Raw genomic sequence first — 115,343 nt, 5'->3', positions numbered from 1 at the left:
CCGAGATCACGATCGCCGCGGCCTCCGGCAGCCGGTCCAGCAGGTCGACGATGCTCGGCCGTACCTCCCGCGACGGTCCGGGCGGCGGCGCGGGCGGGGCACCGGCGAGGTGGTGGAGATGGGTGCGCTCGGCGTCCGACAGGCGCAGGGCGCGGGCGAGTTGGGCCAGCACCTCCCGGGAGGGGTGCCGGGCACGGGCCTGCTCCAGCCGGGTGTAGTACTCGGTCGAGATGAACGCCAGCTGCGCCACCTCCTCGCGGCGCAGTCCCGGGGTGCGGCGGCGCACCCCGGCGGGCAGTCCCACGTCGGTGGGGGTGATGCCCTCGCGTCTGCTGCGCAGGAAGCCACCCAGTTCTTGGCGTACTCGTCGGTCCACCTCCCCAGTGTGCGCGGCGCCGGGGCGCCCAGCCAGGTACTGCCGGTGCCTGGATGGGACGGGCGGCCGCACGCAGGCTCGTCGGCATGACCACTTCACCGATCACCTCCCCCACGACCGCCGGCCTGCTCGCCGGGAAGGTCGCCCTCATCACCGGCGCCGGCCGCGGAATCGGCGCGGCGGCAGCGCGGCTGTTCGCCCGGGAGGGCGCCAGTGTCCTTCTCGCCGCCCGCACGGAGCCGCAGCTCAGAGCGGTAGCAGAGGAGATCCGGGCAGCCGGCGGCACCGCGGACCACGTGCGGTGCGACCTGGCCGACCCGGCGGACGTCCGTGCCGCCGTCGACCGGTGCGTGGAGTTGTACGGCCGGCTCGACGTGGCCTTCAACAACGGTGCGACGGGCCAGCCGCCCGGCCCGATGGACCAGCTGTCGGAGGCCGATTTCGACCGCGTCTGCGCCGTCAACCTCAAGGGCCCGTGGCTGGCCATGAACGCCGAGATCGCCGCCATCCGCGCCACCGCGGGGCAGGGGGCCCTCGTCAACACCTCCAGCGTCGGCAGCCTGATGGCCAACCCCGACCTGCCCGCGTACGGCGCGGCGAAGGCGGCGCTCAACAGTCTCACCGCGTCGGCCGCCGCCACCTACGGCCCGGAGGGCATCCGCGTGAACGCCATCGCGCCCGGCACCACACTCACCGAGATGCTCCACGAGTGGGATGAGCGGTCCCCCGGCACCATCGCGCAGCTCAATGCCCGGACCCCGCTGCGCCGCGCGGCCGATCCGGACGAGATCGCCGAGGCCGCCGCCTGGCTCCTCAGCGACCGCTCCTCCTATGTGACCGGCACGGTCCTCCGGGTGGACGGCGGGATGCGGGCCTGAGCCGGCACGGGGTTCCGCGGGGCGGAAGGCCCCGGGGGAGGGGGCGAAGGTCCCGCGCACAGGCGGGGCCGACGGCCGCCCCGGCCGGGGCGGCCGCCTCTGGGCGGCGGACCGCCGGGCGAGCTGTACTGAAAGGGACGGGGAGGCGTGGGACGGCGGGCGGTGGGACAGCGGGACGGCTGGGCTGCGGAGTGGGCGTGAGCCTCGTGAGCCTCCGGCCCTCGTGCTCCTCAGGCCCGTGAGACATGGGCCGTCCCCCAACGGCCTTCTCTCCCCTCATCCCTTTCCTTCCTTCTCCTGCTGGGACATGTCGGAGGTGCCCATGAACAGCGAACCGCACGCAGCTGAGCGCATCGTCGTGGGAGTCGATGGTTCGGAGGCCTCGAAGGACGCCCTGCGATGGGCGGTGCAGCAGGCCGAACGGGAGCACTCCACCGTGGACGCGGTGATCGCCTGGGAGTACCCGCCGCTCTACGGCTCGATCGGCTGGATCGACGCACCACAGGAGCTCGCGACGGACATGGAGACCTCGGCGAGTCAGACCCTGGGTGCGGCCATAGACGCGCTCGAAGGCGCCGGCGGAGGCCCGTCGGTCCGTGCCGTCGTGGCCTACGGAACGGCGACCGGAGTGCTGCGGGAGGCGGCCCGGGATGCTTCGCTGCTGGTCCTGGGCAGCCGGAAGCAGGGCCTCTTCGGTGGTGAGCTGCACGGCTCGGTGCGCCGGCACGTCACCCGGCACGCCCCGTGCCCGGTCGTGGTGATCTGAGACCGGCGTCTCGCCAACTGCCCGCTTTCCGGCGGCACATACGTCCCTGTTTTCGGGACAAGCGAGGATGCGGCTGATACGGCAGACGCCGTATCAGCCGCAAGACGTGGAATCCAGCCAATAAACCGGACGTCGAAAGCAAGCCGCCGCGCGCGGGGCCGCGCTGGCCGATCAACAACCCTTGAGAGAGGCCGCGTTGACCCCGGGAACCGGGCAGTGCCTCTGGCCTGCCCGGTCTCTGTGCGGTCGCCGTGCCGATGAGCGCGGTACGGGCGCGGCGGCGGACTCCGGGTTGGCCGGGAGGTGTTCCGGTGGCCACCTCTCCCGGCCCGTGTTCGCCAAGGTCCGGCACCCGGCGTCGGGCGGTGGTGGCATCATCCTGCGGCGGGAAGAGGGACCCTCGGTGTGCGCTGCCGCTCTCCGGTGAAACGTGCAATACCCGCTTCCCCACGCCGAGTTCGAACGGACGATCGACATTTGTTACCTCGCGAGTAACAGGGGTCGCTTGCGGTCCGCCGGCGCGGCAAGGCAAATGGGTTGAAAAATTACTCTCAGTCAAACTCAAGGGGTTGCTATTGTATGACTGGGAGTGAAGACTGTCGGTCAAGCTGGGCTGGCGCGAAAACGCCTGGGGTGCGCCCCGCTGACAACATCAAACTGTACCTGCCGGTAGTTTTTGCGTTTCTCTCGCTCTCTTTTCGGGTGCCGGTGGCCCGTGTGCGGATCGCCCGCCTTCATATGCGCGGGAACGTCTGACACGTGTCATGTGTGGGGAATTCAGTGGGGGATGAGTGGTAACGAGATGGTCGACGGTGGCTACGTCACCGTGTGTCTGGGCGACGATGAAAGGCCAGGGAGGGGCTCCGTGGGCCGGTTCGTCGAGCCGTCAGGCGGGCCTGAGGTCATGTTCGTCATTGCCCGCGCCATGGGGCAGGAGGAGGCTCGGCGTGCGGAGTATGCGGTCCGATTCCGTGCGAAAGGGCCTGGCGTTCTGTCCGCGGTCGCCTTCGGGCCGGCCGTCGCGGCCGCATTGCTCCCGCCATTGAGTCGCCCCACGGTGTTACGGGGGCGGAGCCGACGTCGATTACCGGGTGGCGTGGGCAGGCGCTGAGCGCTGACACCGACAGGTAACCCGGATTCCGGGGTCCATGCCGTCACTTCATCGTGGAGCTCCGTGGTCGTCCCTATTGGCGTGCCCTTTCACCGGTGTTCATGTGTGCGTACCTGAAGAGGCATTCCTGCCATCGGGAGATCCGGGGTGCCCTTTTTGGGGCGTGCCGGTATTGCCGTGATGTGCAAGGGTGTCCGGCTTACCCGAACTCGCTTCGCCCGGCGGAAGTGAAAAATTCATCCGAAGGCAGTCAATGCCATGAAAGGGCTGTGATAGTAAACCTTCTGCGTCGCACGGCGATCCGTCTTTCGAGGGCAATGGCCGCTGCCCAGTCCAGCGCACAAACCGCCGGGGAGGAACACCCCGGACCCGTACTTCAGGGAGTTTCCGGTGACCAGCAACGAACTGAAAGACGCACCGTTAGTCTTCGACGACCTGGTTGGCCGGTGGAACACCCTGAGCGAGGCCGGTTCCGTGCGCCACGACGAGGAACAGAACCTCTGGCAGGTGCTCGACCACGCCGGCGTGGCCGCCGTGCTGGCCGATCCGGCGACCTACTCCTCGGACTTCTCCGGACTGACGCCCACCCAGCCGGACTTCGAGACCTTCCTCCAGGGCAACTTCGTCGGCATGGACCCGCCGGAGCACCGCAAGCTGCGCACCCTGGTCAGCCAGGCGTTCACCCCGCGCACGGTCGCCGGGCTCGAACCCCGCATCCACGCGATCACGGCCGAACTCCTGGACGCCGTCGCGGACCGGGACCGGTTCGACGTGGTGGACGCGCTGGCCTATCCGCTGCCCATCCTGGTGATCGCCGAACTGCTCGGGGTGCCGGCCGGTGACCGCGGGCTGTTCCAGGACTGGGCGGGCACGCTGTTCGGCGGGGACGAGATCGGTGAAGCGCTGGACATGAGCGAGGTCGAGCGCGCGCTGGACTCCCTCGCGCCCACCGTGCGCGAGATGAACGGCTACTTCCTCGACCACATCCGCCACTGCCGGAAGCACCCCGGCGAGGACCTGACCAGCAGGCTGCTGCGGGCCGAAGTGGACGGCGTACGGCTCACCGAGCAGGAGATCACCGGCTTCGTGGCGCTGCTGCTGGTCGCCGGGCACATCACCACCACCGCCCTGCTGGGCAACGCCGTGCTCACCTTCGACCAGCACCCCGACGCCGCCGCGCTGCTGCGCGCGGAACCCGGCCGGCTGCCGGACGCCATCGAGGAGGTGCTGCGCTGGCTGCCGCCCTTCCCCGAACTGGGGCGGCGCACCACCCGCGAGGTCGAACTCGGCGGCCGGACCCTTCCCGCCGACACCATCCTGATGGCCCACCTGGGCGCCGCCAACCGCGACCCGGCACGGTTCGCCGACCCCGGCACCTTCCATGTGACGCGGCACCCCAACCCGCACCTGACCTTCGGCCACGGCATCCACTTCTGCTTCGGTGCCCCGCTGGCCAGGATGGAGGCGCGGATCGCGCTGCGCCAACTCCTGGACCGCTTCTCCTGGATCACCGTCCCGAGCCACCGCGCGGTCGAGTTCCAGAACCCGGCCGCCATCGTCAGCGCGCGTCGTCTGCCGGTGGAGGTGCGGAGGACGTAGCGCCGTTCGCACAGGAGAGCGCGCCCGGTGCCAAGGGCCGGGCGCATGCGACGAGTTCGGCTGCCGAGGTCCCTCGGCGGCCAAGCCCAGGGGTTTGTCCGCGCATGCCGTGAGCGAAGAGGGGTCACGGCAGTCAGGCGCGCCATCCCCGTGAGTTCCGAGTTCCGGGAGTCCTAGTCATGCCGCAACTTTCGAGCGCACCGGTCGCGAGCCGGCAGCCGACCGAGATACGCCGCTTCTTACAGGAGCGTCTGGACACGCTCGCGCGTATCCATCAGGTGCCGGGGGCCCAACTCGCCCTCCAGCTCGACTCGGTGACGTACGCGGTCCACACGGGCGCGGCGGACGGCGTCACCGGTGAGCCGTTCACCGCCGACACCGCGGTGCCGCTGGGCTCCGTCACCAAGCCCTACACGGCCGCGGTCGTGCTGCTGCTCGCCGACGACGGTGACCTCGCGCTGACCGACCTCATCGGTACCCACGTACCGGAGCTGCGGCGGGCACCGCACCTCACCGTCCGCCAGCTGCTCAGCCACACCGGTGGACTCCCGACCGGTCCCGACTCGGACGACGCGGCGGCGCTGAGCGCGGCCCGCTATCTGTCCGTGCACTGCTCCGGCCGGGACGCGGTGTGCCCGCCCGGCAGCGGCTTCTCCTACTCCAACGCCGGGTACGTCGCGGCCGGCCGGCTGATCGAGGCGGTGACCGGCATGTCCTGGCAGGACGCCGTCCGGGCGCTGGTCCTGGAGCCCCTGGGCACCGATCCCGCCTTCCTCGGCGAGGCCGCGAAGCGCCCGGTGGCCCGCGGCCACTCCGTGCACACGGCCCTGGGACGGGTCCGGCCGGTGGAACAGAACCTCGCGCCGGTGGAGGCCCCGGCGGGCGGCCTCCAGGCGAGCGCGCTCGACCTGGTGGCCCTGGGCCGGGCCCTGCTCGGCCACGGCCCGCACGCGGTGCTGACGCCCGACGCGGCCGAGGAGATGCGCCGTCCCGTTCCGGGCGCCGCTCCCGGAGTCCTGGCGGACGCCTGGGGCCTGGGCCTCGCGCTCTTCCAGCAGGGCGCCCAGCAGTGGTGCGGCCACGACGGCAACGCCCAGGGCACCTCGTGCCATCTGCGGGCCGAACCGGACAGCGGCACGGTGGTCGCGTTCACCAGCAACGCCAACAACGGCACGGCGCTGTGGCACGAACTGGCCGAGGAACTCGCGCAGATCTGCGGGGTGCACATCCCCGCGGCCGCGCGCCCGGCCGTCGAGCAGAGCCGCACCGTCGCGCTTCCGCACTGCGCCGGGGCCTACCACAACGGCACCGTCGAGTACCGGGTCACCGCGGACGCCACCGGCTCCCTGGCGCTGACCGTGAACGGCGACACCCCCGCGCCCCTGGTCTGCTACCCGGATCTGAGCTGCGACCTGGTGGACCCCGAGACCGGCCGCCGGGTTCCCGGCGGACGCTTCCTGCGGGACCCGGACAGCGGCGCCATCGACCGCCTGCAGATCTCCGGCCGCATGGCACGCCGCACCGTCACCGCCTGAACCGGGCACGCCGCGGACGCACCGGCTGCGCCTCCCCGCTCCCCGCGCAGCCCTCCGTCCGACCGCTCCGGCCCGGCCGCCCGGGAGCGCTCGTCCGGGCCGCCCGAAGTCCCGCTGTACCGCCCCGTCCCCGCTGAGAAGGACCGACCTCCATGACGGACCAGTACGAGAGTTCAGCACCGGAGTCCGCGTCGCCGCAGGACCGGACCGTGCCCGGCACCCCGCTCGGGGACCTGTTCGCGGCGTGGGTGGCCCGTACTCCGGACGCACCCGCGGTGACCGACGGGCGGCGGACCTGGACCTACCGGGAGCTCGACCGGCTGGTCAACCGTCTCGCGCACCACCTCGTCGGACAGGGGGTGGGACCCGAGCGGACGGTGGCGGTGGTCCTGCCCCGCTCGGTCGAACTCGTCGTCGCGGAACTGGCCGTGGCCAGGGCGGGCGGCGCGTTCCTGCCGGTCGACCCGGCCTACCCCGCCGAACGCCGCACCCTGATGCTGTCCGACGCCCGGCCGGCCGTGGTCCTCGACGACCTGGCCCAGACCCGGCCCGCCACCGGGCCGGACCACGCGCCGACGGACGCCGACCGGGTCGCGCCGCTGTACGCCGAGCACCCCGCCTACGTCATCTACACCTCGGGATCGACCGGAACCCCCAAGGGCGTGACGGTGCCCCACACCGGCCTGGCGGGCTTCGCCGCCGCGGCCGCCGCGCAGTACGACGTCACGCCCGGCGCCCGCGTCCTGCAGTTCTCGTCGCCGAGCTTCGACGCCTCCGTCCTGGAGCTGTGCGTCTCCGTGCTGTCCGGCGCGACCCTCGTCGTGCCGCCGCACGGTCCGTGGCTGGGCGAGGATCTCGCGGCCGTCCTGGCGGACCACCGCATCACCCACGCGCTCATCCCGCCGGCCGCGCTCGCCACCCTGCCCACGCCGTCGCCCGACAATGGACTGCCCGGCCTGCGGACCCTGATCGTGGGCGCCGAAGCCTGCCCGGCCGAGCTGGCCGACCGCTGGGCGGCGGGCCGCCGGATGATCAACTCCTATGGCCCCACCGAGGCCACGGTGGTGGCGTCGTGGACCGGGCCGCTGGCCGTGGGCGGCGGCACCCCGACGATCGGCAGACCGCTGCCGCACTCCGAGGCCCATGTGCTGGACCCGGCGATGCGGCCGGTGCCGGACGGGACCAGCGGTGAACTGTATGTGGGCGGCGCCGGGGTGGCACGCGGCTACCTCGACCGTCCGGGGCTGACCGCCACCCGGTTCGTGGCCAGCCCGTACGGGCCGGCCGGGGCCAGGCTCTACCGCACCGGCGACCTGGTGCGCCGGAACGCCGGCGGCGACCTGGAGTTCCTCGGACGCCTCGACCGGCAGGTCAAGATCCGCGGCTTCCGCATCGAGCCCGGCGAGATCGAGGCGGTGCTGACCCGGCACGCCCGCGTCGCGGAGGCCGTGGTCCTGGTGCGCGAGGACGAGCCCGGACGGCAGCGGCTCGTCGGCTATGTCACCCCGGCCGATCCCCTCCGGCCGCCGCGCCCCGCGGAGTTGCGCACCGCCGTCGCCGGCAGCCTGCCGGCCCATATGGTGCCCGCTGCCGTCGTCGTGCTCGACGCGTTCCCGCTGACCGCACACCACAAGATCGACCGGCGGGCCCTCCCCGCGCCCGACCCGGCCCGCGCCCCCGAGGAGGGGCACCTCGCCCCCCGGACCGCCACCGAGCGGACCCTCGCCGGGATCTGGTCGGAGGTGCTGTCGGTCAGCGGCATCGGCACCGGGGACGACTTCCTCGCGCTGGGCGGCGACTCCGTGCTCGCCGTGCGGGTGCTGTCCCGCATCCGCGAGGTCCTCGGCGACCGGCTGTCCGTACGCGACCTGTTCACCGCCCGGACCATCGCCGGACTGGTGCCGCTGCTCGGCGACCCGGCCACCGCGGACCGGGCGGCGCCGCTCACCCCGGCCCGCCGCGACCGTCCGCTGCCGCTGTCTGGCGCGCAGCAACGGCTGTGGTTCCTCGATGACCTGACGGCCGGCGACACCGAGTACAACACCGGTGTCGCGGTGCGGCTGGGCGGCCCGCTGGACGCCGGGGCGCTGCGCCGTGCGCTGGACCGCCTCGCCCTGCGCCACGACTCCCTGCGCACCACCTTCACCACGGTGGACGGGCGCGGGGTGCAGCGGGTCGACGACACCGCCGAGCTGCCGCTGCGCACCGCCGACCTGCGGGACCTCCCGGCCGGCCGGCGGGAGGCGGCGGCCGAGCGGCTGCTGACCGCGGAGCTGGAGAGCCCCTTCGACCTGCGCGAGGGGCCGCTGACCCGGGCGCTGCTGATCCGCCTCGCGGACGAGGAGCAGCTGCTGCTCCTGGCCCAGCACCACATCGTCACCGACGGGTGGTCGGTCGGCGTGCTGGTCCGTGAACTGGCCGCGCTGTACGGCTCCGAGGCGGACGGGAGCCCGGACGGCCTCGCAGAACCGATCCTGCAATATCCGGACTTCGCGGTATGGGAACGTGCGCAGGCCACCCCGGACCGGCACGCCGACGACCTGGCCTACTGGAAGCGGCACCTCGCCGGGCTGACGCAGCTCGACCTGCCCACGGACCGCCCCCGGCCCGCGGTGCGCAGCACCTCGGGCGCGGCACACCGGCACGACCTGCCGGCCGGGCTGACCGCACGCCTCGGCCGGCTCGCCCGCGCCAAGGGCACCACCGTGTTCACCCTGTTCGCCGGGGCGGCCTCGGTGCTGTTCTCCCGCTACACCGGCAAGCGCGACATCGTGTTCGGCACCGTCACGACCGGACGCGCCCACCGGGAACTGGAGGAGGTCACCGGCTTCTTCGCCAACACCCTGGTGCTGCGCAGCGACGTCGACGGCACCGCCACCGTCGACCGGTTCCTGGACTCGGTGCGGGCGACGCTGCTGGACGCCTTCGGCCACGACGGCGTGCCGTTCGACCGGGTCGTCGAGGAGCTGGCCCCGCCGCGGGACCCCAGCCGCACCCCGCTGGTCCAGGTCCTGGTCGTCCAGCAGACCGCCCCGGCGCACCCGAAGGAGGCCGGCGGCCTGCGGATCGCGGACCATCCGCTGCCGCGCCCGGCCGCGCGGTTCGACCTGGTCCTGGAGTTCCAGCCGCGCGACGACGGGTCGTTCGGGCTCACCGTGGAGTACAACACGGACCTGTTCGACGCCCGGACCGTGGCCCGGATGAGCCGCCAGCTCCACCTCCTGCTGGACGGCATGGCGGACGGCCCGCACCGGACCGTGGCCGAACTGCCGCTGCTGACCGACGACGAGCGGCGCACCATGCTGGAGGCCTGGAACACCCCGCAGCAGGGCGGCCCGGACACCACGCTGCCCGCCCTCCTGGAGGCGCAGACCGCCCGCACCCCTGACCGGACCGGCGTCGTCTGCGGGGACACCCGGCTCACCTACGACGAGGTGAACCGGCGGGCCAACCGCCTGGCCCGGCTGCTGGTGCGGCGCGGGGTGGGCCCCGAGACCCTGGTGGCGCTGGCCCTGCCGCGCTCCGCCGACCTGGTCGCCGTCCTGTGGGCGGTGCTCAAGGCGGGGGCCGGGTATCTGCCGGTGGACCCCGGATATCCGGCGGAGCGCATCCGGTTCATGCTCGCCGACGCCGGTCCGGCCCTCGTGCTGACCACCCGGGACACCGCCGGCTGCCTGCCCGGGGACACCGGGTGGCTGGCCCTGGACGACCCGGAGACCGCGGCCGAACTCGCGGTGTACGCGGAGGAGGACCTCACCGACGCCGAACGGGTCCGGCCGCTGCACCCCGACCACCCCGCGTACGTCATCTACACCTCCGGCTCCACCGGCCGCCCCAAGGGCGTGGTGGTCACCCACCGCAGCGTGGCCGACCTGGCGGCCTGGGCGGGAGCCCGGTTCGGACCGGAGCGGCTGACGGACGTGGTGGCCTCCACCTCGCTCAACTTCGACGTGTCCGTCTTCGAACTGCTCTGCCCGCTGCTGTGCGGCGGCAGCATCGACGTGGTGGCCGACCTGCCGGCGCTCGCCGACGGGGCCGGTGCTGCGCCGCGGCGGGCCGGACTGATCAGCGGGGTCCCGTCGGTGATCTCCCGGCTGCTCTCCCGGGACGCCGGCACCCTCACGGCCGACACCGTGGTCCTGGCCGGTGAGGCGCTGCCCGCCCGGACCGTACGGGAGATCCGGGAGACCATGCCGTCCTCCCAGGTCGCGAACATCTACGGCCCCACCGAGGCCACCGTGTACGCCACGGCCTGGTTCGCCGGTGACGCCGCGCCGGAGCAGGCCCCGCCCATCGGCCGGCCCGTCGCCCGGACCCGCGCCTACGTCCTGGACGGCATGCTGCGTCCGCAACCACCGGGCGTTACAGGAGAGTTGTACCTCGGCGGCGGGGGACTGGCCCGGGGCTATCTCGGGCGTCCCGGTCTGACCGCGGCGCGGTTCGTCGCCGACCCCTACGCCGGTCCCGGCAGCCGTATGTACCGCACCGGCGACTTGGTGCGGTGGACCTCCGACGGTGAGCTGGAGTACCTGGGCCGGGCCGACCAGCAGGTCAAGGTGCGGGGTTTCCGCATCGAGCTGGGCGAGGTCGAGGAGGCGCTGCTGCGCTGTGCGGGGGTGGCCCAGGCGGCCGCCGCCACCCAGGACGGCGACGGGCACAAGCGGCTGATCGGCTATGTCGTCCCGGAGCCCGGCGCGGAACTCGTTCCGAGCGCGCTCCGCCGGACCCTCGGCCGCAGTGTGCCCGACTACATGGTGCCCGCCTCGGTCGTCGTCCTGGACGCGATGCCGCTCAACCCCAACGGCAAGCTGGACCGCGACCGGCTGCCCGCCCCGGACTGGACGACCGCCGGCACGACGGACTACGTGGCGCCGCGCACCGCCACCGAACGGGCCCTCGCCGCCGTGTGGGCCGAGGTGCTGCGCGTCGAGCGCGTCGGCGTCGACGACAACTTCTTCTCGCTGGGCGGCGACTCGATCCTCAGCATCCAGGTCGTCGCCCAGGCACGGCAGGCGGGCCTGGCCGTGACCTCGCGCGATGTCTACCTGCACCAGACGGTGGCCGCCCTCGCGCAGTGCGTGGACGCCGGCGGGCGGCCGGCGCCGGGCCCGGACCGTGCGGCGCGGGCCACCGGCCCGGCGGCGCTGACGCCCATCCAGCACTGGCTGTTCGAGAGCGACCCGGAGCGGGCCGGCCACTTCGGCCAGACCCTCTCCGTCGAGCTGACCGGCGACCTGGACGTCCCGGCGCTGGAGGCCGCCCTGCGCGACGTCCTCGCCCACCACGACGCCCTGCGCTCGCACTTCGTGCCGGACGGGGACGGCCGGTGGCGCCAGCACATCGACGACGAGGCGCCCGGCTTCACCCTGGGGCGGCACACCGGACCCGACGAGGACGCACCGCACCTCGGGCCGTTCGACCTGGGCCGCGGCCCGCTGCTGCGTGCAGTGCTGCACGACCGCGGCACCGGCCGGCCCGCCGTCCTGCACCTGGCCGTGCACCACTTGGTGGTCGACGGCGTCTCCTGGCGGCTGCTGCTGGAGGACCTGGACCGGGCCTACGGCGCACGGCGCGGGGGAGCGGACGCCGCGCTGCCGCCGAAGTCCTCGCCGCTGCGCCACTGGGCGCGGCGGCTGACCGGGCACACGGAAGGCGGCGGCTTCCAGGACGAGACGGCCTACTGGACGGCGCTCGCCCGCACCTGCACCCCGGCGCTGCCGACCGACTTCACCGGCGACAACACCTATGCCTCGGCCCGCTCGGTGACCGTCCGCCTCACCCCACAGGACACCTCCGTCCTGCTGCACACCCTGCCCGGGGCCTTCCGTACCCAGGTCAACGAGGTGCTGCTGAGCGGGCTGGGCCGGGTGCTGCACGAGTGGACCGGGCACGACCGGGTCCCGGTGGACCTGGAGGGCCACGGCCGTGAGGAGCTCTTCGACGACGTCGACCTGAGCCGCACCGTCGGCTGGTTCACCACCCGCTACCCGGTGGCGCTCAGTGTGGCGCGGGACGCCGACTGGGGCACCGTGCTGAAGTCCGTCAAGGAGCAGCTGCGCGCCGTGCCCCGCCGCGGCCTCGGCTACGGCGTCCAGCGGTATCTGCTCCGGCCGGAGGGCCTGCCCGGCACCCCGGCCGCCGGCATCAGCTTCAACTACCTCGGCCAGTTCGGCACACCGGGCGGTGACGGCGGCCTCTACCGCGGCCCGTACCGCGAGCTGGCGCTCGACGCCGACCCCGCCGCGCAGCGGCCGCACGCGCTGGAGGTCGTCGGCCGGCTGGACGGCGACGCGCTGGAGTTCACCTGGTTCTACTCGGCCGGGCTGCACCACGAGGAGACCGTCTCCCGGCTGGCCGGGAACTTCGCCCGCGCGCTGGGCGACATCGCCCGCCACGGCGCCCGGCCCGGGGCCGGCGGCCGCACCCCGTCCGACTTCCCGCTCGCCACGCTCGACCAGCCCACCGTGGACCGGCTGGTGGGCGACGGCACCACCGTCGAGGACCTGCACCCGCTCACCCCGACCCAGGCCGGCATGCTCTTCCACCGGCTCTCCCAGGACGACCAGAGCGTCTACTTCCAGCAGCTCACCTTCGTCCTGGACGGCGTGCCCGACCCGGAGGCCTTCGCCGCGGCCTGGCAGCGGGTGACGGACCGCACCACGGTGCTGCGCGGACGGGTCGTCTGGGAGGACGTGCCCGAGCCGCTGTTCCTGGTGGAGCGCGACATCACGGTGCCGGTCACGCAGCTGGACTGGCGTGCCCTGCCGGACGGCGAACGGCCCGGCCGGCTCGGCGAGTTGCTCGACCGCGACCGGCGGCAGGGGATCGACCTCGGCACCGCCCCGCTCCAGCGCCTGACCCTGGCCCGGTTGTCCGATACCGAGGTCCAGGTGGTGTGGTCCTTCCACCACCTGGTGCTGGACGGCTGGAGCCTCTTCCAGGTGCTCTCCGACGTCTTCCGGTGCCATGCCGCGCTGCGCGGCCCGGCGGCCGCGGACGGCGCGGCGCCCGCGGAGGCGGTCCTGCCCGGCCGCCGGCCCTTCCGCGACTACGTGGCCTGGCTGCGCGACCGCGACTGGGCGGAGGCCGAGCGGCACTGGCGGGACCGGCTCGCCGGGGTGGGCGAACCCACCGCACTGCCCTACGACCGCGAGCCCCGCGAGGCCCACCGCGCGGAGTCCACCGCCGCGGTGCGGATCGCGCTGCCCGCCGCCACCACCCGCCGGCTGGAGTCCCTGGCCAAGGACGCGGGCCTGACCATGAACACCCTGGTGCAGGGCGCCTGGGCGATGCTGCTGGCCCGTCAGGCGGGCCGCCGGGACGTGGTCTTCGGCACCACCGTGTCCGGACGGCCGCCGGAGCTGCCCGGCGTCGAGGCCATGAACGGCCTGTTCATCGCCACCGTCCCGACCCGGCTGACGGTCCCCGCCGACGGCACCCTGACCGACTGGCTGCGCCGGGTGCAGGAGATCCAGACCGAGGACCGGCGCTTCGACTTCGTCCCGCTCGCCCGGCTGAAGACGTTCGGCGACCTGCCCGAGCGGGTCCAGCTCTTCGACAGCATCGTGGTGTTCGAGAACTACCCGGTCGGCGACGACCTCGCCGCCGCCCACGGACTGCGGCTGACCGGCCTCGACGGCATCGAGACCACCAACTACCCGCTGAGCCTGGTCGCCTACCCGGGCCAGGAGCTGGCGCTGCGGCTCGGCTACGACCCGGAGCTGTTCGACGCGGCCACCGTCGAGCGGATGGGGGAGTACCTCACGGTCCTGCTCGCGGGCATGGCCGAGGACCACCGGCGCCCGCCCGCCCGGCTGCCGGTGCTCGGCGCGGCACGCCGCCGCCAGGTGGTCGAGGAGTGGAACGACACCGCCACCACGGTGTCCGAGGACACGGTGGCCGGGGCGTTCGCCGCCCAGGCCCTGCGTACCCCCGACGCCCTCGCGCTGGACGCGGGGGACACCCGGCTGACCTACCGGGAACTCGACGCCCGCACCGACGTGCTGGCCCGCGAGCTGGCCGGTCTCGGCGTGCGGCCGGAGACCCCGGTCGGGGTCCTCATGGACCGGTCGGCCGCCCTGGCCCTCGCCCAGCTGGCGCTCGCCAAGGCGGGCGGCGTGTACGTCCCGCTGGACGTCCGCGCCCCGCGGGAGCGGCTGCGGCAGGTGCTGGCGGAGAGCACGGTGGACCTGGTGCTCACCGACGCGGCCTGGGAGGAGACCGCCCGCGCCGCGGCACCCGGCGGCCGCACCCTGCTGATCACGGACGAGGCCGGGCCGGCCGGCGACGACGCCCCGGACGGCGCGCCGCTGCCCGCCCTCCACCCCGACAACGCGCTCTACCTGATGTTCACCTCCGGCTCCACCGGCCGCCCCAAGGGCGTCGCGGTGCGCCACCGGGACGTCGTGGCGCTCGCCGCCGACCGCGCCTTCGACGGGCACGACCGGGTCCTGGTGCACTCCCCGCAGGCCTTCGACGCGGCCACCTACGAACTGTGGGTGCCCCTGCTGCGCGGCGGCCGGGCCGTCCTCGCCCCGCCGTCCGACGTGGACGCCGCCACCCTGCGCCGGGCCATCGGCGAGCAGGGCGTCACCTCCCTGTGGCTGACCGCCGGGCTGTTCCGCCTGGTGGCCCAGGAGGACCCGGAGTGCCTGCGCGGCGCCCGCGAGGTGTGGACCGGCGGTGAGGCCGTGCCGGGTGCCGCGGTCCGCCGCGTCCTCGACGCCTGCCCCGGCCTGACCGTCGTCGACGGCTACGGCCCCACCGAGACGACCACCTTCGCCACCCGGCGGGCCTTCCGCTCCGGCGAACCGCTGCCCGCCGCCCTGCCCATCGGGCGTCCGCTGGACAACACCCGGGTCTACGTGCTGGACGACACGCTCCAGCCCCAGCCGCCGGGCATCCCGGGAGAGCTGTACATCGCCGGTGCCGGGCTCGCCCGCGGCTACGCCGGCCGCCCCGGTGCGACCGCCGCCCGCTATCTGGCCGACCCGTTCGGACCGGCCGGCACCCGGATGTACCGCACCGGCGACCTCGTGCGCTGGAGCGCCGACGGCGAACTCCACTTCGTGGGGCGGACCGACGACCAGATCAAGATCCGTGGCTTCCGCGTCGAACCGGCCGAGATCGAGGCCGTGCTCACCGGCCTGCCCGCGGTCGGTGAGGCGGTCGTCACCGTGCCCGGCGACGGCGGTCGCAAGCGCCTGGTCGCCTACCTCGTCCCCGCCCCGGACGCGACGGTGCCGCCGGCGGCGGAGCTGCGCGCCGCCCTCGCCGCCGAGCTGCCCGACTACATGGTCCCCGCCGCGTTCGTGCCCCTGGACGCGCTGCCCCTCACCGCGAACGGAAAGGTCGACCGGCGCAGGCTGCCCGCCCCCGACTGGTCGGCGGCCACCGCCGGTGAGCACCTCGCGCCGCGCACCGAGGCCGAACGCGTCCTCGCGGAGATCTGGTGCGCCCTGCTGGGCCTCGACCGGGTGGGCGTCGAGGACAACTTCTTCATGCTGGGCGGCGATTCGATCCTCAGCATCCAGGTCGTCTCGCGCGCCCGCCGGGCGGGCCTGACCCTGACCCCGCGGGACCTGTTCCGGCATCCCACCATCGCCGCCCTGGCGGCCGCCACCGGTGCCGCCGCACCGGTCAGCGGCACCGGCCCGGTGTCCGGAGACGTCGCCCTCACCCCGATCCAGCACTGGTTCCTCGACGCCGGGCCGCACCGTCCCGACCACTTCAACCAGTCCGTCGTCATCGAACTGGCCGAGGAGCCCGACGTCCCCGCGCTGCGGGCGGCGCTGGGTGCCCTGTGGCACCACCACGACGCGCTGCGCTCCCGCTTCGAGCGGCGGGCGGACGGGACCTGGCGCCAGCACTGCCCGGCGGCGGACACCACCGCACCGCGCTTGCTGGAGGTGCACGACCTGTCCGGCCGGGACGAGGCGGACGGCGCCGCCGCTGCCGAGGCCGCCATGGCCGCGGCGGACGCCGGATTCCGGCTGGACACGGGCCCGCTGCTCGCCGCCCGGCTGTTCACCGGCGCGGGCACCGCACCGCCGCGGCTGTTCCTGACCGTGCACCACCTGGTCGTCGACGGCGTCTCCTGGCGGGTGCTGCTGGAGGACCTGGAGAGCGCCTACCGGCAGGCCCGCAGCGGCGATCCGGTGAGCCCGCTCGCCCGGACCACCTCCGCACAGGAGTGGGCCCGCCGGCTGCACGCCCACACCGAGGCCGGCGCCTTCGACGGCGAACGCGCGCACTGGAGCGCGGTGGCCGCACACTGCGCCACCGGGCTGCCGGTGGACGCCGACGGCGGCAACACCATGGCCGACCTGCGCTCGGTCACCGTCCGCCTGGACCGCGGGCGCACCGGTGACCTGCTGCAGAAGGTGCCCGGCGTCTACCGCACCCGGATCAACGACGTGCTGCTGACCGCGCTCGGCCGGGTGCTGGGCGAGTGGACCGGACAGCGGACCGTCGCCGTCGGCCTGGAGGGGCACGGCCGCGAGGACCACCTCTTCGACGGCGTCGACCTGTCCCGTACGGTCGGCTGGTTCACCAGCCTGTTCCCCGTCGCGCTGGACGTCCCGCGCGGAGACTGGGGCACGGCGCTGAAGTCCGTCAAGGAACAGCTGCGCGCGGTACCCGGCCGGGGACTCGGCCACGGGGCGCTGCGGTACCTCGCGGAGGCCGCCGCACCCGCCGGCCCGCCCCAGCCGCAGATCAGCTTCAACTACCTGGGCCAGTTCGACTGGACCGGCGATGGCGGGCTGATCCGCGCCGTGCACGGCGGACTGGGCGGCGCCGCCGCACCCGAGTCCGTGCGGCCGCATCTGCTGGACGTGGTGGGCCGGGTCGAGGAGCGGTCGCTCGAACTCACCTGGTACTACAGCGGCCGGGTGCACCGGGAGGAGACGGTCACCGCGCTGGCCGAGGGGATGCTGCGGGCGCTGGAGGACATCGTCGCGCACTGCGCCGGGCCGGACGCCGGCGGCCGCACCCCGTCCGACTACCCGCTCGCGCGCCTCGACCAGGCGGCCGTGGACCGGGTCGCGGGGGACGGCCGCGCGGTGGAAGACCTCTACCCGCTGACGCCCATGCAGGCGGGCATGCTGTTCCACAGCCTGATGGACCCCGACGCGCACACCTACTTCAACCAGGTCCAGCTGGTGCTCTCCGGCGTCACCGACCCGGCCGCGCTCGCCACCGCCTGGCAGCGGACGGCCGACGCCAACCCGGTGCTGCGCACCCGTCTGGTGTGGGAGGAGACGGCCGAGCCGCTGCAGGTCGTCCAGGCACGGGCCACCGTGCCGGTCACCCACCACGACTGGTCCCGGCGCACCGCCGAGGCCTGCGAGCACGCGCTGCACACCCTGCTCGCCGAGGACCGGGCGACCGGACTCGACCTGGCCGCGGCCCCGTTGATGCGGCTCGCCCTGATCAAGCTGTCCGAGGACCGGGTCCGGCTGGTGTGGACGTTCCACCACGTCCTGCTCGACGGCTGGAGCGCGGCCCAGGTCTTCGACGAGGTCTGCGAGCGCTACGCGGCGCTCACCGCGGGACGCCGCCCCGCCCTCCCCTCCCGCCCGCCGTTCGGCAGCTATCTGCGCTGGCTGACGGAGCAGGACGGCACCCAGGCCGAGCGGTACTGGCGCACCGCGCTGGCCGGGTTCGCCTCCCCGACCGAACTCCCGCGGGACCGGGTGCCGCTGGAGGCCCACCGCGCCTCCTCCTCGGGCTCGGTGCACCTCGCGCTGGACGAGGCGGACTCCGCCCGCCTGCGGGAGACGGCGCAACGGGCCGGCCTCACCATGAACACCGTGCTCCAGGGCGCCTGGGGCCTGCTGCTGTCCCGCTACGGCAACAGCGACGACGTGGTCTTCGGCACCACCGTCTCCGGGCGGCCCGCCGCGCTGCCCGGTGTGGAGTCCATGGTCGGGCTGTTCATCAACACGCTGCCCACCCGGGTACGGATCGACGGGCGCCGCGGGCTGCTGGACTGGCTGCGCGAGCTGCAGCACGCCCAGTCGGAGTCCCGGCGCCACGACTTCGTCTCCCTGACCGACCTCCAGACCTGGAGCGAGGTCCCGCGCGGGACGAACCTGTTCGACAGCATCGTGGTCTTCGAGAACTACCCCTTCGACAGCGAGGCGCTGTCCCGGCACGGCCTGGGCATCGAGCAGGAACGCGACCTGGAGCCGACCAACTACCCGCTCAGTGTGATCGTCGCCCCCGGTGAGCGCCTCACCGTGGCCCTGGACTACGACCCGGCCGTCTTCGACGCCGCGACGGTCGAGCGGCTGGGCACCTGTCTGCGGGTCCTGCTGACGGAGATGGCGGCCGACCCGGACCGCTGCCTGGGGGACCTGCCGCTGCTCACCGCCGACGAGCGCGGGCGCGTCCTGCGGGAGTTCGGCGGCAGCGCCGTCACCCCGCCGCGGCGCGTCCTGCCCGAGGTGTTCGAGGCGCAGGCGGCCCGCACCCCGCACGCCACCGCCGTGCTGGCCGGGGAGACCCGGCTCACCTACCGGGAGCTGAACGCCCGCGCCAACCGCCTGGCCAGACTGCTGATCGCGGCGGGCGCGGGCCCGGAGCGGTTCGTCGCCCTGGCGCTGCCGCGCACCGCGGACCTGGTCGTGGCCCTGATGGCGGTGCTCAAGAGCGGCGCCGGCTATCTGCCGGTCGACCCCAAGTACCCGGCCGAGCGGGTCTCCTTCCTGTTCGACGACATCGGGCCGGACATCGTGCTCACCACCGCCGCCCTGGCCGGCCGGCTGCCCGAGGGGCCCGCCACCCGGATCGCGCTGGACGACCCCGGGGTCGCGGAGCGGCTCGCCGGGCAGCGCCCCGCCGACATCGGGGACGGCGAGCGGACCGCTGCGCTGCTGCCCGCCCACCCCGCCTACGTCATCCACACCTCGGGCTCGACGGGCCTGCCCAAGGGCGTGGTGGCCACCCACGGGTCGGTGGTGGCGCTGACCGACTGGGCGGCCGCCGAGTTCGGCGGCCGCGGCCTGTCCCACGTCGTGGCCTCCACCTCGCTCAACTTCGATGTGTCGGTCTTCGAGATCTTCAGCCCGCTGCTGTCCGGCGGCTGCGTCGAGATGGTCGGCGACCTGCTGGCCCTCGCCGAACGTTCAGCGCCCTGGACCGCGAGCCTGCTCAGCGCCGTCCCCTCCGCCCTCGGCCAGCTGCTCGCCGAGGACACCGTCCAGGTCACCGCGGACACCGTGGTGCTGGCCGGTGAGGGGCTCGCCGCCCGCACCGTACGGGAGGTGCGCGCCGCCGTCCCCGGCTGCCGGGTCGCGAACATCTACGGCCCCACCGAGGCCACCGTCTACGCCACCGCCTGGTACTGCGACCCGGCCGACCCCGACCGCACCCCGCCGATCGGCAGTCCGGTCGCCGGCGCGCGCGCCTATGTCCTCGACCTGCGGCTGCGGCCGGTCCCCGTCGGGGTGCCCGGTGAGCTCTACCTCGCCGGAACCGGCGTGGCCCGCGGCTACTTCGCGCGGCCCGGACTCACCGCCCGGCGCTTCCTGGCCGACCCGTTCGGCCCCGCGGGCGAGCGGATGTACCGCACCGGCGACCTCGTACGCTGGGACGCCGACGGGCAGTTGGAGTACCTCGGCCGCAGCGACGACCAGGTCAAGGTGCGCGGCTTCCGCATCGAACTGGGCGAGGTCGAGGCCGCGCTGGCCCGGCACCCCGCGGTGGCCGAGGCCGCCGCTGCGGTGACCGAGTCCGACGGCCACAAGCGCCTGGTGGGCTATGTCGTCACCAGGGGCGCGGAGGACACCGACCCCGCAGCGCTGCGGGCCTTCCTCGCCGAGAGCCTGCCCGACCACCTGGTGCCGGCCGTCGTCGTCCCCCTGGAGCGGCTGCCGCTGGGCGCCACCGGCAAGCTCGACCGGCGTGCCCTGCCGGCGCCCGACTGGGCGGCCCCGGCCGCCGGTTACGTCCCGCCGCGCACGGACACCGAGAAGACCCTCGCCGGGATCTGGGCCGCGGTGCTGGGCCTGGAGCGGGTGGGCGCCGAGGACAACTACTTCGCGCTCGGCGGGGACTCGATCCTGAGCATCCAGATCGTCTCCGCGGCCCGCCGCGCGGGCCTCGCGCTGACCCCGCGCCATCTGTTCGTCCACCAGACCGTCTCCGCGCTCGCCGCGGCCGCCGCCGATCTGCCGGCCACGGTGTCCACCGCCGAACAGGGCCCGGTGGTCGGCGAGGTGCCGCTCACCCCCGTCCAGCACTGGCTGTTCGACAGCGTCCCGGACAGCCCCGGGCACTTCACCCAGGCGCTCTCCTTCCAACTGGCGGCCGAGGTCGACGAGGGCGCGCTGCGGGCCGCGCTGGCCGCGGTGCTGGAGCACCACGACGCCCTGCGCATGGTGTACGAGCCCGCCGGCGACGGCCACTGGCGCCAGTACAGCGCGGCGCCCGGCGCGGCACCCGCCCTGGACGTCCACGACCTCTCCGCCCTGGAGCCGGAGGACCGGGCCGCGCGGCTGCGCGCGCTGTCGGCGGAGCTGTCCGCCGGCTTCGGCCTCGCGGACGGGCCGCTGCTGAAGACCGCGCTGTGCCACCTGGGCGACCAGGACCGGCCGGTGCTGCTGCTGGCGGCCCACCACCTGGTCGTCGACGCGGTGTCCTGGCGCATCGTCCTGGAGGACCTCGATACCGCCTACCGCCGGGTCCGGGCCGGGGAGCGGGCCGCGCTCGGCCCCAAGACCACCTCGTTCCGCGCCTGGGCGCAGCGGCTGCACGACCACACCGCGGCCGGCGGCTTCGACGACGAACTCGCCTACTGGAGCGGCCAGGACGGCCGGGCGGACCTGCCCGTCGACCACGCCGGCCGCAACTCGGCGGACTCCGAGGAGACCGTCACCGTCCGCCTGGAGGCCGAGGAGACCCGGCAGCTGCTCCAGGACGTGCCGGACGTCTACCGGACCCGCGTCAACGACGTGCTGCTGTGCGCCCTGGGCCGGGTGCTGGCCCGCTGGACCGGGCACGACCGGGTACGGATCGGACTGGAGGGCCACGGCCGCGAGGAGATCTTCGACGACGTCGACCTCTCCCGCACCGTCGGCTGGTTCACCACCCTGTTCCCGGTCACCCTGGACCTGCCGCCGCACGCGGACCTCGGCGCGGCGCTGAAGTCCGCCAAGGAGGGCCTGCGGACCCTGCCCCGGCACGGCCTGGGCCACGGCGCGCTGCGCCATCTGCGTACCCCGGCCGCCACCGGGCTGCCCGCCGACCCGCAGATCGCCTTCAACTACCTGGGCCAGCAGGACTGGAGCGCCTCCGCGGGCGACGGTCTGCTGCACGCGCCGTACGGCGCGCTGGCGGGCGACATGGCCCTGTCGGCCGACCGGCCGCACCTCATCGACGTCATCGGCCTGGTCACGGACAAGCGCCTGGAGTTCACCTGGTCGTACTCGGCGAACCTGCATCTGCGCTCCACCGTGGTCGGGCTGGCCGAGGAGATGACCGCCGAACTCCGGGAGATCGTGCGGCACTGCGCCCGGCCGGACGCCGGGGGCCGCACCCCCTCGGACTTCCCGCTGGTCCGCCTCGACCAGGACACCGTCGACCGGCTCGCCGGCGACGGGCGGGACGTCACGGACCTCTATCCGCTGACCCCCACCCAGACCGGCATGGTCTTCCACGGGCTCGACGAACCCGACCAGGGGCTCTACGTCGAACAGGCCACCTTCGTGCTGGACGGGGTGCCCGACTCCCGGCTGCTGGCCGCCGCCTGGCAGCACGTCGTCGACCGCACCCCCGTGCTGCGCAGCGCGGTCGTGCTGCACGAGGTGCCGGTACCGCTGCAGACCGTGCACCGCTCGGTCACCCTGCCGGTCACCGCGCTCGACTGGAGCGCCCGGACCGAGGAGGAGCGCACGGCCGCACTGACCCGGCTGCTCGCCGACGACCGGGACCGCGGGCTCGCCCTCGACCGGGCGCCGCTGCTGCGGCTCACCCTGATCCGGCTCTCCCCGGCCGAGGTACGGGTCGTGTGGACCTTCCACCATGTGCTGCTCGACGGCTGGAGCGTCTTCCAGGTGCTCTCGGACGTGTTCGCCTGCCACGCGGCGCTGACCCGGGGCGAGGCCCCTCAGCTGCCGGACCGCAGGCCGTTCGCGGACTACGCCGCCTGGCTCGCCGCCCACGACCCGGCCCCGGCCGAACAGCACTGGCGCGGCGCGCTGGCCGGACTGACGGCACCCACCCCGCTGCCCTACGACCGGCGCCCGGCGCCGGGAGCCGCCACCCGCGCCGGCACCTGGCTCTCGGAGCGGCTCGGCGAGCAGGAGAGCACCGCCCTCCAGGACTTCGCCCGGCGCCACCACCTCACCCTCAACACCGTCGTCCAGGGGGTCTGGGGCCTGCTGCTGGCCCGCTGGAGCGGAGAGCGGGAGGTGTGCTTCGGCACGACGGTCTCCGGACGGCCCGCCGACCTGCCCGGCGCCGACGCCATCACCGGCCTGTTCATCAACTCCCTGCCGGTCCGGTGCCGGGTCGACGGCGGCGCGGCCCCGGCCGACTGGCTGCGCGGCCTCCAGTCCGCGCAGGCCGACGCCCGCGGCTTCGAGCAGGTCCCGCTGTCCGACCTGCGCGGCTGGAGCGAACTCCCCGCCGGAGAGGCGCTGTTCGAGAGCCTCGTGGTCTTCGAGAACTACCCGATCAACGACACCGCGGCCACCGCACACGGCCTGCGCGTCCGTGATCTGCACGCCCTGGAGGCCACCAACTACCCGCTCACCGTGGTCATCTCGCCCGACACCTGCCTGAGCGTCGAACTCGGCTACGACCCGCGGTACTTCGAGGAGTCCACGGCCCGCTCCCTGGCCGCGCAGCTGGTGCACACCCTGGGCGCCCTGGCGGCACCCGGCGGCGCGGCGACCGTGGACGGGATCGACATCCTGCCGCCGGCCGAGCGCGACCGGCTGACCGGGCGCACCGAGCCGGCCGGGGACACGGTCCCGGCCGCCACCCTGGCCGCGCTCGTCGAGGCGGCGGTGGACCGGTGGCCGGACGCCCCCGCGCTGACCGCGCCGGACCTGCACCTCTCCTTCGCGGAACTGGAGGCGCGGGCCAACCGCCTCGCCCACCACCTCCTCACCCGCGGGACCGGTCCCGGCGACCTCGTCGCCCTGGTCCTGCCGAGATCGGCCGACATGGCCGTCGCCCAGCTGGCCACCGCCAAGACGGGTGCCGCCTACCTGCCGGTGGACCCCGGGTACCCCTCGGAGCGGATCGCGCTGATGCTGCGCGACGCCGCCCCGGCCGTCACCCTGGAGGCCGCCGAGGTCCATGACCTCCTGGCCGCCGGGGACGACGACGCACCCGCCCACCGGCCCACCGACCGGGACCGGGTCCGCCCGCTCGACCTCGACGACCCGGCCTACGTGATCTACACCTCCGGCTCCACCGGCACCCCCAAGGGCGTCGTCGTCACCCACCGCGGACTGGCGGCCTTCGCCGCCGCCGAGGCCGACCACTACCAGGTCCGGCCGGGCGACCGGGTGCTGGCCTTCGCCACGCCCAGCTTCGACGCCTCGGTGCTGGAGCTGTGCATGGCCCTGCCGGCCGGTGCCCGCCTCGTGGTGCCGCCGCCCGGCCCGCTGCTCGGCGAGCAACTGGCCGAGGTGCTGCGCCGGGAGCGCATCACGCACACCCTGCTGCCGCCCGCCGCACTCGCCACGGTGCCGCCCGCCACCGCGGGCACCCTGCCGGACCTGCGCACCCTCGTCGTCGGCGCGGACGCCTGCGGCGCCGACCTGGTCGCCCGCTGGGCCCCGCACCACCGGATGATCAACTCGTACGGGCCCACCGAGACCACGGTGGTCGCCACCTGGTCCGGCCCACTGGTGCCCGACGGCGCCGCGCCGCCCATCGGACGGGCCCGGGCGGGCAGCCGCAGCTATGTGCTCGACGAGCGGCTGCGCCCGGTCGCCGACGGCGTCCCCGGCGAACTGTGGATCAGCGGAGCCTCGCTGGCCCGCGGCTACCTCCACCGGCCCGGCCTGACCGCCGCCCGGTTCACCGCCGACCCCTACGGCGCGCCGGGCGACCGGATGTACCGCACCGGCGACCTGGTCCGCCGCGACGCCCGCGGCGAGCTCCACTACCTCGGCCGCACCGACCACCAGATGAAGCTGCACGGCCACCGCATCGAGGCGGGCGAGGTCGAGGCCACCCTGACCGGTCACCCCGCCGTCGCGGACGCCGTGGTGTCCGTACGGGAGGACGAGCCGGGAAGGCCGCGTCTGGTGGCCCATCTGCTCGCCGCACCGGCCACCGAGGTCCCGTCCGGCGCGGAGCTGCGCTCCTTCGCCGCCCGGACCCTGCCCGGCCACCTGGTCCCCTCGGCCTTCGTCGTCCTGGAGCGCTTCCCGCTCACCGAGAACGGAAAGACAGACCGCGCGGCCCTGCCCGCACCCGGCCCGGACGCCGCGGAGCCGGCCGACCGGGTCGCCCCGCGCACCCCCACGGAGCAGTTCCTCGCGGACGTCTGGTCCGAGGCCCTGGAGACGGCCGTGGGCGCCGAGGACGACTTCTTCGCCCTCGGCGGCGACTCGCTGCGCAGCCTGCTCATCGCCTCCCGGGTCAACGAGACCTTCGGCGTGGAGCTGACCCCCCGGGACGTGCTGACCGCTCGCACGGTCGCCGCCCTGGCGGAACTCGTGGAGGAGCACGTCCTGCGCGAACTCGAAGACGCCGCACGCGGCACCAGCGACCCCAACGAACGGTGAGGAACCCCGACATGACGTCTTCGCAGTCGAAGAAGGACCGTGCCGCGGCCCTGCCCCAGGAGTTGCAGGAGGCACTGCGCCGCCGCCTGGCGGGCCAGGCCCCGCCCGCGGCCAAGGCCAGGCAGCAGATCCCGCGCGCGGACCGCTCGGAGCCCCTGCCGCTCTCCTTCGCCCAGCAGCAGCTGTGGTTCCTGGACCAGCTCCGGCCCGGCGACGCGCGCTACAACAGCGCGGTCGCCCTCCGGCTGGCCGGCGCCCTGGACCGGTCGGCGCTGTCCCGGGCGCTGGACGCCGCGCTGGAACGCCATGAGTCCCTGCGGACCACGTTCGACGCCGTCGACGGACGGCCCGTGCAGACGGTGCGGCCGGCCGGTCCCGTGCCGCTGCCGGTGCACGACCTCGGGGCCGTGCCCGGCGCCCCGGCGGCGGGCACGGGGGAGGGCACCGGAGCGGACGCGGCGCTCGACGACCTGCTGCTGGCGGAGTACTCCCGCCCGTTCGACCTGCGCACCGGTCCGCTGCTGCGGGCCCTGCTGATCCGGCTGGCCGACGACGCGCACGTACTGCTGCTCACCGCGCACCACATCGTCACCGACGGCTGGTCCATGGGCGTGCTGCTGGACGAACTGTGCACGCTCTACGACGCCCTGGCCCACGGCGAGACGCCCGCGCTCGCCCCGGTGGCGACGCAGTACCCGGACTTCGCCGCCTGGCAGCGCGAGCGGCTGTCCGGCGCCCTGCTGGACGAGCAGCTCGCCTACTGGACCAAGCAGCTCGACCAGACCGTGCCGGCGGCGCTGCCGCTCGACCGTCCCCGCGGCGGGGAGGAGGCCGGTGACGGCGCCGTCCACACGTTCCGGGTCCCGGCGGCCACCACGGCCCGGCTCCGGGAGGTGGCGGCGGCGCAGCACACCACGCTGTTCGCGGCGCTGATCGCGGCCTGCCAGGCGCTGCTCGCCCGCTGGTCGGGACAGGACGACATCGCCGTCGGCTCGCTGACCCCCGGCCGCGGACGCACCGAACTGGAGCGCGCGGTCGGCCTCTTCGTCAACACGGTGGTGCTGCGCGCCCCCGTCGACACCGCCCGCTCCTACCGCGAGCTGCTGGACACCTCCGCCGGTGCCGTCCTCGACGCCTTCGCGCACGGCGACACCCCCTTCGAGCGGGTCGTGGAGGCCGCGGGCGCGGCCCGGGAAGCGGGCCGCAACCCGCTCTTCGACGTGATGGTCCTGCTCCACCCCGCCCCGCCGGCGGCCCCCGGACTGCGGGGGATCACGGCCGGGACCGTCACCGTGCCCCGCCGCTCGGCCACCTTCGACCTGAGCGTGGAGTTCGTCCCTGACGGGGACGGGCTGACCGGGCTGCTGGAGTACCGCACCGACCTCTTCGACGCCGGCACCGCCGCGCGGATGGCCGGGCAACTGGTGCTGCTGCTCGGGGGAGTCGCGGACGCACCGGACCGGCCGCTGGGCGAACTGTCCCTGCTGTCGGAGCGGGAACACCACCGGCTGACCACCGAGTGGAACGACACCGCGCTGTCCGTCCCGCCCACCACCTACCCCGCCGTCTTCGAGGCGCAGGCGGCCCGCACCCCGCACGCCCCGGCCCTGGTGGCCGGGGACACCACGCTGGACTACGCCGCGCTCAACACCCGCGCCAACCGGCTCGCCCACCACCTCATCGCCCGCGGCGCCGGCCCCGAACAGCTCGTCGCGCTGCGGCTGCCGCGCACCGCCGACATGGTCGTGGCGCTCCTCGCCGTGCTGAAGTCCGGCGCCGGATACCTGCCGGTCGACCCCGAACTCCCCGACGAGCGGACGCGGTTGCTGCTCGACGACGCCCGGCCGTCGCTGGTGCTCGACGAGGCGGCGCTGCGCGCGGTACCGGCCACCGCCCCCGCCCACGACCCCACCGACGCCGACCGCCGCGCCCCGCTGCACCCCGGCCACACCGCCTACGTCCTCTACACCTCCGGCTCCACCGGCCGCCCCAAGGGCGTGTCCGTGGAGCACCGTGCGCTGATGAACCTGCTGGCCGGCCACCGGCACGGCTTCGTCGCCGAGGCGGGCGGCGGTCCGCTGCGCACCGCCCTGACCGCGTCGTTCTCCTTCGACACCTCCCTGGAGGGCGTGCTGCTGATGGCCGACGGCCACCCGCTGCACCTGGTCGACGAGGTGACCCGGCTCGACCCGGCCGCCCTGGTCGAGTACGTCGTCGAGCACCGCATCGACTTCCTCGACCTGACCCCCTCCTACCTGCGCCAGCTGCTGCCCGCCGGGCTGCTCACCGACCCGCGCCACCACCCCCGGGTACTGATGCTCGGCGGCGAGGCCGTAGGCCCCGCGCTGTGGCGGGAGCTGGCCGGGCTGGACGAGGTCGCGGCCTACAACTTCTACGGCCCCACCGAGTGCACCGTCGACGCCCTGGCCTGCCGGATCGACGGCGCCACCCGCCCGGTGGTGGGCCGTCCGCTGGCCAATGTGCGCGCCCATGTCCTCGACGACCGCCTGCGGCCGGTGCCGCCCGGTGTCGGCGGCGAGCTGTATCTGGCGGGCGACCAGCTCGCCCGCGGCTATCTGAACCGGCCCGGTCTGACCGCAGCGCGGTTCGTGGCGGACCCGTTCGGGCCGCCCGGCAGCCGGCTGTACCGCACCGGCGACCTGGCCCGGTGGACCGCCGACGGACGGCTCGACTACCTGGGCCGCGCCGACGACCAGGTCAAGATCCGCGGCCACCGCATCGAGCCCGGCGAGGTCGAGGCGGCGCTGCTGGACCTGCCGGGCGTCGCCGGGGCGGCCGTGGTCGCCGTCACCGACGCCCACGGCCACGCCCGCCTCGCCGCCTACGTGGTGCCCGCCGCCGGCACCGGCCGGCCGGCCGCCTCCGCACTCCGGGCGGCCCTCCGGAGCACCCTGCCCGGCCACATGATGCCCGCCGCCTTCGTCACCCTGGACGGCCTGCCGCTCAACACCAGCGGCAAGCTGGACCGCCGCGCGCTGCCCGCCCCCGACCTCGACGCGGCCCCGCGCGAGCGGGAGTTCGTGGCCCCGCGCACCCCCGCCGAACGGGAACTGGCCGGGATCTGGGCCGCGGTGCTCGGCCTCGCGCGGGTCGGCGTCACCGACAACTTCTTCGAGCTGGGCGGCGACTCGATCCTCAGCATCCAGGCCGTCTCCCGCGCCCGCGCCGCCGGACTGAGCCTGACCTCCCGGGACGTCTTCCGGCACCAGACCGTCGCGGAGCTGGCCGCCGCCGCGGACCTGCGCACCGCCCCCGCACCCGCGGCGGCGCAGCCGGAGGAGACGGGACCGGCCCCGCTCACCCCCATCCAGGAGTGGTTCTTCGCCACCCACGGACCGCTGCGGCACTTCAGCATGTCGATGCTGCTCGACCTGCCGCCCGACCTCGACGCGGACGCCCTGGAGCGGGCCCTGCACGCGGTGGCCGCCCACCACCCGGCGCTCCGCACCCGGTTCGTCCGCACCGGCGACAGCTGGCGCCAGCACCCCGTCGACACCGTGCCGCCCGGCCTCCTGGCCCGGCACGACCTGTCCCGGACCACCGGCGCCGCGCGGGACGCCACCCGCACCGCCGCGGCCGACGCCGCCCGCTCGGACCTCGACCCCGCCGCCGGCACCCTGCTGCGCGCCGCCCTGCTGACGACCGGGCCGGGCAGCCGCCCCCAGCTGTTCCTGACGGCCCACCACCTCGCCGTCGACAGCGTCTCCTGGCGCATCCTGCTCACCGACCTGGAGCGCGCCTACCGCGCCGCCGCCGCGGGTGAGCCCCTCCCACTGGAGCCCGCCACCACACCGTTCACCACCTGGGCCGCCCGCCTGGCCCGGACGGTGCGGGACGGCGGACTCGACGGCGACCTGGCCCACTGGCGCGCCGAGAGCGAGACGCCCCGCACCCCGCTGCCGGTGGACCGCCCCGGCCCCGCAGTCGCCGGCTCGGTCCGCACCGTGCGCACCCGGCTCGGCCGCGACACCACCGAGGCCCTGCTGCGCCGGGTCCCCGGCGTCTACCGGACCCAGGTGAACGACGTGCTGCTCAGCGCGCTGGGCCGGGTGCTCGCCGACTGGGCGGGCACCGACCGGGTGACCGTCGCCCTGGAGGGACACGGCCGGGAGGACCTCGACGGCACCGACGGCACCGAGGACGGGCCGGCGGGCGCCGGTGAGGTCGATCTGTCCCGTACCGTCGGCTGGTTCACCACCCAGTACCCGGTCACCCTCACCCTCGACGGCCCGTCGCGGGAGCCGGACTGGGGCGCGACGCTCAAGGCGGTCAAGGAACGGCTGCGCGCCGTCCCCCGGCGCGGCCTCGGCTACGAGGCGCTGGCCCGCCTCGGCTCGCCGGACCCGGCCGCCCGCGCCCTGCGCGAACTGCCCCTGCCGCAGGTCTGCTTCAACTACCACGGCCAGTGGGACAGCGCGCCCGGCGGGGACTTCGCACCCGCCGGCGACGTCCCCGGCCGCGACCTCGATGCCGACGCACCGCTCGACCACCTGCTGGACATCTCGGCCGTGGTCGCCGACGGCGACCTGGAACTGACCTGGCACTACAGCGAGCAGGTGCACGACGAGCGCACGGTACGGCAGCTGGCGGACGGCACCGTCAGCGCGCTCACCGCGCTCGTGGCCCACTGCGCACGGCCGGACGCGGGCGGCCGTACCCCCTCCGACTTCCCCCTCGCCCGGCTGGACCAGGCCGGGGTGGACCGCCTGGCCGGGGACGGGCGCGCCGTCGAGGACCTCCTCCCGCTCACCCCGCTCCAGGAAGGCATGCTCTTCCACCGGCTGATGGGCGGGGCCGACGACGTCTACCTCGACCAGGCGTCCCTGCTGCTGGACGGCGTCGCCGACCCCCGCGCGTTCGCCCGGGCCTGGCAGCGGGTCGTCGACCGGACCCCGGCGCTGCGCACCGCGGTCGTCTGGGAGGACGTGCCCGTACCCCTGCAGATCGTGCACCGGCGGGTGACCGTGCCCACCGTTCACGTCGACTGGCGGGAACAGGACGAGGACGGGCAGGCGGCCGCACTCGCCCGGCTGCGGGACGAGGACCTCGCGCGGGGGCTGGACCTCGGCACCCCGCCGCTGATGCGGCTCACCCTGATCCGGCTGCCCGGCGGCAGGCTGCGGCTGCTGTGGACCTCGCACCACCTGATCCTGGACGGCTGGAGCCTGGCGCAGGTGCTGACGGAGGTGTGCGAGGAGTACGCCGCCCTCGTCGCGGGCCAGGACCGGACGGCGCCCGTGCGCCGCCCGTTCGGCGACTATGTGCGCTGGCTGTCCGGACGGGACGGCCGCGCCGCCGAGGAGCACTGGCGCACCGTCCTCGCGGGCTTCGCCACCCCGACGCCGCTGCCCTGCGACCGCCCGGCCCGGGAGGCCCACCGGGCCCGCTCCGCGGCGGTGGTCACCGCGAGCCTGCCCGTCGGACTGTCCCAGGAGCTGCTGCACACCGCCCGGCGCGGCGGACTCACCCTCAACACGGTGGTGCAGGGCGCCTGGGCGCTGCTGCTGGCGCGCTACAGCGGCGAGCCGGACGTGGTGTTCGGCACCACCGTGTCCGGCCGCCCGGACGCCCTGCCCGGCGTCGAGTCCATGGTCGGGATGTTCATCAACACCCTGCCCACCCGGGTACGGGTCGACGAACACCGCACCGCCGCCGACTGGCTGCGGGAGCTGCAGGACGCCCAGTCCGAGTCCCGGCGCTTCGAGGCGGTCTCGCTGGCGCAGCTGACCTCGCTCAGCGACGTCCCGGCGGGCACCGCGCTGTTCGACAGCATGGTCGCCTTCGAGAACTACCCGTTCGACGACGCCCGGACCTCCGGCGCCGGCGTGCGCATCCTGGACGTCGCCTCGCGCGATGCGACCAACTTCCCGCTGGTGCTGCGCGCCCACCACAGCGACCGCCTCGGCTTCGACCTGGCCCACGACCCGGACCTCTTCGACGCCGGCACCGTCCGCGCGCTCGCCGACCGGCTGTGCCTGCTGCTCACGGAGATCGCCGCCGGACCGGACCGGCCGCTGCGCGAGCTGGCGTGGACCACCGCCGGGGAACGGCGGCGGATGCTGGTCGACTGGAACGGCACCGAGCACGGGCGGCCCGAGCCGACCCTGGTCGACCTGTTCGAGGAGCGGGCCGCCCGCACCCCCGACGCCACCGCGGTGACCTGCGCCGGAAGCACCCTGTCCTACGCCGAACTCGACGCACGGGCCGGGCGGCTGGCCCACCGGCTGGCCGAGAGCGGCGCCGGGCCCGAGGGCTTCGTGGCGCTCGCCCTGCCCCGGTCCCCGGACATGATCGTGGCGCTGGTGGCGGTCCTGAAGACCGGCGCCGCCTACGTCCCCGTCGACCCGGAACTCCCCGGCAGCCGCCTTGCCCATCTGCTCACCGATGCCGCCCCGGCCCTGCTGGTGACCACCGCGGACGTCGCCGGACGGCTCGGGGACACCGCCTGCCCCCGGCTGCTCCTGGACGACCCCGCGGTCCGCGCCGACCTCGCACGGCGCCCCGCCACCGGCCCGGCCCCGGCCGTCCGCCCGCTGCCCGAGCACCCCGCCTACGTCATCTACACCTCGGGCTCCACCGGCCTGCCCAAGGGCGTGGTCGTCCCGCACGCCAACGTGGTCCGGCTGTTCTCCCGCACCCAGGACTGGTTCGCCTTCGACGAGCACGACGTGTGGACGCTGTTCCACTCCTACGCCTTCGACTTCTCCGTCTGGGAGATCTGGGGCGCGCTGCTGCACGGCGGCCGGCTCGTCATCGTCCCGCACGAGGTCACCCGTTCCCCCGAGGAGTTCCTGCGGCTGCTGGTCGACGAGCGGGTCACGGTCCTCAACCAGACCCCCTCGGCGTTCTACCCCCTGATGCGCGCCGACGCCGAACACCCGGACATCGGGGCGCGGCTGGCGCTGCGGCGGGTGGTCTTCGGCGGGGAGGCGCTGGACCTGGGACGGCTCGCCGACTGGTACGCGCGGCACCCGGAGTCCGCGCCCGTCCTGGTCAACATGTACGGGATCACCGAGACGACCGTGCACGTCTCCTACGCCCCCCTCGACCGCGCCACGGTCACCGCGGCCACCGGCAGCACCATCGGCCGCGGCATCCCCGACCTGCGGGTCCGGGTGCTCGACGGCCGCCTCGCCCCGGTGCCGCCCGGTGCCGTCGGCGAGCTGTACGTGGCCGGGGAGGGCCTGGCCCGCGGCTATCTGAACCGGCCCGGCCTGACCGCAGCGCGGTTCGTGGCGGACCCGTTCGGGCCGCCCGGCACCCGGATGTACCGCACCGGCGACCGGGCCCGCTGGCGGCCCGACGGCACCCTGGAGTACCTCGGCCGCGCCGACCAGCAGGTCAAGATCCGCGGCTTCCGGATCGAACCCGGCGAGATCGAGGCCGCCCTGACCGCGCACCCGGACGTCGCCGAGGCCGTGGTCGGGGTGCGCGAGGACACCCCCGGAGTGCGGCGGCTGGTGGCCCATGTCGTGGGCACCGGTCCGGGTGCCGCCCCGTCCGCCGCCGCGCTGCGCGCCCACCTCGCGGACACCCTGCCCGCCCACATGGTGCCCGCCGCCTATGTCGCCCTGGATGCCCTGCCGTTGACCGTCAACGGCAAGCTCGATCACCGGGCGCTGCCCGCCCCCGGCCCGGACGGCTTCGCCGCCGGCGAGGACCGCACCGCCCCGCGCACCGAGGCGGAGCGCCTCGTCGCGCGGGTGTGGTCCGAGGTCCTGGACACCCGCGAACTGGGCGTGGAGGACGGCTTCTTCGCCCTGGGCGGCGACTCGATCCTCGCCATCCGTGTCACCTCCCGGCTGCGCGCCGCCCTCGGCGCCGAGGTCTCGCCCCGGCTGCTGTTCACCCACTCCACCGTCGGCGCCCTGGCCGCCGCACTGCCGGACCCGGCGGCGGCCCGCCGGACACCGGACGACACGATCCCGGCCGCGGACCGCACCGCCGCCCTGCCGCTGTCCTTCGCCCAGCAGCGCCTGTGGTTCCTGGACACCTTCGAGCCGGACAGCACCGCCTACGTCACCTACTTCGTGCTGCGCCTGCGCGGCGCCCTCGACGCGGCGGCCCTGCGCACCGCCCTGGACGCCCTGGTGGCCCGGCACGAACCGCTGCGCACCACCTTCGCCGAACAGGACGGCCACGCCGCCCAGCGCGTCCACGCCCCCCGGGCGGTCGAGCTGCCGCTGGACGACCTGTCGGACACCCCGGCGCAGGACCGCGACGGCGCACTCGACGCGCTGCTGGCCCGCGAGGGCGCCGTCCCGTTCGACCTGGGCAACGGGCCGCTGCTGCGGACCCGGCTGATCCGGCTCGGCGCCGGGGAACACGTCCTGACGCTGGCCATGCACCACATCGTCACCGACGGCTGGTCCACCGCCGTCCTCGGCCGCGACCTGGGCGAGCTGTACGCGGCCGCCCTCCAGGACCGCCGCCCCGACCTGCCCGCACTGCCCCTCCAGTACGCCGACTACGCGGCCTGGCAGCGGGCCCGCGCGGCCGCCGCCGATGACGCGCAACTCGCCTACTGGCGGCGGAAGCTGTCCGGCGTGGCGCCGCTGGAGCTGCCCACCGACCGGCCGCGGCCCGCCGTCCGCACCGAGAACGGCGCGCTGCTGGAGTTCTCGCTGCCCGCCGCGCTGACCGACCGGCTGCGGGAGACCGGCCGCCGCGCCGACGCCACCCTCTACATGACCCTGCTCGCGGCCTGCCAGGTGCTGCTCGCCCGCTGGGCCGGCCAGGAGGACGTCGCGGTCGGCACCGTCGCCTCCGGGCGCGAGCGCCCCGAACTGGAGCATCTGGTCGGGATGTTCGTGAACACCCTGACGCTGCGCAGCCGGGTGCGCGACGACCTGCCGTTCACCGCGCTGCTGTCGGAGGTGCGCACCACCGTCCTGGAGGCGTTCGCCCACCAGGACGTGCCCTTCGAGCGGCTCGTCGACGTGCTCCAGCCCGAACGGGACACCAGCCGCACCCCCCTCTTCCAGGTCATGGTGGCCCTGCACAACCTGGGCGGCGAGGCACCGCACCTGCCGGGCCTCGATGTCGAGACCGTCCAGCCGCCGGGCCGGCACGCCGCCTTCGACCTCGGCTTCGACTTCGTGGAGCGCGACGGCGGCCTCACCGGCTACGTCGAGTACAACACCGACCTGTTCGACGCGGACACCGTCGAGCGGGCGACCGCCCGGCTGCGCCTGCTGCTGGAAGCGGTCGCCGACGACCCCGCCCGGACGGTCGGCGCCCTGCCGCTGCTGTCCGGTGCCGAGCGGCGGCAGGTGCAGGAGGAGTGGCAGGGCGAGACCCAGCCCGTCCCCGACCAGACCTTCGTCGACCTGTTCGAGGCGCAGGCGGCCCGCACCCCGCACGCCACGGCACTGGTGGCCCGGGACGCCACGCTGGACTTCGCCGCCCTCAACGAGCGCGCCAACCGGCTCGCCCACCACCTGATCTCGCTCGGCGTCGGCCCGGAGCGGGTGGTCGCCGTCCAGCTGCCGCGCACCTCGGACATGCCGGTGGCGCTCCTCGCCGTCCTCAAGGCGGGCGGCACCCAGCTGTCCCTGGACCCCGAACTCCCCGCCGAACGCGTCGCGTTCCTGCTCGCGGACGCCGCGCCGCGCACCGTCCTGACGGCCGACGCGCTGCGCGACGCCCCCCTCGACCGGCAGCCCGCCCACAACCCCACGGACGCCGACCGCGTGGCGGCCCTGTGCGCCACCCACACCGCGTACATCAACTACACCTCCGGCTCCACCGGCCGCCCCAAGGGCGTCGCCGTCGAACACCGCCAGCTGGTCAACCTCTGCCACGACCACCGGGCCGGGCTCCTCGCCCCGCACACCACCGGCACCCGGCCCCTGCGCTTCGCGCTGAGCGCCGCCTTCTCCTTCGACACCTCGTGGGAGGGCCCGCTGCTGCTGGCCCTCGGCCAGGAGGTCCACCTCATCGACGAGGACGTGCGCCTGGACCCGGCGGCCTTCGTCGGCCAGGTCGCCGGCAGCGGCCTGGACTGCGTCAACGTGACCCCGTCCTTCCTGCACGAGCTGATGGCCGCCGGGCTGCTCACCGGTGACCACCACCGCCCCCGGATCGTCATGGTCGGCGGTGAGGCGGTCGGCGCCCCGCTGTGGCAGGAGCTGGCGGCGACCGAGGGCCTCACCGCCTACAACGTCTACGGCCCCACCGAGTGCACCGTCGACGCCGTGTACGGCCGTGTCACCGGCACCGGGCGTCCGGTGATCGGCCGGCCGGGCCGCAACCTGCGCGCCTATGTGCTCGACGGCGCCCTGCGGCCGGTCCCGGTCGGGGTGCCGGGGGAGCTGTACCTCGCCGGTGCCCAGGTCGCCCGCGGCTACCTGGGACGCCCCGGGCTCACCGCAGGGCGCTTCGTCGCCGACCCGTTCGGCCCGCCCGGCACCCGGATGTACCGCACCGGCGACCGCGCGCGCCGGGACGGGCACGGGCGGCTGGAGTACCTGGGACGCACCGACGAACAGGTCAAGATCCGGGGCTTCCGGATCGAGCCCGGCGAGATCGAGGCCGCCCTGCTCACCGACCCCACGGTGGCGGACGCCGTGGTGGTGGCCGCCGAACACGGCGGCCGGGCACGGCTGGTGGCCTATGTGGTGCCCGCCGGGGAGCGGACACCCCCGGCCGACGAGCTGCGGGTCCGGCTGCGCCGCACCCTGCCGGACTACATGGTCCCCGCGGTGTTCGTCCCCCTGGACCGCATCCCGCGCACCAGCAGCGGCAAGACCGACCGGCGCGCCCTGCCCGAGCCCCCGGCTGGGCCCGACACCGCGACCCGGTACGTGGCCCCGCGCACCGACACCGAGACCTGCCTAGCCGGGATCTGGGCGGAGGTGCTCGGCGTCCCCCGGGTCGGCGTCGAGGACAACTTCTTCGCCCTGGGCGGCGACTCGATCCTCAGCATCCAGATCGTGTCCCGGGCCCGCCGGGCCGGCCTCGGACTCACCTCCAAGGACGTCTTCCGCCACCAGACGGTCGCCGAACTCGCCCTGCGCACCGCCGCGGTGACCCCGCCGCCCGCCGACGGCGCCGGGGCCCCGGACGGACCGGCCCCGCTCACCCCCATCCAGCACTGGTACCTCGACGGCCGCCGGCCCGGGGACACCCTGCGCTTCACCATGACCAACCGGCTCGAACTCGCCCCGGGGAGCGATGAGACGGCGCTGCGGCACGCGGTCGACGCCCTGGTGGCCCGCCACGAGGCGCTGCGCACCCGGTTCGGCCACACCGACGGCGCCTGGCACCAGGAGGTGCTGCCGGCCGCCCCGGCGGACGTCCTCACCCGCCACGACCTGGCCGGTCTCGACGCCGCCGGGCGCGAGGAGGCCGTCCAGCGGGCGACCGCCGCCGCGCAGCGCTCCCTCGACGTCACCGAGGGCCGGGTCGTACGGGCCCTGTACTTCGACCGCGGCCCCGGCCTCCCCGCCCAACTCGTGCTCACCGTCCACCACCTGGTGGTCGACGGGGTCTCCTGGCGCATCCTGCTGGGTGACCTGGAGACCGCCTACCGCGACGCCGCCGCCGGCCGGACGCCCGCCCTCGCCCCGGCGAGCAGCGGCTACGGACACTGGGCGGCCCGCCTGGAACGGCACGCCCGGTCCGGCGCCTTCGACGGCGACGTGCCGTACTGGACCCGGGTCTGCCGGACCCCGGCGGACCTCCCCGCCGGCCGGCCGGGCACCAACACCCACGGCGGCGCCGCCACCGTGACCGTCCGCCTGGGCCGTGCCGAGACCGACGCGCTGCTGCGCCAGGTCCCCGAGGTCTACCGCACCCAGGTCAACGACGTCCTGCTCAGCGCCCTCGGCCGCACCCTGACCCGCTGGAGCGGCCAGGACTCCGTCCTCATCGGCGTGGAGGGCCACGGCCGCGAGGACCTCTTCGGCGACCTCGACCTCTCCCGCACCGTCGGCTGGTTCACCGCCGAGTTCCCGCTCGCCCTGTCCGTCACACCGGACGCCGACTGGCGCGACACCCTCCGGTCCGTCAAGGAGCAGCTGCGCGCCGTACCGCTGCGGGGCCTGAGCTACGGCGCGCTGCGCCACCTGCTGCCGCGGAGCCCGCTGCCCGACGCACCGGCCCCGCGCATTGGCTTCAACTACCACGGCCAGTGGGACATCGCCGCCGGACGCCCGGACGACGACGGCCTGTACCGGGCCGCCCTGCCGCCCGCCGGACAGGACACCGACCCCGACGAGCCCCGCGCCTACCTGCTGGACGTCACCGGCGTGGTCCAGGACGGCCGGCTCGAACTCGGCTGGACCTACCCGCCGTCGGTGTACGACGAGTCCACCGTCCGCCGCCTCGCCGAGGACACCCTCACGGCGCTGACCGAGATCGTCGCGCACTGCGCCCGCCCCGGCACCGGCGGCCGCACCCCGTCCGACTTCCCGCTCGCCGGGCTCGACCAGCACCAGGTGGACCTGATCGTGGGCGACGGGCGGGAGGTGGCGGACATCCATCCGCTCACCCCGCTCCAGGCCGGCATGCTCTTCCACGGGCTGGTCGACTCGGCGGGCGCCTACTTCGACCAGACGGTGCTGCGGATCGCCGGGGTCGCCGACCCGCAGGCGTTCGCCGCGGCCTGGCAGCGCGTCGCCGACCGCACCCCGGCGCTGCGCAGCAGCGTCCGCTGGCAGGGCCTGCCCGGCCCCGTGCAGGTCGTACACCACCGGGCCGAGCTGCCGGTCACCCTGCACGACTGGCGCACCCTGACCACCGGCGAGCGCGACCGCGCCACCGACCGGCTGCTCGCCGCCGACCGGGCGGCCGGGATGGACGTCACCACCGCACCGCTGAGCCGCCTCGCGGTGGCCGCGCTGCCCGGTGACGAGATCCTGCTCGTGTGGTCCTCGCACCACCTGATGCTCGACGGCTGGAGCACCGGACTGCTCTTCGCGGACGTCTGCGCACAGTACGCGGCGACGGCAGCGGGACGCGAGGCCGGACCGGCGGCCCGCCGCCCGTTCAGGGACTTCCTGCAGTGGCTGGCGGAACAGGACGAGACGGCGGCCGAACGGCACTGGACCGAAGCCCTCGCCGGATTCACCGCCCGCACCCCGCTGCCCTACGACCGGCCGCCCGTCGAGGCGCACCGTGCCCGGTCGGACGCACTGGTGCACCGGGAACTCACCCCCGAGGTCTCGGCCCGGCTGCGCGAGACGGCCGGGCGGAACGGCTTGACCGTCAACACGGTGGTGCAGGGCGCCTGGGCGCTGCTGCTGGCGCGCTACAGCGGCCGCCGGGACGTGGTGTTCGGCACCACGGTCTCGGGCCGCCCGGCCGAACTCCCCGGCGTGGAGTCGATGGTCGGCATGTTCATCAACACCGTGCCGACCCGGGTCCGTACCGACGGCGGCCAGGGCGTCCTGTCCTGGCTGCGCGACCTCCAGTCGCGGCAGAGCGACGCCCGGCGCTTCGACTTCGTCTCGCTCGCCCGCATCCAGGCCCTCGGCGAACTCCCGCCGGGCGAGGCGCTGTTCGACAGCATGACGGTCTTCGAGAACTACCCCTTCGACGAGGCGGCCACCACGGAGGCGGGCATCCGCATCCAGGACGTCCGCGCCGAGGACGCCACCAACTTCCCGCTGTGCCTGCGCGCCTACCTCGCCGACCGGCTCGGCTTCGACCTCGCCTACGACGGGACGCTGTTCGACCGGACGACGGTGGAGCGGGCCGCGGCCCACCTGGAGACCCTGCTCACCGCGCTCGCCGACGGCACCGCCCGCTCCCTGGACGACCTCGGCCTGCTCACCGCCGCCGACCGCGCGGTACTCGACCGGTGGAACACCACCGCACGCCCCGCCGCGGCCGGCTCGCCGGTGGACCTGTTCGCCGACCGGGTGCGGCGCACCCCCGACGCCACGGCGCTCGCCCACGCCGACGGCGAAGAACTGACCTACCGTCAACTCGCCGACTGGTCGGACCGGGTGGCCGCCCGGCTGCTGGCGGACGGCCTGCCCCCCGAGAGCCGGGTGGCGCTCCTCATGGACCGCTCGGCGGAACTCGTGGTGGCCCAGCTGGCGGTGCTCAAGGCGGGCGGCGCCTATGTGCCCGTGGACAGCCGGGCACCCGACGAACGCCGGCGGATGCTGCGCGAACAGGCGGGAGCGACGGCGGAGCTGACCGCGCAGACGGTGGCCGCCGCCCGGACCGGCGGACCGGCCGGTACGCCGGAGCTGCCGGCCGCCGACCCGGACCGGCTGGCCTACGTGATGTTCACCTCCGGGTCGACCGGCGTCCCCAAGCCCGTGGGCGTGCGCCACCGCGACATCGCGGCGCTCGCCACCGACAGCCGCTTCACCGGCCCGGCCTGCGCACGGGTGCTGCTGCACTCCCCGGTGGCCTTCGACGCCGCCACCTTCGAGGTCTGGGCGCCGCTGCTGAACGGCGGACGCGTCGTGGTGGCCCCGACCGGCACGGTGGACGCCGCCCTGCTGCGGCGCCTGGCCACCGGGGGAGAGGTCACGGCCCTGTGGCTGACCGCCGGGCTCTTCCGGCTGCTGGCCCAGGACGCGCCCGACTGCTTCGACGGGCTGGCCCAGGTGTGGACCGGCGGCGACGTGGTCCCGGCGGCCGCCGTGCGCCGGGTGCTGGCCGCCTGCCCCGGCCTCACCGTGGTGGACGGCTACGGCCCCACCGAGACCACCACCTTCGCCACCTCCTTCCCCATGAGCGACGCCACGGCGGTCCCCGGGACCGTGCCGATCGGTCACCCGCTGGACGACATGCGGGTCCATGTCCTCGATGCCCGGATGCGGCCCGTACCGCCCGGCACCGCGGGCGAACTCTTCCTGGCGGGCGAGGGCGTGGCCCGCGGCTACCTCGGGCGCCCCGGCGCCACCGCGGACCGCTTCGTCGCCGACCCCTCCGGCCCGCCCGGCGCCCGGATGTACCGCACCGGTGACCTGGCCCGCCGGCGCCCCGACGGCACGGTGGAGTTCCTCGGCCGCGCCGACGACCAGGTCAAGATCCGGGGCTTCCGGGTCGAGCCCGGCGAGGTGGAGGGCGCCCTCGCGGCCCACCCCGGCGTCGTGGACGTCGCGGTGGTGGCCCGCGAGGAACGCCCCGGGACGAAGCGGCTGATCGCCTATGTGGTGGGCCGCGACGGCCTGGACACCGAGGCGCTGTGGGCCCACGCCCGGCAGACGCTGCCCGACTACCTCGTCCCCGCGGTGTTCGTGCCGCTCGCCGCGCTGCCGCTCAGCGCCAACGGCAAGGTGGACCGGGCGGCCCTGCCCGCACCCGCCGCCGGTACGGGCCGGCCGGCGCCGGTCGCTCCGCGCACCGACGCCGAACGCCGCACGGCCGAGGTCTGGGCCGAGGTCCTCGGCGTGGCGGACGTCGGTGTGGAGGACGACTTCTTCGCGAGCGGCGGCGACTCGATCCTGAGCATCCGGCTGACCTCCCGGCTGGCGGAGGCGTTCGGCACCGACCTCACCCCGCGCGCGGTGTTCACCCACCCGACCCCGGCCGCGCTCGCCGCCCTGCTGACGCGGGGGGAGGGGGCCGCCGTACCGCGCGCCGCCATCCTCCCTGCGCCCCGGGACACCGCGCCGCCGCTGTCCTTCGCCCAGCAACGCCTGTGGTTCCTCGACGCGTTCGCGCCCGGCAGCACCGAGTACATCACCCCGCTGGCACTGCGCCTGCGCGGCCGGCTCGACACCGCCGCGCTCGGCACCGCGCTGACCGCGCTGGTGGCCCGGCACGAGTCGCTGCGCACCACCTTCGACTCCGTGGAAGGCCAGGGCATCCAGGTCATCCACCCGCCCCAGGACGTGCCGCTGCCGCTGCACGACCTGTCGGCGCTGCCCGCCGGCGAGCGCACCACGCGGCGGGACGAGCTGCTGGCCGAGGACCGCACCCGGCCCTTCGACCTGCGCGAGGGCCCGCTGCTGCGGGCCGGACTGATCCGGCTGGCCGACGACGACCACGTCCTGACGCTGACCCTGCATCACATCGTCACCGACGGCTGGTCGACCGCCGTGCTCACCGGCGACCTCGCCCACCTCTACCGGGCCGCCCTCGACGACACCACCCCCGCCCTGCCGCCGCTGCCGGTCCAGTACGCCGATGTCGCACACTGGCAGCGCACCGCCCACGGCACGGCCGCCGAGGAGCAACTGCGCTACTGGCAGGAGCGCCTGGCCGGTGCCGAGCCCCTGAACCTGCCCACCGACCGGCCCCGGCCGGCCGTACAGACCAGGAGCGGCGCCACGGTCCCGCTGGTCCTCGGGCCGGACACCGCCCGCCGGCTGGCGGAGTTCGGCCGGGCCCGGCAGACCACGCTGTTCACCACCCTGGTCGCCGCCGCGCAGACCCTCTTCGCGCGGCTGTCCGGACAGCGCGACATCGCCGTCGGCACCGTCACCGCGGGCCGCGACCGCGCCGAGACCCAGCGCCTGATCGGCTTCTTCGTCAACACGCTGGTCCTGCGCTCGGCCGTCGACCCGGACGAGCCGTTCCCCGCGTTCCTGATCCGGGTGCGGGACACCGTCCTCGACGCCTTCGCGCACCAGGACGTGCCGTTCGAGCAGGTGGTGGACGAGGTCCAGCCGCTCCGCGACACCAGCCGCACGCCGCTCTTCCAGGCCATGGTCGTCCTCCAGAACGCGCCCGGAGCGGACCTGGACCTGCCCGGTCTCCAGGTGAGCGACATCGAACCGGACACCCACCACGCCGGCTTCGACCTCACCCTGGAGTTCGCCGAAACCGACACCGGCGCACTCCACGGGCTGCTCACCTACAACACCGACCTGTTCGACGCGGTGACCGCCGCGCGGATGGCCGACCAGCTCACCACGCTGCTGACCGGCATCGCCGAGGACCCGCACCGCCCCCTCGGCGCCCTGCCGCTGGCCCCGGACGCCGAACTGCGCCGCCTGCTGGCCCACGGGACCGCCACCGGCGGCACGGTGGCCCCGGCCACCCTGCCCGAACTCTTCCAGCGGCAGGCGGCCCGGACACCCGTAGCGGTGGCGCTCACCGACGGCACCCGCGAACTGACCTTCGCCGGGCTGGAGCGCGCGGCCAACCGGCTGGCCCACCACCTGATCGGCCGCGGGGTCGGCCCCGAGAGTGTGGTGGCGCTGGAACTGCCCCGCTCGGCGGAGACGGTGGTGGCCCAGCTCGCGGTCACCAAGGCGGGCGGCGCCTTCCTGCCCGTGGACCCGGCCTACCCGGACGGGCGGCGGGAGTTCATGGTCCGCGACTCCGCGGCCACGGTGGTCCTCGACGACCCGGCCGCCGTCTGGCGGACCGACGGCCCCGACACCGCGCCCACCGACGCGGACCGCCGCACCCCGCTGACGGACGCGCACCCGGCCTACGTCATCTACACCTCCGGATCGACCGGCACCCCCAAGGCCGTGGTGGTCACCCACACCGGCCTCGCCGGCTTCGCCGTGGCCGCCGCCGGCCGGTACGGCGTACACGAGGGCGACCGGGTCCTGCAGTTCGCCTCACCCAGCTTCGACGCCTCCGTCCTGGAGCTGTGCGTCTCGCTGCTCGCCGGAGCGACGCTGGTCGCGGGCGAGGAGGGACCGCTGCTCGGCGACCGGCTGGCCCAGGTGCTCGGCGACCGGCGGATCACCCACGCCCTGATCCCGCCCGCCGCCCTGGCCACCGTGCCGCCCGAGGCCGCCGGTGCCCTGCCCCACCTGCGCACCCTGATCGTCGGCGCCGAGGCCTGCCCCGCCGACCTGGTGGCGCGCTGGGCCCCCGGCCGTCGCATGATCAACTCCTATGGCCCGACCGAGGCCACGGTGGTGTCCACCTGGACCGGCCCGCTGACTCCGGACGCGGGCGCGCCGCCCATCGGCCGCCCCGTCGACGGCACCCGGGCCTACGTCCTGGACGCCGCCCTGCGCCCCGTACCCGTCGGGGTGACCGGCGAGCTGTACGTCGCCGGCCCCGGGCTCGCCCGCGGATACCTGGCCCGTCCCGGGCTGACCGCGGCCCGCTTCGTCGCCGACCCGTTCGGCGCGCCCGGCGAACGGATGTACCGCACCGGCGACTTGGTGCGGTGGGGCGCCGACGGCGAGCTGCGCTACGCCGGACGCGCCGACGACCAGGTCAAGGTGCGCGGCTTCCGCATCGAACCCGGCGAGATCGAGAGCGCGCTGCGCAGCGGTCCCCATGTGCGCGACGCGGTGGTGGCCGTACGCGCCGCGGCCGGCCGGCCTCCCGCCGGCCCGGCACGGCTGGTGGCCTACGTCGTCCCGGCCGACGGCGCCCCGGACCCGCTGCCCGTCCCGGAGCTGCGCGCTCACCTGGCCGGGCTGCTGCCGCCGCACATGGTGCCGTCGGTGTTCGTCCCGCTGGCGCGGCTGCCGCTCACCCCGAACGGCAAGACCGACCGGCACGCCCTGCCCGACCCCGGCCCGGCCTCCGGCACCACCGGCCCGCACCGCGCGCCGCGTACCGACACCGAACGCCGGATCGCGGAGATCTGGGGCGACGTCCTGGGCCTCGACACCGTCGGAGCCGACGACAACTTCTTCGAGCTCGGCGGCGACTCGATCCTGAGCATGCAGGTGGTGTCCCGGCTGCGCCGGGACGGACTGCACCTGGCCACCAAGGACCTGTTCACCCACCAGACGGTGGCGGCCCTGGCCACCGTCGTCACCACCGGCCCGGACCGGACCGACAGCGGCCCGGTGACCGGCGACCTGCCGCTCACCCCGATCCAGCAGTGGTTCCTGGCCACCCCCCGGGCCAACCACCACCACTTCAACCAGTCGGCACTGCTCGAACTCGACGGCACCCCCGACCCGGCCGCCCTCGGCCAGGCGCTGGCCGCCCTGCTGGAGCACCACGACGCGCTGCGGATGCGCTTCACCGAGGAGGACGGCCGCTGGCACCAGCACAACCCGCCGCCCGCGACCCCGCACCAGCTCCTCGTCCGGCACGACCTGACCGGTCTGCCGCCCGAGGAGGCCGACACGGCCATGGAGAAGGCCGCCGACGACCTGCACACCGGCTTCGACATCAGCCACGGCCCGCTGCTGCGCGCGGCACTGTTCACCGGCGACCAGGACCGCCCCGCCTTCCTGCTCCTGGTGGCCCACCACCTGGTCGTCGACGCGGTCTCCTGGCGCATCCTGCTGGACGATCTGGAGACCGCCTACCACCAGGCCACGGCAGGGCAGACCGGCACCCTCGGCGAGCGGACCACCGCTTTCCGGGACTGGTCCAGGGGCCTGGCCGCACTCGTCGCCGACGGCGGGCTGGACCACGAACTCCCGTACTGGGAAGAGGCGGTCACCTCCGCCCCGCTGCCCGTCGACCATGACACCGACACCCCGTCCGGCACCTCCCGCACGGTGTCCGTGACCCTCGACGAGCCGGACACGGCGGCGCTGCTGCGCGCCGCCCCCACCGCCTACCGCACCCGCATCAACGACGTCCTGCTGGCCGCCCTGGCCCTGGCCCTGGCCCGCTGGACCGGCCAGGAGCGGGTCTGCATCGACCTCGAAGGACACGGCCGGGAGGACGTCCTGGACGGCGTGGACCTCTCCCGTACGGTCGGCTGGTTCACCACCGTCTACCCGGTCGGCCTCCAGGTGCCGGACCCCGCGGAGCCCGGTCCCTCCCGGGACTGGCGGGCCCTGGTCAAGTCGGTCCGGCGCCAGCTGCGTACCGTCCCCGGCAACGGCCTCGGCTTCGGTGCCCTGCGCACCCACGGCCCCGACGAGGTGCGCGAACGCCTCGACCGCACCGGCCGCGGGCAGATCGTGTTCAACTACCTGGGCCAGTGGGACGCGCGGCCCGACGGCTCCACCGGTGCCCTGGTCCGTGCCGAGCACGGCTCCTTCGGCCAGGACCACGACCCCCGCGACGGCGGCTCCCACCTGCTGGAGGCCGTCGGCGCGGTCCAGGACGGCCGGCTCGCCTTCACCTGGCACTACCGCCCCGACGTCCACGAGGAGACGACCGTACGGGCGGTGGCCGAGGACTTCGCCGAGGCACTCCGCCACATCGCCCGGCACGCCAGGAACAGCGCATGAGGGGCCGCATACCGGGGCGTTGCCCCCCGTCGCGCCCTGCGGGGGCGGGCGGCATTCTGCCGAAAACCGCCCCCGCACCGCCCGGTCACGGCAGCCTTGAAGAAGACCGAACTCCCGCACCACACAAGGCGACCGCCCACCACGACACCACGCCAGGAACCACCCACCGAGACCACCCACCAAGACCGCACACCGTGACTGTCGGTCCCGGCCCCCGCGGCCGGGCCGCCGCACCACCCACCAGACCCGCCCGATCAACAAGTCAACCCACGATGGGAGAGCGTGACATGGACGAGAACGCCCGCTACCAGGTGCTGCGCAACGACGAGGAGCAGTACTCGCTGTGGCTGGCCGACCTGGAGGTCCCCGACGGCTGGCACGCCGTGGGCAAGGAGGGGACCCAGGACGAGTGCTCCGCCTACGTCGACGAGGTGTGGACCGACATGCGCCCCCGCAGCCTGCGCGAGCGCATGGAACACGCCGGCTCCTGACCTGAATTACCCCGCAGGGCGCGGCCGACCGCCGCGCCCTGCCCCTTCCCACAACACCCGGTGGTGTGGGCCGCGGCCACGGCCCGCTCGGCGTGGCCCCACGACACCACCGGGTGCGGAGACTCCCCCTGCACGTCATCAGCCCCACCCGCACGTCACCTGAGCGCACCCCACACCGCGCCACAGCACCGGGCCGTACCCGACACCGCCCGGCCCTCCCCGCACGGCCGCGCCGCTCACGGCTGTCACGCCGTCATGCCGCCGCAGAACCCCCGCCGCCGCCCGCCGGATTCGCCGTCCGGACCGCCGCCGCCTCCCGCACCAAACAAAAAATAACAATCACCGTACGCCTCAATTGCCGGTCATACCGGATATGGCGCCAGGTGGTGACGATAGGCGATTATTGCGCTATACCAGTCATGTGCACCGGGCGGACCGGATGCCCGAAAGTGAAGTCCGGGACTTTTACGGGGTGGGGGAACTGTGATCGCGGGGGATTTTCTCAGCAGCCGGTCCATGCCGTGTCCCCATTCCGCGCGGCCGCGGAGTCGTCCATCGCTCCGCACCGCCGGCCGCCCACCGCGCCCGACGGCCTGAACGCACCACAACTCCGGCCGCCCGCACGCACGTTCACACAGGAACACGCACCCTCGCACACACCCTCACGCACGCCCGTATACGGCCGCGAACCCACGCGCGGACTGCGCACATTCCGCACTCGCCAAAGCGCCTGCCGCCTATCGGCGCCGCTGCTCGCCCCACCGAGATCATTTGGCTTTCCTCATGAGAAGGGACCACGGAAATGACCCCGATCTTGCGCACCGACCGACTGATCCTTTCGCCCTACCGGCCCGAAGACGAGGACGCCTTCGTGTCCCTCCTCGGCGATGAAGGGGTCTGCCGCTGGATGGGCCAGGAGCGAGCACCCGAAGAAGAGATCCGGGCGATATTCCAATCGATCCTCAACGAGGTCTATACCAAGAACCTGTTCGACATCTGGGCCGTCTGGTCCGACGGCGTCTTCGTGGGTCACGCGGAACTCAAGAAGACCGGCAACGTCGACGGCTACGAGGTGATCGCCGCCCTGGTCGAGGAGAGCCGCGGAAAGGGCGTGGGCAACGAGCTGATTCGCGGCCTGCTCCACTACGCCGCCGACACGCTCCAACTCACCGAGGTCTACGGAATGGTGGGCGCCGAAAACGCCGCCAGCCTGGCCCTGGGCAAAAAACTGGGCTTCGCCCACGTCCGCGACGTCGTCGCAGAAGACGGCACAGTAACAAAAATGCTGGTCATGCCCACCGGCAAGCCCCAATCCCCGGGCACAAACCCGGCACCCGTCTCGTCAGCGCACTGAACGAGCCCCTTCTGCCGCCTGTTCTCGTGCCGTCATGGGCTGATGGTTCGGGGCGTGGCACGGGCCCTTGCCTTGCGGAGAGGGCAGTCGGCTGCGCCCCGCTCCGCCGGCTGCGCTTCTCTGCTCTGGTCGCCCCCCCCGCGCTCACGCCTTCGGCCCGCTCGGAACTTCTCCATACTCAGTGCGTCGGTCTGCGGCACCCAAGTACGATCCCCTCGCCGCTCGTACGGCAGTGCGTATCAGCGCACTGCCTGCGGGCGCCGAACGGGAGGGATCACTTGACCATGTCCTTAGGCGCGAGACCCCGTGCAGTCCTCGCATTTCTGGGAACCCTCGGCCTGGCCCTGGCCGCCGCGACGTCGCCCGCGAGCGCGGCCGACAGGAGGCCTGCCACACCGACTCAGCTGTTCAATGGATACCAACACTGCTCGACCGATGTGAACCGGCCCTCGTACCAGTCGACCGGCGACGGCCTCGTCGTCGAGGGCATCCCCGGGGTGACCGGCACCGCCGACAGCACCGACACCCTCCGGGTCGGCGTGCGGTATCAGGCCTGGCCGGTCACCGACCCGACGCGGATCACGACGGTCACCCGCAAATACGCCAGCCTCGGCTTCGAGGCCCCCGCCACCCTGCCCGCCAGTGCGCTCGCCGACGGGCAGACCTACGCATGGCAGGCGCAGACAGTGGCCGGGGGCGCGGCCTCGGACTGGTCGGCCCCCTGCTATGTCACGAGCGACAAGACGTCCCCGGCCAAAGCGCCCACCATCACCTCGCCGAACTACTCTCCGGACGGGTGGAACAAGGGGGGCGAGCCGGCCGAGTTCACACTGAGCGCGGGCGGTGTCGACGATGTCGAGGGGTTCGAGTTCTCCTGGCAGCAGGACGTGCCGGCCATCGGCACGGACACCGGTGACCACGGCGTTCCGCAGCCCGTCGACTGGTACTCCTACACGAAATACTTCAAGCGCGCCGACAAGCTCGGCGGTTCGGCCACGCTCAGGCTCGTCCCGCCGGGCGGCCATGGCCCGATGACGCTGTGGGTGCGCAGCCTGGACCGGGCCCACAACCGGTCGCCGTACGCCGGCTACGACTTCCGCATCAGCTCCACGATGCCCACCGTCACCCCGGCTGTCCCGAAACCCGCATTCGGTGAGCCGACCACGTTCACGTTCCGTCCCGACCCCGAACTCCAGGCGAAAAGCCCGGTCGTCAGCTACTCCGTGGAGACCAGCGGAGTCCAGAACGACAGGACCTTCGAGGTCGCGGCCGGGGCGGACGGCACGGCGACCGTGGATCTCGCGGTGGACGGTATCCACGGCGGGGACCTTGAGGTGAAAAGCAAGAGCGCGAACGGCTGGGTCAGCAACGCGGCTCGGTGGCATATCAGGTACGACACCACTCCCACCGTCGCCTCGGAGGTCTACCCGGAGAACGGTTCGGGCGGCGGCGCCGGCGTTCCGGGCACGTTCACGTTCACGTCGAAGGTGAAGGATGTCGTGAGCTACACGTACACCTTCAACAACGTGACCCGGAGGTCACGGTCCCCGCGGACGCCCACCACACCGCGAGCATCGACTGGACCCCGCCCTCGGACGGCTGGTACACCCTCACGGTCTACGCGACAACCCGCTCCGGCATCCAACTGGCGCCCTCCGGCTACTTCTTCACCGTGAAGTGAAGCCCAGGGAACACCGCCCGCGCCCCCGGTGGTCCGCGGCCTCATCGGCCCGTCGTCGCGTCAGGAGTGGGGCAGGCCGGCGAGATGGCGGGTGAGGGTGGCGAGGGGCTGGAAGGTGGCGCCGAGGAGTGCGACATGCTTCCAGTGGAGGACGCCGTCGGCTCCGAGGAGGAACACCGCCCTGCGGACACCGATGCCGGGGGCGGCGACGCCGAAGGCGCGGGCCACCCGCCGGTCGGTGTCGGCGAGCAGCGGCATCCGCAGCTCGTGCCTGCGGGCGAACCGCTCGTGGCTGTCCACGTCCTGCGGGCTGATGCCCCAGACCTCCGCGTCCTGGTCCTGGAACTGCGCGAGGCCACTGGAGTAGGAGCACAGCTGCTTGGTGCACACGCTGGTGTCGTCCCCCGGGTAGAAGGCCAGCACCAGCGGGCGGCCGCGCTGGAGGGAGAGGGTGTAGTCGCGGCGCTCGAAGCGGTCGCCGGTCAGTACGCCACCGGGCAGGGTGAAGTCGGTGACGTGTGTGCCGATGTGGGGGGCAGAAGGGGCCATCGGGTTTGTCCCATCCGGAAGAGGCGGTGTGCCTGAACGGTGTGGTCGTTCGTTCTCTGCTTCGCTGTGGTGTTCTGGGCGTGGAGCGCGGTGGCGGTCCGGCCGCCGACGCAGCCGATCCCGCCCCTCTCCGGTTCTTCGTCGCCGGTCGCAGCGCGGATTGGTCCTTCCTGCGCCCGTCAGATCAGAAGAGTACGAGGTCCCGGAGGGGGCCAAGTCGCGAGGGAGCGCTGCTGGTTGCCCTCGGTCGCCCTTGGTATCGGGGTGTTCACGAGGTGCTGCGGGCCAGCGGGTCGAGCAGGGGGCGGCTTCGCCGGAGGGCGAGGGCGCAGCCGAGGGCGTAGAGGAGGACGGCCTCACCGGCGCCGAGGGCGGAGCCGGGTTCGTGGAGGGGCCATGCCCAGGGCTGGGCGGAGCCGCCCGGTCGGCGGCCGGCGGCGGCGCAGGCGAGGGGGAGGGCCGCGACGCAGAGCGCGGCGAGGCCGGGCCCCAGCACCGTACGCACGAGGAGTGCCGTTCCGAGGAAGCCGATGCAGTTGCGGGCGAGCGACAGGGCTTCCGGCCGGTCCCACAGGAGGTGGACACCGACTGCCGGCAGCACGGCCAGCAGGGCGAAGGCACCGCAGAGGGCCAGGTCGCGCCGGCCCTTGGGGCGCAGTGCGACCTGTTCGGTGAGGGGGTCCCCGCGGCCGAGCCCGTGCAGGAGCAGGACGACCGGCAGCACCCCGAGGATCTGGGTGACCAGGAGCTGCCCCGAGGCGCCCGCCACCGCGGGTACCGGAATGGCTTCCTGACCCACCACGAGGGCCACGAGGTACACCGCGAGCAGGGCCGCTGCGACGCCGGGGGCGCCGGTGGCCTTGAGCCACCAGATCATCGGGAGGTCTCCTGGGTGCGGCGCGGCGGGAGTGGCGCGGGGTGCGTCGTGCAGTCCCGCAGGGCCTTGTTGTTGCGCTGGAACCAGGCCAGTTGAGTGCGGTGGGAGGACTGACGGACGCGCGCGGCCATCGCGGCCTCCTTCTCCCCGTGGTGTCCGGCGACGTCGTGCACGGTGGCTCCCGCGGTCAGCGCGAGCCACGCGGCGGTGGGCCCGTAGGCGTCGGCGCCGGGAAAGGAGTCTCCCGACCGGGCGCACGCGGGCGGGCCGGACGGCAGGAGTGCGGTGCCGACACCCGCGCGTACGTCGGAGGCCGTCGGGTCGGGCCAGGAACCGATGAACAGGGCCCGGTGGCCGGGGTGTTCGCCCATCGTGAGCTTGCCGGGAACGGTGAGACCGGCCTGCTGGAGCCGGTGCCGGGCGTCGGAGGCCTGCTCGCGGACCATGGCCGCGCGACCGGACAGCTCCGGCCACAGACACACACGGGGAGCGCCCCCGGCGCACCGCAGCTCATCGGCGGGACGGGCGGACACGGGGTCGGCGGGCAGCCCGTGGGCGAGCCCCGCGCTGCCGACGAGGCCGGCCGCCAGTGCACCGCTGATCAGGAGGGTGTGCCTCCGCCGGGGCCCCGTGGCCAGAGTCAGCGCGACCGCGCCGATGACGCCGAGGGCCAGTACGAGGGCGCTCGCCGCGGCGCGCCACCCGGGGGTCTGGTCCAGAGCACAGCACGAGGACATCCCGCCGGTGACCATATGGCGCAGCCAGACCGGTTCCAGGGCGGCCGGGTAGGCGGTCAGCACGAAGCTGAGGACCAGGGCCGAGGGCGCCGCCACGACCAGGGGCAGCCGCTTGCCGAGGAGGAAGCCGGCCATGGCATGGGCCGCGAGGATCACCAGCCAGACGGCCACCATGCCGGCCACCGTGCCGACCGGCGGCCCGCCGGCCTCGGGCCGGCCCGCGGAGACGGTCAGCGCGGCGGCCGCCGCCATGCCGACCGCCCCCAGTAAGAAGACGGGTGCCATGAGCGGCAGGGCGACACCGAGCCCGGAGCGGGCCGGGGCCCAGCGCTCGACCCCTCCGCGGGTGAGGCGCGCGCCTTCCCAGGCACCGGCGGCAGCACACGCCGGGGCGACGAAGGGCAGCGCGAAGGCGGCGGCGCCCAGGGCACCGGGCCAATAGCCGTGCGTGACCCCGGAGGTGAGGTCGTCCGAGAGGAGCAGCGCGACGAAGGCGGCCAGCGGGGGAGCCAGCCAGGTGGCGGAGGAGGAGCGCAGGACGGTACGCCACAGCACGGTTCACACCTCCTGGGCGATCAGCTGGGTGTAGGCACCCTCGGCGCGCCGGCCCTCGGGGACACCCGGGGCGGCGAGAGCCAGGAAACCGCCGGTGTCACCTTCGAAGCGGACCTCGCCCTGGTCGAGGATGACGACGTGGTCGTACATGGTGTCGAGGTCTTCGGTCTGATGGGTCGACACCACGACCTGGATGTCCGCCAGCAGGTGCGTCACGAGGTCGCGGAAGATCTGCCGCTGCGAGGGATCGAGCCCCGCCGTCGGTTCGTCGAGCAGGACGACCTCGCTGTCGTGGACGAGCGTGCCGGCGATGCCCATGCGCCGCAGTTGGCCACCGGAGAGCTGGTGGCTCTTCCGGTCCGCCAGACTGCCCAACTTCACCCGCTCCAGGGCGTCCTGTGACCGGCCCCAGGCATCGGAGCGGGACAGTCCTTTCAACCAGCCTGTGTAGGCGACGTTCTCCCGCACGGTCAGCCCCGGCATGGGCTTCACGTTCTGCGGAAGCCAGCCCACCGCCCTGCGGTACGCGGCGCGCGACTTCGGCTCAGCGGGGTCCGTCCCACGCCAGCTCACGGTGCCCTCGGTCGGGGAGAGCCAGGAAGCGGCGATGCCCAGGAGGGTCGACTTCCCCGCACCGTTCGGCCCGAGCAGGACCGTGGCCCGGTGACCGAGGGAGAGATCGAGCCGGTGGAGAGCGGGCGTCTTCCGGCCGTACCGGAAGGAACATCGATGGAATTGTAGGGACATGCCGCCCCAGCCTATCCGGGCCCGGTGATACGGCCGGTCCGCCGGCCCCGGCTCCCGGCGCGCAGGTGCTGCACGCCGGGAGAGGGCGCTCCCGGAGGAGGTGTGGCCGCCTGGCCGTCCCGTCCTGAGGGGGCTAGCTCCCCGAGCGGCCGAAGAATTCCAGTTCGGCGATGGCCACCTGCTTCTCCCCGGTGGCGCCGTAGGCGGTGCGCAGGACCAGTCGTACGGTGACCGCGTTGCGGACCGTGACGTCGATCTTCTGGGGGCCGCCGTCGTTCAGCCGGGGGTGCGAGACGTGCTGCTTGCCGGCGGAGTCGGTGACGATCAGGTCGAACTCGCGCGGGCGGGCCGGGTCGGCGGCCTGCGGGGTGCGGGCGGACGCTCCGGGGGTGATCAGGATGTTGAGCAGGTTGGTGGGCTGGCCGAACGAGGCCTGGAGGTACTGGCCGTTCGAGTCGCCCGAATAGCCCGTTCCCCACCAGGTGTTGGAGTAGGTGTCGAAGGCGAGCTTGGCGGCGTGGCCGGGGCCGGCGTGCGAGGCCTTCCAGTTGGCGGCGGGGACGGGGATGCGCTTGGCGAAGTGGTCCTGGATGGCCCGTGCGGCCGGAGGACCCCCGATGATGCCGCCGACCACGACGCCGACGACCACCGCCGCCACCACCGCGCGGGCGATCCACCGTGCGCGGGTGCGGTTGAGCCGCGGCCGCTGGCCCGCGTACGGGCCCTCGGCGGTCTCGGCCGCGGTGTCGGTGAGGGGGATGGCGCAGCTCCGGCAGAAGTGCCGGCCCGCCGTGTTGAGGGCGGCGCAGCTGCGGCACGGTGTGCCGTCCTCGGGCTCGGCCGCGTGCGGGGTGCGGACCCGGGGCCGGGCCGCCTCGGGCCGGCCCGGGAGCACACCGGGCGTCTCGGGCGGCGGCGCGGCGGAGGCGCCCGGGACGGGGACCAGGAGGGCGCGGATGCCGGTCTCGGAGATACCGCGTTCGCCGGCCGGGCGGGGGGTGGCCTCACCCGGGCCGTCCTGGCGGCCCTCCTGACCGTGCCGGACCTCCGCGTCGGGCCGGCCGTTCCCGTCCCCTTGTTGCGGGGCGGTGGACGGGAGCGGGGCGGTCGATTCCGCGTCGGGGTCCTGCTGGGCGGCGGCCGGGTGGCCGCCGGCGGGGGCCCCGGTGGCGGGCGCGGGAGGGCCGGCGGGCTTTGCGGACCCGGCGGCGTGGTGCGCGGCGTCCGGGCCGGGCGCCGCGGCCGGGGGAGCCGGGGCGGGCGGGTGCTCGCCGGCTGTCGCGGGGGACTGCTGTGCCGGGCGGTCCCAGCGCAGGAAGGCTCCGCAGGAGTCGCAGAAGGACTGGCCCGCCTTGGAGACGGGGGAGCCGCAGTCGGGGCAGAGGGTGGGGTCGGTGGGCATGGTCAGGTTCCTTCAGGAGTGGACAGACGGGTCACCTCGGTCGCGAACGGGAGGTGTGCGGGGCGGGCCGCCGCGACGACGGCGTGCAGACGGTGCCGGTCGACGGTGGCGGGGTCGTGGACCCGCAGGGTCACCCGCAGACCGGGGTGCGACGAGCCCGGGAAGGGCCCGAGCGGGCGCGCGGACCAGGTCGCACCGCCGCTCTCGACGATCTCAGGACGTACCCCGAAGGCCAGGTGGACGGCGTCGGCCAGACCGCGCCGGGTGCCGCGCACCCGGTGCAGCGAAACGGCCGTGGCCACCGCACGGCGGCGGGTGGCCGGGTGTTCCGTCCCGTCGAGTTCGGTGCCGACCCAGGTGGTCAGCCAGTCGACGAAGTCCTCGGGCGCCAGGGCCGGCGTGAAGTAGCTCTCCAGACAGTCCAGGACGTTGAAGAGGGGGGCGAGCACCACGTCGAGGCCCTCGACGAAGCGCTGGGCGAAGTCGTCGTCGGCGTAGACCGCGGGGAGCTGCTCGCCCAGCGGGTGCGGGGAGGCCATCCCCGTGGGTGTGCCCCTCATCGGGCCTCGATCACACGGACGCGGTGGTCGAACGGGAACAGCAGCGCGGAGCGGGCGAGTTCGATGCGGTCGGTGGCGTCACCGCGGCGCCCGGTGAGCGGGTCGGCGGGGTGCAGGAGGACCTCGTCGACGAGCTCCACACCGGGGACCCGCTGGAGGGCCGCGAAGATCTCACCGGAGCGCAGCGGGCGGCCGAAGGGCCAGCCGTCGCCATGGGCCCCGCCGGTCAGCGGATCGAGGTAGGCGTAGAGCGCGTCCAGGGCCTCGGCGCGGACGCGGTCGGCCTTCGCCGCCCGGAAGGAGTGCAGCGTCGCGACGACCGTCACGCCCTGGTAGAAGGGCGGGCCGACGGCGAGGCGGGTACCCACTGGGCGGCGCTCGTCGAGGAACTGGGTGACCCGGCCCAGGAGTTCCTGACCCGGCACCAGCTGCTCGAAGCGCAGCCGCCCACCGCGGTCGGGGACGGCCTGCGGGACGACCAGCACCCGGACCGCGTTCTCACCGGTCCGGCCGGTCTCACCGGCCTCGGCGCCCTGCCCGCTCTGCGCGGTGCTCGTCGCGCGCTCGGCGGGATCGACCGCGAGACAGGCGATCCGGGCGGCCTCGGGCGCCGCGCGCCGCGCCAGCTCCTCGTAGTCGCGGGCAGTCACGGCCCGTTCCTGCGCCCGCAGCGCGATCGGCGCGCGGACCTTCGCCTCCTGCACCGTCTCGCCGTCGACTCCGCCGCGCGCCGCCTCCCGGTTCTCCACCCGCGCCACGTACGGGATCGAGCTGCGCAGCGCCTGGATCGCGCCGCGCGCCACATTGCCGTCCCGCCCGCCGCCGGTGCGGTAGTGCGGGACCCGGAGCACCGCGCCCTTGGCCGGTACGGCCCCGAACTGCCGTATCGAGCCGTCCGGCTGGCGCACCGACGGGCCGAAGGCGATCTCGCCGGTGGACTCCTCCAGCGTGAGGTGGCGGTCGTCCGGCCCGGAGGAGGCGAAGTCGGGGACGACCTGCCACTCCTGCCAGCCGTCCCCGTCGGAGACCTCCAGCCTCAGCGGCGGGCGGTCGGCGACGACCGGCGCGTGCGCCAGCCGCATCCGCTGGCCGGGCACCCCCGCGGACTCGCCGAGCATCTCGTCCCGCACCACATCGGCGTGCGCGACCCTGGTCGTGCCCCCGATGGTGAACGCGGAGGCGGCCCGCACGGTGGGCGAGGCGCTGTAGAACGGCTGGCCCTGCTTGGCCTCGACGACCCGGCAGCGCAGCCACGCGGCGTCGGTCCGGCCGACGCGGGTGCCGGTGTGCCCGGCCGGGATGTGCAGCACGACCTCGCCGGGCCGGTTGAGGCCGCCGGTGGAGTCCTCCTCGACCTCGCACTCCGTCCAGCCGTCGGCGGTCCAGGCCTCCCAGCGCAGCGGCGGCTGACGCGGGTCGACGCCGACGCCGTCCACCCGGCTGTCCAGCTGCAGCACGGCCGCGCACCGCGGGACCGCCGCCGACAGCCCGAACAGCAGGGTGTCGCCCGGCTGCGGGGCGGCGGTGAAGACGGCCACGTCAGTGCCGCCGAAGATGTCCTGGCCGCAGTCCTCGGGGGTGCTTCCGGCCTCCTGCCGCAGGACGGCGGTCAGTTCGCAGGGCACGACGGTCAGATCGTCCTCGGTGGCGAAGACCACCGCCTCCTCGGTCTCGGTCCGGCCGGTGGCCACCTCCGTCCCGGCGGGCAGCACGACCGGCTCGGCCTGCGGCGCGGAGAGCCAGAAGGTGACGTCGGCGCGCGCGGCGGAGGGCGGGAAGAGGGTGACGCCCAGCAGGTCGAGGAAGGCCAGATGGTTCTTCTCCGGCACCCGGTTGAGCCGGTAGACGATCTGGTCGGCCATGTGCGCGACGGCCTCGATGAGGGTCACCCCGGGGTCCGAGACGTTGTGGTCGGTCCACTCGGGGCAGCGCTGCTGGATGTAGCGCTTGGCGTCGTCGACGAACTGCTGGAAGCGGCGGTCGTCGAGATGGGGTGCGGGCAGGGCCATCAGGCTTCGCTTTCGGTGGACGGCGATTCCGTGGACGGGATCACATAGAAGGGGAAGACGAGACTGCGCGGGTTGTTGGTGCCGCGCACGCTGTAGCGCACGTCGATGAACAGCACGGAAGGATCGTCGGCCGCCGGGCTGACCTCGACCTCCTGGACCTCGATACGCGGCTCCCAGCGGTCGAGCGAGTACCGCACCTCGTAGCGGATGCGGCCGGCCGTCGCCTCGTTGACCGGCGCGAACACCATGTCGTGCACGGCACAGCCGAACTCCGGCCGCATCGGCCGCTCGCCGGGCGCGGTGGCGAGGACGAGCCGGATGGACTCCTCGATCTCCCGCTCCCGGCGGGCCAGAGCGATACCGCCGCCCGCGTCGGTACGCAGCGGGAAGCTCCAGCCCGCACCGACGAACTGTTCACTCATCTCCGGTGCCCCCCTTGAGCCCCATGTCCCTCAACTTCCTCAAGCTCACTAGAAAGGAATGCCGTTGCGCAGCACGGCCGGTGCGTTCAGGGTGACCGTGGCCGGCGAGCTGATGGCCGCCGCGGCGCCCGCGTTGACGGCCACCGCGCCGACCGCGGAGACGGAGACCGCGCCGACCGAGTTGACGGCCACCGCGCCGGCCGACTTGAGGCTGATCGCGCCGGTCGCGTTGATGTCCGCCACGCCGCCCGCGGCGACGCCGAACTTCGCGCCCGCCTTGATGTCGACCGCCCCGCCGGCGCTCATCGTGAGCGAGCCGCCCGCGGTCAGCGACAGGTTTCCGCCCGCCTTGATGCTCACGTTCCGGGTCCCCGTGATGGAGACGGAACCGTCGCTGCGGATGGTGACGCTGGTGCGCGCCTCGTCCATGTGGACGGTCATCCGGCCGTTGCCGGTCTGCAGCCGGATGCCGCTCTTCATCCGGGTCTTGGCGTCCAGCAGCTCGACGATGTGGCCGCTGCGCGAGGCGAAGCTGCGCCAGTTGACCCGCCCGCTGGTCGGGTCGACCGCGGGCAGACCGTCCGGCTCCTTCGGCGGCTTGTCCCGGCCGTTGTAGAGCCCGGCCAGCACATACGGATGCTCCAGCGAGCCCCGGTCGAAGGCGCACAGCACCTCGTCGCCGACCTCCGGCAGGACCAGCCCGCCGCCGCGGACCCCGCCCAGCTGCGCGACCCGGCACCAGTCGCTCTCGTAGGTGTCCGACAGCCACGGGAAACGCAGCCGGACCCGGCCCAGCCGCAGCGGGTCCTTGGCATTGCTGACCAGCGCCATCGCCACACCCGGCATGGGTGGCGCCGCCTCCGCGCCGCCGGAGGCGAGCCCGTACAGCGACCGGAACTGCCGTCCCGAGACGGTCAGCCAGGTGGTGAACGGCCGCCCGGACTCGAAGACATGGCGGACACCGGTCGCCGTGTACTTCCCCTCGAAGGGGAACCCGGCCCCCTTCAGCGCCACCGGCTGCCCCGGCTTCAGGTCCGGATTGCCGGTGACCGCCACCTCCAGCTCGGCGAACGAGCCCGCCGCGTCGTCGGCGAGCGCCCGCGCGGCATGGGTCACCTGGGCCTGGCTGGTGAACGGGGTGTCCGTGGCGGTCAGTTCGGCCTTCCCGAACGGCTTGCTGAGCTGCCCCGGCGTGATGTCCGCGACGATGTCCTTGCTCGTCGTGGCCGGGGACTGCGCGGACAGCGCACGCTTGGCCCGCATGTCCCAGCCGCGCGCACCCGCCCTGTCGACCTGCCCGGCGGCGGTGACGGCGATCCGGCTGTGCATCGCGTTGTGGCCGAACTCCAGGACGTACGGGCTCTGCGCGGCCGGTGTGCTGTCGGCGGGCGCCGACGAGGCCGGGGAGAGCTTGCCGAACTGGAGCTTGCCCTTCGGGTCGAAGGACAGATGGGCGTCGTTCTCCTGGGCGAGGCGGAGCAGGAAGTCCCAGTCGGTGATGTTGGGCTGGGTGGCCAGCTCGTAGACGGTCCGGGTGGGCTCCACCTTGCCGAGGGAGAGCTTGTTGAGACCGGCGAGACGGCGCACGATGTCGCTCGCGGTCATGTTGGGGTAGCCCGCGACCCGCCGGTTGCGCAGCAGCCGGTGCCCCGGGTCGTACCCCCGCACGACCAGGTACTTGCCGCTCGCGTCCGCGTCCACTTCCAGCGCGGTGATCTCGCCGGTCAGCATGGGCGTACCGCGCCGCCCGTCCGTGAAGGGCGAGAGCACCGCCTTCGCCCCGACCTTGATCTTCGGGAACGTCTTGAGGATGTCCGACCCCGTGTCGCTGAAGGTGAGCTGGAAGGCGGACGGCACATTCACGCTCGCGTCCACCCAGCCCTCGATGAGGAGGGTGGCGAGCTTGTCGGGCAGCGGCGTGCCGCCGATCTCGGCGTACAGGACGCTGGTGTACGTCTTCTCACTCATCGGATGCTCTCGCTGCTCATCGGGCCTCGTGGGTGGTGGGATGCGGGGGAAGGCTCGGGGGACGGCCTTCCGGCGCGTCTTCGTCGGCGGCGGGCAGCAGCAGCTCCGTGCCCGGCCGCAACCGCATCGGATCGTCGATCCCGTTCGCCTCCGCGATCAGCCGCCAGCGGGTCGCGTCCCCGTACTCCCGCCAGGCCAGCGAGGCGAGCGAGTCCCCCGCGACCGTGCGGTGGATACGGCGGGCGGAGAGCGCGCCGGAGGTCGGGTTCTGCCCCTTGGTGGGCATGGCCACCTCGGTGAGGGACAGCGTGCAGGTGGCGCGGATCGGTTCGCCGGTGGGGTTGAAAAGGGTGTACGTGGCGCTGACGCTCGTCACGTACGCCACGAACTGCACCGTGTTGAACGAGCCCCAGGAGAACCGCACCCAAGGCGGCGAAGGCCGCTTGGAGTTGACGCTCTGCGCCGTCACCTCGCAGCAGGACAGCAGCAGTTCGATCTGCTTCTGCACCTTGCCGGAATTCGGGGTGCCGGAGGCGTCCAGGAACACCTCCAGCTGGAGCGTGGCGGGCCGGGTGCCGGTGAACTTGGGCGGCGCGCCCCGCGTGTAGGCGACCGCGGTCTGGGTGTGCCACTCCGCCTCCCGCCCGAGCTGCAACTGGGTCGGATTGAACTGGAACTCCACCTCACCGATCCGGCCGCCGATGGAGCCGCCGAGGTCGGTGGGGGGCTGGTGAATCGCGAGGGCGGCCCGTACGAGGCTCGCGCCCGCCTTCCCGCCGGTGGGGGCGGCCACCTCAGGCACCTCCCGCGTCGGTGAACCCGTGGTGCGCGATCTCCAGCGTCTCGGTCGCCACCCCCGGGCTCGCCGGGTCCAGGCTCGGCCCCTGCCAGCGCACCGGCAGCACCTCCACCAGCCCCCACTGCGCGACGATCGAACCGTCGGCGCGGAGCGCGGCGATCTGCGCGGTGGGCCGGGTGATGCCGGTGGCGAGCGACGAGATCCAGGCGGCCACCCGGGAGGTGTCGGCGGTGAGCGGGCGGGTGAGCCGGATCGTGGAGAACGTGACGCGGGTGGGCAGCTGCCAGACGAAACCGTTGTTGCCGCCCTCCTGCCGCTGCTCCACCTCCACCTCGGAGGCCAGGCCGTCGCAGCCGTTGAACAGGCCGAGGTCCTGGCCGTCGATGGTCAGCTTGAAGAAGACGGTGGAACCGGGGTCCTGGGCCTTGGGCATGGTGGCTGGTCTTTCGGGTGGAGTGGTGGTGGGGCGGGGTCGGAGTCGGCGGAGGCGGAGAGGGGCAGGTCGTCGGCCGGACGGACGGGTGCGGGTCAGCGGCCGTGGTCGCGCAGCCGGCCGATGCGCTCACGGTCGCCGCGCAACTCGGCACGGAGCAGGCGCGAGAGGGGCGCGACCAGACGCCGGGCCAGCGCGTCCAGGGCGGCGGGGTCGGAGGGGTCGGGAGAGGTGGCGGGGTTGGCGGAGGCGGCTTGGTCGGTGGTGGTGGTCGAGGCCGCTGGGGTGGCGGGCCTCTTGGTGGCCGGTGTGGTGGTGGCGGACCTCGGGGCGGCCGCTGTGGGGGAGTTGGGGGTGCGCTGGAGGGGGCTGGAGGTCTGCGCCGGAGTGGCGGCGGGCGGAGTGGCCGGGGTTGAGCGTGCGGGCGGGGCGGTGGACGAGAGGGGCTGGGGGGAGGACATCGGGGGAGTGGCCGGGGACGCGGACGGGTGCGGAGCCGGACCCGGGGCCCCGGGGGTGGTGGGAGGTGTGGGGGCTCGCTGCACCATGGGCATGCCGGGGAGGGCGGCCGGTGCGGTCCGGACCGTACGGGACGGCGTGGACGACGGGAGCGGCGTGCGTGCCGGTGCCGACGCCGATGCCGATGGCGGTTTGTGCAGGGCGACGGCGGGCACGCCGGTCGCCCGCCGGGGTGCGGGGCCTGCTGGGCGGGGAGGGGCCGCCCCCGTGCCTGCGGTGTTCGCCGTGCTTGAGGTGTTCGCCGGGTCCGCGGTGTGCGGGGTGTTCGCCGTGTGCCGGGTGCTCGTCACGGGGCGGAGGGGGACGGCGGTGGGTGCCGCGGCCGGCACGCTGGAGCGCTGGACCGCGGCCGGACCGGCGGCCGCGGCCCGTGTGGCGGACCGCTGCACCGTCGCGGGCGGGGCGGCGTCCGCCTGCTGCCCGGTGGGCTGTTGACGGGACACCAGATCCAGCGCACGCGCCGACACGAGCGGCGCCCGCCGGGTGACGCGGGGCGGACGGTCGGCGCCGGCCGTCCGTATGTCGCGCGTGAGCGACTGGGGGGCCTGCTTGGCCTGGGAGGGGCCCGCGCCGGACTCCCGTGCGCGGGATTCCGGCGCACCGCGCTCCGGTGCGTGCGATCCCTGCGTATGGGATTGCGTCCCGGGCGACTGCGGCTTACGAGGTGCCGCCGCGCGGGGCGCCCGCGCGGGGCTCTCCGAAGCACGGCTCACCGACGGGGGTGTCGTCGGCGACGGCCCAACGGGGGCGGGCGAGGGGGAAGACGAGGCAGCGCGCTGCACCGGGGCCGGGGCCGGGGTCGGGGTCGGGGTCGGAGTCGGGGATGGGGATGGGGTCCTGGACGAGCGCGGAGCCGGTGTTGAAGTCGGGGGTGCGGGCGGCGTGTGTGTCTGTGCGGGTGCTGACGGTTGTGCCGGTGCCGGTGCCGGTGCTGTTGCCGGTGCCGCTGCCGGCTTCGGTGCCGATGTGGGCGTCGCTTTGGACGCGGACATGGGCGTGGGTGCTGACGCGGACGGGGGCGTGGGCGCTGACGCAGACGTCGGCGTGGACCTAGAGGCAGACGTCGGCGTCGGGGCGGTCGCCTCGCGGCGGACCGGGGTGGACTCGGTGGGTGCGCCGATCAGTGGCCTGCGCTGGACCGCGGGGCGCGAGGGCTGACCGGGGGCCGGCGTAGGGCCGGGACCGGCGGCCGCCGTACGGCCCTGACCGGCCGGCGGCCGGACCGGCTGTGCCTCGGACGGAACGTCCTTGGTCGGGCCACCGCCGTCCGCGTCCGAGAGCAGCGGGGCGCCAAGTCCCAGGCGCTGTCGGTCTGTTCCCGTGGTCCGGCGAGCGGGCGGTGGGGCGGCCTTGTCCGCTGTCCGCTGGACCGGCGGGCTCGTGCGGTCGCCGTCACGCGGGGGCGCGCTCGGGGCCGGGCTCGCGGCCGGGCTCGCGGCCGGGCTCGCGGGAGTGTTCGCGACCGGGCCCGGGGCTCTGTGTCCGCTGGTCTTGGCGTCCGCGCGCTGCGGTGTGCTCTTGGCCGGCGAGGCAGAAGAGGCCGGCCGAGGGGTCGGGGCAGGGCTCGGGGCAGGCGTCGCGCTCGGTGCGGTGCCTGGTGCCGGCCGCGTCGAGTCACCGCTCGGCGCCGGGCCGCCGCCGGGCGTGGTGTCCGTGGCCCGGGGCGCCTCCGGTGCGCTGCTCCGGTTCGGCGCGGACCGGCGTGGGCCGGTGGCCCGCCGCTGTACGACACGTTGGGGGATGTCGGGCCGCACAGCGGCGGGTTCCGGTGCCGCACCCTTGCTCGCCGGCTCGGCGGCGGAAGTGCGGGGTGAGGGGGCAGAGACCGGGGGCGCCGCGTGCGGAGCCGTGGGCGTCGCTGTCGTAGGCGCTGCTGCCTCGGCGCGCTGCACGGGCGCGTCGGGGGCCGAGGGAGCGGTGCCGCCGCTCGCCGGGCGCGACGCGGTGGCAGGCCGCAGCCGGCGCGGCGGCATCGCGACCCTGTCCGCCGAGGTGAGCGGGGACCGTGCGCCGGCCGGCCGCCGCACGGGCATGGCCACGGGCAGGCCGGCGGGCGCCGCGCCGCGCGACGCGGAGCGAGCGGTCTCGCCTCCGCCGCCAGGCACGGCCTCGGCACCGGGAACGCCCGTAGTACTGGGCGCGGCCCCGGCACGGGGCACGTCCGTGCCACCCGCACCCCTGGTTGCCGCACCGCCGCCCCCGGACGCCGACTTGGCCGCCACCGGGCCCGGCCGACCACCACGCGCCGCACCCGAGGGCGCGGCACCCGAAGGTGCGGGGGACGGCGTGACCGCCGACGTGCCGGACGCCCCGGCCGACGGAGTGCCGGACGGGGGAACGGCGGAGGACGTGATGCTCGGCGAGACCGACGAACCGGCCGTCGGGGCAACCCGAGGCGTACGCGCCGACGTGGCCGACGGCGCACCCGGGACGGCACCCGGCGCCTCGTTCCCCGGGTTCGCGGACGGCCGCGCGCCCCCCGAATCCGACGGACGAGGAGTACGTGCTGCGGCCGTCGAGCTGCGCGGCGCACCCAGTCCCACCGCCCGCTGCACGGCCGCACTCCGGGATTCGCCACCTGCCCCACCCCGGGCCGCCTCGCCGGCCGCCGTACCCCGGCGGCCCTCTGCACGTGCCGCACCACGGCTCTCGCCACGTACCGCACGAGGACTCTCCGCCCGCGCCCCACCCTGGGACGCCGCACGATCCGCACGATCCGCACCCTGAGCCTCAGCCCGGCCGGCACCCCGAGCTTCCGCCCGCGCCGCACCCCGGGACTCGGCCTGAGCCGCCCCCCGATCCTCCCCCCGCACCGCACGCTGAGCCGTCATCCGTGCCCCGGACCCGCCGGAACGCTCAGCCCGGCCACCGGGGCTCCGCCCCGTACCCGCCCGTCGCCCCGGGCCGGGACCCGCTGTGGCAGCGCTCCCGAACCCTGCCGCCGGGTCCTCGGCGGTCGGCTCCGGTGCCCGGTCCGCGACCGGAAGCCGCAGGACCGGCAGCCCCAGGTCGACGGGGCGGCCGGTGACGGGGACCAGGGCGTCGCGCAGCACCCCGCCGGGGGCGGTGGCCTGCACGTCATGCCCCAGTTCCCCGCCGAAGGACGGGTTGTGGTGTGCGCTCAGCGACGCGGCGAAGCCGGCTTCCGCGACGGTGCGGGGCGCCGCCAGGACCCGCTGGATGGGGGGCACGGCGGACCAGCCGCCGTCGCCACCACCGTCCGCGCTCCCGGCAGCCGCACCCGCGGGCGCCCCGGCCTCAGGCCCCTGCTGCGCACCCTGTGCGCTCCGGGCGTCCCGCGCCCCCCGCCGCCACCTGAACAACCCCATCCTCCGTCACTGCTTCCCTTCAGCCCGCTCCACCAGGGCGGCGATCTGTGACACGTACGCGCGCCGGTCGGCATGTTCGAGATCGAGGATGTCGTCCACGCCCCAGTGGAAGTGGTAGGCGAGATAGGCGACTTCCTCCTCGATGCGCCCGGTCGCGTACGTCACGATTCCCCCAGGCGGCTCCCGGCCAGTTCCACTTCGAAGGACTCCTCGCAGTGCGGACAGGACACCGCGGCGCGCGTGTGCCCCTCCGCGTTGATCTGCCGGTAGAAGTCCTGGAGAAAGGCCAGATCGGAGGCGAACATGTTCTCCACCGTTCCGTCGTGCACCGAGGCGAGCGTGCCGAGCCGGGTGATGACCCGGCCCAGCAGTACGACCGACAGATAGGCCGGGTTCTCGCGCACCCGCACATCCCGCAGCGGGATCAGTTCGTCCCGTGCCGTCGCCAGCCGCATCGCGCCGTTCCGGTGGACGGCCCCGGACTCGTCCACGAATCCGCGCGGCAACTCGAACTCGAATTCCGTCCGCAGGGGCTCACGTTGCTGTTGCGTCCCCGCCGGGCCGTCGCGCCGCATTATTCGATGACCAGCTCTTCGAAGACGATGGTGACCTGCTCGGTCAGCGCGGCGGCGTCGCCCGCCTTGACTCCGCTGGTCTCCACCTTGCTGCACCAGGCATTGCGCATGTTGTAACGCTTCACCGGGTTGTTCTGGTAATCCATCATCATGATGGTGGCGTTCTTACGGGCCGAACCCATGTCGCCCGCAATGGACTTGTTGATCCATTCGCTGAACGCGCTGCTCTCCGTCATACCGCGGGTCACGGTGCACTCGCCGGCCTTCTTCGTGCCGGGCATCTTCTTCACGACGGGCTTTCCGTCCGCCGAGACCTGCTGGTACTCGATGACGTCCTGCTCCATGGTCAGACCACTGACCTCCTGCAGATACTCGACCATCACGCCGTCGATCTGCAGGCCGAAATTGTGTGTGGCGATCGCGTCACCGGGCTGAAAGGACAAAGTGGTTCACTCCTGTGCTGGGAAAGAAAAACGTGACGGATGAGAGGTGACAGGTGAAGCGGAGGGGGAAAGCCCCGGTGGTGGCTTCTACTCCTCCAGCTCCCCGCCGCCGCCCGAGAACTGGGCCAGCCGGAAGACCACGAACTCGGCGGGCTTGACCGGCGCGATACCGATCTCGCACACGACCCGTCCCACGTCGACGGACTCCGGCGGGTTGGTCTCCGCGTCACACTTCACATAGAACGCGTCCTCGGGGCGCTGCCCGAACAGGGCGCCGGAACGCCACTCGTTCACCAGGAACGCCGAGATGTTGCGCCGGATTCGGGCCCACAGCGCCGCGTCGTTCGGCTCGAACACCACCCACTGGGTGCCGATGAGAATCGACTCCTCCAGGTAGTTGAAGTAGCGCCGCACGTTCAGGTAGCGCCAGGCCGGGTCGGAGGCCATGGTCCGCGCGCCCCACACCCGGATACCGCGTCCGGGGAAGGCCCGGATGCAGTTCACGCCGACCGGGTTGAGCAGGTCCTGCTCACCGCGGGTGATCTGCAGCTCCAGGTCGACGGCGCCGCGGACGATCTCGTTGGCGGGGGCCTTGTGCACGCCGCGCTCGGAGTCGTTACGGGCCCACACACCGGCCATGTGCCCGGACGGCGGGACGGTGCGGGTCTGGCCGGTGGCCGGGTCGAAGGCCTTGATCCACGGGTAGTAGAGCGCGGCGTAGCGGGAGTCGTAGCCCGCGATCTCCTGGCGCCACTTGCGGATGTCGCGGGCGTTGAGCGCCGGCGGCGGGTCGAGGACCGCCATCCGGTCGCCCATCAGCTCACAGTGCGCGATCAGGCCCAGCTGGACGGCCTTGACCTGCTCCAGGTCGATCAGGCCCTGCTGGTAGGCGGCCATCAGGTCGGGAACGGCCACCATGTTGACCTCGTCGAGCGCCTCCAGACCGCCGAAGCCGGTGCGGTCGGCGGAGTCGCCGATGAACTGGCCGGAGGCGATCCGCTCGACCGCGCCGTTCGTGGCGGGCGCCGCGGGGGCCGCGGTGGGCGGGGCCAGCGTGACCTGCTGGGCGTCCGGCTTCGCCAGCTGCGCGGCCGGGGCGGCCTCCTCGACGGCGATGGTCTTGGACCGCTGCTTGACCTGCGTGACGACGTAGTTCCGCGAGCTCTTCTTCGCGCTGACGTCGAAGCTCTCGACGACCTTGTCGCCGTCCTTGACGGCCAGCTTGAACCGGTCGGAGTTGCCCTCGCCCTCGACGTCCTGCACCTCGACGGTGAGCGCCCCGCCGGCGGTGGAACCGGCCGCGATCGCCGAGACCTTGAAGGCGCCGAGCGCGGTGGGCTCCCCGGCCGTCAGCGCCCTGGGCGCCTCGGGGGCCGCGGCGGTCTGCGACGCGCGGTCGTCGGACCCGCCGACCCGCACCACGTACGCGGCGGTGCCTCCGTTGTTGAAGAACCCGTACACGGAGTGCGCGAGGTAGTACCCGTCCGTGAACTCACCGAAGGCGGCCACGTACTGGGACCAGTTCGTCACCAGCGTCGGCTCGTTGAGCGGGCCGGTGGGAGCGAGCCCCACGAAGGCCGCCACCGACGTCCCGACCCCTTCGATGGGCCGCGATCCGCTGGCGACTTCCTCGACGTAGACGCCGGGGGACAGGTAGCTGGGCATGTTCTGTTACTCCCTGGAATTGCGAACTGGCCGGTTCGGTGGTTTCTGGTGCTCTGCGGTGAGGAGGAAAGGCTTACGCGCGGGCGCCGACGGACCCGGCCGAGGCAGGGGCGGAGGTGCCGGTGTGCAGGGTGTGTCCGTGGCCGGGCCCGTGCCCGCGCTGCTCCGCACCGGCCATGACGGCCGGGAACGCCGCGTCGCCCACGGTCCGCCGCAGGAAGGCGGTTGCCTCCGGGGTGTGACGCTCCGCCTCACCGGCCGCTGTCCGCCGCACCGCGCCGGAAGCGGGAGAGGACGCCGTACGGACGGTGCGCACCGTCGTCGCGCGCTCGCTTCCCGGGCCGGGCCGCCGGTCCTGTGCTCGCACGATGTTCCTCCCCCGTCACCACTGCTGCTGCTTCTGCTCCCTACGCTCTCAACCCTGGCCGACGGGCGGGCCGGGCTGTAGAGACGAACGGGCCCCGTCGGGGGCAGAGCGGGCTGCCCGTTCGGTCACGCTGGGGCGCCGACCGCCGCGTTGCCCGCCGTCCGCCGGACGGTGCGCAGCAGGTCCGTCCGGTGGGCGGACCGGGCCCGAACCGGGGCGGGTACCTGGCCGGGTCCGCGGGGCGCGGTGCGGCAGGTTAATTCCCTTCTCCCGCCGCGCCGTTCGTGTGTGCGCACGAGGGCTCCCGTTCTGGCGTCCGGCAGGTTCGTGGGGTCCGTGAGGGTGGCGCCCCACCGCCGATTTTCGGCCGCAGCGCGAAACGTGGCCAGAGCCGGAAGGGGAGCCGAAGGGGCAGTGTGGTTGCCCTGGCGAACACCGCAAAGTGTCAGCCCGCACGGTGAACCAGCGGTACAGCACACAAGAGCACCGGTGTGAAGCCCCAATGGCCGGAGAAAAAGGGGGGATTGGCCGTTGGGTCATTATCAGTCATTTTCCGGACTGCCCTGTCAGAGGGCTGAGCTAGTTTGGTAAGGCCGGTACATCCGTGCTGGTCCAAGGGGTGGCGTGTAGGGCGACAGGGGCAGGGGAGCGAGCTGGCGGTGCGCGGCGAGGCGGGCGATATGGACGACTTGACGTGCCCGGCGGAGGCGAGCGCCCCGGACCGGGGCGACGGGTTGCGGTTTCAGGTGCTCGGCCCGGTGCGGGCCTGGCGGGGGGACCGTCCGCTGCAGCTCGGCCCGCCGCAGCAGCGCGCCGTGCTGGCCATGTTGCTGCTGCACGCGGGCCGGCCGGTGTCCGTACCGCAGCTGGTGGACGCGCTGTGGGACGAGGAGCCGCCGCCACGGGCGGTGGGCACCCTGCGGACCTATGTCTCGCGGCTCCGCGTCCTGTTGGAGCCGGACCGCGGGCTCCGGCAGCCCGCACGCCTGCTGGTGTCGTCGGGCGGCGGCTACGCCCTGCGGGTGCCGGACGGGACACTGGACGCCGCCGCGTTCGAGGAGCGGCTGGTCGCGGCAGGCAGACTACGGGCCGCCGGCGACACCGCGGGCGCGTACGCGCAGCTGAGCGCGGCGCTGGCGCTCCCCGAGGGCGTGGCCCTGGCCGGACTGCCCGGCCCTTATGCCCAGCGGCAGCGCGACCGGCTCACCGAACTCCGCGTCACCGCCCAGGAGGAACTCTTCGCCTGCGTGGAGGAGTCGGGCGGGCGTGCCGGGGCCATGGCGGACCCGGTCGCCGCACTGCGCGCCTTCGCCGCCGAGCACCCGCTGCGGGAACGGGCCCAGGCCCTGCTGATGCTGGCCCTGCACCGCGCGGGCCGCCGGGCCGAGGCCCTCGCGGTGTACGCGGCCACCCGCCGTACCCTCGACGCCGAACTCGGCACCGAACCGGGCCGCGAACTCCGCGCGCTGTACGAAGCGTTGCGGGCGGGGGCGGGGCGCCATGGACCCGAGTCCGGCGCGCGGCCCCAGCCCGGCAACACAAGATCCGGGCCCGGCCCCGGCATAAGATCCGGCCCCGGCCCACGGCCCGCTCCCGGCCGCGACAGCCGCGAGGGCCACGACAGCCGTGACCGCCGGCTCGCCCCGTCCCGGCCCGCCCGGGACCCCTCCTGCCCCGGCCCGCCACCACCCGTCCCGGCCCAGCTGCCGCACGACATCGCCGACTTCACGGGGCGTACGGAGGCCGTGGCCCAGCTGACGTCCGCGCTGCGCGGGGCGGCCGGCGGACGGGCGCCGGTGGTGGCCGCGCTCAGCGGGCTCGGCGGAGTGGGCAAGACGGCGCTGGCCGTGCATGCCGCACACGCCGTACGGGACCGCTTCCCCGACGGACAGCTGTACGTGGACCTGCGGGGCACCGGCCCGGCCCCGGCCGACAGCGGCGCCGTACTGACCCACTTCCTGCGCGCGCTCGGCGTCGCGGAGAGCGCCGTCCCGCACGGGCTGGAGGAGAAGGCCGCCCTGTACCGCTCGCTGCTCGCCGGCCGCGGGGTCCTCGTCCTCCTCGACAACGCCCGCGACGGTGCGCAGGTGCGGCCGCTGCTGCCCGGGGCGCCGGGGTGCGCGGTCCTGGTCACCAGCCGTGCGCGGACGCTCGCCCTGCCCGGTGCCGGGGGTGTGCATGTGGAGGTGATGGCCGAGGGGGAGGCGCTGGGACTGCTCGGCGCGATCACGGGAGCGGAGCGGGTGGCCGCCGAGCCGGCCGCAGCGCGCGAACTGATCGCCCTCTGCGCCGGGTTGCCGCTCGCCGTGCGCATCGCCGCCGCCCGCCTGGCGTCCCGGCCGGGGTGGGCCCTGGCCGACCTCGTGGCCCGGCTGGGCGAGGAGCGGCGGCTGAACGAGCTGCGGGTCGGCGACCTGAGCGTGGAGGGGACCTTCCGGCTCGGCTACGAGGCGCTCGGCCCCGGCCTCGCGCACGCCTTCCGTACCCTCGCCCTGGGCGGCCTGCCGGCCTTCTGCCGGGCCGCCGCTGCCGCACTGCTGGACACCACCGAGGACGCGGCGGACGCGGCGGTCGAGACGCTGGTGGATGCCGGCCTGGTGGAGCCGCACGGCGACGACGGCTACCGCTACCACGAGCTGGTCGGGCTGTTCGCCCGGCGCCTGGGCGAGCGCCGCGACGGCCCGGGGGAGCGGGAGGCGGCACAGCGCCGCTATTTCGGCCATCTGCTGGCCACCGTCCTGACCGCGGCGCGACTGAGCGGACCGCGACACCTCCCGCCCGCTCCCCCGCACCACCCGGACGTGCCGGGCCGACCGCTCGCCGACGCGGTCGCCGCGCGCGCATGGCTCCAGGACACGCACACCCGGCTGTACGCGACCGTGCGGCGGGCCCTGGACACGGCGCCCGGACTGCTGGGCCCCGCCGTGGACCTCCTCACCGCGTGGTCGTACGCGCTCCGCGGCACCCCGCGCCACCGTGCCCTCGAACCGCTGGTGCGCCACGCCGTGGACAGCGCCCGGCGGCACGGCGACGAGGCGGCCGCGGCCCGCGCCCGGCGCCTGCTCGGCGGCCCGTGCCCCGGCACCGACACGTTCGGCCGGACCGTGCGCCTGCCCCGGGAGACCCTGCGGCCGGTCCCGGTGTGCCCGGTACCGCCGGGCACAGCCGAGGCGGCACACGGGGCGGTGGCCCCTTCGTGGCCGGTGTGGCGGCGGTGCCGGTATGAACGGACCCCGTGCCGGGCGGCGCTGACCCGGACCCGGCTCCTCTCGCGCGAACCGGCCGGGCGGAGGCGGGAGCGGCCGCGGCGGCGGACGGTGCCCGGCTGTTCGCGGAGCCCTCCTGAGGCAGCCGGACGGGCAGGAGTCGATGCCCCCGTCCCGGCACTTTCGTACCACCGCGGGCCGCGCACACGGGCCTAGCCTGCGGGTATGGCACGTGTACCGCTCCGGACCCGTTCCTCGTGACCTGGTTGGTGGTCCCGGCCGCCGTCGGCGCAGCTCCCGTCCCTGGTCGGCGGGTGGGTGAACCGGCTCGGGCAGCCCGGCCGGCGGCCGTTCGGCCGCCGGGTGAGCGGCCCGGGGGAGCCGCGATGGTGCGCACGGTGCCGCCGGGGCCGCACGGGCCCGCCACGGGGTGTGAAGAGCCGTAAGGACATCGCGCTCTGCCCCCGGCTCTGCCCTTACGCACGCTGACCCGGACCGCCGTCGCCGGTTGACTGCCCTGGTGAGCATGTGGACTTCACTGGAACCGGCCGCGATCACCGTCGACCCCGGTTCCGACGCGAGGGTAAGGCTGCGGGTACGCAACACGGGCGACACCGTGGAGGAGTACCGGCTGCAGCCCGTCGGCTCCGCAGCGGGCTGGACACGGGTGGAGCCGGATGTGCTGCGGCTGTATCCCGGGGCCGAGGGCACGGCGCAGGTCGAGTTCGCGCCCCCGCGTACGCCCGATGCCGCCGCCGGTCCGACGCCCTTCGGCATCCGTGTCGAGCCGGCCGAGCACCCCGAGATCCGTGATGTGGTCGAGGGCCAGGTCACGGTGGGACCGTTCACCGAACTCCGCTGTGAGCTGGTGCCGCTGACCGTACGCGGCCGCTGGCGGGCCAAGGCGTCGGCGGCCGTCGACAACCTCGGCAACCAGCCGCTGACGGTCTCCCTGTCCGGCCGGGAGAACGGCGACGCCCTCACCGTCGAGCCCGAGCCGACCTCGGTGCAGATCGCGCCGGGCCGCGCCGGTTTCGTCGACCTGAACATCCGCCCCGGCGCGGTGAGCTGGGTCGGCGGCGAGCACAAGCACCCCTTCACCGTGTCCGTGACGCGGGCCGGCACCTCGGAGCCGACCGAACTGCGCGGCACCTACCTCCAGCCGTCCGTGCTGCCGCGCTGGGTGATGGCGCTGCTGTCACTGCTGCTCGTGGCGGCGCTGGCCTTCGTGGCGCTGTGGTTCAAGAACGTGCCCAAGGTCGCCAGCAGCGCGCGGGAGAAGGCCAGCCAGTCCCACAAGCTCCCGGCGAAGGAGGAGAAGCCGTCCAAACCGGCGCCTTCCCCGCCCCCGGAGAAGAAGCCCGAGGAGAAGCCCGAGGAGCCGGCGCCGGAGCCGCCCGCCGATGACGGCGGCGGGGAGCCCGAGGGGCCGCAGCAGCAGACGATCCGGTCCGGCGCCAACGGCGGCTGGTACCTCCAGGCCAATCAGGGCGGTCAGGAGGACGGCACACAGATCGGCCAGAGCGCCGCATGGACGGACGACCAGTTCGGCCGCAACCAGTGGTGGACCATCCACCACTACGCCGAGGACAACACGGTCGCCCTGGAGCCGGGCAACGCCCCGGGCAGCATCGCCCAGCTGAAGCCGGGCACCAACGAGGTCGAGCTGATCGCGGCCGACGCGGAGCAGCTGACCTCGGGCAAGCTGCCGCCGCATCAGAAGTGGCGGATGGTGGACGCGGGTGGCGGGCGCTCCCGCATCATCAACGTGAGCAACGACGAATGCCTGACCGACATGCAGAACGACAAGGGCGCGGTGTCCTTCAGGTGCGCCGACGGGCCCTACGACCGGCAGGACTGGAAGATCGCCGAAGGGCAGTGACCCGGGCCGGGGCCGGGCACACCGCCCGGCCCCGGCAGCTCCCGGACCCTCAGTCCCACAACGGCGAGGCGTCCGGCACCAGCCGCCCCATCTTGCGGTACTCGCGCCGCGCCCCGGCCCGTACGTCCTCGGCCGTCACCGGCCCGCCGCGCCCCGCCGCGAGATAGCCCGCGGTCACCGCGGCCGACCGGATCGCCCCGCCGGCCAGCTCGAACTCCTTGGCGCAGACGTCGAGTCCGAGGTCCGGCGCGCAGGGGGTGGCCGCCAGACAGGAACGCCACAGGGCGATCCGCTGCTCGACGTCCGGGAACGGGAAGTCGACGACCAGATCCAGCCGCCGGGTGAACGCGTCGTCGATGTTGGCCCGCAGGTTGGTGGTCAGTACGGCGATCCCGTCGAACGCCTCCAGCCGCTGGAGCAGGTACGCGCTCTCCAGGTTCGCGTACCGGTCGTGTGAGCTCTTGACCTCCGAGCGCTTGCCGAAGACGGCGTCGGCCTCGTCGAAGAGCAGCACCGCGTCCGTGCGGTCGGCCTCGGAGAAGATCTTCTCCAGGTTCTTCTCGGTCTCCCCGATGTACTTGTCCACCACCGCGGACAGCTCCACCACATAGAGGTCCAGGCCCAGTTCACCCGCCACCACCTCGGCGGAGAGCGTCTTTCCGGTACCGGACTCCCCGGCGAACAGCGCCACCACGCCCCGCCCGCGCCCACCGCCGGTGCGCAGCCGCCACTCGCCCAGCACCTTCTCCCGGTGCCGCGCCCGCTGCACCAGCTCGTGCAGCAGCGACAGCGGTTCGGACGGCAGGACGAGCCCGTCGAAGCCGACCGCGGGCCGCACGCGCCGGGCGTGCCGGTCCAGCAGCGGCGCGGACTGCTGGCGCGCGCTGTGCTGGACATGGGCGGCGGTCACCGGCGTCCCGTCGAAGGCGGCGAGGGCGGTGGCCGCACGGGCCGCCCGCCGGATCTGCGCGGCGCCCAGCCGGTACGGGGCCACGGCCGCGCCGAGGTCGAAACCGGCGTCCAGGGAACCGAGTTCGGCGCTCCAGGCCTCGTCGGCCGCCGCCCCGCCGTCCGGCGCGTCCAGCGCGAACAGCCCGGAATCCGGCGCCCAGCCGGGGTCGTACGGCTCGCTTCCGAAGAAGGCCACCGGCACGTCCCCGCCCGCCAGCGCCCGGACGAGCCCCTCGGGCCGCTCCGGCAGCGGTCCCACGACGACCGCGGCCCCCCGCAGCCGGGCCTCCCTCAGCAGCGCGCCCGCGAGGCCCGCGCCGTCCTCGGGCCGGCCCTCCGGCCGGTAGCGCAGGACGGGCAGGCCGGCCCGCCGCAGACCCTCGGTCACCGGTTCGGCGGCGGTACCCGGCCGGCGTTCCCGCAGGTGGACGGCGACCGGCCGCGCGGCCGCGAGCGCGGCGAGCCGCTCGGCGAAGGGCTCGCCCCCGGCGCCGGCATCGCTTCCCGCCGGGCCCCCGGAACCCTCGCCCGGGAGCAGCAGCTCCACCTCCCCGCCGCTGAGTTCGGGGTCGAGGCCGTCGTCCCCCAGCAGATGCGCCACCACCCGCTCCGGGACCCGCAGCGCCCGCCCCGGCAGCGGCCGGTCCTCGTCCTCGATGACCAGCAGCCCGCCGGACAGCAGCGGCGCGGCGGGGTGGAAGCGGGCGCGGGCCGCGGGCGCGTACGGGCCGGTGCCCGCGAGGTCCAGGGTCAGCGCGACCGTGGCCCGGCGCCGCCCGACATCGTCGTTGAGGTAGCCGTACAGCGGCTCGAAGCCCCGGTCCACGTCGGGCGCGAGCGCGGCCAGCAGGATGTGCAGGTCCAGGGCCGACAGCCGGAACCGCGCGGCGAGCGCGGCCGCACGGTCCGGCGCCCCCTCGTCCGCCGCGCCCAGGGACGCCGTCTCCGGGGATCTCTCCACCGGGTACGGCGCGTCCGTGCCCGTCGTCGGGGGCTGGGCGGCCAGCCGTCTGGCCGTCTCCGGGGTCACATACAGGCCGCGCAGCGGGTCCGAGGCCGTCGGATCGTCGGCGCTGCGCCGTTCGACCAGGTCCGCCACCCGTGCGCGCAGTCCCGCCAGCCGGGCGAGCAGCGCGCCACCGGCGTGCCCGGACGTCTCGTTGCCGCTCACCGCTTCTCCCCGCTGTCCGTCGTGGACGGCTTGGCCCCCGGGGTGGTCCGGAGCATCCGGGGCTCGGAGTCGCCGGGGACGCCGTCGATGCCCCGCACGAGGGCGACCGTGCCCTCGGTGACCGGCGGCGCCACGTCGTACGAGGGCGTGACCGGGAACGGCACGGTGAGCACCACGTCCAGGGACGGCTTGAGCTCACCGCCGAGCGCGGACCAGATGTCGGCGAGCGAGCGGGACTCGGGGGGCGGCACCGCGACCGTCAGCGGCAGGGTCGCCTCCAGGGCGCGCAGCGCGTCCGGCAGCGCGGCCGCCGGCAGCACCTCGTGCGAGAGCAGGCACCCCAGCGCGGCGGACAGCAGCCGGTGCTCGTCCTCCGGGCGGGTGGTCCACGCCGTGACCAGGTAGGACAGCCGGAACCAGCGCCGCGGCTGCCGCCGGCGCACGACGACCCCGGTGGCGTCCCGCTCGGCTATCGCCCCGCGTTCGCGGCGGGCGACCTCCTCGCGTATGTCGTAGAGATAGGCGTTGAGCGTGGGGGCGTTGCGCCGTGCCGCCCAGTCCCGGGTCGGTGCCTCGAACGCGACCTCCCCGGAGCCCTCCGGCAGGACCCCGCCGCGCAGCACGCTCCGCATCGCCTCGTCGACTTCGTGGATCATGCCTGTGCCTCCGCCCGGTGGCCTGCCGCCCGCATGTCCCTGACCAACTCCGTCACCGCTTCACCCTCTGCTGTCGCCTGCGCACCCGTCCGTGCGCCCGCACCCGTCACCGTGCCTGCTTCCGTCCCCATCAGATGTAGCCCTCCCGCAGCGCGTAGGCGACGGCGTGCGCCCGGTTGTGCAACTGCAGCCGCGTCATCAGGGCGTGCAGGACGTTCTTGACGGTGCGTTCGGAGTAGGCGAGCTTCTCGGAGATCTGCCGGGTGTCCAGCCCCTCGGCGACCAGCCGCAGCACATCGACCTCGCGCGGCGCCATCCCGAGCGTCGGGACGAACCCCACGGGGGCGGAGGTCGTCACCGACCGCCGCAGCTGCCCCACCTGGGTGAGCAGCGTGCTGATCAGGTCCGGCGGCAGGTCGCCCTCACCGCGCGCCGCGCTCTGCACCGCCCGCAACAGCCGCTGCGGGGTGGTCTGGTGGCGCCACAGGATGGCCCGTACGCCGTACTCGACGACCGTCATCAGCTCCGGCTCGCGCAGGTCCCGGGCGATCAGCACCACCCGCTGCTCACCACCCCGTACGAGCCGTCTCAGCTCGGCCGCGGTGATCTCGTCGAAGCGGTCGATGGGCATGATCGCCACGGTCCCGACCGCCTCACCGCCGTCCTTCCCTCTTCCGCGCTCCGCCTGTTCCGTCCGCTCCCTGACCGCCGTCGCGGTCTGGTTCTGGACGATCTCGACCGCGGGCTGGTGCTGTAGATGACTGACGACTCCGGCCCGACTGAGCGGGTCGGAGGCGTGCACCGTCACCGTGACACGTGTATCCGGCACTTGAGTTCCTCGTCTCGCCCCCGTTTACCGACTGCCGCAGAGTGCGTGAAGGCAATCAACAAACGTTTACCGGGCAATCAACGCCGGTGGCGCACCCGTTCCGGAGCCGGGCGAAGGACGGCATGACCACCGGAAACACCGCGAAGAAGGCGAGGAGGAAGCCGGGGTGACGCGCCGTCGGGAACGGGCGCGTCACCCCGTGGCCGGGGGGCTCGCCTAGCGCGAGGAGGAAGCCGTCCGCTCCGGCGCCGGCGTCCGGGACGGGTTGCTCCGCGGGTGCTGCGGGTTGAGGAACCACTTGCGGGCGGAGACGAGCCACCAGGTACCGGCGAAGACCAGCACCGCACCCACGGTGAGCGGGGCGTAGTTGAACGTCTCCAGGGTCACCGGGCTCTGCTGGGGCAGCATGAACAGCACGGTGATGACCGCGACCCAGCCGACCGCGATCAGACCGACCGGCCGGGACCAGCGCCCCAGGTGCCAGGGGCCGCGCCGGAAGTTCTCCCCCTGGCGCAGCCGCAGCAGGGTGGGCACCACATAGGCGATGTAGAGGCCGATCGTCGCGATGGAGGTGACGGCGGCGTAGGCGGTCGTGTTGAACAGGTACGGCAGACCGAGCACGAACGCCCCGCCCGCGGCGAGCCACACGGCGTTCGTCGGGGTGCGGGTCCCCGGGTGGAGCTTGTGCCAGACGGCGGAGAACGGCAGCGCCCCGTCGCGCGAGAAGGCGTAGATCATGCGGGAGTTCGCGGTCACCGACGCCATCCCGCAGAACAGCTGGGCGCCGATGATGACCAGCAGCATCAGCTTGCCGGTGGTCGCGCCGAGCGCGTCCAGGAAGATCTGCGCCGGCGGCACACCGGTGCCCGACTCCAGGGCGCCGTTGTACGACTGGATGGCGAAGGTCAGGCCGAAGAGCAGCACGAAGCCGGCCGCCCAGGACACCACGATCGAGCGGACGATCCCCTTGGGCCCCTCGACCGAGGCGTTCTTCGTCTCCTCCGTCATATGGGCGGACGCGTCATAGCCGGTGAAGGTGTACTGCGCCATCAGGAGCCCGATGAGCGCGACATAGACCGCGGAGCCCCAGCCGGTGTTGTTGACGAACTCGGTGAACACGAAGGCGGGGGAGCGGTGCTTGTCGGGGATGACCAGCAGGGCGCCGACGATGACCACGACGCCGATCAGGTGCCACCACACCGAGACGGTGTTGAAGAAGCCGACCACGCGCACCCGGAAGGTGTTCACCACGGCGTGCAGCAGGAGGATCACGCCGAAGAGTGTGATCGTGTGGACGGGCGTGGCGGCGTAGTCGAATTGAAGGTTCAGATAGGCGTTGAGGAAGGACGCGGCGCCGAAGTCGATGCCCGCGGTCACGGCCACCTGCCCCAGCGTGTTGAACCAGCCGGTGAACCAGGCCCAGGCCGGTGCGGACCGCTGCGGGGCGAGCTTGTGCGCCCAGAAGTAGAGGCCGGCCGAGGTCGGGTAGGAGGAGCAGACCTCGGCCATCGCCAGGCCGACGAACAGGGTCATCAGACCGACGAGCACCCAGCCCCACATGATCAGGGCCGGGCCGCCGGTGTTCATGCCGAAGCCGTACATGGTGAGGCAGCCGGACAGGATGCTGATGATGGTGAACGAGACGGCGAAGTTCTGCCGCCCGGACATCGACCGGTCCAACGTCTGCGCGATGCCGAGTTCGGCCAGGCGCTCCTCCTCCGTCTGCGTGACGCTTGGAATGTCCAGTGGCATGGCTGAGCCTCTCCTGTTGGTGGCGCGGTACATGCGGAACGACATCGGCAGGCGCTACGGCGCTGACCCCTTGACCGCCCACTTCCGATGACGGGTGAAGAGCTGCTGGGCCTCTCCGCAGTAGCTCCACGGCACGTCGGTGGCGTACGGGCCGATGGCGTCGAACACCTCGGCCGCCGCCCGGTGCTGGTTCGCGAAGGACATCGCGTGGGCCAGGTAGTTGGCGTCCTCGTGGAAGGCGGCGTGCGGCATGGAAGGCGCCCGGTACGTCCACCAGTTCACCCAGGCCTGCTGGGTCGACGGGTTCTCCGTCCACGGGTGGACCGTCAGGCCGTACCGGTGACCCTCCTTCTTCATCCGCGTACGGTGCGACTCGGCGAGCGCGACCAGCGGCAGGACGTGCAGCGGCATCCCGCGCGGCACATGGGCGCAGCGCTCCTGCGCCCAGTGGAACATCTCGCCCGCGACCCCGTGCCAGTCCGGGAACATGTAGGTGAGCAGCTCGTGATGCGCCTCCCTGTTCCACGGGTCGCGCTCCTCGACCTCCCGCCACACGCTGTGCACCGTCTGCCGCCACTCCCGGTCGCGGTCGGGGGAGTGGAAGCGCAGCAGGGCGAGCATGACGACATACGGCGTCGGGTCGGCCGGCAGGACGTCACCGGCGGCGTGGCAGGTCTCCCAGGCCTGTTCCATCTCCGCGCCGCTGCCCTGCCCCCGTGGGCCGGCCATCGAGCGCAGGGCCTGGACGGTGGCGAGCAGGGCCAGGGCGTGCGGTGAGCGCGGTTCGGCCTGGGCCCAGGTGTCGGCGAAGGTGAGCCGCGCCCCGGCACGGGCGAGCACCTGGAGGCGGAAGATCCGGCGGTCCCAGTCGGCACCGGTCGCGGTCAGCAGTTCGCGCGCGCCTTCCCATCTGCCCATCGCGGCGTCCTCCAGCACGGCGCGCAGGCGGGTGTCGTCCCGCGCCGGATGACGGTCGAAGGCCGGCTGGCGTCTCACAGCGGTTCCGCCGACGTTCTCTCGGGTGAGGGGAACCGTGCCTCACCGCGCGCAAGGGAGCTGTCAACAGGCACTTCTCAGGCCTCCGGGAGAGCGTGCGCCAGGGGGACGCCGATGTTGGGGGGAGCGCGTCGTCGTGAGCGAACGACCAGGGGACCGGCAGGCCCCGTCTCTCCGGCGTCCTTGCCGGGCGGGGCGACGAGGGCGTGGGGCGAGCCGGTGGGGTGCCGGTCCCGTGCCGCTGCTGAGACGCCTGTGCGCAGGCGAGAGCCCGATACGACCGTGAGGGGCAATCACCGCAATCTCCTGTACGTGGCATGCATGGGTTGCGCAAGTGGACTGTCAACTTCGTTCATGAAGTGGTGACTTGAGAAAGAAGACTATTCACTGACGCACGGCCGCGCACATCGCTTTGGTGATAAAAGTCGCGCGAGGTGGCTTCTCTGAGTGACGAGCCGAGGCTGTCCGTGGTCGACGACCGGCCCATCGCCCCGCGATGCGCGCCGAGTTGGACACCGCGACGATGACCGGCCCGGCCGCGAGCCGAATCCGGTACGCACCCGCGTCCGGCAAGCCCCGCCGTGCGCCCCGGTGTCACGATCACCCCACTTCGGTCACGACATCATCACAGGTTCTTCACTTCACCTATTTCGACGTTCAACCACTCGCTATTCTCCCTGTTCCTGACACCTTGGGGGGATCGTGATGAACCAGCAGTTTCCGTCTCAGCCCGGACAGCAGCCGCCGACGCCGATCGGGATGTACGCCCCGCCGCCGCCGAAGAAGATGAGCACCGGCGCGAAGGTCGGCATCGGGTGCGGTGGCGCCTTCGGCGCGCTCCTCCTGCTCGTCGTCATCGGCGCCGCGGTGGGCGGCGGCGACTCCGGAACGCAGCCCGGGAAGCCCGGAACGGCCGTCGCCGCACCGGCCGAGGATCAGGCGAAGGACAAGGAGAAGGAGACCGCCGAACCGGCCGGGGCCGAGCCGGAGAAGAAGTCCGAGGCGAAGCCGAAGGCCGAGCCGAAGAAGAAGCCCAAGGCGGCTCCGCAGTCCTCGGCCGACCGGTTCAAGGCCTTCGTCGCACAGCACGGGAGCGCCGAGGAGAAGGCCGCCATCAGCCATGTGACCAAGGTCCAGGGGGCCGAGGAGCAGAACGACATCCTCGACTCGGCCGACGTCTACACCGACTTCACCGGCGGGATGTTCGGCCCCCACCAGAGCGAGGGCAAGCTGATCGCCTCCGCCTTCGCCGACTGGAAGGACTCCGAGAACGGCCTGGTCACCGTGTATGACGCCAAGGGGGAGATGCTCTCCAACGGCAACTTCTGACCGCCCCGGCGCGACGGGAGGGCCGTACCGCCCCTCGTCCGGCCGCCGGCCGGCCTCGCGCCTCCACCACCTGTCCCCCCGGGTTCGGCCGGGCGGCGGCTCGCGACCGTGGGCAGGGCCATGCATGCCGGGGAGCGTGCAGCCGCAAGACAGGGGGCCATGTGACCAGGAACCAGCAACCCATGCCGCCGCAGGAGAAGAAGAACGCCCGGCTCGGCTGCGCCGTCATCGCCGCCTTCGCGCTGCTGGTCGGCGGGTGCGCCAACCTGATGGACGGCGACGACGACAGGGGCACGTCCACCAGCAGCACCGTCTCCGACGCGTCGGACGACGCCTCGGAGGTCTCCGACGGCTCCGGCGCCTTTGCCGACTCCGGTGCGCCGGACGGCGCGAACGGCTCCGTGACCGTGCCGGACTACAGCGGCCGCACCCTCCAGGAGGCGCAGGACGACGCGCAGGGCAGGGGCCTCTACCTGCTCTCCAGCCGGGATCTGTCGGCCCGTGACCGGGCGCAGGTGTGGGACCGGAACTGGCAGGTGTGTGACCAGGACCCGGCCGCCGGGTCGGTCATGGCGGACACCGAAACCCTGACCTTCACCGTCGTGCGGACCAGCGAGAGCTGCGACGACCCCGACGAGGCGGAGTCCGGCGGCGACGACGGCACGGACGAGCCCGCGGCCGAGCCGACGGACGATCCGACGCACGACCTGACGGACGACCCGATCGAGGCCGGCGACTCCGGCAGTTCCGGCTCCGCCGGGTCGTCCGGTTCCTCCGGCGACTCCGACGCCTTCGCCTCCTCGGGCTCGTCCGGCACCTCCGGCTCCTCCGGGAGTGGCTCCTCCGGCGGTTCCGGCTCCTCGGGGGCGACCGGTTCAGGTGACGGGAGCGGCTCGTCGAGCAGTGGCGGGAGTGCCGCGAGCGGCGGTGAGGAGCAGCCGCAGACCCCGGCGGGCGCCTCCGCGCGGTGCAACGACGGGACCTACAGCTACAGCGCGCACCGGCGGGGCACCTGCAGTCACCACGGCGGGGTCGCCGTCTGGCTGCGGAGCCTGCCGGCCTGAACCGCCGCCGGTCCGGGGAACGACGGGGCAGGAGGGGCGGATGACACGCGATGACACGCGCGGGAATCCGCCCCTACAACCCTCAACGGCCTTGGGAGGTCTTCACGACACCATCACACCTGCCAGGGGGGCCACCATGTCGTACTCGCAGCGGTCCGCGCCGTCCGGTCAGCGGTTCCACCCGATGCCGCCGCCACCCGCGCGGCAACCGGTGCGGCCGCACTCCGCGCTCACGATCGTGGTGGGTGCCGGGTGCGCCCTCCTCGTCTGCGGGCTCGGTGTCGCCGTCGGCGGCGGCAAGAAGGCCGAGGCGCGGCCCGTTCCCACCGTCACCGCCAGGACGGAGCAGGCCACGGCGGAGAAGTCGAACGGGACGCCCGGCCGCACCGTGAAGGCGACGGCGCCCGACAGGCCCGTCCACGCGGCCGGTCCGGGCAGCTACCTCGTGGGGAAGGACCTCGCACCCGGCGCCTACCGGACCGGGGGACCCGCCGGACCCGACGCGCCGCGGTGTTCCTGGACGCGCGCCAAGGCCGGCGGCGGCGAGCGGGCCGGCCTCGTCGCCGAGGGCACCTCCCGGGGCCCGGCCCGTGTCACGGTGCACGAGGGCGAGACCTTCGCCACCACGGGCTGCCGACCGTGGACGAAGGCTGGCTGACGGACCGTCGCTTTCCGGTCCGCGCGAGCACGCCCGCGGCGCCCGGCCGGGACCGGTCACCCGCCCTCGGGGCGCCCCGCGACCCGGCGCACGACCTTCAGCAGATACTCCTTGCGATGCAGCGGATCATGGTCCGTCCGCGCCCGGACCGGGACCTCGCCGTGCACCGGCTGGTACCCGGCGAAGGCGCACTCCAGCACGCCCTCGCCGCGGGTCAGCCCCGGCAGCCGCCGCTCCAGTTCGTGCACCCGGGCCACCGGGATCTCGCCCTCCAGCAGGCACTCCGCATCCCGCACCGTCTGCGTACGCGGCACCGCGTGCAGCCGGGCGAGCAGCGGCGACAGGGGGCCGAGCGTGTCCGCCGGGATCTCCAGCCGGAAGCGGTGCACCGGCTCGTACACCCGGGTGCCGGCCCGCCGCAGCGCGTCCATCAGCACCAGCGGCGTCAGCTGCCGGAAGTCGCCCGAGGTGCTCGACATGCTCTTGTCGAAGACGCCGTGCGCGTGGCTCTGCCGCGCCCAGTAGCCGGAGTGCGTCAGGGTCACCGTGCAGTCCTCGACCTGCCACCCGTACACCCCTTGCCGCAGCGTCTCGTGCACGGTCTCCTCGACGGCCCTCACGAACGCGTGCGGCATCGAGCCGAGTTCGACCTCCAGCCGGAAGTCCGATCCGGCGCCGGCCGGTGCCGGATCGACCCGGAGCCCGACGGTCGCGAGGAAGGGATTGGGGTCCTCGGCGATGATCTCGAACGCCGCGCCCGGACCGGCGGGCCGCTCGATGCACAGCGGCGTGGTCGCGTGGAAGTCGGCCTCGACGCCGAACTCCTCGGCCAGCGTCGCCTCGATGACTTCCTTCTGCACCTCGCCGTAGAGCGACAGCGAGGTCTGCCCGCGCGAGCCGTCCCGCCGCAGACCGATCAGCGGGTCCTGTTCGGCGAGCCGGGTCAGCGCGAGATGCAGTGCCCGCCGGTCGGCGGGGCGGCGCGGGACCACGACCGTCTCCAGCGTCGGCGGGGCGAAGTGCTGCCGCGATCCGGGAGCCTCCGCGGCGCCGACGCCGTCGCCGGTCCGGATGTCGCCCAGCCCCCACAGCTTGCCGATCCGGCCCGCGGCGACCGCGTCCCGGCGGGGTTCGGCGCCCCGGTCGAAGACGCTGATCGCGGTCACCTTGGCCGGGCTGCGCCGCGGGGCGCCGGGGCCGTGGAAGGGCAGCGGGTCCCGGGTCCGTACCGTCCCCGAGAACATCCGGACGTAGGCGATCTTCTCCCCGGCCGGGCCGCGCTCCACTTTGAAGACCGTGCCGGACACCGGGCCGTCGGCGGCGCCCGTGGCGGCGGGCAGCAGCTCGGTGAGGCCGGCCCGCAGTGTCTCCAGGCCGGCACCGGTGACGGCCGAGCCGAAGAACACCGGATGCACCAGCCCCCGCCGCGTCTGCGCCGCCAGTTCCCCGCGCAGCCGCCCGTAGGAGACGGCCGAGGGGTCCTCGACATAGGCGGTCAGCAGCGCGTCGTCGTGCCGGGTGAGCAGGTCGGCGAGCCGTTCGGTGAAGCCGGTACCGGCCGCGCCGTACGGGGTGACCCGTGCCGCGCGGGTGCCCGGGCCGTCCACGGCGGCCATGGCGACGGCGTCCGGGGTCAGCCGCCCGGCGATCTGCCGCAGCACCCGCTCGCCGTCCGCGCCCCGGCGGTCCACCTTGTTCACGAAGATCAGGGTCGGAATGCACAGCCGTTGCAGGGTCCGCATCAGGACGCGGGTCTGTGCCTGTACGCCCTCCACGGCGGAGACCACGAGCACCGCGCCGTCCAGGACGTTCAGCACCCGCTCCACCTCGGCGATGAAGTCCGGGTGGCCGGGGGTGTCGAGCAGATTGACCGTGACCCCGTTCAGGGCGAACGACACCACGGCGGACCGGATGGTGATGCCCCGGCGCCGCTCCAGCGCGAGGGAGTCGGTCCGGGTACTGCCGTCGTCGACGCTGCCGATCTCGTCGATGACCCCGGCGGCATGCAGCAGCCGCTCGGTCAGGCTCGTCTTACCGGCGTCTACGTGCGCCAGAATTCCCAGGTTCAGTGCGTGCACCAGGCGTCATGTCCTTGCGATCGATGGAAGTTCCCTTCTGGGCGGACATGGGTGCCTTTGGCATGGTGATGCTCCTTTTCCGGGTCGGTGGTTGCCGGTAGCAGAGCAGGCGGCCCGTCGGGCGGGCAACCGGTTTTCACCGGTCGCGCCATGTCGGAACCATTTCCTCCGCTTTTGCCCGGGGCGGGGTCCTGTCGAGCGGGAGGCGCTCACGAGATATCTTGATGTCGAGCAATGTTGCAGACGTGGAGCGGAGCACCCGGTGACTGACTCGACCATCATCTACACCCACACTGACGAGGCCCCGGCCCTGGCGACGTATTCGTTCCTGCCGGTGATCCAGGCGTACGCGTCGACGGCAGGTGTCAGCGTGGAGACCCGTGACATCTCGCTGGCCGGGCGCATCATCGCGAGCTTCCCCGAGCACCTGGAAGAGGGGCAGCGGATCGACGACGCCCTCGCCGAGCTCGGTGAGCTGGCGAAGACTCCCGAGGCGAACATCATCAAGCTGCCGAACATCTCGGCCTCGATCCCGCAGCTGAAGCAGGCCATCGCCGAGCTTCAGGAGCAGGGCTACGCACTGCCGGCCTACCCGGACGACCCGAAGACCGACGAGGAGCGCGACATCCGCGCCCGCTACGACAAGGTCAAGGGCAGCGCCGTCAACCCGGTCCTGCGTGAGGGCAACTCCGACCGCCGCGCCCCGGCGTCGGTCAAGAACTACGCCAAGTCCAACCCGCACCGCATGGGTGCCTGGACGGCCGACTCGAAGACGAACGTCGCCACCATGGGCGTCGACGACTTCCGCTCCACCGAGAAGTCCGCGGTCATCGGCCAGGACGGCACGCTGCGCATCGAGCTCTCCGGTGACGACGGCTCCACCACCGTGCTGCGCGAGTCGGTACCGGTCCTCGCGGGCGAGGTCGTCGACGCGTCCGTGATGCGGGTCGCCGCGCTGCGCGAGTTCCTCACCGCGCAGGTCGCCCGCGCCAAGGCCGAGGGCGTGCTGTTCTCGGTGCACCTGAAGGCCACGATGATGAAGGTCTCCGACCCGATCATCTTCGGCCACGTGGTCCGCGCCTTCTTCCCGAAGACCTTCGCCCAGTACGGCGAGTCGCTCGCCGCCGCCGGCCTGACCCCGAACGACGGCCTCGGCGGCATCTACAAGGGCCTGGAGTCGCTGGCCGACGGCGCCGAGATCAAGGCGTCCTTCGACGCCGAGCTGGCCGAGGGCCCGGAGCTGGCCATGGTCGACTCCGACCGCGGCATCTCCAACCTGCACGTCCCCAGCGACGTCATCGTCGACGCCTCCATGCCGGCCATGATCCGCACCTCCGGCCACATGTGGGGCCCGGACGGCGCCGAGGCGGACACCCTCGCGGTCCTCCCCGACAGCAGCTACGCCGGCATCTACCAGGCCGTCCTCGACGACTGCCGCGCCAACGGCGCCTACGACCCGTCCACGATGGGCTCGGTCCCGAACGTCGGCCTGATGGCGCAGAAGGCCGAGGAGTACGGCAGCCACGACAAGACCTTCGAGATCCCGGTCACCGGCACCGTGCGCGTCCTCGACGAGAACGGCGACGCCGTCCTGGAGCAGGTCGTCGGCGCCGGCGACATCTTCCGCATGTGCCAGACCAAGGACGCGCCGATCCGCGACTGGGTCAAGCTCGCCGTCACCCGCGCCCGTGCCACCGGCAACCCGGCCGTGTTCTGGCTCGACGCGAGCCGGGCGCACGACGCCCAGCTCATCGAGAAGGTCAAGACCTACCTCGCCGAGCACGACACCGACGGTCTCCAGCTGGAGATCATGTCGCCGGTCGACGCGATCACGTTCTCCCTGGAGCGCATCCGCCGCGGCGAGGACACGATCTCGGTCACCGGCAACGTGCTGCGCGACTACCTGACCGACCTGTTCCCGATCCTGGAGCTGGGCACCAGCGCCAAGATGCTCTCGGTCGTCCCGCTGATGAACGGCGGCGGCCTGTTCGAGACCGGCGCCGGCGGCTCCGCGCCCAAGCACGTCCAGCAGCTGGTCAAGGAGAACTACCTGCGCTGGGACAGCCTGGGCGAGTTCCTCGCCCTCGCGGTCAGCTTCGAGCACCTCGCGCAGAAGACCGGCAACGCGCGCGCCCAGGTGCTCGCCGACACCCTCGACCGCGCCACCGGCACCTTCCTCAACGAGAACAAGTCGCCCAGCCGCAAGCTCGGCGGCATCGACAACCGCGGCAGCCACTTCTACCTCGCGCTGTACTGGGCGCAGGAGCTGGCCAAGCAGACCGACGACACCCAGCTCGCGGAGGCGTTCGCGGCCCTCGCCAAGACGCTCACCGAGCAGGAGCAGACCATCGTCGACGAGCTGATCGCGGTGCAGGGCTCGCCCGCCGAGATCGGCGGCTACTACCAGCCCGCCGTGGCGAAGGCCGATGCGGTCATGCGTCCGTCGAAGACCCTCAACCAGGCCCTGGCGTCCCTCAGCTGACGTAACGGCCGCGCATCCCTGCGCAACCCCCGCCGCCCCGGCCGGTGTCCCACCGGCCGGGGCGGTGCCGTCTCCGGCGTGCCCCGGCCGCCGGGCGGCCGGCGGGACCGGCTGAGGCCGTGAGCCCGCCCGCGCCCCCGGCCCGCCCGAGCCCGCCGGTCAGCCCACGAGGTCCAGCACCGGCCGCAGCCCGTCCGGACGCCGGTCCACCGGCAGCGGGTCCACCGGCAGGAACGAGCAGCCCACCGCGGTGGCACCGCCGTCCGCCGTGCGGTCGTCGCCCACCATCAGCACCGCGGACGGCTCCAGCCCCAACTCCTGGCAGGCCAGCGAGAAGAGCCGCGGGTCCGGCTTCTGGATGCCGTGCTCGTACGACAGCACACAGGCGTCCACCGAGCGGTCCAGGCCATGGGCGCGCAGCACCGGCCGCAGATCCCAGCCGATGTTGCTCAGCACGCCGACACGGATACCGCGCCGGTGCAGCTCCGCCAGCACCCCGGCGGCGTCGGGGTACGGCTGCCAGGCCTCCGCCGTCTTGTGGCGGTCGTAGAGCGCCTCGTACAACTCCGCCCCGGGGAGCGGCACTTGGCGGGCCAGGCCGGTGTACACCGCGCGGTGGTGGCCCGCGTCGCGGTCGCGGCTCTCCCACAGGCCGGCCAGTGCGGCGGGCAGCTCGGCGGGGGAGGCGCCGCCGGGCAGCGCACCGGCCCGTTCCAGCGCGGCCGCCCGGTGAGGGATCTCGGCCTCGGCCATGGCCGTACCGGACGCGGCCAGAGCCGCCCGCAGCCAGGACTCGGCGGGCTCGATCCGCAGCAGGGTTCCGGAGAAGTCGAAGAGCACACCTTTGATCGTCGTCATGTCCGCCTTCCTGCCCACATCGCGGCGCCGTTCCCCTCCCGGGGCCGGAATCCGCGGTACGCCGCTGCCGCCGCGGCCACCAGCGCCCCGCCCAGCAGCCAGCCCCCGACGACATCCGACAGCCAGTGCACACCCAGATACACCCGGGTGAAGCCGACGCCGACGACCGACACCACGGCCACCGCCCCGGCCGTACGGCGCCACAGCGGGCGGGCCCCGCCCAGCCGCAGCAGCCACAGCACCAGCGCGCCCGCCACCAGCGCGGACATCGCGTGCCCCGACGGGAACGCCGCGTAGTGCGCGGTGTCCACCGGGTCCGGCCAGACCGGACGGTCCCGGCCCACCAGCGCCTTCAGCACCTGCTGCAACCCCGTCCCGACGAGCGCGGTCACCGCGACCCAGGCCCCGAGCACCCGCTCCCCACGCCGTACCAGCAGCACGACCGCCGCCACCAGCACCGCGCGCATCATCCACGGGTCCCACAGCCAGTCGCTGAGCAGCCGGCTCAGGCGGGTCCAGCCGGGCTCGGTGACGGCCGTCCGGTGCAGCGCACCGGCCAGCGCACGGTCCACCGACAGCAGCGGACCCCAGGCCAGCACGACCAGGGTGAGCAGCAGACCGAAGACGAGGGTGCACAGCCCGGCGCAGCGGAGCGCCGGGCCGCGCGGGGCGGGTGCGGGGCGGCGTGCGTCGTCCACGGCGGACGACCGGACAGCGGGCGGCGGCGTCGGTGGCATACCACGATCCTCGCCGATACCCCGCACTCCGGGCGAACAGGCCACGTGCCGCGGGGCAGGCGGGAGTCTGACGACAGGTCCTAGGTCAGGGCGCGCAGCCCCGGAACGAAGGTCACCAGCAGCGGGATCACCGGCACCAGCGCCGCCACCGCGGTCATCCGCAGCCGCCGGCCCGGGGTGAAGCGGGGCGCGGGGGCCAGCAGCCGGTCCACCCGCGCCGGTACCTGGGCGAGCTGGGCCGGGCAGGGGCCGAACACCCCGCGGTCCTCGTTGAGTTCCACCAGCGCCAGGGCGATCGTCCGCCGGCCGAAGCGGCGCGAGGCCACATCGTCGGCGGCCAGCTCGACCAGCCGGTGCACCTGGTCGCGGAACGCGGCGAAGACCGGGACCTGCGGAAAGCCGGCGGCCAGCGCCGAGGCGCAGTACAGCAGGAGATCGTGCCGGGCCCGCGCATGACCCTGCTCGTGGGCGATCAGCGCATCGAGCTGATGCCCCTTCAGGCGGCGCAACGCCGAGGTGGTGACGACCAGTTGGGGTGAGGAGTGGGACAGCCACCAGGCCTCGGGGCGGTCCCCCTCCAGGACGACCAGCCGCTCCCCGGAGGGCTCCTCGCCGGGCAGCAACGGCGCACGCCGCAGCAGCTCGGCCCGCCGCTGCCGGCGACGGGCGCGCACCGCCCGTACCTCGCGGGTCAGCGCGAGGGCCGTCCAGGCGCCGCCACCCGCCAGCACCAGGGCCAGCGCCCCGGCCCACGGCCCGTGCGTCTGGAGCGCGTACGCCTCGACGACGACGCGGGGCGCGAACCCGAACACCGGGCTGCGGACGGACTCCCAGGCGGCGGCCGCGCTCAGCGACATCGCGAGCAGACAGCACAGCAGGACACCCGCGACCACGCACTGCCACACCCACAGGGCGAGCACCGGCTCACGGTCGGGCCAGTCGGAACGGGCCATCAGCCGCGGCGCCATTGCCGCGGCCAGCACGCCGAGCATCATCAGCGCGAGAGTGACCATCATGCCGTCACCCTATGAGCGCACGACGACCCGTTGGTACGGCCACGCGTCGGAAGTGATGCACACCACCCCCGCCCCCGTGCGCACGAGCACCGGGCGCGCCCACGCCGGTCTCCCGGACGGCAGTGCGTCACCGCACTTCACAGCGCCAGCAGCATCGCCAGCATGCCGATCCCCATCGCCACCCGGCAGGCCGGCAGCACCCCGGCGCCCGCCACCGCCACCGGCCCGCCCGCCACCGCTTCCCCGGCCCCCGCGCCGACGGCGGGCACCAGCCGGACGCCCGCCGCGAGCACGTACCCCGTGAAGTAGACCAGCAACAGCCCGGTCAGCAACGGCACCCCGCCCGGCGCCGCGTGCGCCATCGGGCCCGTCCCGCCCGCCTGTCCCATCTGCCCCATCTGCGCCGCGTGGCCCGCCTGTTGGGACGGCACCACCATCACCAGCGCCATGTACACCATGGTCAGGGCGCCAACCGCGTGATGCAGATGGCGCCGCGCCAGCGCCCGCAGCCCGGCCGCCCCGAACACCGCGGCGAACAGCCACGGCGACCACGACGACGGCGCCACCGGCCAGGCCATCGCCGCCATCCCCAGCGCCATCAGCCCCTCGCCGCGCACCTCGCCCCGCTGCCCGGCCGGTCCGGTACGCGCCCGCCACAGGCAGTACGCGCCGCCGGCGGCACCCAGCAGCACCAGCAGCCAGCCGACCCACGCCGGTCCGTGCACGGAACGCCTCCCCTCGCACCCGTACGCATCGGGGGCAGGATGCCCACCGGCCGCCCGGCACACGGGAGCGCACGGGCGCAAGGGGGGAGCGCGGCGAGGACGCCCGCCGGGGCGGTGTCCGCCCCGGCCGGACGGGGCGCGCGGACGCCTCAGGGCCGATAGCGCAGCGGATGGTCCGCCGGGACCTCGGTCAGCACGATCCGGTGGCCGTCCGGGTCGGCGATCCACATCTCGATCAGCCCCCACGGCTCCTGCACGGGCGGGCGCAGCACCTCCACCCCGTGCGCCACCAGCTCCCGGTGCGCCGCCGCCGCGTCCGCCACCTGCAGCCACAGCTGGAGGGTCTCGCCGGCCGGCACGGCGGCGCGCCCGGACACCTCCAGGAAGCCGCCGCCGAGGAAGTAGACCGTGCCGCGCTCGGGGCCGGTACCGAACTCCCGGTAGATCTCCAGCCCCAGCGCCTCGCCGTAGAACGCCCGCGACCGCTCGGGGTCGGCCGGCCGCAACAGCACCCTGCTGCTCAGTACGTGCACCATGCCCGGACCCTACGCCGCGCGCCGCGCGCCGCGCGGCACCCGCCGCCGCACGACCGTGACACCGGCCCTGACACGGCGGCCCCGCCGGTTGTTAGCCTCCTCGCAGCTACTCGTCCGCCCGAGAGGACTCCCCACGCCATGCCCACCAGCGAGCTGACCTTCCGTACCGCCCGCGACGCCGATGTCCCCGGGCTCGTCGCCCTCATCGAGTCGGCGTACCGCGGGGACGTCAGCCGCGGCGGCTGGACGACGGAGGCGGACCTGCTGGAGGGGCAGCGCACCGACCCGGAGGGCGTCACTGCCGTCGTGCGCAAGGAGACCGGCCGGCTGCTGATCGCCGAGCGGGACGGTGCGCTGATCGCCTGCTGCCAGCTGGAGCACCGCGGCGACCACGCCTACTTCGGGATGTTCGCGGTGCGCCCGGAACTCCAGGGCGGCGGCCTCGGCAAGCTGATCATCGCGGAGGCCGAGCGCACCGCCCAGGACGCCTGGGGCGCCCGGGAGATGCGGATGACGGTCATCCGCCAGCGCGACGAGCTGATCGCCTGGTACGAGCGCCGCGGCTACCGGCGCACCGGCGAGCTGACCCCGTTCCCGTACGGCGACGAGCGCTTCGGCATCCCCCAGCGCCCCGACCTCGAATTCGAGCTGCTGGTCAAGCCGCTCGGCTGAGCCCGGCCCCGGCGCCGCCGCTCACAGCCGGCCCGCCTGGATGATCCGCTGGAGGAACTGCCGGGTGCGGTCGTGCCGCGGATCGCCGAAGACCTGCTCGGACGTGCCGCGCTCCAGCACCACCCCGCCGTCCAGGAAGCACACCTGGTCGGCGACCTCCCGCGCGAAGCCCATCTCATGGGTGGCGATGACCATGGTCATGCCCTCCTCCTTGAGTTCGCGGACCACCCCCAGCACCTCGCCGACCAGCTCCGGGTCGAGCGCCGCGGTGATCTCGTCGAGCAGCAGCAGCCGGGGCCGGCCGGCCAGCGCCCGGACGATCGCGACCCGCTGCTGCTGGCCGCCGCTGAGCCGGTCCGGGTACTCCCCGGCCCGCGCGCCCAGCCCCAGCCGCTCCAGCAGCTCGCGGGCCCGCGCCTCCGCCTCGGCCCGCGGCACCCCGTGCACCCGGCGCGGCGCCAGCGTGATGTTGTCCAGCACGGTCATGTGCGGGAAGAGGTTGTACGCCTGGAAGACCACGCCGATCCGGCGGCGCACCGCGTCCACGTCGGCCCGCGGATCGGTGATCTCCGTGCCGTCCAGGAAGATCGCGCCGTCGTCGATCTCCTCCAGGAGGTTCGCGCAGCGCAGCAGGGTGGACTTGCCCGACCCCGAGGCACCGATCAGCGCGGTCACGGTGTGCGGCGGAACCTCCAGATCCACGTCCCGCAGCACGACCGTGCCCCGGCCGTAGGTCTTGCGCACGGACTCCAGCCGCAGCACCGGCCCGCCGCCGGGCGTGTCCGGAGCGGCGGCCTTCCCGGCCGGCAGCGGGGCATCGTCCGTCGTGCTCATGCGAGTCCTCCCTGGGCGCGCCGGCGGTCCATGCGGGCCGTGATCCAGTCCGTGCAGCGGGTCATCGGGATCGTCAGCGCGACGAAGACGAGACCGGCTACTACATAGGGCGTGAAGTTGAAGTCCTTGCCGGCGATGATCTGCGCGGCGTACACCGCGTCCACCGCGCCCGCGATGGACACCAGACCGGTGTCCTTCTGCAGCGAGACCAGGTCGTTCAGCAGCGGCGGCACCACCCGCCGCACCGCCTGCGGCAGCACCACGAAGCGCAGCGCCTGCCCGTTGGAGAGCCCCAGCGACCGGGCCGCGGCCCGCTGCGAGGGGTGCACCGATTCGATGCCGGCCCGGAAGACCTCGGCGACATAGGCGGAGTACGTCAGCACCAGTGCGGAACCGCCCAGCAGCACCGGATCGGTGGTCACGCCCTGGAGCCGCAGCGCCGGCACCCCGAAGACCACCATCAGCAGACAGATGATCAGCGGCAGTCCGCGGAAGAAGTCGGTGTACGCGGCGGCCAGCGCGCGCAGCGGGAAGAACACCGGCCCGCGCAGGGTCCGGGCCACCGCCAGCAGCAGCCCGAGCACCAGCACCGCCGCCCCGCACACCACCAGCAGCCGCAGGTTCAGCAGCAGCCCGTCCAGCACCTTCGGCAGCGCGATCCGCGCGTACTCCGGACTGAGGAAGGTCTCCCGGGTACGCGGCCAGCCGGGCGAGCGGGTGATGACGAGGAAGAGGACGGCGCCGGTGACCAGGGTGCTCAGCGCGGCGACGGCGGTGGCACGCCGGGCCCTGGCCCGCTTGAACCGCTCCCGCTCGATCCGCCGTGCCGAGGGCGCGTACCCGTCCCCGGTCCCTTCCGGTGTCACCGGAGTCTTCAGCACACTTTCTCCGTACGTCACTTGAGCACCGGCACGGACACGGCGTCGGCCAGCCACTTCTTCTCCAGCCGGGCCAGGGTGCCGTCCTTCCGCAGGGCGTCCACCGCGGCCGTCACACACCCGGTGATCCGGCTCTCCTTGTCCAGGACCAGCCCGAACTGCTCCTCGGCGGCGCCGGTCGCCGCGAACTGCCCGACCACCTCGGCATCCTTGACCTCCGCCGAGGTGATGTAGAAGGCCGTCGGCAGGTCGGTGAGGATCGCGTCGACCTGGCCGTTCCTGAGCGCGGACTTGGCGAGGTCGTTCTTCTGGAAGACGGCCGGCGGCTCCGAGGGCCGGACCGTGTCCTGGAGGACGTCCAGGCTGGTGCTGCCGACCTGCGCACCGAGCTTGACCCGCCGCAGATCGGCGATGCTCTTGGCCCTTGCGGCCCGGGACCCCTTGAGCGCTACCACCGCCTGGCGTACGTCGTAGTAGCCGGAGGAGAAGGCGACGGCCCGCTTGCGCGCGGCACTGACGGAGACCTGGTTGATGTCGAAGTCGAACTTCTTCGCACCGGGCGCGAAGGCGTTGTTGAACGGCACGGTCTGCCAGCGCACCGCGCCCTTGCCGTAGCCCAGTTGCCGGGCGACGGCGTAGGCGACCGCGGACTCGAAGCCCTTGCCGTTGGCCGGGTCGTCGTCGTGGAACCACGGCGCGTAGGCGGGCTTGTCGGTGCCGACCGTGAGCGTGCCGCGGGCCACGGTGGCCAGCCGGCCGCGGTCGCAGCTCTGCGGGCCGGCGGCCCCCGGACCACCGGGGGAGGCGTCCTGCGGGGCACAGCCGACGGCCGCGGCGAGCAGCGCGACGGCGGCGCAAGCGGCAAGACGGAGGGGGCGGTTGGCGAGGCGCATGGCGGGAGAGTGGCAGTGCATCAGGCCCGCTGTCGAGATCACCCAGGGAAATGTCCGCATGCCGGACGCCCATTGCAGGGCTGTGAACTGTGCATTTCTCCGTAAGCGGGCGGGCCGGGGGGACGCGGTACGCCCCGCCCGGCGCGAGGTGACGCCCGCCGGCCTACGCGGTGAAGCGGACCGCCCGCCGGATCTCCGGCTGGTCGGTCACCACACCGTCCAGCCCGAGCCCGCGGGCCAGGCGGAGCTGGTCGTGGGTGTTGACCGTCCAGGCCACCACCTTCAGCTGCGCGGCATGGGCCCGCTCGACCAGTTCCAGGGTGAGCCGGCGGATGTTCAGCGAGAGCATGGTCGCGCCGACGGCCAGCGCTCGGTCGACGACGTCGGCGCCGTAGCGGCTGCCGACCAGCGCGGTACGGACACCGGGCAGCAGGGTGCGGATCGCGGCCAGCGCCTCGTCGTGGAAGGAGATCACGTCGACCCGGTCGACCAGGTCCCGTGAGCGCAGCACCTCGGCCAGCGCCTGCGCGGCCGCCACGTCCTTGATCTCGGCCTGCAGCGGCGCCTTGACCGCCGCCACGACCTCCTCGAAGACGGGGATGCGCTCGCCCTGCCCGGCGTCGAGCTCGCGCAGCTCGGCGAGGGTGCGTTCGGCGATCGGACCGGCGCCGTCGGTGGTCCGGTCCACGTCCGCGTCGTGCATCACCACGAGCGCGCCGTCCTTGCTCAGATGCAGGTCCAGTTCGATGACATCGAGGCCCTCGTGCTCGGCGCGCACGAAGGAACGCAGGGTGTTCTCCGGCTCCACGCCCATCATCCCGCGGTGTCCGATGGTGAGAAAGGACAAGGCTGCCTCGCTTCTGTCGGCTCGGTGCTGCTGTCGGCTCAGTCCCGGTGTCGACCGTCGACTGTCGGCAACGGTGTGACGAAACGGCGCTCAGCCTAACGGGACCGTACGGCGGGAAAGGGGGCGCCGGACGGGGCCGCGGTGTGTCCAGTACGGGTACCCGCCATATCCGGTTCCAGACCGGCTCACCCTCGCGTGGGCGAGTCCTCGCGGCGCTGACGGGCCTGCCGGGAACCGGTCACCACGTGCGCGGACGGTGCCGGGGAGCGGGGTGTGGCATATGCCATACGACTACGGGCGGTAGGCGTCCGGTAGGCCGGACGGCGCCGTTCCGGAAGGTGCAAAGGTGGCCTTTCCCCGTCAACACGCCCTGAAAGAAGCGCCGCAAGCCCCGGCGTCGCGGGCAGGAAGTGCCGTCCGGGCCGTCACGCACAGGAAAAATCGGTGTGAGTGCCGGGTGTCGGCAGAAAGATTTTCACCGGTGCCACTTGAGCGGGCGATCGTCGGCTGGTTACCGTGTTCTGACAACACGATCTACCGCCGGAGGGCAGTCATGACGGAAATTCTTTCGCCTGTGGGTGTCCAGGAGGCCACCACGACCGCAGAGAGTGTGGTCGCGCACCCGGCGTGGCCGGTGCTCAAGGACGCCGTCGAGAGCATCCGCCCGTGGCAGTCCAAGGACGGTTCGATCGACCTGACGGCGGAGGGCGCACCGACCGCCGACGCCGTCCGCGCCGAGGTGGACCGCGTCATAGCGGCCCTCGGCGAGCTGGCCCCGCTGCTGCCGCACAACGCCGCCTACCACGAGGCGCTCGTCACCGACCTGCGCCGCTGGGCCGACGGCGGCTTCGACGTGCCGGACTTCCTGGACTCGCTGCTCGCCTTCCAGCCCGCCCGGCACCGCGCCGACGGTCTCCAGCACCTCGTCCTGTTCCCCATGTACACCCAGAACGGCAACCCGGACCGCAACTTCGAGGCCGTCGTGCTGCGCATGGTCTGGCCGGACTGGCTCTCCGAACTGGAGCGCACCCGCTACGACAACGCCCTCTTCTGCGGCATCACCTTCGAGGACTTCACGGCCGGCTACGACACCCACTCCGCCGTGCTCTTCCCGGAGACCATCGCGGTGCGCGAGGCCCCCGAGCGGTTCAGCTGGGGCGGCATCTTCTGCGACCGCGAGGCCGCCCGCTTCCGCCGGGTCAGCAAGGCCGCCGTCGAGACCCTCGGCCTCGAACTCCCCGACGACATCCGCACGATGCTCGACGACCAGAAGCGCTGCCAGGAGTCGTTCGTCCTGTGGGACATGGTGCACGACCGCACCCACAGCCACGGTGACCTGCCCTTCGACCCGTTCATGATCAAGCAGCGCCAGCCGTTCTGGATGTACGGCCTGGAGGAGCTGCGCTGCGACCTCACCGCCTTCAAGGAGGCCGTGAAGCTGGAGGCCGAGGGGTACCCCCAGGCGCGCGATGTGCAGTTCACGGTGATCTTCGACCGGATGTTCCGCTTCCCTGTCAGCGGCGACCGGGTCCGCAACTACGACGGCCTGGGCGGCCAGCTGCTCTTCGCGTACCTCCACCAGCACGACGTCGTACGCTGGACGGACAACACACTGCACATCGACTGGGAGCGGGCGCCCAAGGTCACCAACCAGCTGTGCGGCGAGATCGAGAAGCTCTACCGCGACGGCATCGACCGGCCCAAGCTGGTCCACTGGTTCGCCGCGTACGACCTCGTCTCGACGTACCTGGCACCGCACCCGGGCTCGGTCTGGGCCAAGGGGCCCGAGGCCCTCGACCTGGACCAGCCGCCGCGCAAGCTCGTGGACGACGTGCTCGCCGACGAATTCCCGCTGAGCATGTTCTACGAAGCGCTCGCCAAGAAGCTGCGTGCTGTGATCGCATCCACCAAGGGCATCACGGCCCACAGCGACGCGTTGGCGGCGGCATGACGACGGACCGGAACACCCGGCCGCAGGCCGTCGAGGAGCAGGACGAGGAGGCGACGAAGATGGGAACTTCGACGGGCGGCCAGGGGCCGCTGGAGGGTGCGGTCATCGCGGTGGCGGGCGCGGCCGGACCGGCCGGGCGCGCGACCCTGCTGCGGCTGGCCGAGGCGGGTGCGGTGGTCGTCGGCTCGGACTCGAACCCCGAGCGGCTGGCGGAGGCTGTGGACGCGGCCCGCTACGCCCACGGCGGCGCCACGGTGATAGGGGACACCGTGGATCTTCTCGACCTGGACCAGGCCCGTGAATGGGCGGACCGTACGGAGAAGGAGTTCGGCCGGATCGACGGTCTGGTACACCTCGTCGGCGGCTGGCGCGGCTCCGCCACCTTCGCGGAGACCGACCTCGCCGACTGGGACGTGCTCCACAAGCTGCTGGTCCGCACGGTCCAGCACACCTCCCTCGCCTTCTACGACGCCCTGGAGCGCAGCGGCAACGGCCGTTTTCTCCTCACCAGCGCGGCCGGCGCCGGCAAGCCCACCAGCGGCAACGCCGCCTACGCCGCCTCCAAGGCCGCGGCCGAGGCCTGGACGCTGGCCATGGCGGACGGTTTCCGCAAGGCAGGTGGTGAGCAGGGGCCGCGTGCCGCTGCTGCCATCCTGATCGTGAAGGCGCTCGTCAACGACCAGATGCGCGCCGAGCGACCGAACGCGAAGTTCGCGGGCTTCACGGACGTCACGGAGCTGGCCGAGGCCATCGCCGGGGTCTGGAGCCGGCCCGCCCAGGAAGTGAATGGACAGCGTCTGTGGCTGACCCCCGAGCCGTGACCGGAGCGAAGACCGACGCCCGGCAGCACCACGACCCCGAGATACGCGGCTTCGCCAGCGACAACTACGCGGGCGCGCACCCCGAGGTGCTCGCCGCGCTCGCCCTCGCCAACGGCGGCCATCAGGTCGCTTACGGCGAGGACGACTACACCGCGCACCTCCAGCGCGTCTTCCGCAGCCACTTCGGGCAGCGTGCCGAGGCGTTCCCGGTCTTCAACGGCACCGGCGCCAACGTCGTCGCCCTCCAGGCCGTGACCGACCGCTGGGGCGCGGTGATCGCCGCGGATTCCGCGCACATCCACGTCGACGAGTGCGGTGCGCCCGAGCGGGTCGGCGGGCTCAAGCTGCTCACGGTGCCCACCGAGGACGGCAAGCTCACCCCCGAGCTGATCGACCGCGAGGCGTACGGCTGGGACGACGAACACCGCGCCATGCCGCAGGTCGTCTCGATCACCCAGAGCACGGAGCTGGGCACGGTCTACACGCCGGACGAGATCCGGGCGATCTGCGAACACGCCCACGAGCGCGGCATGGTGGTGCACCTGGACGGCTCGCGGATAGCCAACGCCGCGGCGACCCTCGATGTCCCGATGCGGGCCTTCGCCAACGCCGTGGGCGTCGACATCCTCTCCTTCGGCGGCACCAAGAACGGTGCGGTCTTCGGTGAGGCCGTGGTCGTGCTCAACCCCGACCGGGTGCGGGCGATGAAGCATCTGCGGAAGCTGTCCATGCAGCTGGCCTCCAAGATGCGCTTCGTCTCCGTCCAGCTGGAGGCGCTGCTCGCCAAGGACCTGTGGCTGCGCAACGCCCGGCACGCCAACACCATGGCGCAGCGGCTGGCGGCCGGCGTGCGGGAGATCGGCGGGGTGGAGATCCTCTACCCCGTGCAGTCCAACGGGGTGTTCGCCCGGCTGCCGCACGACGTCAGCGAGCGGCTCCAGAAGCGCTACCGCTTCTACTTCTGGGACGAGGCGACCGGCGTGGTGCGCTGGATGTGCGCCTTCGACACCGCCGAGGAGGACGTCGACGGCTTCCTCGCTGCACTCCGCGAGGAGCTGGGCCGCTGAACGGCACCGCAGCTCGGAGAACGCCAATTGCATAATCATGCGCCCGGCCGAAAAGTCATTGACTCTCGGCTGGGCGCATCATTACGCTCCCCGGGCATGGAGCTGATCCAGAACGCCCCGGAAATCTCTGCCTACTTGGCCGCCGACGAGGTCATCGACCACGAGCATCCACGCGTCCGGGCCGCCGCCGCCACCCTCTCCGTCGGCGCCCCCGATGCATACGCATACGCCAAGGCCGCCTTCGAATTCGTCCGCGACGCCATTCCGCACAGTCAGGATGTCGGTGATCCACGGGTTACCTGGCGTGCCTCGGACGTCCTCGCCCAGCGCACCGGCATCTGCTACGCCAAGGCGCACGCCCTCGCGGCCCTGCTGCGCGCCGAGGGCATCCCCACCGCGCTCTGCTACCAGAAGTTCGACGTCCTCCACGGCCTGGTCGCCGTCCGGCTGCCCGGCGAGGACCGCTGGGCCCGGCAGGACCCGCGGGGCAACAAGCCGGGCGTCGACGCACAGTTCCGCCTCGACCGGGAGCAGCTCGCGTTCGTCGCCCGCCCGGAGTTCAATGAAGTGGACTGCCCGGTGCTGTTTGCTGAACCGCACCCGGCCGTGCTGAAATGCCTCCGGGAGGCCGTCGACCGGCCTCACCTCTGGCAGACGCTCCCCACCGACTTCTGAGGAACGGCCCTGATGTCCAGCCCTTCGCAGGCCCCCGACCTGACCTGTGCCCTGCAGGTCTCCGACGAGGTGCGCGCCCTGGCACCCGGTTTCAGCTGGCTCGCCGTCGAGGCCCACGGCCTGACCAACGGGCCCAGCGACGAGGCCGGTGCGGCGCTGCTGGACGACGCCGCCCGCCGGCTGGCCGAGCGCCTCGACGGGCGCGCCCCGCAGGACGATCCGCACCTCGCCGCCTGGCGCGCCGCGTACACCGCCTTCGGCAGCAAGCCCTCACGCACCCGCAACTCCGCCGAGGCGCTGGCCCGGCGCGCGCTCGCGGACGGCGGGCTGCCGCGCATCAACCGGCTGGTCGACCTCTACAACGCCGTCAGCGTCGCGCACCTCGTCCCCGTGGGCGGCGAGGACCTGGACCGTATCCAGGGCGTTATGCGGCTCGTCCGGGCCACCGGCGACGAGCCGTTCGTCACCGCGGCCGGGGGTGCCGAGGTCATCGAGCACCCCGATGCGGGCGAGGTGGTCTGGTGCGACGACGAGGGCGTCACCTGCCGCCGCTGGAACTGGCGGCAGGGCGTGCGCACCCGTCTCACCGAGGACTCGGTCAGCGCCCTCTTCCTGCTGGAGCGGCTGGCCCCCATGCCGCTCGACGCGCTGACGGCCGCGGGCGCCGAGCTGGCCGAGGCGCTGCGCCGGGCCTGCCCGGACGCCCGGATCGAGGTCGGTGAGATCCGCTCCTGCTGATCCGGGCCGGTCCCGGGACGGTCAGGCGAGGCGGCCGGGCGCCGCGGGGGCGGTCCCGCCGAGGTGCGCCGGAATCCACCAGGTGTCCTCGGCGTCCTTGGGGCGCACGGGGTAGGCGCGCTGGGCCGCCTCCAGCAGGTCCTGCACCCGGGACCGCAGCCGGTCGGTGATCTTCTCGGCCTGCTCGTCCGGGTCGGCCTCCATCGGCTCGCCCACCCGGATCGTTATCGGGAAGTGGTTACGGCCCAGATCGCGCTTGTGGCCCTTGGTCCACAGTCGCTGGGTGCCCCACAGTGCCACCGGCAGCAGCGGCACCCCGGCCTCCTGGGCCAGCCGCGCCGCACCGGACTTGAAGGTCTTCAGGGTGAAGGACTCGGAGATGGTCGCCTCGGGGAAGACCCCGATGACCTCACCCGAACGCAGGGCGGACAGCGCGTGCTTGTAGGCGTGGATGCCCTGGCCGCGGTCCACGGGGATGTGCTTCATCGCGCGCATCAGCGGACCGGACACCTTGTGCCGGAAGACCGACTCCTTGGCCATGAAGCGCACCAGCCGCTTGGCCGGCCGCGCGGTGAGCCCGGCGAAGACGAAGTCCAGGTACCCGATGTGATTGCTCACCAGAACCGCCCCGCCGCGGCGCGGAATGTGGTCCGTCCCGGCGATGTCGAATTTCAGATCGAGCGCCTTGAAGAGCGTACGGGCGGCGCCGATCACCGGCGGATAGACGAGCTCTGCCATTGTCCGGAGGACCCCTTTTCCACGCCTGGGGAGGGTTCTCCCGGCGGAAACCTACGCAGTCGTAACTGCGGCTTTCGGGAGATCGTGCCCGAAGTCGGCCGCGGCGGCCAGCGCGCCGGCCACCCCGGCCGGGAGATTCTTGTCACGTGGTGACCGCTTCAGCCCGCCGCGCGCCGCACCAGACGGTACCTCTCGCACCCCAGGCAGTACCCGAAAACGGCGTTCGCGATGGCCGTGCCCCCGCCCTGCCGCAGACCGGGCCGGGTGCGGGGCCGGGAATCTTTGCGGTCTGCTGAACGCTGCACCCTCGATGACAGGACTCATGTGTGCCTCGCGGTGCTCGCTGCGGCGAGCGTCTTCGGCGTGTGGCACCAACGCCGCAATGGGAGGCTGACGGTGCGGGAGCGGGACGACACGGCGCGGCTGGGTGCCGCCGAGATCGGCGCGGCGCTGGGGGAGCGCGCCACCCTCGTGCAGTTCTCCAGCGCCTTCTGCCAGCCCTGCCGGGCCACCCGGCGCACCCTCACCGAAGTGGCCGGCATGGTCGAGGGCGTGGCCCATGTCGAGATCGACGCGGAGGACCATCTGGACCTCGTGCGGCGGCTCCAGGTGCTGCGTACCCCCACGGTGCTGGTGCTCGACGCGGAGGGCGCGATCGTGCGCCGCGCCTCAGGGCAGCCCCGGAAGGCGGATGTGATCGCGGCGCTGGGTGCCGCGGTCCGTGATTGATCTCCCAGATGGCGGGCGCCCCTTGACGCTGTGGGTCACGAATCGTCACTCTGACGTGATGCGGCCAGGACCCCTTCTCTACGGACGCGCCCACGTCGACCTTCTGCGGACCGCCAGTGCCCGCTGTCCGGGCATGTGAGCAGCGACGACCCCTCTGCCGTCGGCCGCCGCACGGCCGCCGACGGCTCCGCCCGGGCCCGTACCCGACAGCAGAAGGACAACTCCATGACGGCCCTGACCGGCCTCGGCACGCCGCACACCGCTTCTCCCGAGCTCCTGCGCTCGGTCTTCCGCCAGCACGCCGCCGGCGTCGCGGTGATCACCGCACCCGGCGCCCGCCCCGCGGGCTTCACCGCCACCTCCCTCACCTCCGTCGCCGCCGACCCGCCGCTGCTCTCGTTCGGCGTGGGCACCGGCTCCTCCAGCTGGCCGGCCGTCTCGGAGGCCGAGCACATCGGCGTCCACATACTCGGCGAGCACCAGCAGGAGCTGGCCGCCACCTTCGCCCGCAGCGGGGCCGACCGCTTCGGCCCCGCCACCGCCTGGCGCACCGGCCCCGAGGGCGTGCCCCTCCTGGACGGCGTACTGGCCTGGCTGGTGTGCGAGGTCGTGGCGCGGGTCCCGGCCGGCGACCACCGCATCGTGCTCGCCCGGCCCGTGGTCGGCGACCCGGCCGGGCCCGGCCGTCCGCTCCTCTATCACCAGGGCCGTTTCAACGCGCTCCGGGACTGACGGTCCGTCGCCGGAACCCGACACGCGCGGGTTCCGGCGCGGCTTCCTCTTCACCTGTTCAGGGCCGTTGGCAACGTCACATTTCGACGGCCTTGATTCGGGGCACGAGACTGGATGTACTGGCGAGTAATATGACGGTCGGCGTGGGGACGCGCATCCGACCGGGAGCCGCCCCAACAGGCGCCTATGCTGCCAGCACAAGGCAGTTCTGAAGAGACGAAGCAGGTAGGAGAGTCGGCGTGAGCTTGAGGATCGTTGTCTGTGTGAAGTACGTGCCCGACGCCACCGGCGACCGGCACTTCGCCGAGGACCTGACCGTCGACCGGGACGATGTGGACGGTCTGCTCTCGGAGCTCGACGAGTACGCCGTCGAGCAGGCCCTGCAGATCAAGGAAGCGGCCGACGACGCGGAGATCACGGTCCTCACCGTCGGTCCCGAGGACGCCAACGACGCGCTGCGCAAGGCGCTGTCGATGGGCGCCGACAAGGCCGTCCACGTCGAGGACGACGACCTGCACGGCACCGACGCGCTCGGCACCTCCCTCGTGCTCGCCAAGGCCATCGAGAAGACCGGCTACGACCTCGTCGTCTGCGGCATGGCCTCCACCGACGGCACGATGGGTGTGCTGCCCGCGCTGCTCGCCGAGCGGCTGAGCGTTCCTCAGGTCACCCAGCTCTCCGAGGTGTCCGTCGCCGACGGCAAGGTCACCGGCCGCCGGGACGGCGACACCGCCAGCGAGCAGCTGGAGGCCGCGCTGCCGGCCGTCGTGTCCGTCACCGACCAGTCGGGCGAGGCGCGTTACCCCTCCTTCAAGGGCATCATGGCCGCCAAGAAGAAGCCGGTGGAGTCCCTGGACCTGGAGGACCTGGAGATCGAGGCGGACGAGGTCGGCCTCGAGGGCGCCTGGACCAAGGTCGACGGCGCCACGGAGCGCCCGGCCCGTACGGCGGGCACGGTCGTCAAGGACGAGGGCGAGGGCGCCAAGCAGCTCGCCGAGTTCCTCGCGGGCCAGAAGTTCATCTGAGCCGCGTAGTCCTTCCCCCGCCCTCATTCTTCCCCGCAGGAGAGCAATCCCATGGCTGAAGTTCTTGTCTACGTCGACCACGTGGACGGTGCCGTCCGCAAGCCCACCCTCGAACTGCTCACCCTCGCCCGCCGCATCGGCGAGCCGGTAGCGGTGCACCTCGGCCCGAACGCCGACGAGGCCGCCAAGGTCCTCGGCGAGCACGGCGCCGTCAAGGTCCTGGCCGCCGACGCGCCCGAGTTCGCCGAGTACCTCGTCGCCCCCAAGGTCGACGCGCTGCAGGCCGCCTACGACGCCGTCTCCCCGGCCGCCGTGCTGCTGCCGTCCTCCGCGGAGGGCAAGGAGATCGGTGCCCGCCTCGCGGTCCGCATCGGCTCCGGCATCATCACCGACGCCGTCGACCTGGAGGCCGGCGACGAGGGCCCGGTGGCCATGCAGTCCGTCTTCGCGGCCTCGTACACCACCAAGTCCCGCATCACCAAGGGCACCCCGGTCATCACCGTCAAGCCCAACTCCGCCGCCCCGGAGGCCGCGCCGGCCGCCGGCGCGGTCGAGCAGCTCGCGGTGACCGTCGCCGACTCCTCCAAGGGCACCAAGATCGTCTCGCGCACCCCGCGCGAGTCGACCGGCCGCCCGGAGCTGACCGAGGCCGCGATCGTGGTCTCCGGTGGCCGTGGCGTCAACGGCGCCGAGAACTTCCCGGTCATCGAGGCGCTCGCCGACTCGCTCGGTGCGGCCGTCGGCGCCTCGCGTGCCGCGGTGGACGCCGGCTGGTACCCGCACACCAACCAGGTCGGCCAGACCGGTAAGTCGGTCTCGCCGCAGCTGTACATCGCGGCCGGCATCTCCGGTGCGATCCAGCACCGTGCCGGTATGCAGACCTCGAAGACCATCGTCGCCATCAACAAGGACGAAGAGGCGCCGATCTTCGAGCTGGTCGACTACGGCGTGGTCGGCGACCTCTTCGACGTCGTCCCGGCCCTCACCGACGAGGTCAAGACCCGCAAGGGCTGAACCCGTCGCGGTGCCGGTCTCTCCGGCGCAGGCCCGAGGCCCCGTACGCACGCTGCGTACGGGGCCTCGGGTGTCCGCGGCCGAAGGGGTGCCGCGGAGGCGTTGCCGGACGGTCCTGCCTCGCGTCCTAATCGCCCGTCACACCGTCGATCCGCTCGCGGAGCAGGTCGGCGTGGCCGTTGTGCCGGGCATACTCCTCGATCATGTGGACGTAGATCCAGCGCAGGCTCCGCGCGCCCCGGGGGCCGGTGAAGGTCTCGTCCAGCCCGCGGTCCGCCACGGCCTTGTCGCAGGCCTCGGTCTCGGCGCGGAAGGCCGCGAACTGTGCCTCGGCGGCGGACGGGTCGAGATCCTCGAAGTCGGCGTCGGGGCGGGCCTCGCTGAAGTAGAGATCGCCGACCGGCTCACCGAGGAAGCGCTGGCGGAACCAGGCCCGTTCGACCTCCGTCATGTGGCGCACCAGGCCGAGCAAGGTCAGGTCGGACGGTGCGCTGCTCGCCTGGACGAGCTGGTCACCGGTGAGTCCGGTGCACTTGGCCAGCAGGGTGTCGCGATGGAAGTCGAGCCAGCCTTGCAGCATCTCCCGTTCACCGGCCACGGTGGGGAGTTCTCGGCGCTCGACGGAGGGTGCGGTCCATGTCATGCGGGTGAGTCTGATGGGGCCGGCGCCGGGGCGCCACGGGATTTCGGGGCGGTCGGACGCCCGTGACCTGCGCCGCCCGGGGCGAGGGGTGTTGACCTCGCCGAACGACCCGGATAACTTCGCTATACGGATTGTTGATTCCGTTAAGCGGAATACGCGCGATTGTCGGGTGTGAGCACCGGGAGGGGCAGCGAATGGGGCAGCAGGAGACCGTGGCGACGAGCCTCGCGGACACCGTACGCGAGGGCATCGGCGCCGCTCTCGCCCAGGTGGACGCGGATCTGGCGCGGCGCTACCCGGGTGACCCCGGCACCCGCCAGCCGGTCCACACGGTCTATGTCCCCGGCGACACCTTCACCGCCGGCACCCTGCGCTCCTGGGGCGACCAGGCGCTCGCCGCCCTCGACGCCCACGCCCCCGACGCCGGTGCGCTCGCCGCCGTCCTCGGCATCCCCGACGCGCTCGCCGCCGACGTCCACGACCGGGTCCGCGCCAAGCTGGCCCGTGAGCCCATCGAGGACCTGCGCATCGACTTCGAGGACGGCTACGGCCCCCGCCCGGACGCCGAGGAGGACGCCGCCGCGGCCCGCGCCGCCGCCCTGGTCGCGGCCGCGTACGAGACCGGCACCGCGGCCCCCTGTATGGGCATCCGGATGAAGTGCATGGAGGCCGCCGTCCGTGACCGCGGCATCCGCACCCTCGACATCTTCCTCACCGGCCTGATGGAGGCCGGCGGGCTGCCCGACGGCCTGGTCCTCACGCTCCCCAAGGTGACCTACGCCGAGCAGGTCACCGCCATGGTCCGGCTGCTGGAGGCGTTCGAGAAGGCGCGCGGGCTGGAGAGCGGCCGGATCGGCTTCGAGATCCAGATCGAGACCACCCAGTCGATCCTGGGTGCCGACGGCCGGGCCACCGTCGCCCGCATGATCGAGGCGGCCGAGGGCCGCGCCACGTCCCTGCACTACGGCACCTTCGACTACAGCGCCTCCTGCGGCGTCAGCGCCGCCCACCAGTCCCTCGACCACCCGGTGGCCGACCATGCCAAGGCCGTGATGCAGGTCGCGGCGGCGGGCACCGGCGTACGGCTCTCGGACGGCTCGACCAACGTCCTCCCGGTCGGCCCGACCGAGCGGGTCCACGAGGCCTGGCGGCTCCACCACCGCCTGGTGAGCCGCTCGTTGGCCCGCGCCTACTACCAGGGCTGGGACATGCACCCGGCCCATCTGCCCACCCGCTACGCGGCGGTCTACGCCTTCTACCGCGGGGGCCTGGAGCAGGCCGCGGCCCGGCTCGCGGCGTACGTCGCCAAGGCCGGCGGCGACGTCATGGACGAACCCGCCACCGCCAAGGCGCTGAGCGGCTATCTGCTGCGCGGCCTGGACTGCGGAGCCCTGGACACCGCCGAGGTCGCCCGGCTGTCCGGCCTGACCCGCGCCGACCTGAACGCCCTCGCGGGCCGCCCGACGGCCACGACCGCCTGAGGGCATGAGGTCAACTTGTCGCGTGCTGCGGTGAGTTGACGGTCGCCATTTCTTGTGCGAACGAGGCCCCCGCCGGATCGGCGGGGGCCTCCTTCGCGTCAGTCCGCCGCCGGTCCGAGGTCGTCGACATGGGCGCGCAGGACGGCGGCGCAGGCCGTCGCGTCCAGGACCTCGGGCCGCAGGACGGCGGTGAAGCCGAGGCCGTCCAGCAGGGACGTCAGCCGCTCGGTCTCGGTTTCGACGCTCAGCCCCGGCCGCAGCCCGCCCGCCGAGTCGAGCCGGGTGAGGATGCGGCGCACCAGGGTCCGGGTGGCGACCGCGGTCTCATGGGCGAGGCCGTCGAGCGTGGGATCGGTGCGTGCCGCCGTGGAGAAGTCGACGAGGACGGTCACCTCGGCGCGCCGTGCGTCGTCCAGGGGCAGCAGCTCGGAGAGCAGTTCCACCGCGAACCGGCGGATACGGGGCCCGGAGAGGCCGTCCAGATCGCCCAGTTCGTCGATCCGGCGCCGGAGGCGCTCGCCGACCCGGTCCACCATCGACCGCATCGCGAAGCACATCAGCTCCTCCTGTCCGGCGAAGTAGTGCCGGACCGAACCGATGTTGAGCCGCGCCTCGTCGGCGACGGCGCGGAGTGAGGCGCGCTGGAGGCCGTCGCGTACGGCCACGCGGAGGAGGGCGTCCACGACCTCGCGGCGCCGGGCTTCCCGGTCCACCTGTTTGGGCATGGACCCTTTCTATCACGGCTGTGATAAATTGTTTTCTATCACGCTCGTGATACAAAAATGGGAGAGGTGGCCATGGAACAGGTCCTGAACCTTCTGCTGCTGCGCTTCGGCCTGCTCGTCGGCGGCCTGGTGGTGCTGGCCCTGCTGGTCTTCGCGGTGGCGCTGGCGCTCCGGCGACGGGGGAGGCTCGGCGAGCTGCGGCGGTATGCGGCACCCGCCGCGCGCGCCGTGAGCCGCCACTTGGGCGACCGCGGCACCACGCGGGGCCGGGGTGCCTCCCGGGGCGGCGGCTCGTTGGCCGGGGCGGCACTCAGGGCCGCGGCCCGCCGTCTGGACGACGACGGGCGCGGGCGGCGGGAGCGGGGTGCGGGCCGATGACCGGCGGCGGCCCGCCGGCGGGGCCCGGCGTCGTCCTCGCTCGGGGTGGGGGCGACGGTGCGGGGCTGGTCCACCACCTGCTGGTGGACCAGGCGTTCAAGGCCGGCATCGTGCTCGTCGCGCTGATCGCGCTCGGGCTGGGGATGGCGCTCCTCTGGAAGAGAGCCGGCCGCGCCGGGCCCCCGCGGCGCGACGACCGGCGACGGCGGGGGGCGACGGCTCGTGACGGCGGGGGGTGACGGCCCGTGGCGCCGGTGCGTGGCGGCCCGCCGACCCCGCAGCGCGCGGTGGCTCTCCGGTCTGCGGCGGCCCGCTGACGGGGAGTTCAGTCCTCCGACGGCGGGATCTCGCCCGAGCCGCGGGGGATCAGCCGGGTGGGTATGTCCATCCGGCGGGGTGCGTCATCCGCGCCGTCGAGCCGGCGGAAGAGCAGCTGCGCCGCCGTACGGCCCAGGCAGGCGGCGTCCTGGGCGACGACGGTGATGGCCGGGTCGACCAGATCGGCGAGTTCGAAATCGTCGAAGCCGACGAGCGCGACCGGGCGCGGGTGGCCGGCGAGCACCCGCACCGCCGTGACCGTGACGCGGTTGTTGCCCGCGAACAGTGCGGTCACCGGCTGCGGGCCGGCCAGCATGGCGGTGGCGGCGGACCGCACCCGCTCCGGCGCGGTCGTGCCGAGGGACACCCAGGACTCGTCAACGGGCAGGCCGGCGGCGGCCATTGCCGTGCGGTAGCCGCGCAGCCGCTCATGGGCGGTGTGAATCCTGGGCTGGTCGCCGATGAAGCCGATCCGGCGGTGGCCGTGCGCGATGAGATGGGCCACCGCGTCCCGGGCGCCGCCGAAGCTGTCGGAGAGGACGGTATCGGCGTCGATGCGGCCGGCCGGGCGGTCGACGAAGACCGTGGCTATCCCGGCCGCGATCTCCGGCTCCAGATACCGGTGGTCGTCCCCGGCCGGGATGATGACCAGGCCGTCCACCCGCCGGGCGCACAGGGCCAGCACCAACTCCTGTTCCCTGGCCGGGTCCTCGGCGCTGGAGCCGTTGATCAGCAGCGCGCCGTGGTTGCGGGCGACCTCCTCGACGGCGCGGTTGAGCGGGCCGTAGAAGGGGTCGGCGAGATCCTCCAGCACCAGGCCGATGCTGGCCGTGCGGCCCTTGCGCAGGATGCGGGCGGAGTCGTTACGGCGGAACCCCAGGGCCGTGATGGCCTCCTGGACGCGCCGCTCGGTGTCCGGGGTGACCCCCGGTTCGCCGTTGACCACACGGGAGACCGTCTTGAGGCCCACGCCGGCGCGTGCCGCGACATTCTTCATGGTGGGCCGGGTGCCATAGCGGCGGGACGTGCCCCGCGCGGTGTCGGTCACGGTGAGCGGTCCTGATTCTGTCGGCGTCGGCGTGTGGCGTCGAGCATAGCCTCTAGACAACGTTGTCAATCGCGGGGAGACTGGCGTTCTCGCGCCGGGCCGGTACGCTCGGCCCCCGGGCCCACCAGGAGATTCCACACAGATGCAGACCGACCTCAGCGCAGCCTTGGACATCGGCGGCACCAAGATCGCCGGCGCTCTGGTGGACCCCCGCGGCAGACTGCTCGTACGGGCCGCCCGGCCCACGCCCGCCGACGAGGACGCAGCGACGGTGATGCGCGCGGTGGCCGAGGTGATCGGCGAGCTGGCGGCGGGGCCGGACTGGGCGCGGGTGGCGGCCGTCGGTATCGGCAGCGCGGGCCCGGTGGACGCCGCCGCCGGCACCGTCAGCCCGGTCAACATCCCCGGCTGGCGCGACTTCCCGCTGGTCGCCGGGGTGCGGGCGCTCGTGGGGGAGCGCCCCGTCGTGCTGGTCGGCGACGGCGTCGCGATGACCGCGGCCGAGCACTGGCAGGGCGCCGCCCGGGGCCACGCCAACGCCCTGTGCATGGTGGTCTCCACCGGCGTCGGCGGCGGCCTCGTCCTCAACGGCCGGCTGCACCCCGGGCCCACGGGCAATGCCGGGCACATCGGCCACATCACCGTCGACGTCGACGGCGACGCCTGCCCGTGCGGCTCCCGCGGCTGTGTCGAACGGATCGCCAGCGGCCCCAATATCGCCCGCCGGGCGCTGGCCAACGGCTGGCAGCCGGGACCCGACGGTGACACCAGCGCGGCCGCCGTCGCCGCCGCCGCGCACGCCGGGGACCCGGTCGCCCTGCGCTCCTTCGAGCGGGCGGCCCGCGCGCTGGCAGCCGGAATCGCCGCCACCGCCACGCTCGTCGAGATAGACATCGCGGTCATCGGCGGGGGAGTCGCGGGCGCGGGCGAGGTCCTCTTCCGGCCCCTGCGTACGGCCCTGCGGGACTTCGCGAAGCTGTCGTTCGTGTCGGGCCTGACGGTCGTACCCGCCCAAATGGGCACGGACGCCGGGGTGGTGGGCGCCGCGGCCGCCGCGCAGCAGTCCCTTCTCGACGCGTTCGTCCCCGCGCCCTGACCTCACCCCCGCGCGCCCCTGCGCCCCCTAATCTGGTGCCCATCGCGACGGCCGCCGTGACGCACACGGGTGCCGGCAGGGCTACCGGTATCGAGGGGATCGACAACGGTGACAACGGGGGAGCGTGCGCCGGACGGGGCGGACGGTGCGGACGGGCAGCCCGGGGCGAACGGTGGGAGCGGGCCCAGCGAGCCCTCGCGAAGCGTTGACGGCGCAGCGGGTTCCGGCGCGCCCGGCGCCGCCGCGGCGGGCGGGTCGCCGGGCGGCCCCGACGCGGATCTGAACGGGCGGCTGCTGGGCGGCCGTTACCGCGTGACCGGCCGGATCGGGCGCGGCGGCATGGGAGTGGTCTGCCGCGCCGTCGACGAGGTGCTGGGCCGCGAGGTCGCGGTCAAGGTCCTGCGCGCCTACACTGACGCCTCCGCTCCGGAACTGGCCGATCTGCGCACCCGGATGCAGCGCGAGGCACGGGCCGCGGCCCGCATCCGGCACTCCGGGGTGATCACCGTCCACGACGTCCTCGACGAGGACGGCCGCCCCGTCATCGTCATGGAGCTGGTGGACGGCCCCTCGCTGGACGATGTGCTGCAGGAGCGGGGCACCCTAGAACCCCGGGAGATCGCCCGGATCGGCGCTCAGGTGATGGCAGCCCTGGACGCCGCCCACCGGGCCGGCGTGCTGCACCGCGATGTCAAGCCCGGCAATGTGCTGCTGGACGGCTGGGGGCAGGGACCGGGCCGTCCGGGCGGCGGGGGAGGCCGGGTGGTGCTCACCGACTTCGGCATCGCCAGCATCGACGCCCCGGGCGACGGCGCGACCACCCACCTCACCCGCAGCGGCGAACTCGTCGGCTCCCTCGACTACTTGCCGCCCGAGCGGGCCCAGGGCCAGGACCCCACTCCGGCCTCGGACATCTGGTCGCTCGGGATGACGCTGTATGCGGCGGTCGAGGGCGGCGGCGCGCCGTTCCGCCGTACGTCGGTGTGGTCGACGCTCACCGCGATCGTCACGGAGGCGCTCCCCGAGCCCCGGCGGGCCGGGCCGCTGACCCCGGTGCTCCATGCCCTGATGGCCAAGAACCCGGCCGACCGGCCCAACGCCGCCGAGGCCCGCGGCCTGCTGACGGCGGTGGCGGAGGGCCGCGAGCCCACGCTGCTGCCGGCGCCCGCGGCGCCGCACTCGCCCACGGTGACCGATGTCCGGGCGGCGGCCCCGCCGGACGGCCGGCTTCCCGGCCCGGTACCGCAGGCCGGCCCGGCGGCACCCCGGCCCACACCACAACCGGCACCGCCCGTTCCGGCACCGGCGGCGACGCCGCACTCCGCGACCGCCGGACACCCCACGCCGGGTGCCACCGGCCCCCACCCGGCGAACGCCACCGGACGGGAGGCCGGTCGGAACGCCGGACCGGACGCCGTACGCGCTGCCGAGCGGGACACCGAACGGGTTGCCGCGCGAGGACGGCCTCGTGTGGCCCTGGCCGTGGCGGCGGTGCTCGCCGTCCTCGCGGCGGGTGGCGGCCTCACGTATGCGCTGGTCGGCGGCGGGTCGGGCAAGGCGGTCGCGGAGCGCGGGGCGTCGGCCGGGCCGGGCGGGCCGGACCACCGGGACGCGGCCGACGGCAGGACCGACGGCCGGAACGACGCCAGGGGCAACCACGAGGACGAGGGCGGCAGGGGCCGGGACGGCGGGCGGAGCGGGCCGCCGTCCTCGTGGGACCGGCCCTCGGACGGCGCGGGGGTCAACGCCCCCGGCCCCGGTGGTGCGGGCGGGAGCCCGGGCGGGCAGGACGGTGGCGCGGGGGAGACCGACGGGGGCGCCGACGGCGGGGGCGGTTCGGGCGGGGGCCAGGGCGGTGCGTCCGGCGGGACCGGCGGTGGCGGTGACGGCGGTGATGACAACGGCGGTGGCGGCGCCGGCGGTGAGCCGACGGAACGGCCGTCGTGCCGGGCGATCGGCGGCGGCAGGGCCAACTGCGAGGTCTGGCGCGGCGCGGACTCGTACACCGCGTCGTTCCGGCGGGTCGGCACCCTCACCATGGGCACCAACTACTTCTACTGCCAGGCGAGGCTGGGGCGCCGGGAGACCTACGGGACGTGGACGAATGTCTGGTGGGCCAAGACCGATGACGACAGCGGCCATTCCGGTGTCTACGTCAGCGTCGTCTACCTCAGGGGCGGGGAGAACGACGAGCCGGTTCCCGGACTGCGCACCTGCTGACTCCGGGTGCGCGGCCCGGGTGCCGGGCGGACCGGCGGGCCCGCCCGGCAGCGACGGTCACCCCGCCGGCCGTCGTCTCAGCAGCGGAAGGTGGCGTCCGCCCAGTCGGCGTGGTCGTAGTCGATCCCGTCCCCGCCGTCCGTCACGACCAGCCGGACGGTCTGCGCACCGGCGACCGGGGCGCTGACGTCCCGCGCGGGGTCCTTACCGGTCACCGGGGAGATCCGGGCGACCCGTTCGCCGTCGGCCCACACCTCGAAGCCGACCGAGCCACGGTCCCCGGCCTCGTCGTCGACGCCGACCCGGGCGCTGAACGCGGAGCACCGCCCGCCGGTGTAGAAGCTCACCTCGCTGGCGGCATGGACGCCCAGGCCCTTCGCGAAGCCGGTGCCGCCGATGCGGATCGGTCTGCCGTCCCCGGCCGCCTCCTCCCCGACGCTGGTGTTCTTCTCCACCGGGCCCCAGCCGTTGGCGGCGGTGAGCCAGGGGAGTGCGGCGGCGTCCGTGGTCCCGGCCGGCGGGGGCACGACGACATGGGCCGTGCCCGGCAGGGTCGTGGTGATCCGCGCGCCGCCCGGGGAGCGGTAGGCCGCGGTCAGCGGCAGGGCGTAGGCGCCGGGCGCGGTGCCGGACGGTGCGGAGATCCGCCAGCTGGTGCGGAGCGTCCGGCCGCCGGGCAGGGCGCGGGCCGACGCGGGTGAGGTGGCCTCGGCCCGCCAGCCCCGCGGCGCCCGGAGCGTCACGGTGAGGTCCTTGGCGGGGGTGCCGCCCAGGTTGCGCACGGTGGAGCGGAGCCCGGCGGCGGTGCCGGCCTCGACCAGCGGCGTACGGTCGGTGCCGGTCTCGGTGGCCGGCGGGTAGGTGGCCCAGCGCGGGTCGGCGGAGACACGGTAGACGGTGGTGCCGTGCGCCGGGACGGTCGCGGAGACGGTGCCCGTGGTGTGGGTGTCCCGGTGCTGCCACAGATCACGCAGCCGGTAGCCGTCGGCCTGCGGCAGGCCGAGGTCCCTGGCCGTGGTGGCGATCCGCTGCGGCCGCCCGGTCTCGTTGAACAGCGCCACCGCGCGGTCACCGTTGGCCAGTTGGCGGACCACCGTCCAGCGCCCGTCCTCGGACTTCAGCACCGTGGCCTGCTTGCCCAGCGGGTCCTGGTCGAGGGCGATGACGTCCTTGTTGGACAGGATCTCGAAGGTCTCCGGGGTCGCCTTGCGCAGATCGGAGCCGATCAGCAGCGGAGCGGCCATCATCGACCACAGCGAGAAGTGGCTGCGGTACTCGGTGTCGGTCATCCCGCCGTTGCCGACCTCCAGCATGTCCGGGTCGTTCCAGTGCCCGGGGCCGGCGTGCGGTGCGAGCGGCAGGTTCTGCTTGGCGAGGGCGAGCATGCTCGACCAGGAGTCGCTGATGTCGCCGGTGGTGCGCCACAGATGCCCTACGTCCGACGCCCACTCCCAGGGCTTGTTCTCGCCCCATTCGCAGATGCTGTAGACGATGGGCCGCCCGGTGGCCTCGATCGCGTCCCGCATGGCCCGGTACCGCTGCTTGGCGTCCACACCCATGTTGTTGCAGTTGTCGTACTTGAGGTAGTCCACACCCCAGTCGGCGAACTGCTGGGCGTCGGACTTCTCGTGGCCCAGTCCGCCGGGGAATCCGGCCGGGTTGCAGGTCCTGATCCCGGCGCTCGTGTAGATGCCGAACTTCAGGCCCTTCGCGTGCACGTAGTCGGCCAGCGCCTTGATGCCGTGCGGGAAGCGCCGCGGGTCCGGTACGAGCTTGCCGTCCTTGTCGCGGGTGGGCAGCGCCCAGCAGTCGTCGAGATTGACGTACTCGTAGCCGGCGTCCTTGAGGCCCTTGGTGACGAAGAGGTCGGCGATGCCCTTGACCATCTCCTCGTTGAACTCCGCCCGGCAACCCGTGGAGTTCCAGTTGTTGAAGCCCATCGGGGGCGTCTTCGCGAGGCCGCCGGGAAGCCGGTGGGCCTCCGCGGCGCCGGCGGTACGGGCCGTACTCGCGCCGGGGGCGGTTCCGGGGGCCGGGGCGCCGGGTGTCCGGGCCGCGGCGGGCAGGGCGGTCACTCCTGCGGTACACAGCAGCGCGGCGGACAGCGCTCCGATGATTCTTCGCTGACCTCGCCGGTGGATGGTGCGGAAATGAACGCGCATGCTTCGCGTCCTCCGTCTTCGCGAGAGGTGTGGTGGGGTTCGTTACCGGTCGCGTACGAGTGTTTACGGTAGGGCTTGTTGGAGTCTGTTGGAAGAGGAGCGCTCGCGGTTCCTGGCGAAGGCTCACCAACCGCCGTGACTCTCCCGGCCCATCGGAGCGACATCCCGCCAACTCACGTTGATTTCTGTTTGGTTCATCCCGAGGAGAGAAACCTGACCCCGTGAGCTTTCGGCGCCCCGGCGGCACCCGGGGAAGCGGCAGGACATCGGAGGTCCCGCCGGCCCCTTGCAGCGGTTCGCGCGGGGCACGGCACCCGGCGCCAAGAAGGTGACCTTCCCCCGCCCACCCCGACCGCCCCGGAAGCCGCACCCGAAGAAAACCTTCGCCCCGGCCATTCACGGCGCACGAGCAGAAGTCACCGACGAGAGGAAGGCCAATACCCCGGACTCCACGGCACATGGACGAGACTCCCTCCACTTGTCATCGCCGTACGGACCGCATTCCCCCGCACCTTCCGCAGTTCCTTCCGGCCCCTTTCCCGCGCGACTCCCGCGGGAAATCCTGGAGACCGCGGCCGTCGACGCAGTGAGTGCAGCGAGGCGGTATCCGCGGGTGCGCGCAAGGGGCGGGCGGAACCGCGAGGAACCGGCCGCCGAGCCCCCATGGGCCGCCGTCATATGCGGCACTCCATGGGGCGGCGGCGGTCCGGAAACCCGGTATCGGGTGGGGGTTTCGGTACAGGAGGGGCGGGGGAGCGCTTGTTAGCCGGGGGCTTTCGCGGCGGCGGATACGGTGACCGAGCATCCGCCGCGCGCGGCATTTCTCGATCGGCGGGTCCATGGGTGAGCGAAGGCCCCCGGGCCGGGCCGATGGTCGAATGTGCAACGTTCCCGGTCGTGCGCGCGGCCCCTGGTTCCCGAGAGTTTCCGTGGCAGGGTGTTGCGGGCAACTGACCTGGGTCTAGGGAAGAGGGGAAACCGTGATCGTCTGGCTGAACGGCGCGTTCGGTGCGGGCAAGACCAGTACGGCTCATGAATTGCTCGACCTGCTTCCCGGAAGCACGCTCTACGACCCCGAACTCCTCGGCAGCGGACTGCGGTTGATGCTGCCGGCCAAGCGGTTCGAGGAGATCGACGACTACCAGGACCTGCCGGCCTGGCGGCGCATGGTCGTGGACACCGCGGCGGCCCTGCTCACCGAGGTCCCCGGTCCGCTGGTGGCGCCGATGACGCTGCTGCGCCAGGAGTACCGCGACGAGATCTTCGGCGCCCTCGCCGCCCGCCGGATACCCGTACGGCATGTGCTGCTGCACACCGAGGAAACGATCCTGCGGACGCGGATAGCGCAGCGCGAGGAGACCCCGGGCGACACCGCGGCGAACCAGTCGGTCCGCCGGTGGTGCCTGGAACACCTCGGGCCGTACGCCGACGCCCTGCCGTGGCTGCGCGGCGACGCACACGTCGTGGACACCACCCGGCTGACCCCCCGGCAGGCCGCCGAACAGGTCGCCGAGGCCGTCCGTACCGGCGCCGGCGCCTGCGACATCGTGCAGACCCCCGAACCGACGGCCGAGACGCTCGCCGCCGGTGTGCTGCTCTTCGACGACCAGGACCGGGTACTGCTCGTCGACCCGACCTACAAGGCCGGCTGGGAGTTCCCCGGCGGCGTGGTGGAACGCGGAGAGGCCCCCGCACAGGCCGGAGTACGCGAGGTCGCCGAGGAACTCGGCATCGAACTGCCCCACGCGCTCCGGCTGCTGGTCCTGGACTGGGAAGCGCCTGCGCCTCCCGGCTTCGGTGGCCTCCGACTGCTCTACGACGGCGGTACGTTGCCCGCCGACCGCATCAGCAAGCTGTTGCTCCCCGGCGCGGAGCTGCGCGAATGGCGCTTCGCGACCGAAGCGGAGGCGCGGCAGATGCTGCCGCCGGTTCGCTGGAACCGGCTCCACTGGGCGCTCCGCGCGCGTGAACGCGGTTGCCCCCTCCATCTGGAGGCGGGTGTCCCTCTGGGGTGACCCCCAGTCTCCCCTCCCCTCCGCTGCGCGGGGCGTGGGTGCGGGTGATGTTTGCGGGTGCCTCCGCCGTTCGCGCCTGGCGGCGGGCGGGTCCGCTGCGCGGGGCTGTCGGGGTGCGGTGACGGGCCTCCGCGGGTGGGGTGTGCCGGACTGCTTCGCTTTACGTC

General features: G+C 73.7%; 70 protein-coding genes and 1 pseudogene (1 of these 71 running past the window's edge). 33 read left to right on the top strand and 38 right to left on the bottom strand.

From position 1 onward, the window contains the following. A protein-coding gene (locus ACGFN2_RS13485; protein WP_393359948.1) for a helix-turn-helix transcriptional regulator crosses the window boundary here: on the bottom strand, positions 1-376 show its start. The gene continues 485 nt to the left of window position 1, outside the view; only the first 376 of its 861 coding nucleotides appear in the window; the start codon lies at positions 374-376; its stop codon lies beyond the left edge, outside the window. A gap of 86 nt (positions 377-462) precedes the next feature. On the opposite strand from ACGFN2_RS13485, the gene ACGFN2_RS13480 reads away from it, so the two are divergent. The 9 genes from ACGFN2_RS13480 to ACGFN2_RS13440 all read left to right on the top strand — a co-directional run bounded on the left by ACGFN2_RS13480 (position 463) and on the right by ACGFN2_RS13440 (position 48,589). Beyond that, positions 463-1,254 (top strand): glucose 1-dehydrogenase, encoded by a 792-nt coding sequence (locus ACGFN2_RS13480; RefSeq protein WP_362602467.1) that lies wholly within the window; start codon positions 463-465, stop codon positions 1,252-1,254. Between the two features lie 322 nt (positions 1,255-1,576). After that, positions 1,577-2,020 (top strand): universal stress protein, encoded by a 444-nt coding sequence (locus tag ACGFN2_RS13475; protein ID WP_393359946.1) that lies wholly within the window; start codon positions 1,577-1,579, stop codon positions 2,018-2,020. 1,501 nt (positions 2,021-3,521) lie between these two features. Then, positions 3,522-4,730 (top strand): cytochrome P450, encoded by a 1,209-nt coding sequence (locus tag ACGFN2_RS13470; protein ID WP_393359944.1) that lies wholly within the window; start codon positions 3,522-3,524, stop codon positions 4,728-4,730. Positions 4,731-4,909: 179 nt separating this feature from the next. Then, positions 4,910-6,265, top strand: coding sequence for a serine hydrolase domain-containing protein (locus ACGFN2_RS13465; protein ID WP_393359942.1), 1,356 nt, complete (start codon positions 4,910-4,912; stop codon positions 6,263-6,265). Positions 6,266-6,417: 152 nt separating this feature from the next. After that, the gene (locus ACGFN2_RS13460) at positions 6,418-25,017 is read left to right on the top strand and encodes a non-ribosomal peptide synthase/polyketide synthase (RefSeq protein ID WP_393359940.1); all 18,600 of its coding nucleotides are present in this window, start codon (positions 6,418-6,420) and stop codon (positions 25,015-25,017) included. 11 nt (positions 25,018-25,028) lie between these two features. After that, positions 25,029-45,068: a non-ribosomal peptide synthase/polyketide synthase gene (locus ACGFN2_RS13455; protein WP_393359938.1), complete on the top strand. Its 20,040-nt coding sequence runs from the start codon at positions 25,029-25,031 to the stop codon at positions 45,066-45,068. A 287-nt stretch (positions 45,069-45,355) separates the two neighbouring features. Further along, positions 45,356-45,559, top strand: coding sequence for an MbtH family NRPS accessory protein (locus ACGFN2_RS13450; protein WP_362607067.1), 204 nt, complete (start codon positions 45,356-45,358; stop codon positions 45,557-45,559). An 802-nt stretch (positions 45,560-46,361) separates the two neighbouring features. Beyond that, entirely contained in the window at positions 46,362-46,913 is a 552-nt protein-coding gene (locus ACGFN2_RS13445; protein ID WP_393359936.1) for a GNAT family N-acetyltransferase, read from the top strand. A gap of 437 nt (positions 46,914-47,350) precedes the next feature. Further along, a complete protein-coding gene (locus ACGFN2_RS13440; RefSeq protein WP_393359934.1) occupies positions 47,351-48,589 on the top strand; it encodes a hypothetical protein in 1,239 nt (412 codons plus the stop codon). 65 nt (positions 48,590-48,654) lie between these two features. Here ACGFN2_RS13440 and ACGFN2_RS13435 read toward each other — a convergent pair whose 3' ends face one another. The 12 genes from ACGFN2_RS13435 to ACGFN2_RS13380 form a co-directional block, all read right to left on the bottom strand. Beyond that, the gene (locus ACGFN2_RS13435; RefSeq protein WP_362607063.1) at positions 48,655-49,143 is read right to left on the bottom strand and encodes a peroxiredoxin; all 489 of its coding nucleotides are present in this window, start codon (positions 49,141-49,143) and stop codon (positions 48,655-48,657) included. 268 nt (positions 49,144-49,411) lie between these two features. Beyond that, complete coding sequence (locus ACGFN2_RS13430; RefSeq protein ID WP_393359932.1) at positions 49,412-50,020, bottom strand: hypothetical protein; 609 nt, start codon at positions 50,018-50,020, stop codon at positions 49,412-49,414. Beyond that, positions 50,017-51,312 carry a hypothetical protein gene (locus ACGFN2_RS13425; RefSeq protein WP_393359930.1) on the bottom strand — a complete coding sequence of 432 codons (1,296 nt, stop codon included), beginning with the start codon at positions 51,310-51,312 and terminating at the stop codon, positions 50,017-50,019. Before ACGFN2_RS13425 ends, ACGFN2_RS13430 begins: the two co-directional genes overlap by 4 nt. Positions 51,313-51,315: 3 nt before the next feature. Next, the gene (locus ACGFN2_RS13420) at positions 51,316-52,059 is read right to left on the bottom strand and encodes an ATP-binding cassette domain-containing protein (protein WP_362607059.1); all 744 of its coding nucleotides are present in this window, start codon (positions 52,057-52,059) and stop codon (positions 51,316-51,318) included. 133 nt (positions 52,060-52,192) lie between these two features. Continuing rightward, the gene (locus ACGFN2_RS13415; protein ID WP_393359928.1) at positions 52,193-53,461 is read right to left on the bottom strand and encodes an NADase-type glycan-binding domain-containing protein; all 1,269 of its coding nucleotides are present in this window, start codon (positions 53,459-53,461) and stop codon (positions 52,193-52,195) included. 2 nt (positions 53,462-53,463) lie between these two features. After that, positions 53,464-54,000 (bottom strand): phage tail protein, encoded by a 537-nt coding sequence (locus ACGFN2_RS13410; protein ID WP_393359926.1) that lies wholly within the window; start codon positions 53,998-54,000, stop codon positions 53,464-53,466. Between the two features lie 17 nt (positions 54,001-54,017). Then, a complete protein-coding gene (locus ACGFN2_RS13405; RefSeq protein ID WP_393359924.1) occupies positions 54,018-56,030 on the bottom strand; it encodes a putative baseplate assembly protein in 2,013 nt (670 codons plus the stop codon). Continuing rightward, complete coding sequence (locus tag ACGFN2_RS13400; protein WP_362607052.1) at positions 56,030-56,452, bottom strand: GPW/gp25 family protein; 423 nt, start codon at positions 56,450-56,452, stop codon at positions 56,030-56,032. The genes ACGFN2_RS13405 and ACGFN2_RS13400 overlap by 1 nt, the downstream gene beginning before the upstream one ends. Positions 56,453-56,500: 48 nt before the next feature. Continuing rightward, positions 56,501-58,420, bottom strand: a complete 1,920-nt coding sequence (locus tag ACGFN2_RS13395) for a VgrG-related protein (RefSeq protein WP_362607050.1) — start codon at positions 58,418-58,420, stop codon at positions 56,501-56,503. A 16-nt stretch (positions 58,421-58,436) separates the two neighbouring features. Beyond that, positions 58,437-59,213 (bottom strand): LysM peptidoglycan-binding domain-containing protein, encoded by a 777-nt coding sequence (locus tag ACGFN2_RS13390; protein WP_362607048.1) that lies wholly within the window; start codon positions 59,211-59,213, stop codon positions 58,437-58,439. A 1-nt stretch (position 59,214) separates the two neighbouring features. After that, the gene (locus ACGFN2_RS13385; RefSeq protein ID WP_362607046.1) at positions 59,215-59,652 is read right to left on the bottom strand and encodes a phage tail protein; all 438 of its coding nucleotides are present in this window, start codon (positions 59,650-59,652) and stop codon (positions 59,215-59,217) included. 95 nt (positions 59,653-59,747) lie between these two features. After that, positions 59,748-60,113 (bottom strand): hypothetical protein, encoded by a 366-nt coding sequence (locus ACGFN2_RS13380; protein WP_393359921.1) that lies wholly within the window; start codon positions 60,111-60,113, stop codon positions 59,748-59,750. 265 nt (positions 60,114-60,378) lie between these two features. Here ACGFN2_RS13380 and ACGFN2_RS13375 point away from each other — a divergent pair, with 265 nt between their 5' ends. Both ACGFN2_RS13375 and ACGFN2_RS13370 read left to right on the top strand, forming a co-directional pair. Then, entirely contained in the window at positions 60,379-60,606 is a 228-nt protein-coding gene (locus tag ACGFN2_RS13375) for a hypothetical protein (protein ID WP_393359919.1), read from the top strand. Between the two features lie 585 nt (positions 60,607-61,191). Continuing rightward, entirely contained in the window at positions 61,192-61,329 is a 138-nt protein-coding gene (locus tag ACGFN2_RS13370; RefSeq protein ID WP_362607042.1) for a hypothetical protein, read from the top strand. A gap of 2,177 nt (positions 61,330-63,506) precedes the next feature. Here ACGFN2_RS13370 and ACGFN2_RS13365 read toward each other — a convergent pair. From ACGFN2_RS13365 to ACGFN2_RS13345, 5 genes are all read right to left on the bottom strand, one after another. Then, positions 63,507-63,665 carry a DUF6760 family protein gene (locus ACGFN2_RS13365; protein ID WP_362607040.1) on the bottom strand — a complete coding sequence of 53 codons (159 nt, stop codon included), beginning with the start codon at positions 63,663-63,665 and terminating at the stop codon, positions 63,507-63,509. Next, the gene (locus ACGFN2_RS13360) at positions 63,662-64,075 is read right to left on the bottom strand and encodes a hypothetical protein (protein WP_362607038.1); all 414 of its coding nucleotides are present in this window, start codon (positions 64,073-64,075) and stop codon (positions 63,662-63,664) included. The genes ACGFN2_RS13365 and ACGFN2_RS13360 overlap by 4 nt, the downstream gene beginning before the upstream one ends. Then, positions 64,075-64,518: a phage tail protein gene (locus tag ACGFN2_RS13355; protein ID WP_362607037.1), complete on the bottom strand. Its 444-nt coding sequence runs from the start codon at positions 64,516-64,518 to the stop codon at positions 64,075-64,077. Before ACGFN2_RS13355 ends, ACGFN2_RS13360 begins: the two co-directional genes overlap by 1 nt. Positions 64,519-64,605: 87 nt before the next feature. Next, the gene (locus ACGFN2_RS13350; protein ID WP_393359916.1) at positions 64,606-66,183 is read right to left on the bottom strand and encodes a phage tail sheath subtilisin-like domain-containing protein; all 1,578 of its coding nucleotides are present in this window, start codon (positions 66,181-66,183) and stop codon (positions 64,606-64,608) included. Between the two features lie 73 nt (positions 66,184-66,256). Next, positions 66,257-66,550, bottom strand: coding sequence for a hypothetical protein (locus ACGFN2_RS13345; protein WP_393359914.1), 294 nt, complete (start codon positions 66,548-66,550; stop codon positions 66,257-66,259). Positions 66,551-67,230: 680 nt separating this feature from the next. On the opposite strand from ACGFN2_RS13345, the gene ACGFN2_RS13340 reads away from it, so the two are divergent. Next, complete coding sequence (locus ACGFN2_RS13340) at positions 67,231-69,972, top strand: BTAD domain-containing putative transcriptional regulator (RefSeq protein WP_393359912.1); 2,742 nt, start codon at positions 67,231-67,233, stop codon at positions 69,970-69,972. A 310-nt stretch (positions 69,973-70,282) separates the two neighbouring features. Then, entirely contained in the window at positions 70,283-71,638 is a 1,356-nt protein-coding gene (locus ACGFN2_RS13335) for a hydrogenase expression protein (RefSeq protein WP_362607030.1), read from the top strand. 49 nt (positions 71,639-71,687) lie between these two features. Here the strand turns inward: ACGFN2_RS13335 and ACGFN2_RS13330 are convergent, their stop codons facing one another. From ACGFN2_RS13330 to ACGFN2_RS13310, 5 genes are all read right to left on the bottom strand, one after another. After that, complete coding sequence (locus ACGFN2_RS13330) at positions 71,688-73,760, bottom strand: ATP-binding protein (RefSeq protein ID WP_393359910.1); 2,073 nt, start codon at positions 73,758-73,760, stop codon at positions 71,688-71,690. Continuing rightward, complete coding sequence (locus tag ACGFN2_RS13325; RefSeq protein ID WP_393359908.1) at positions 73,757-74,416, bottom strand: DUF4255 domain-containing protein; 660 nt, start codon at positions 74,414-74,416, stop codon at positions 73,757-73,759. The genes ACGFN2_RS13330 and ACGFN2_RS13325 overlap by 4 nt, the downstream gene beginning before the upstream one ends. Positions 74,417-74,546: 130 nt before the next feature. Beyond that, the gene (locus tag ACGFN2_RS13320; RefSeq protein WP_393359906.1) at positions 74,547-75,245 is read right to left on the bottom strand and encodes a response regulator transcription factor; all 699 of its coding nucleotides are present in this window, start codon (positions 75,243-75,245) and stop codon (positions 74,547-74,549) included. A 216-nt stretch (positions 75,246-75,461) separates the two neighbouring features. Then, positions 75,462-76,997: an amino acid permease gene (locus ACGFN2_RS13315; protein WP_393359904.1), complete on the bottom strand. Its 1,536-nt coding sequence runs from the start codon at positions 76,995-76,997 to the stop codon at positions 75,462-75,464. Positions 76,998-77,051: 54 nt separating this feature from the next. Then, positions 77,052-77,993 carry a hypothetical protein gene (locus ACGFN2_RS13310; RefSeq protein ID WP_362607023.1) on the bottom strand — a complete coding sequence of 314 codons (942 nt, stop codon included), beginning with the start codon at positions 77,991-77,993 and terminating at the stop codon, positions 77,052-77,054. Between the two features lie 705 nt (positions 77,994-78,698). Here ACGFN2_RS13310 and ACGFN2_RS13305 point away from each other — a divergent pair. The 3 genes from ACGFN2_RS13305 (at position 78,699) to ACGFN2_RS13295 (ending at position 81,044) form a co-directional block, all read left to right on the top strand. After that, positions 78,699-79,322: a hypothetical protein gene (locus ACGFN2_RS13305; protein WP_393359902.1), complete on the top strand. Its 624-nt coding sequence runs from the start codon at positions 78,699-78,701 to the stop codon at positions 79,320-79,322. Positions 79,323-79,504: 182 nt separating this feature from the next. After that, positions 79,505-80,386 carry a DUF3761 domain-containing protein gene (locus tag ACGFN2_RS13300; protein ID WP_393359900.1) on the top strand — a complete coding sequence of 294 codons (882 nt, stop codon included), beginning with the start codon at positions 79,505-79,507 and terminating at the stop codon, positions 80,384-80,386. A gap of 136 nt (positions 80,387-80,522) precedes the next feature. After that, entirely contained in the window at positions 80,523-81,044 is a 522-nt protein-coding gene (locus tag ACGFN2_RS13295; protein WP_393359898.1) for a hypothetical protein, read from the top strand. Positions 81,045-81,100: 56 nt separating this feature from the next. On the opposite strand, the gene ACGFN2_RS13290 is transcribed toward ACGFN2_RS13295, so the two are convergent. Next, positions 81,101-83,122: a GTP-binding protein gene (locus tag ACGFN2_RS13290; RefSeq protein WP_393359896.1), complete on the bottom strand. Its 2,022-nt coding sequence runs from the start codon at positions 83,120-83,122 to the stop codon at positions 81,101-81,103. Positions 83,123-83,384: 262 nt separating this feature from the next. On the opposite strand from ACGFN2_RS13290, the gene ACGFN2_RS13285 reads away from it, so the two are divergent. Next, entirely contained in the window at positions 83,385-85,604 is a 2,220-nt protein-coding gene (locus tag ACGFN2_RS13285; protein ID WP_362607017.1) for an NADP-dependent isocitrate dehydrogenase, read from the top strand. 159 nt (positions 85,605-85,763) lie between these two features. On the opposite strand, the gene ACGFN2_RS13280 is transcribed toward ACGFN2_RS13285, so the two are convergent. From ACGFN2_RS13280 to ACGFN2_RS13260, 5 genes are all read right to left on the bottom strand, one after another. Then, on the bottom strand, positions 85,764-86,462 hold the full coding sequence (locus ACGFN2_RS13280; RefSeq protein ID WP_393359894.1) for an HAD family hydrolase: 699 nt from the start codon (positions 86,460-86,462) through the stop codon (positions 85,764-85,766). Further along, positions 86,459-87,199, bottom strand: coding sequence for a phosphatase PAP2 family protein (locus tag ACGFN2_RS13275; protein ID WP_393359892.1), 741 nt, complete (start codon positions 87,197-87,199; stop codon positions 86,459-86,461). Before ACGFN2_RS13275 ends, ACGFN2_RS13280 begins: the two co-directional genes overlap by 4 nt. Positions 87,200-87,279: 80 nt before the next feature. After that, positions 87,280-88,215 carry a M56 family metallopeptidase gene (locus ACGFN2_RS13270; RefSeq protein WP_393359890.1) on the bottom strand — a complete coding sequence of 312 codons (936 nt, stop codon included), beginning with the start codon at positions 88,213-88,215 and terminating at the stop codon, positions 87,280-87,282. Between the two features lie 137 nt (positions 88,216-88,352). Then, the gene (locus tag ACGFN2_RS13265) at positions 88,353-88,940 is read right to left on the bottom strand and encodes a DUF5134 domain-containing protein (RefSeq protein ID WP_393359888.1); all 588 of its coding nucleotides are present in this window, start codon (positions 88,938-88,940) and stop codon (positions 88,353-88,355) included. A 149-nt stretch (positions 88,941-89,089) separates the two neighbouring features. Beyond that, complete coding sequence (locus tag ACGFN2_RS13260) at positions 89,090-89,476, bottom strand: VOC family protein (RefSeq protein ID WP_362607007.1); 387 nt, start codon at positions 89,474-89,476, stop codon at positions 89,090-89,092. A gap of 138 nt (positions 89,477-89,614) precedes the next feature. Here ACGFN2_RS13260 and ACGFN2_RS13255 point away from each other — a divergent pair, with 138 nt between their 5' ends. Continuing rightward, positions 89,615-90,148, top strand: a complete 534-nt coding sequence (locus ACGFN2_RS13255) for a GNAT family N-acetyltransferase (RefSeq protein WP_362607005.1) — start codon at positions 89,615-89,617, stop codon at positions 90,146-90,148. A gap of 21 nt (positions 90,149-90,169) precedes the next feature. On the opposite strand, the gene ACGFN2_RS13250 is transcribed toward ACGFN2_RS13255, so the two are convergent. From ACGFN2_RS13250 to ACGFN2_RS13235, 4 genes are all read right to left on the bottom strand, one after another. Then, a complete protein-coding gene (locus tag ACGFN2_RS13250; protein ID WP_393359885.1) occupies positions 90,170-90,982 on the bottom strand; it encodes an amino acid ABC transporter ATP-binding protein in 813 nt (270 codons plus the stop codon). After that, complete coding sequence (locus ACGFN2_RS13245) at positions 90,979-91,860, bottom strand: amino acid ABC transporter permease (RefSeq protein WP_362607079.1); 882 nt, start codon at positions 91,858-91,860, stop codon at positions 90,979-90,981. The genes ACGFN2_RS13250 and ACGFN2_RS13245 overlap by 4 nt, the downstream gene beginning before the upstream one ends. Positions 91,861-91,877: 17 nt before the next feature. After that, on the bottom strand, positions 91,878-92,753 hold the full coding sequence (locus ACGFN2_RS13240; protein ID WP_362607078.1) for an ABC transporter substrate-binding protein: 876 nt from the start codon (positions 92,751-92,753) through the stop codon (positions 91,878-91,880). A gap of 163 nt (positions 92,754-92,916) precedes the next feature. Beyond that, entirely contained in the window at positions 92,917-93,600 is a 684-nt protein-coding gene (locus ACGFN2_RS13235; protein ID WP_362607001.1) for a glycerophosphodiester phosphodiesterase family protein, read from the bottom strand. A gap of 553 nt (positions 93,601-94,153) precedes the next feature. Between ACGFN2_RS13235 and ACGFN2_RS13230 the strand changes: the two genes are divergently transcribed. The 5 genes from ACGFN2_RS13230 to ACGFN2_RS13210 all read left to right on the top strand — a co-directional run bounded on the left by ACGFN2_RS13230 (position 94,154) and on the right by ACGFN2_RS13210 (position 98,852). Further along, positions 94,154-95,551 carry a DUF6421 family protein gene (locus ACGFN2_RS13230; RefSeq protein ID WP_362606999.1) on the top strand — a complete coding sequence of 466 codons (1,398 nt, stop codon included), beginning with the start codon at positions 94,154-94,156 and terminating at the stop codon, positions 95,549-95,551. Positions 95,552-95,610: 59 nt separating this feature from the next. Further along, entirely contained in the window at positions 95,611-96,372 is a 762-nt protein-coding gene (locus ACGFN2_RS13225; RefSeq protein ID WP_362607076.1) for an SDR family NAD(P)-dependent oxidoreductase, read from the top strand. Further along, positions 96,351-97,439, top strand: coding sequence for a threonine aldolase family protein (locus ACGFN2_RS13220; RefSeq protein ID WP_393359883.1), 1,089 nt, complete (start codon positions 96,351-96,353; stop codon positions 97,437-97,439). Before ACGFN2_RS13225 ends, ACGFN2_RS13220 begins: the two co-directional genes overlap by 22 nt. A 96-nt stretch (positions 97,440-97,535) precedes the next feature. Then, positions 97,536-98,114: a transglutaminase domain-containing protein gene (locus ACGFN2_RS13215; RefSeq protein ID WP_393359881.1), complete on the top strand. Its 579-nt coding sequence runs from the start codon at positions 97,536-97,538 to the stop codon at positions 98,112-98,114. A 12-nt stretch (positions 98,115-98,126) separates the two neighbouring features. Then, the gene (locus ACGFN2_RS13210) at positions 98,127-98,852 is read left to right on the top strand and encodes a B3/4 domain-containing protein (protein WP_393359879.1); all 726 of its coding nucleotides are present in this window, start codon (positions 98,127-98,129) and stop codon (positions 98,850-98,852) included. A gap of 21 nt (positions 98,853-98,873) precedes the next feature. Here ACGFN2_RS13210 and ACGFN2_RS13205 read toward each other — a convergent pair whose 3' ends face one another. Beyond that, a complete protein-coding gene (locus tag ACGFN2_RS13205; protein ID WP_362606993.1) occupies positions 98,874-99,590 on the bottom strand; it encodes a lysophospholipid acyltransferase family protein in 717 nt (238 codons plus the stop codon). A 310-nt stretch (positions 99,591-99,900) separates the two neighbouring features. On the opposite strand from ACGFN2_RS13205, the pseudogene ACGFN2_RS13200 reads away from it, so the two are divergent. The 4 genes and pseudogenes from ACGFN2_RS13200 to ACGFN2_RS13185 all read left to right on the top strand — a co-directional run bounded on the left by ACGFN2_RS13200 (position 99,901) and on the right by ACGFN2_RS13185 (position 103,090). Next, positions 99,901-100,319 (top strand): annotated as a pseudogene (locus ACGFN2_RS13200) (TlpA family protein disulfide reductase). Positions 100,320-100,544: 225 nt separating this feature from the next. Continuing rightward, a complete protein-coding gene (locus ACGFN2_RS13195) occupies positions 100,545-101,051 on the top strand; it encodes a flavin reductase family protein (RefSeq protein WP_362607073.1) in 507 nt (168 codons plus the stop codon). A gap of 239 nt (positions 101,052-101,290) precedes the next feature. Next, the gene (locus tag ACGFN2_RS13190; RefSeq protein WP_393359877.1) at positions 101,291-102,076 is read left to right on the top strand and encodes an electron transfer flavoprotein subunit beta/FixA family protein; all 786 of its coding nucleotides are present in this window, start codon (positions 101,291-101,293) and stop codon (positions 102,074-102,076) included. A gap of 51 nt (positions 102,077-102,127) precedes the next feature. Further along, positions 102,128-103,090, top strand: a complete 963-nt coding sequence (locus ACGFN2_RS13185; RefSeq protein ID WP_393359875.1) for an electron transfer flavoprotein subunit alpha/FixB family protein — start codon at positions 102,128-102,130, stop codon at positions 103,088-103,090. A 127-nt stretch (positions 103,091-103,217) separates the two neighbouring features. Here the strand turns inward: ACGFN2_RS13185 and ACGFN2_RS13180 are convergent, their stop codons facing one another. Then, a complete protein-coding gene (locus ACGFN2_RS13180; protein ID WP_393359873.1) occupies positions 103,218-103,733 on the bottom strand; it encodes a DinB family protein in 516 nt (171 codons plus the stop codon). Between the two features lie 194 nt (positions 103,734-103,927). On the opposite strand from ACGFN2_RS13180, the gene ACGFN2_RS13175 reads away from it, so the two are divergent. After that, on the top strand, positions 103,928-105,214 hold the full coding sequence (locus ACGFN2_RS13175) for a DUF6986 family protein (protein WP_362606980.1): 1,287 nt from the start codon (positions 103,928-103,930) through the stop codon (positions 105,212-105,214). Positions 105,215-105,312: 98 nt separating this feature from the next. Here the strand turns inward: ACGFN2_RS13175 and ACGFN2_RS13170 are convergent, their stop codons facing one another. After that, the gene (locus ACGFN2_RS13170) at positions 105,313-105,939 is read right to left on the bottom strand and encodes a TetR/AcrR family transcriptional regulator (RefSeq protein ID WP_393359871.1); all 627 of its coding nucleotides are present in this window, start codon (positions 105,937-105,939) and stop codon (positions 105,313-105,315) included. Between the two features lie 72 nt (positions 105,940-106,011). Here ACGFN2_RS13170 and ACGFN2_RS13165 point away from each other — a divergent pair, with 72 nt between their 5' ends. Both ACGFN2_RS13165 and ACGFN2_RS13160 read left to right on the top strand, forming a co-directional pair. Then, positions 106,012-106,317: a hypothetical protein gene (locus tag ACGFN2_RS13165; protein ID WP_393359869.1), complete on the top strand. Its 306-nt coding sequence runs from the start codon at positions 106,012-106,014 to the stop codon at positions 106,315-106,317. Continuing rightward, positions 106,314-106,556 carry a hypothetical protein gene (locus ACGFN2_RS13160; protein ID WP_393359867.1) on the top strand — a complete coding sequence of 81 codons (243 nt, stop codon included), beginning with the start codon at positions 106,314-106,316 and terminating at the stop codon, positions 106,554-106,556. Before ACGFN2_RS13165 ends, ACGFN2_RS13160 begins: the two co-directional genes overlap by 4 nt. Positions 106,557-106,642: 86 nt before the next feature. Here ACGFN2_RS13160 and ACGFN2_RS13155 read toward each other — a convergent pair whose 3' ends face one another. Next, a complete protein-coding gene (locus ACGFN2_RS13155; protein WP_393359865.1) occupies positions 106,643-107,683 on the bottom strand; it encodes a LacI family DNA-binding transcriptional regulator in 1,041 nt (346 codons plus the stop codon). A 142-nt stretch (positions 107,684-107,825) separates the two neighbouring features. On the opposite strand from ACGFN2_RS13155, the gene ACGFN2_RS13150 reads away from it, so the two are divergent. Continuing rightward, complete coding sequence (locus tag ACGFN2_RS13150; protein ID WP_362606967.1) at positions 107,826-108,779, top strand: ROK family protein; 954 nt, start codon at positions 107,826-107,828, stop codon at positions 108,777-108,779. 108 nt (positions 108,780-108,887) lie between these two features. Beyond that, positions 108,888-110,999 (top strand): protein kinase, encoded by a 2,112-nt coding sequence (locus tag ACGFN2_RS13145; RefSeq protein WP_393359863.1) that lies wholly within the window; start codon positions 108,888-108,890, stop codon positions 110,997-110,999. 77 nt (positions 111,000-111,076) lie between these two features. On the opposite strand, the gene ACGFN2_RS13140 is transcribed toward ACGFN2_RS13145, so the two are convergent. Continuing rightward, entirely contained in the window at positions 111,077-113,161 is a 2,085-nt protein-coding gene (locus ACGFN2_RS13140; protein WP_393359861.1) for an NPCBM/NEW2 domain-containing protein, read from the bottom strand. A 980-nt stretch (positions 113,162-114,141) separates the two neighbouring features. On the opposite strand from ACGFN2_RS13140, the gene ACGFN2_RS13135 reads away from it, so the two are divergent. Then, positions 114,142-115,176, top strand: a complete 1,035-nt coding sequence (locus ACGFN2_RS13135) for an NUDIX domain-containing protein (protein WP_393359859.1) — start codon at positions 114,142-114,144, stop codon at positions 115,174-115,176. Positions 115,177-115,343: the final 167 nt, after the last annotated feature.

Origin of the sequence: Streptomyces sp. NPDC048612 (assembly GCF_043199295.1) — a bacterium.
GTDB lineage: Bacteria > Actinomycetota > Actinomycetes > Streptomycetales > Streptomycetaceae > Streptomyces.
Note: the sequence above shows the minus strand (reverse complement) of the source record. Positions and strands in the feature narration are given on the sequence as shown.

What these genes read in the sequence shown, in the direction of transcription:
- ACGFN2_RS13480 (WP_362602467.1), top strand. Translation starts at nt 463, where the DNA reads ATGACCACTTCACCGATCACCTCCCCCACGACCGCCGGCCTGCTCGCC.
- ACGFN2_RS13475 (WP_393359946.1), top strand. Translation starts at nt 1,577, where the DNA reads ATGAACAGCGAACCGCACGCAGCTGAGCGCATCGTCGTGGGAGTCGAT.
- ACGFN2_RS13465 (WP_393359942.1), top strand. Translation starts at nt 4,910, where the DNA reads ATGCCGCAACTTTCGAGCGCACCGGTCGCGAGCCGGCAGCCGACCGAG.
- ACGFN2_RS13460 (WP_393359940.1), top strand. Translation starts at nt 6,418, where the DNA reads ATGACGGACCAGTACGAGAGTTCAGCACCGGAGTCCGCGTCGCCGCAG.
- ACGFN2_RS13455 (WP_393359938.1), top strand. Translation starts at nt 25,029, where the DNA reads ATGACGTCTTCGCAGTCGAAGAAGGACCGTGCCGCGGCCCTGCCCCAG.
- ACGFN2_RS13450 (WP_362607067.1), top strand. Translation starts at nt 45,356, where the DNA reads ATGGACGAGAACGCCCGCTACCAGGTGCTGCGCAACGACGAGGAGCAG.
- ACGFN2_RS13445 (WP_393359936.1), top strand. Translation starts at nt 46,362, where the DNA reads ATGACCCCGATCTTGCGCACCGACCGACTGATCCTTTCGCCCTACCGG.
- ACGFN2_RS13435 (WP_362607063.1), bottom strand. Translation starts at nt 49,143, where the DNA reads ATGGCCCCTTCTGCCCCCCACATCGGCACACACGTCACCGACTTCACC.
- ACGFN2_RS13430 (WP_393359932.1), bottom strand. Translation starts at nt 50,020, where the DNA reads ATGATCTGGTGGCTCAAGGCCACCGGCGCCCCCGGCGTCGCAGCGGCC.
- ACGFN2_RS13420 (WP_362607059.1), bottom strand. Translation starts at nt 52,059, where the DNA reads ATGTCCCTACAATTCCATCGATGTTCCTTCCGGTACGGCCGGAAGACG.
- ACGFN2_RS13415 (WP_393359928.1), bottom strand. Translation starts at nt 53,461, where the DNA reads ATGCCCACCGACCCCACCCTCTGCCCCGACTGCGGCTCCCCCGTCTCC.
- ACGFN2_RS13410 (WP_393359926.1), bottom strand. Translation starts at nt 54,000, where the DNA reads ATGGCCTCCCCGCACCCGCTGGGCGAGCAGCTCCCCGCGGTCTACGCC.
- ACGFN2_RS13405 (WP_393359924.1), bottom strand. Translation starts at nt 56,030, where the DNA reads ATGGCCCTGCCCGCACCCCATCTCGACGACCGCCGCTTCCAGCAGTTC.
- ACGFN2_RS13400 (WP_362607052.1), bottom strand. Translation starts at nt 56,452, where the DNA reads ATGAGTGAACAGTTCGTCGGTGCGGGCTGGAGCTTCCCGCTGCGTACC.
- ACGFN2_RS13395 (WP_362607050.1), bottom strand. Translation starts at nt 58,420, where the DNA reads ATGAGTGAGAAGACGTACACCAGCGTCCTGTACGCCGAGATCGGCGGC.
- ACGFN2_RS13385 (WP_362607046.1), bottom strand. Translation starts at nt 59,652, where the DNA reads ATGCCCAAGGCCCAGGACCCCGGTTCCACCGTCTTCTTCAAGCTGACC.
- ACGFN2_RS13380 (WP_393359921.1), bottom strand. Translation starts at nt 60,113, where the DNA reads ATGTCCTCCCCCCAGCCCCTCTCGTCCACCGCCCCGCCCGCACGCTCA.
- ACGFN2_RS13360 (WP_362607038.1), bottom strand. Translation starts at nt 64,075, where the DNA reads ATGCGGCGCGACGGCCCGGCGGGGACGCAACAGCAACGTGAGCCCCTG.
- ACGFN2_RS13350 (WP_393359916.1), bottom strand. Translation starts at nt 66,183, where the DNA reads ATGCCCAGCTACCTGTCCCCCGGCGTCTACGTCGAGGAAGTCGCCAGC.
- ACGFN2_RS13340 (WP_393359912.1), top strand. Translation starts at nt 67,231, where the DNA reads ATGGACGACTTGACGTGCCCGGCGGAGGCGAGCGCCCCGGACCGGGGC.
- ACGFN2_RS13335 (WP_362607030.1), top strand. Translation starts at nt 70,283, where the DNA reads ATGTGGACTTCACTGGAACCGGCCGCGATCACCGTCGACCCCGGTTCC.
- ACGFN2_RS13325 (WP_393359908.1), bottom strand. Translation starts at nt 74,416, where the DNA reads ATGATCCACGAAGTCGACGAGGCGATGCGGAGCGTGCTGCGCGGCGGG.
- ACGFN2_RS13315 (WP_393359904.1), bottom strand. Translation starts at nt 76,997, where the DNA reads ATGCCACTGGACATTCCAAGCGTCACGCAGACGGAGGAGGAGCGCCTG.
- ACGFN2_RS13305 (WP_393359902.1), top strand. Translation starts at nt 78,699, where the DNA reads ATGAACCAGCAGTTTCCGTCTCAGCCCGGACAGCAGCCGCCGACGCCG.
- ACGFN2_RS13300 (WP_393359900.1), top strand. Translation starts at nt 79,505, where the DNA reads ATGCCGCCGCAGGAGAAGAAGAACGCCCGGCTCGGCTGCGCCGTCATC.
- ACGFN2_RS13295 (WP_393359898.1), top strand. Translation starts at nt 80,523, where the DNA reads ATGTCGTACTCGCAGCGGTCCGCGCCGTCCGGTCAGCGGTTCCACCCG.
- ACGFN2_RS13280 (WP_393359894.1), bottom strand. Translation starts at nt 86,462, where the DNA reads ATGACGACGATCAAAGGTGTGCTCTTCGACTTCTCCGGAACCCTGCTG.
- ACGFN2_RS13275 (WP_393359892.1), bottom strand. Translation starts at nt 87,199, where the DNA reads ATGCCACCGACGCCGCCGCCCGCTGTCCGGTCGTCCGCCGTGGACGAC.
- ACGFN2_RS13270 (WP_393359890.1), bottom strand. Translation starts at nt 88,215, where the DNA reads ATGATGGTCACTCTCGCGCTGATGATGCTCGGCGTGCTGGCCGCGGCA.
- ACGFN2_RS13260 (WP_362607007.1), bottom strand. Translation starts at nt 89,476, where the DNA reads ATGGTGCACGTACTGAGCAGCAGGGTGCTGTTGCGGCCGGCCGACCCC.
- ACGFN2_RS13255 (WP_362607005.1), top strand. Translation starts at nt 89,615, where the DNA reads ATGCCCACCAGCGAGCTGACCTTCCGTACCGCCCGCGACGCCGATGTC.
- ACGFN2_RS13250 (WP_393359885.1), bottom strand. Translation starts at nt 90,982, where the DNA reads ATGAGCACGACGGACGATGCCCCGCTGCCGGCCGGGAAGGCCGCCGCT.
- ACGFN2_RS13240 (WP_362607078.1), bottom strand. Translation starts at nt 92,753, where the DNA reads ATGCGCCTCGCCAACCGCCCCCTCCGTCTTGCCGCTTGCGCCGCCGTC.
- ACGFN2_RS13230 (WP_362606999.1), top strand. Translation starts at nt 94,154, where the DNA reads ATGACGGAAATTCTTTCGCCTGTGGGTGTCCAGGAGGCCACCACGACC.
- ACGFN2_RS13225 (WP_362607076.1), top strand. Translation starts at nt 95,611, where the DNA reads ATGGGAACTTCGACGGGCGGCCAGGGGCCGCTGGAGGGTGCGGTCATC.
- ACGFN2_RS13215 (WP_393359881.1), top strand. Translation starts at nt 97,536, where the DNA reads ATGGAGCTGATCCAGAACGCCCCGGAAATCTCTGCCTACTTGGCCGCC.
- ACGFN2_RS13210 (WP_393359879.1), top strand. Translation starts at nt 98,127, where the DNA reads ATGTCCAGCCCTTCGCAGGCCCCCGACCTGACCTGTGCCCTGCAGGTC.
- ACGFN2_RS13205 (WP_362606993.1), bottom strand. Translation starts at nt 99,590, where the DNA reads ATGGCAGAGCTCGTCTATCCGCCGGTGATCGGCGCCGCCCGTACGCTC.
- ACGFN2_RS13195 (WP_362607073.1), top strand. Translation starts at nt 100,545, where the DNA reads ATGACGGCCCTGACCGGCCTCGGCACGCCGCACACCGCTTCTCCCGAG.
- ACGFN2_RS13185 (WP_393359875.1), top strand. Translation starts at nt 102,128, where the DNA reads ATGGCTGAAGTTCTTGTCTACGTCGACCACGTGGACGGTGCCGTCCGC.
- ACGFN2_RS13180 (WP_393359873.1), bottom strand. Translation starts at nt 103,733, where the DNA reads ATGACATGGACCGCACCCTCCGTCGAGCGCCGAGAACTCCCCACCGTG.
- ACGFN2_RS13175 (WP_362606980.1), top strand. Translation starts at nt 103,928, where the DNA reads ATGGGGCAGCAGGAGACCGTGGCGACGAGCCTCGCGGACACCGTACGC.
- ACGFN2_RS13170 (WP_393359871.1), bottom strand. Translation starts at nt 105,939, where the DNA reads ATGCCCAAACAGGTGGACCGGGAAGCCCGGCGCCGCGAGGTCGTGGAC.
- ACGFN2_RS13165 (WP_393359869.1), top strand. Translation starts at nt 106,012, where the DNA reads ATGGAACAGGTCCTGAACCTTCTGCTGCTGCGCTTCGGCCTGCTCGTC.
- ACGFN2_RS13160 (WP_393359867.1), top strand. Translation starts at nt 106,314, where the DNA reads ATGACCGGCGGCGGCCCGCCGGCGGGGCCCGGCGTCGTCCTCGCTCGG.
- ACGFN2_RS13150 (WP_362606967.1), top strand. Translation starts at nt 107,826, where the DNA reads ATGCAGACCGACCTCAGCGCAGCCTTGGACATCGGCGGCACCAAGATC.
- ACGFN2_RS13140 (WP_393359861.1), bottom strand. Translation starts at nt 113,161, where the DNA reads ATGCGCGTTCATTTCCGCACCATCCACCGGCGAGGTCAGCGAAGAATC.